Below are 113805 nucleotides of genomic sequence, written 5' to 3'. Positions count from 1 at the left end.
CCCCTTCATCCCCCCTTTAGCCCCCTTCAGCCTGTGCGTGCGCCATGCGCCCGGACGGTCCTACATTGCGGCCTGCCCCCTTGCGGGCATGACTGCATCAGCAACCAGGAGGACCATCCATGATCACTTTTCGCCATTCCCGCGCGTGGCTCGGCGCGGCCGGCATCGCCACCCTTGCCCTGGGCCTTGCGGCCTGCGGCGGGGGCTCGTCGGGCAGCACCAACCCCGGGCAGCGCATCTGGGGCTACATCCAGCTGCCTGACGGCAACAAGATGCGCTATTCGGTGGTCTTTCCCAAGGGGCCGGGGCCGTTTCCCGTGCTGATGGAGTACGACGGCTACGGATCGGGCTCGGTCACGGACCAGACCACCCAGGAATGGACCCAGGAAGGCTATGCCGTGATGGGCCTGAACGTGCCCGGCACGGGTTGCTCCACGGGCGAGAACCAGTGGGCCGACGCCTCCGTGGGCGCGGCCGGGGCGCATGCGGTGGAGTGGGCGGCGCGCCAGGCGTGGTCCACGGGCAAGGTGGGCATGGTGGGCTATTCGTACTCGGGCTACGACCAGCTGTGGGTGGCGGCACAGCGTCCGCCCAGCCTCAAGGCGATCGCGCCGGGCAAGAACGTGGCCGATCCCTACCGCGACGTGGCCTATCCGGGCGGCATCCAGAACATCGGCTTTCCCGCCAACTGGTGGCGGCAGTTCCCCGCGATATGGCGCAAGGCCGCCGAAGATGCCAGGGCGCTGGATGGCGATACCGGATGCGCACAGGTGGTGGAGGACAACATCCGCAAGATCCAGCGCCCCGACCTGGACATGGCGCGCTGGCTGGACGAGGACCGCTTCTTCGGCGCCCGCTACGCGCTCAAGAGCGCCATGAACTCCACGCACCGCATCGACATCCCCACGCTGGGCACCCAGTCCTGGCAGGACGAGCAGGTGGGCACCCGCATGGGCTACTACGAGGACAGCATCGCCCCGGACAAGATGTGGCTGATCAGCTCCAACGGCGACCACCACACCGACAACGCCCCCTTTCTGCGCGAGACCATGAAGCGCTTTTACGCGCGCTTTCTCAAGGGCGAGAGCAACGGCTTCGAGCACACGCCGCGCGTGCTGCTGGCGCAGGAAATGCAGTGGATGAACGGTGGGGGCGACTATGGGCAGCTGCGCCCCTCGGCCGTGGCCAGCTTTGACCGGCTGCCCGTGCGCGTCACGCCCATGACGCTGTGGCTGCAGCCGGGCGGCGGGCTGGGCGATGCGCCCCCGCAGGCCGAGCGCCAGTCGGCCAGCTACCGCTACCCGCTGCCGGGCGCCGAGGCCAACCATCCCGACGCGGACACCGAGTCCGGCGCGGGCCAATGGACGGCCAGCCCTGCGGGGCAGGGCCTGCTGCGCTTCACCACGGCCCCGCTGCCGCGCGCGCTGAGCTTTTATGGCGAGGCCTCGCTGGACTTGTGGCTCAGCGCCACGGCTGGCGACACCGATGTGCAGGTCACCGTCTCAGAGGTGCGTCCCGACGGCCAGGAGATGTTCGTGCAGCGCGGCTGGCTGCGTGCCTCCATGCGTGCGCTGGACGGCCAGCGCTCCACCGCCTTGCGGCCCTGGGGCGATTTCACCGAGGCCGCCGTGCGCCCGCTGCGCCCCGGCGAGCCCACGCTGATGCGCGTGGAAATCCAGAAATTCGCCCATGTGTTCCGCGCGGGCTCCAGCCTGCGCGTGACCCTGGACACGCCTTCGCAGACCGGGTACTGGGCCTTCGACCATCTGTCCACGCCTTCGACCAACACCGTCTGGCTGGACCGCAGCCGGCCGTCGAAGATCGTGCTGGGCTACATCGCCTATGCCCATGAGCGGCAGCTGCCGGACTGCCGGCGCATGCTGCGCCAGCCTTGCAGGCCCAACGAGGAGGCCGTTCCTTCGGGCGTGGGCCCACTGCCGCCGCTGTGATTCCATGCCCCGGTGTTGACTATGAATGAACGTTCGTTCATCATTCGGGGCATGAAAAAGAAAGAAGACATCAGCGAGCGCCGGGCTGTCATCGTGGAGGCCGCCCTGCAGTGCTTCGTGGAGCGCGGCTTTCACTGCACCAGCATGCGCGACATCGCGCAGGCTGCCTCGGTGAGCCTGGGCAACCTGTACAACCACTTCGACAGCAAGCAGGCCTTGATTGCCGAGGTCGCCACGCAGGAGCAGACCGAGCTGCTGCCCTTGCTGCAGGCGCTGGAGCGGGCCGCAGCCCCTTCGCTGCCTGTGGTGGCGCAATTCCTGGCCGCCTACCAGGCGCTGTGCCGCCAGCGGGAATGGGCCGTGCTCAGCGCCGAATGCCTGTCCGAGATCGCGCGTTCGCCCGGGCTGGCGCCGGCCTTCGAGGCCAACCGCAGGCGCATGCTCGACGGCCTGGCAGGCTTCATGGAGCGCGGGGCGCAGCAGGGCCTCTTGCGGCCCGCCGTGCCCGTGCGCCTGGCCGCGCAACTGCTGCTGGATGCCGTGGAAAGCGATGCGCTGCGCTTTGCGCTGGCGGTGACGCCGCAAGAAGACGCGGGGGCGGATGAAGGGGTCGATGTGCTGCATCCCGCCTTGCTGGCCTGCCTTCTTGGAGGCGAGGCACGGGGGGGCGCGACATGAGGCACGCCACCGGCAGGGGCGCCCGCCTGGCGGGGCTGGACCTGGCGCGCTACCTGGCGCTGGCAGGCATGGTGTTCGTCAACTTCAAGCAGGCCATGCATCCCGCGCTGCAGGAGCCTGGCTGGCTGCTGTCGTTCTTCCATTTCCTGGAGGGCAAGGCCTCGGCCACCTTCGTGGTGCTGGCGGGACTGGGCCTGGTGCTGGCCACGCGCTCGCTGGAGCCGGCCACGGCGCGCCTCTGGACGCTGCGCCGCGCGCTGTTCCTGCTGGTGGCCGGTGGCATGAACCTGCTGATCTTTCCGGCCGACATCATTCACTACTACGCGGTGTATTTCGTGTTGGCCATCGCCTGGCTGCAGGCCGGCGCACGGGCGCTGCTGGCCGGCATGGCGGCCGTGGCCGTGCTCTCCGCCTGGGCCTTGCTGCAGCTGGACTACAGCCAGGGCTGGGACTGGGCGAGCCTTTCCTACCAGGGCCTGTGGGAGCCGGCCGGCTTTGCGCGCAACCTGCTGTTCAACGGCTTCCATCCGGTGCTGCCCTGGTTTGCGTTCTTCCTCTGCGGCATGCTGCTGGCGCGCCTGCCGCTGGCCGAGCCGCGCGTGCAATGGACCTTGGTGTCTGCGGGTGGCGTGATGGTGGGATTGGCCTGCGCCGTCTCGGCGCTTGCGGCCCGCAGCGAATGGGCTCCCTGGCTGGCCACCGGCCCCATGCCGCCCGGCCCAGCCTACCTGCTGATGGGCCTGGGCTGCGCCAGCATTGCCATCGGCGCCTGCCTGCGGCTGGCCGACCGCTGGCCCGCCGGACCGTGGCGCGGCCTGCTGCCGGCCGGGCGCATGACGCTGACCCTGTACCTGGCACACATCCTCATCGGCATGGGCCTGCTGGAGGCCATGGGCGCGCTGGACGGATCACGCAGCCTGCGCGAAGTGGCCGTGGCCGCCGCGCTGTACGTGATCATCGCCAGCCTGGCCGCCTGGGCCTGGAGCAAGAAGGCGGCGCAGGGGCCCGTGGAGTGGGTGATGCGTCGGCTGACGGCACTGGATTGATCCACAGTCTGGAAATTGCGCTCGAATGAAGTCATCGTTTTGATGGCTGCAATGCCTTGTTTGTCTACACTTGCCCCCATTCAAAAATGGGGGAGATTCAATGGCTGAGGCGGTCTACAAGAAATGGCTCAGGGCTGTGATCGGGCTGCAATGCCTGTTGATCCTGGCCTTTGTCTTTCGGGGTTGGCTGTTGCCCGACCCATTGGGCCCCAGGCTTCCCTCAATCCAAGGCAATACAGTGTGGATTCAAAGCCATGGCGCTTTGCATCAGTTTGATCGGCAGGGCACACGCCTGCAGCGTCTGGAGTTGGCGCAATTGGGTTTGACCCCATCGGTCAGCAGCCTTCAGTTCATTGGCGAGAAGACGCTTTGGGCGCATGACCAGGGACGTGTGCATCGCTGCGATCTGGCAATGCAGCGCTGCGTGGCGCTGGATCTGCCCGATTTGTCCACACGCGGTGGCTATCGCTGGATGCGGGTAACGGCCGATGAAGCGCAGATTGTGGTCTCCGACGCATCCCATCACCGCGTTCTCGTTTACCAGCGCGACGCCGCTTCCAGTGCAGCGCAAGCCTATGTGCTGCTCAAGACCTACAGCGAAGGCCTGCGCTTTCCGAATCAGACGCTGCAGGTAGGCGAGCGCATGTGGGTGGCCAATACCAACCGCCATCAGATTGCGCAAATCGATACGGCACAGAGCACCCAGGCCGCGCCTGCCGTATTTCCCGTGGAATATGCGGGCCTGCGTTCCGGGCGCCGCTTCCCGTTCGCCATGCAGCTGGATGGCCAGCAGCGTCTATGGGTGCTGGTGGCAGACTCGAGCATGCGGGGAGCAGATCTGCTGTTGATGGATTCCCAGTTGAGGCCTGAACGGGTGATGCCGCTTTCGCCCGACCAGGACCCGAACGCCATCGCCATGGTGGGTCAGGAGTTGTTGCTGCCGGACATGACCCAATTCACCGTCCATCGCGTGGATCTGGACGGCCGCGTGCTGGAGCCTTTCGGGGATGCTCCATTCCGCGGCGAACTGGCGTCTGCCCGCTCGTCCTATGAATGGGGCAGGCGGTTGCCTTCGTTCCTGCTGGGCAGCATCGGGGTATTGATGGCTCTGGGACTGTGGCTTGCCTGGAAGGCGGGGGAATTGCGCCAATTGGGCGGCAAGCGCTGGCAGGAAGTGGGCGACACCGAAGCCTCCAGCGCGGTCGTGGTTCCCTCACCGTCCCAGCACGCCGCGCAGGCTTCTCAAACCTCGGAAGGAAAGCCGCTGGTCACTTCGGTCACGGCGCTTGCGGGCAGCACCGTGAAGCGCAGGCGTGCGCTTGCCATGGTTGGCGTTCTGCATTGCCTGGTTGCAGGGGGATGGTCTACTGGTTCTTGCCGCTTTTGCACCAGCGCGACTGCGGTCCGGACAAATCGTGCGATCCAACGGGCATGCTCGGTGTCCTGCTGGTGCTTTTGGCCGTGTTGCCGCTGTGTCTGTATGCATGGCTTTGGCGCAAGCTCAAGCAGCTGGAGACCATGCGCATAGCCACGGACGGGTATCGGATCGCAGTACGCATTGCACGCAGGACCCGCAAATTCGATGCCAGTCGCGTCACCTGCACACGCCAGCATCTGTGGATGGGCCTTCGCGCCATTCCCCTGCGACTCAATGGCAGTCCCCTGTTCGACGAGGCCGCGTTCAGGCGCGAGATCCTGGCGCGGTTGCCGCAGCTGCAGGTGCGCGATGGCGCCTGGGACTTCGCCGTGGCACGCCACTTCTGGTCCAACAGTGGTGTGCTGGGCAAGGCCTTGGTGCTGCTGTATGTCGCGACCTTGCTGGGTTTTGGGGTTCGCCTGCTGGCCTGACGGGGTTGGCGACCCTGCTGTAAGATAGCCCTCCGCTCCGGGGTGCACGCCAGTGCTGAGATCCACACCCGAGAACTTGAACCGGGTCATTCCGGCGGAAGAAGAGCTTGCACCCCTGCGTGGCCGCCCATGCGCCACGGGCGGGGGAGCCTTCGGAGCATCACGTCCCAGCTCTCGAAGGAATTCCATGGACAAGGCCCGGCCCCAGGCGGCTTCTCTGGTCGCAGACCTGCTTGCATTCATTGCCATGGACGGCTGCACCGACGAGCAGTTCGACGCACTGGCCCTGCGGCTGTTCGCCTACCAATACGAATCGAATGCGCCGTTTCGCAGCTTCTGCCAGCGGCGCGGCGCCACGCTGCGCAATGTGAAGACCTGGAGCGACATTCCCGCCGTGCCCATTGACGCGTTCAAGGCCTTGGAGCTGCGCAGCGAGCCGGCCTCGGCGACGGAGCGCGTGTTCATGACCAGCGGCACCACGGGCCAGGCCAAGGGGCTGTCTTCCCGCGGGCGCCACTTCCATCCCGCGCTCGATGTCTACGACGCGTCGATGACGCGCAACTTCGCGCAGCGCTTCATGGCCGGGCACGAGCGCCTGCCCATGGGCATCCTCTTTCCCGACGAACAGGCCATGCCCAACTCTTCGCTGGCCCACTACCTGGCGCTGGCCAAGACGGAATTCGGCACTCCCGACAGCCGCTACTTCCTCACCCCCGGCGGCCTGGACATGCCCGGCCTGTGCGCCGTGCTGGAGGAGTCCGAGCGCAGCGGCCGCCCCTATGCGTTGCTGGGCGCCAGCTTCAGCCTGGTGCACGTGATGGATGCGCTGCGCGAGCAGGGCCGCAGCTTTTGCCTGCCGTCGGGCAGCCGCATCCTGGACACGGGCGGCTACAAGGGCCAGTCGCGCGAGCTGCCGCTGGAGGATTTCTACGCCGACCTGTCCCGGCTGCTGGGCGTGCCGCGCAGCCACTGCATCAACATGTACGGCATGACCGAGTTGAGCACACAGTTCTACGACGACGGCAATGCCACGCTGCCCTCGGTCAAGTCGGGGCCGCACTGGATACGCTCGCGCCTGGTCGAGCCCGTCACCGGCCGCAGCGTGGCGCCCGGCGAGCGCGGCATTCTCGTGCACTGCGACCTGGCCAACTACAACGCGGTCACCACCATCCTCACCGAGGACGTGGGCCTGTGGGCCGGCCATGGCGAGAACAGCGGTTTCCTGTTGCTGGGGCGTGCCGAGGGCGCAGCGGCCAAGGGCTGCTCGCTGGCGGTCGATGAATTCGTGAAGGCCGCTGCTGCATGAACATCGAGCGGATCACGGCCGGCTACCTGCCCGAACTGCCTGGTTTGCGCGAGGCCGAGGTGCAGTGGCATGTGCTGCCCTTCGAACGCGGCGGCGTGCGGCTGGAAGTCTCCGTGCCCCTGCTGACCGGCCCGCAGATGCATGCGCTGGCGGCCCACGTGCGGCGTGCCGCCGACCGCCACCTCAGGGCCATGCCCGTGGCCGAGATCATCGACGCCATCGACCGCGCCATCGCCCGCCTGCTGGACCGCAGCGATCCCTATCGGCGCCAGGCCGAGGCCTGGCTGCCCGTGGTCAGCGGCTATGACGCCGACATGGTGCGCCTGGGGCTGACGGGCTTCTTCAAGACCTTTCGCGCCGCGCAGCTGCGGCGCTTCGTGGCCGAGGACTTTGCCAACCCGGCCGTGCTGGACGGCTTCCAGCCCGCGCCCAAGGGCGGCGCGGTGCGTGCCTTCGGCCCCGACCTGCTGATGCACAGCTGGGCCGGCAACGTGCCTGCGCTGTCCCTGTGGAGCCTGGTCTGCGGCCTGCTGGTCAAGGCGCCCGCCATTGGCAAGCTGGCCAGCGCCGAGCCGCTGTTCGCGGGCTGGTTCGCACGGCTGCTGGCCGAGGTGCACCCGCCGCTGGCCGATTGCCTGGCCGTGGTGTGGTGGAGCGGTGCGGGGGGTGTGGATGGGGCGGATGGCGCCGATGGCGTGGATGCCGGTGGAGCCGCCGCGCTCCACGCCGAGGCCGACACCGTGCTCGCCTACGGCGGCAACCAGACGCTGCAGGCACTGCGCCAGCGCCTGCCCGTGACCACGCGCTTTCTGCCACACGGCCACAAGCTGGGCTTTGGCATGGTGGGCGCCCAGGCGCTGGACACGCTCAAGGCGCCCGCCGTGGCGCGGCTGGCGGCCTGGGACGTGATGCGCTACGACCAGCAGGGCTGCTACTCGCCCCATGTCTTCTACGTGGAGCGCGGCGCCCCCGTCTCTGCGCGTGCCTTTGCCGACTATCTGGCGGCCGAGCTGGCCAACCTGCAGCGGCGCTTTGCGCGCCGGCCGTTGGAGCTGGAGGAGGGCGCCGCCGTGGCCCGCTGGCAGCAGTCCGTGGAATGGTCGGGTGACGAACAGCAACTGCTGGGCCCCGTTGACGCACCCTGGAGCGTGGCGTACAGCGACAGCCTGCAGCCGCTGGCGCCCACGGCCCTGTACCGCACGATTGCCGTGGTGGGCGTGGACCGCCTGGATGACGCCGTGCCCGTGGTGGCCGCGCAGCGCGACTACCTGCAGACGGCCGGCATTGCCGCCTCGCCCGAGCAGCTGTACCGGCTGGCCGGCCTGCTGGGCGCGGCCGGCGTCACGCGCATCAGCGCCATCGGCTCCATGAGCATGCCCGAGGCCGGCTGGCACCATGACGGCCGCTTCAACCTGCTGGACCTGGTGCGCATGACCGAGATCGAGCAATCTGCCGAGGCGGCGGCGCAGCCGTTCGCCCCGTATGCGGATTGACATCCATGCACACCGGCACGACGGGCATGACGGGCATCACAGACGGGGCTGACGGCATGGCGTTTCTAGATATCGAACAGGTGGTGTTCAGCTACCCGGGCCGCCCGCCCGTGGTGGACGGCGTGGACTGGCGCGTGCAGGCCGGTGAGATCCACTGCCTGCTGGGCCGCAGCGGCTGCGGCAAGACCACCTTGCTCAAGCTGGCGGCGGGGCTGCTCAGGCCGCAGTCGGGCCGAATCCTGCTGCGTGGCGCCGAGCTGGCCGAGCCCGGCCCGCAACTGGGCTTCATGTTCCAGGCGCCCACGCTGCTGGAGTGGCATACGGCGCTGGGCAATGTGCTGCTGCCCGTGTCGCTGCAAAGGCGCCCCGCGCCGCAGGACGAGCAACGCGCCCTGGCGCTGCTGGAGCAGCTGGGCCTGGCCAGCCACGCGCAGCGCCATCCGCGCCATCTCTCGGGCGGGCAGCAAAGCCGCGTGGCGCTGGCACGGGCGCTGGTGCTGGACCCGCCCCTGCTGCTGCTGGACGAGCCCTTTGCCGCGCTGGACGCCATCACGCGCGCCGAGCTGCAGGACGACCTGCTGCGCACCTGCCGCGAGCGCGGCACCACGGTGCTCTTCGTCACCCACGACATCAACGAGGCCGTCTACCTGGGCGACCGCATCGCCCTCATGCACGGCGGGCGCATCGTGGCCGATATGGCGGTCGATCTTCCCGCGCCGCGCACCCAGGCCATGCGCCACGGGCCGGCGTTCAACGAGCACTGCGCCCGCGTGCGCGCAGCCATGGACAGGACGGCGGCATGACGGTGTCCTTGTTCCATGCCCGCCTGCTGGCCGCTGCGCTGGCGCTGGTCCTGCTGGGCCTGTGGGAGCTGCTGGTGCGGCAATGGGGCCTGTCCGCCCTGGTGCTGCCGGCGCCCTCGGCCATTGCGGCATCGCTGTGGACGGGGCTGGCCACGGGCTATTTCTGGCCGCACATCTGGGCGACGCTCCAGGCCCTGCTGCTGGGGCTGGCGGCCGGCAGCGCGATCGGCCTGCTGGCGGGCATGGCCCTGGCTGAATCCGAGCTGCTCGAGCGTGTGCTCAAGCCCTATGTGGTGGTCAGCCAGGTCGTGCCCAAGCTGGCGCTGGCGCCGCTGTTCGTGCTGTGGTTCGGCTTCGGCATGCTGCCCACGGTGCTGATCACGGCGCTGATCTGCTTTTTCCCGCTGATGGAAAACACCTTGACCGGCCTGCGCCAGGTCGATGCCCAGCGGCTGCAGCTGTTTCGCATGCTGGGCGCCACGCGGCTGCAGACGCTGCTGCGCCTGAAGCTGCCCACGGGCCTGCCCGCCATTCTTGCGGGCCTGCGCGTGGCCGTGGTGCTGGCACTGGTCGGCGCCGTGGTGGCCGAATTCATGGGCGCAAGCCGGGGCCTGGGCGCCGTGGTCATTGCCGCCCAGGGAATGATGGACACCACCCTCATGTTTGCGGCCCTGGTGCTGATCGCCGCCATGGGCCTGCTGCTGTACCAGGCCTGCCTGGTGCTGGAGCGCCGGCTGCTGCGCTCGCGCGCCGCCTGACCACCCTGAATACTTCCGAAACCTTTTCTCCAAGCGCCATGCACACACCGCAATCCCCCTTCCTCACCCGCCGCAGCCTGCTGGGCGCCTCTGCCGGTTTTGCCGGCCTGGCGCTGGCCGGCAATTGCCTGGCCGCTCCTGTGCAAGGCAAGATCCGCCTGGCGGGCTGGAGCAAGCCCATCAGCGAGATCACCAACATCCTGGCCGAGCCCGACAAGGGCTTCTTCAAGGCCCAGGGCGTGGAGCTGGCCTACCTGCCCGGCGCGGGCGGCGGCGACGCCATCCGCAACATGCTCAGCGGCCAGGCCGATGTGGCCTTCACCGACCCCGGCTCCTTCTTCATGGCGCTTGACAAGGGCGAGAAGCTGGTCGCCATCTACGACATCTACCCGCAGAACGTGTTCAACGTGGTCTCGCTCAAGTCGGCCGGCATCCGCAAGCCGGCGGACCTCAAGGGCAAGAAGATCGGCGTCTACAGCCTGTCCAGCGGCACGCGCCAGAACCTGCTGGTGATGCTGCACCAGGCCGGTCTCAAGGAGTCGGACGTGACCATCGTCGTCACCGGCCTGCTCAACTTCGCGCCGCTGATGCAGGGCCAGGTCGATGCCACGGCCGCCACCGACACCGGCCTGGCCGTGGGCCTGCGCAAAGGCATTGGCGAGGTCGATGTGATGCAGGTGCGCGATAACCTCAACATCTCCAGCGACATGTTCGTGGTGCGCGAGGACACGCTGCGCGACAAGAAGGACCTGCTGCGCGCCTTCCTCAAGGGCTACCGCGACAGCGCCGCCTGGATGATGGCCAACCCCGAGGAAGCCGCCACGCTGGCCGGCAAGCACGCCATCGACGGCACGCAGCGCGATATCAATCTGGACGTGATCCGCCTGCGCAATGCGTCTTCGCAGCCGCTGCAGGCCGGCAAGCCGCTGGGCAGCTTCGACCTGGCCGCCCTGCAAAAGGGCGCCGACGCCTACCGCGCGCTGGGCATGGTGCAAAGGCAGATCAAGGTGTCCGACGTGGTGGACACCAGCCTGCTGCCGGGGGCCTGAGATGGCACAGCCGTCTTCCCTGGGACTGCAAGGCAAGGTGGTGCTGGTCACCGGCGCCGGCCGCGGCATAGGCGCGGCCATTGCCACCGCCTTTGCGCGCGAGGGTGCCCTCGTGGCGGTCAACCACCTGTCCAACGATGCTGCCGCCGCGCAGACCGTGGCGGCCTGCCAGGCTGCGGGCAAGCAGGCCGGAGGCGATGCCTGGGCCATCAAGGCCGATGTGGGCTCGCAGCCCGCCGTCCAGGCCATGACCGAGGCCATTGCGCGCGAGGCGGGCGCCATCGACATCGTGGTCAACAACGCCTTCAAACCCTACGCCTTCGACCCCGAGCGCCGCCGCCTCTTCGACGACCTGCAATGGAGCGACTACCAGGCCCAGTACGACGGTGCCGTGGGCGCGGCCTTCAACGTCTGCCGCGCCGTGCTGCCGCAGATGCGCCAGCGCGCGCGGGGCAGCATCGTCAACATTGCCAGCAACCTGGTGGAGCACCCCGTCGTGCCCTACCACGACTACACCACGGCCAAGGCCTCGCTGGTGGCCTTCAGCCGCAACCTGGCCAGCGAGCTGGGGCCCGTGGGCATACGTGTCAACTGCGTGGCGCCGGGCCTGGTCTATCCCACGCAGGGCACGCAGGACACGCGCGAGTCCTTCCGAGAATCGCTGATGGCCGCCACGCCGCTGCGCCGCCTGGCAAGCCCCGAAGACGTGGCAGGGCCCGTGCTGTTCCTGGCCTCGGAACTGAGCGGCTTCATGACGGGACAGGTACTGTTCGTCGATGGCGGCCTGGTGATGCGCTGAGCCTGTTCTAGAACTGCTCCCACTCATCGGCCTCGGCCACTTCGGCCATTCCGGCCGCCGTGGCGCGGCGGGGTGTTGCCGCCTTGGCAGGCAGCGCCACAGGCGCGCTGGAGGCCGCCGCCGCTGCCGCACGCAGGGGCTTGGTACGGGGCGCGGCGGGGGCCAGCGCTGGAGACGGCCTGGCGGTCTGTGCGCGCGCCGACACGGCCGCTGCAACCGGCGCGGACTTGGACAGGGCGGCCTGGGGGCGGGTCGTGTTCTCATCCAGGCGGAACACGCTGACCAGCTGCACCAACTGCGCCGCCTGCTTGTTCAGGCTGTCGGCAGCGGCGGCAGACTCTTCCACCAGGGAGGCGTTTTGCTGCGTCACCTGGTCGAGCTGCTGCACGGCGTCGCTGACCTGGGTCACGCCCTGGGACTGCTCCTGCGTGGCGGCACCGATGTCGGAGATCAGTTCGGCCACGCGGTGCGTCTGGGTGACGATGTCGTTCATGGTGTTGCCGGCCTCGGCCACCTGGCGGGAGCCGGCGGCGACCTTGCCCACGCTCTCGCTGATCAGGCCCTTGATCTCCTTGGCCGCATTGGCGCAGCGCTGGGCCAGGGAGCGCACCTCCGAGGCGACCACCGCAAAGCCCTTGCCCTGTTCCCCGGCACGCGCGGCCTCCACGGCGGCATTGAGCGCGAGGATGTTGGTCTGGAACGCAATGGCGTCGATCACGCCGATGATTTCCTCGATCTTGCGCGAGCTGTGCGTGATGTCCTCCATGGTGCTGACCACGCCATGCACCACCTCGCCGCCGTGCACGGCCGTGGCGCTGGCCGACTGGGCCAGGCCCGAGGCACTGCGCACCGTGTCCACGTTCTGCTGAATGGTGGCGGTCATCTGCTCCATGGAGGCGGCCGTTTCCTCCAGGTTGGCGGCCTGCTCTTCCGTGCGAGCGCTCAGGTCGGCGTTGCCCGAGGCGATCTGGCTGGCGCCCGTGGCAATCGATTCGCTGCTGTGGCGCACCTGGCTGACGATGTCTGCCAGGCTGGCGCGCATGGAGTTCAGCGCAGCCAGCAGGCTGGTGGTGTCACCGGGCCGCAGCGCCACGGCCACCGCCAGGTTGCCCCTGGCGACTTCCTGCGTGATCTGCGCCGCGTAGGCGGGCTCCCCGCCCAGCAGGCCCGTGATGCGCCGCGTGATGGCCCAGCCCACCAGCGCGCCTATGGCCAGTGCGGCCAGCGCCAGGGACAGCATCAGCCGCCCGGCAGCCAGGGATTTGTCCTCGGAGGCCTGCGCCGTTTCCGTGGCGCGCACCTGCTGGTGGGCCAGGATGTCATTGATGGAGTTGAAGAACGCGTCCTGGCGCTTGCGGAACTCCCCGCTTTCGCCAAGCATGGCCGAGACGGCCTGCAGGTCGTGGCGCGTGGCCGCCTCCATGAATTGGTCGAGCAGCGGCAGATAGGCAATGCGCGCGTTCTTCATGTTGTCGTACAGCGCAACGCCCTGCGGTGTGCTCAGGCCTTCGCGGAATTTCTCCATCAGCTGGCTGATCTTCTGGCGCTGTGCATCCAGTGCGGCCTTGGCCAGCTTCTTTTCCCCGGCGTCCTCCATCAGCGCCATGCTGCGCACGCCGCGAAAGATGAACTCCACCGAGCCCTTGATCTCCACCAGCCGGAGCAGGCTTGTGATCCGCTTGTCGGCCAGGTAGGCCACATCATCGGAGGCCTGTACCAGCTGGGCGCGGCCATACAGCGCAATCGACAGCGCGATGGCAATCAGAATCGAAAATCCCAGACCCAACATGGAGCCCGTCTTCATGTTTTTCAGGTATTTCATGCGTATTCCTTTCAGTATTCAATATGGCTGCATGCCACGCAATCGGGCCGCATCGCATAAAAATCCGGATCACGCCAATCGATGATGGCGTACCCAGACAGACGGCGGTATTCCATAATGTCCGGAGAAATCTCTGGAAAATGATGAGAGCGAGGAATAACCAAGCTGCGAGGAAATCTGTCCTATGCTCTGGTCGGTGGTCAGCAGCGATTCGGCCGCAAGATGGATACGGCTTTGCCTTATATATTCACCGATGCTGCACGACCGGCTGTTGCGAAAGGAAACCTCCAATGTGCGCCGGCTGACGCGGCAATGGTCGGCAATGGTCTGGATCGGTAGTTTCTTGTCCAGGTTTTCTTGTATGTATTGGAGGGCGCGCTTGACATAGGCGGGTTCCAGATCGTGCAGCCGTGCCTCGTCCATGGCCGTGAATCTGGATTTCTCCAGATAGGGGCTGATGGCCATGCTCTTGAGCCGCATGATGTTCAGCGCCTTCAGCGTGGACAGCGCGCCTGCAAAATCGCCCTGCGTTTCCTGTATGTGGTACTCGTAGACCAGGGCATTGCGGCACAGGCCTTCGAGCTGGTAGGTCTGGGCCGTGGACTTTGCCAGCATCACCGCCTGCAGGGCCTGGGCATATTGGCGCTTGCTGCAGTGCACCAGTGCGCTGCTCAGCCAGGCCCAGCCGGCAATCGGCGGGTTCTTGATCTGGTGGCGGACGCCGATGCGTTCAATGGCACGGACCACGCCAGCGGCTTCGCGGCGGCCCGCATCCAGCCCTTTGACCGAGAGCTGCAGCAAATCGCTGTAGGGCCAGGCCAGGCCCGTTGGCAGCTGGCGGCCGACCCGCTCCAGCAGCGCCTGCAGGTCGGCGCTGTCGGGTGCCGCGGCGCCGAGCTGGACCAGGCCTGAATCCGGGGGCGGACCGCACCACAGACTCTGGTGGTTCTTGTAGAGATAGATCTTCCACAGGATCTGCGCCCTGGCCCAATTGATCAGGGCGGACAGCCAGGGCGTGACGCCCGGCGCCATCAATGCGAAATCATGGTCCTTGCCTTCGATCAATTGCAAGGCGGTATCGAGCTCGCCCAGCCGGCTATGCGCCAGCGCCCTCACATAGGTGGCGCAGGCCATGGATTCCGGCTGCAGCAGCGCGGGATTGGCCATTGCCGCCGTGGCCAATGCAATCGCATTGCGCTCTTCACCCAGCTGGCAATGGATGAAGGCGGCTGCAATGCGGCATGAAACCACGCGGTCGGGCATGCGGTGCAGCTCGAAAATGGCCTGTGCTTCCTGCACATATCTGAGCACCAGCAGGGGATATATGGAAGGCTCTGGCCATTTGCAGGCCTGTAGCAATTCCTCGGCCCGGCTGATTTTGTTATATCCAGTATCGGCTTGCTGGTGATGGGCGGATATTATTCTCCATAATCTGGATGCGCTCTCATCTTGGTGGCCGTGGATGTGGTGCGTCAAAAGATTGAATGAGTAAGAATTCTTATATGAAAAAATCAATGGCCAGGCGGGTGCGATGCATTTTCCCGATGAATGCATCGGCGAGGTGCTTCACAACACCCTCCTGGGGAAACACTGATTGACTGGAAGAATCTTACAGGCCAGATAAACAATTGTTTACATTTGGATTTTATTTTTCTTGCCGGATCACGCAGGCACTTGTCTTTTTGCGAAACTTTCTCTCTTGCAAATCGCCTAATTCGCTGATTGGACAGACTTTTTCTGATTGGAAAAATCCATTCAAATAGTCGAATATTCCCTGGATTTCATGGGGTTGTTACAACGGCCAGACTCCAGCCGGGCCGCCCTGTCGGCATGGCAGGCGCTGGCCGCGCCTGCCCCGGCAATCAGAAGGCATGCGATATGCCAAGCACCACCGAGCTGGGCCGGCTGCCTGCCTGGACCTCCGGCCCCGCATTGCTGGCGGTGTTGATGGTGAAGGCGGCACCCGCCTCGTTGTGGATGCGGCCCACGCCCGCATAGAGCTTGGTGCGCTTGGACAGCGAGTGGTCGTAGCGCACGCTCAGCGCACGCGCATCGCTCTGGGCGCGAGCCTGTCCGTGGTAGGCGCCATAGGACAGCAGCCATTGCCCCGCCATGCCCATGGGCACGGTCACGCTGGCCTCGTAGAAACGGCCCTGGCCGCTGGTGGCGGCAGGCAGGTCGTCGCGCCGCGTGGACAGCAGCAGCGCGGCGCGCGCCACGCCGAAGTCATAGGCCGCGCCCAGCAGCGCATAGCGGTCGGTATTCGCGGCCGTGGTACGCCGCTGCATCCACGATGCACCCAGTGCCCAGGGCCCGGCCGCATAGTCCACGGAGCCGCCGTACAGGCTGGCCACGCTGGAGCCCGCCGCCTCGCCGAACGAATACATGCCGCGCACCGTGAAGCCGCCCATGTTCGGCGACTGGTAGCGCAGCGAATTGCTGGCGCGCAGCACCGTGCCGTCGCGGAAATAGTTGGCCGCGTTGCCCCAGATCAGGCCGGTGAGCGCATAGCTGGCCAGCGAAGTGTGCAGCGTGGTGTAGTGGCGCCCGGCCGTGAGCTGGCCCCAGCCGCCGCCCAGGCACAGGCACAGGCAGACAGCCAGGGCACGCGTACCGAAACCACCACTTACGACGCCTTCAACCGGCCCGTCAAGGCCACCGACGCCTGGGGCAACAGCCTCACGCACAGCTACGACCCCCAGGGCAACCGCATCGGCACCACGGCCGCCACGGCATCCGCCCCGGGCTGCAGCGTCACCACCATCGAGTACGACGCCCTGAACCGCCGCACCAGCCAGAGCGGGGCAGGCGGCACCACCCGCATCAGCTACGACAAATCCAGCCGTGTCACCCAGTTGCTGCACCCCGATGGCAGCAGCACCAGCACCCGCTACGACAAGGCCGGTCGCGTGGCTGGCGAAACCAGCAGCACCCAGGCCACGGCAGGCGCAGGCAACACCATCCTGGACACCGCCTACACCTACGACGTCAACGGCAACCGCGTCGGCAGCAGCAGAACGGAATCCCTGTCTGCCGCCAATCGCAGCGCGGCCCTAAGCGCCCATCTGCCCGGAGGCAGCAACAGCGCCAGCCACAACCGCACCCGCGTGGAAAGCTGGACCTACGACGCCCAGGACCGCCTGACCAGCCACACCACGCCCGAGCGCCGCACCACCTGGCAACTGGATGCGGGAGGCCTGCGCATTCAGCAGAACGTGGTCGCCACCGTCGGTGCCACGGGTCCGCCTGTCGGCAGCCCCAACGGCCTGGAAACCGGTGCCTCCGCACCTGAAGGCACGCTGGACTACCGCTACAACGGCCGTGACCAGCTCGTGCAGATCAGCGGCGCGGCCAGCACCAGCTACACCTACGACGCCAACGGCAACCGCCTCACGCAGGCGCAGACAAAGGGTGCCGTCACCTCCAGCACCAGCTACCACTGGAACGCCCAGGACCAGCTCATCCGCGTGGACCAGGACCACGGCAGCGGCGCGCAGACCCTGGCCCAGTGCCGCTACAACGCAGGCAACCTGCGCGCAGAAAAATTCCTCAGCAACGCGGGCCTGAACAAGGCCACGCAAGGCAGTGCGGCCACCTACAGCCCACTGGCCTACGAACGCATCCAGTGGGATGGCCTGCACGCCCGCCGCAGCTTCGAGATCAGCGGCGCCGACAACCGGCAGACCCTGCACAGCGACACCGACGCGGCCGTGCTGGCTGGCAATACGGCCCCCTGACTGTTCAACCATACGCCAACGGCCTGGGCAGCACCAGCAGCACTACGCAACTGCATGCCGACAGCAACGGCAACCTGGTGGCCACCGTTGCCAGCGAAGGCGGCACGGCCAAGGCCGACAGCGCCTACGGCAGCGTGGACAGCGAAGCCAGCGGCAACGCGGGTACTGGAATCCGCAGCAACGGCCACAGCTTCGGAAGCTACTACGCAGACCCGGAGACGGGCCTGCTGTACGCCAGGGCTCGCTACTACGACCCGGCCAGCGGCCAGTTCATCAGCCGGGACCCGGTAGAGGGGGAGGCGAGGCTTCCGATCACCTGGGGTGCGTACCAGTACGGCAGGTACAACCCGTATCGGTACACCGATCCGAATGGGGAGTGCGACAGCTGGCGTGACTGCGGGACCAAGATTGCCGGTGGCCTGGTTGGCGGTATCGGGCTCACCGCCGTCAAGGCGGTGGAAGGCACGCTGGACACTGCCTGGTTCATCGGTGACGGCTACCTGGGCCTGTTTGGCAGTGAAGCAGCGCAGAGAAGAAACAGTGAGCGGCTGGACCTGATCAATGGTGTCATAGACAACGCAGGCCAACTGCCGTCTGCAGTCAGGCAAGCCATCGCCAACATTGATGAAAAGGCGCAAGCGGAAGACGCCAACGGCAACACCTTCACGGCAGCGATGCTGCGCGGCAACTATGCCGGTGAAATCGGTCTGGCCATTGCAGGCCTGCCCCAAGCGGCCCGGAGTGCGGCGAGCCTTGCAGACAAGGGTTTGGCGGGTGCGGGCAATGCTGCGGCGAAGGAGCGAGTGGTTGCCAGGGCGCTGGCGAGGGAGTTGTAGGTGGCGGAACCTGTGCTGGCGGCGAAGGCGCCAGGGGCGCCGCAAGTTCGCACCGTTGATGTGCCGAAAGACACAACGCGCAAACTACTGGATGAGGGAGGTAAGCTTGAAATTGCAGGTAAGACGCAGATGGATAGTAAGACTGCGCCTCCGACGACTAGTGATGTAGATAGTACGATCTTAAATAATCGCCTTGCAAATGGAGAAGCAAGTTCTGCACAATATGCAAAACTAAAGGAATCTCTACGTATGCAGGAATTAGGAGATTTTTATAAAGAAGGTGGTGGGCGGTTGGAGAATTATTTTATAAACTCCCATGCATTTCAGCGTCATTAATTTGCTGCCGATAAGATACCTAATCAAAATAGAACGCAATTTTCGGAAAATATCGATGTAGCAAAATTAAGGGCTGATACCATGAGGTATCCAGATATCTTCTATAGTGACTTGAATACAAGAGCTACGGTCTATCAAAAAGCCTATCCTTTCGATATTTCTCCAAATAACATGATGGATCCTTCAATGACGCCGGTATCTAGTCAATCTTCGAGAATTCATAAAGTATTCATAAGTCCGGATCCAACAAGATCTACTCAATTTCCCTTGGCATCGAGACACGGTGAATTAAAATGAATATAATGAATTTATATATAGAAAAATTTGATGGAAGTCTATCTTCGGAGAAAGATGGAATTATATTCAGTAATGTTTCCATTGTAAGAATCATGATAGATGGGGAATATATTGATGAAATTGATGACTTTTCTAACTCATTAATATATTTTGAAGAAATGAAAAATAGTAGAAACGGTTCTGGTAATTATTTAATATTTACTTGTGCTTGTGGTATTGCAGAAGATGGTGGTTGGGAGGGGGTTGTTGTGAATAGATTCAATAGAATCGTTGAATGGAGTATTTCTGTTGGAGTTAACGTCTATAGTTATTTATTTGATGAAATTCAATATGATTCAGAAATAATTAAAATTGAAAAATCTTTAAGAGAAATTTCTCTGCCATTAGAGCCTTTGAATGTAATATTTCCTTTGAATTTTCATAGATAAACTAGATCGATAATTGATGTGAATTTTAATATTAGACTATAAATTTAATAATATATTTTGCTGGTCGAAATAACTGTGAGCTCATAGAGTTACTGAATATTCATGGTTGCCGACAACCTCCAAAAATAGTCCTTCACGACTACTTCTACTGGCTCCGTATGCCTAGTCATATGCACAGCCCTGTACCTATCTTCAAAGATAAGCGATAGGACGGGGCCGGGGAATAAGGGGGCTATCTCACTGGCGGGTCAATTGCACGTAATGCACCGGTGGCTTGGCCGCGGCCAGTTCATCAGCCGTGACCCGGTGGAGGGAGAGGCGAGGCTTCCGATCACCTGGGGTGCGTACCAGTACGGCAGGTACAACCCGTATCGGTATACCGACCCCAATGGAGAGTGCGACCGCTGGCGTGACTGCGGGACCAAGATTGCTGGTTATGCCATAGGGTTCGCTGTGCTGACCTTCAACAGATGGGGCAGCAGCGTAGCGCTATATGGGGTGATGGCGGGCATCATACGTTCGGTCAGCTTCCATCAGACGACGCAATCATTCAGTCTGAAATTATGCGTAAGCAATGGTCAAGAATCTATGGGGGAAATTAGAGTGAAGAAAGATAATTTGACCAGTGAATTTGATAAGGCTTTTCAACTGTTCTTTGAAGGTTTTCTGAGAATTTATCCAAAAGAGACTTGGCCTTCTTGGTTTAGAACTTCTACTAACTATGGAGGTTGCAAAAAAAGTGAAGGAGTTTGGGAATTTTGTTTTACAGGAATTCCTTCGTCAGTACTAGGCGCGGGAGACTCTTGGGAAGAGTGGAATGGTGGATATATTCTCGTCAAAACCGATCCTGATACTGGTGCGAAGCGTTATATTATATCTAATGCGTCAAATGAGGTTTTTGTTATTTTTAAGGCTGTTGTTGACATAAATTCTGAAAATTTCTCAGTTGTTTTCAGTACCGATATTTATGAAATTGATGGTCGAGATTTGCTACCTTTGAGGAAGTAGAGGGGTAAATCGAGTGCTGGCAAAAGCCACAGAATCTGGACACTGGTGCTGCAACTACGCTGAACTATCGCGACAGCGGCCCTGACCAGCTAGTCAGCGTAGATAAGGATCACGGCAATACCGCTACAACGCAGGCAACCTGCGTGCAGAAAATTCCTCAGCAACGCGGGCCTGAACAAGGCCACGCAGGGCAGCGCGGCCACCTACAGCCCGCTGGCCTATGAGCGTATCCAGTGGGATGGCCTGCACGCCCGGCGCAGCTTCGAGATCAGCGGCGCCGACAACCGGCAGACCCTGCACAGCGACACCGACGCAGCCGTGCTGGCTGGCAACACCGCCCCCTGGCTGTTCAACCGCACGCAATACGCCAACGGCCTGGGCAGCACCAGCAGCACCACGCAACTGCATGCGGACAGCAGCGGCAACCTGGTGGCTACCGTTGCCAGCGAAGGCGGCACGGCCAAGGCCGACAGCCTGCTGCTGTACGGCGCCTACGGCAGCGTGGACAGCAAAGCCAGCGGCAACGCGGGCGTAGGCCTCAAGAGCAACGGCAACAGCTTCGGCAGCTACTACGCGGACCCGGAAACTGGCCTGCTGTACGCCAGGGCACGCTACTACGACCCGGCCAGCGGGCAGTTCATCAGCAGGGACCCGGTAGAGGGTGAGGCGAGGCTTCCGATCACCTGGGGTGCGTACCAGTACGGCAGGTACAACCCGTATCGGTATGTGGATCCGAATGGGGAGCAGTCGACCTCCACCATGATCGACAACGCTGCAGAAGGATGTGGCCGCTTCACCTGCGCCCTCTACGCCCTGGGCAAAGGCCTATACGTGGCCTCCACGCTGGGCTTTGCCAGCGTGCACGACCCCATGCGAGATGCCTACGACGAGGGCAAGATCAGCCAAGGTCAGTATTGGGGTGCAGGCGTGGGCGGCGGCCTGGCCGTGGCTGGACTGAACGTGGCTACTGGAGCTGCTGGAGGTGCCTTGGTGGGCGCAGCCAGCAGCACCGCAGGACGAGTAGCAGTGGCTGCTGTTGTAGGAGCCAGCAGCGGCGCGGCAGGCGATGCTGCCACGCAGGCGGCGCACATGGGTGGTGGCATCCAGAGTGGCTATGACCTGCAGCAAACGGCAACGTCGGCGGCCGTGGGTGGTGCGTTGGGGGCCAGATCGGTACCTCTGGCAAATGCCATCAAAAGCAGCCTGGATCGGAGGACCGTAGCAAGAGCACTGGCAAAGGAACTCCAAACCACAGAGCCTGTGCTGGCGGCGAAGACGCCGAGTGCCGATGTCGAGGCGGTACTGCCTAAATTAAACGATGCGACGCCCAAGCTGGTAGCAGAAAAGGACGCGCTTGTAGCTTCACCACAGACGCAGCCAGCCGTTAAGACTGTGCAGGCTAGGAGGGGTGAAGTAAATGGCAGCACTTCATTGGTGGAAAATAATACCGTCAGAATTCTTGGTGCGAAGGGCCAAAATAGTGGTAGAAATTTTGAACCGGAAAATGCCGGCGGTGTTGTTCGTGAGCTGAATACAAATCGAGTAAAGGTAACAGAGCGCGGAATTGGTATGGTTGAGAAGCATCTTGCGAGGTTTGGTCAAGATGATTCCAATGATTTTATGATTTCCAGACTAAAAAGTATTTCTAATGGCAAAATGCCTGCTGAACAAGTTGATTTAAATTTCTATACTCATGAATTGAGGGAGTATGTTCGATACAGAAGGTTGGGTTGGGAAAAGGGAGTTCCATCCTCTTCGGATGAGGCATATCGACTATGGAATAATACCCGCACGGCAACGCTTAAAGACTATGGGCTTAACGAAAGATGATACCAAATCCGATATATCATAAGGATGCGCCATGATCTCTCGAGATATAAAAATTTTTATACTTGGTTTTGTCGAAAAACGGCCAAAAGGTGTAACTTGGTATAACTTGGAAGTGGCATTGTCTAGAGCAGGCTTTGGAGGTGAAGTAAATGCACTTGAATTAATGACGCAGTTGGTTTCTGAGGATATGTTGAGTGTTTCTGCTAGTGATATAGAAGCTCTTCCTTGGTATAGACTGACAGAAGGTGGGCGAAGATTTCTAAAAGAATGTTGCTTCAAGTGAGCGTTTTCGTCGAAGCAAGTTGCTTGATATGACGCGCTGTCACTGACAGCTACCGCTACAACGCAGGCAACCTGCGTGCAGAAAAATTCCTCAGCAACGCGGGCCTGAACAAGGCCACGCAAGGCCGTGCGGCCACCTACAGCCCGCTGGCCTACGAACGCATCCAGTGGGATGGCCTGCACGCCCGCCGCAGCTTCGAGATCAGCGGCGCCGACAACCGGCAGACCCTGCACAGCGACACCGACGCAGCCGTGCTGGCCGGCAACACGGCTCTTTGGCTTTTCAACCGCACGCAATACGCCAACGGCCTTCAAGTGGCGTGTGCCAGGAGGGCTTCTCAGCTGCCAATTACCTGTTTTCAGGGATATGCGCGGCGAAAGCGATCGCCTAGAGTAAGAATTTGTCAGCAGCGCAGTCGTTTGTGATGTGCCTGAAGGCAGCGGCGAGGGCTGTTCCCTCGCCTGTTTGGTTCGCATTCTCCAGGCAAGGCCCATGCTGCAACGTTTCCATTTCCCCGCTCGTGGCGTCGGCTTCGTACAGGCGTGCAGCGCTCTTGCTGCTGCCGTTGCCTTACCGGCCGCCCAGGCCCAGAGCATCACGGTGGCACCGCTGGCAGCCGTGGCGCCGGCGGCGATTCCTGTGGACCACCCTGGCGCTCTTGCGCTGCTGGCGTTGGCCTTGGGGGCCTGCCTTGTGCGGGGTGTGCGAAAAGGGCGGATCTCCCTGGTCGGCCTGCGTGCATGGGCCATGGGCGGTGCTGTTGTCGTGACCGCGGCCACGGCGGTCTGGGGCGAGCGGGTGCAGGCCCAGATTCAGGAATTGCAGGAAGCCTTCAACCAGGCCGCAGGCGAGACGCTCACCGTTCCCGTGCAGACGACAGCGGTGGGTGCCGATGGCGCACCACAGGGATTCCTGCCCGTGGTCTATCGCAACCAGACGTCGGTGCGGCTGAAAATCACCGGCATCACGGACCCTGTGTGGAACACCTGCTTTCCGCTGGGCGTGCCGGGCGCGATTCCCTCGACGGCCCCACGTCCCGGCAGCGCCTGCGCAGTCGGCGCCGCGCTGGAGGCGGGCGATTCCTGCTGGGTGGACGTGGCGCAACTGTGCGCCGAGGCGGCGGACACCGTGCGCGGCAGCCATCCCAGCGTGCTTGCGCCCGACAGCGTGCAGGTGGACACGGCCGGGCAGCGCACGGGCAATGTGCTGTCCAACGATTCCGATGCCGATGGGGCGCTCGTGGTCGCCAGCTTCACCTATGAAGGCCAGACCGTGGCGGCCGGCAGCTCCCGGAACGTGGCGGGGCGCGGGACCTTCGCGCTGCAGGCAGACGGCAGCTTCACTTTCCAGGCGGATGCGAACTACAGCGGCGGCCATCCGCTGGCCATCGGATACACCGTGCAGACCGGCGCGTCCAGCACGCTGAGTGTTTTCGTGAACCGGGTGCCCGTGGCCGGCAACGACACGGCCACCACCGATGCCGATACATCCGTCACCATCGCCGTGCGCGGGAACGACAGCGATGCGGATGGGGACAGCCTGACCGTTTCCGGCATCACCCAGGGCACCCACGGTTCCGTGGTCGTGGATGCCGTCACGGGCAATCCGGTCTACACGCCGAACGCCAACTTCACCGGCAGCGACAGCTTCACCTACACCATTGGCGACGGCAGGGGCGGTTCTGCCACGGCCAGTGTGTCGGTGACGGTTGCTGCTGCGCCCTCCGGCAATCAACCGCCAGTGTCTGTCTCCGATGCGATAGTGGTGGCCGAGGGCGCTGTGGCCACGGTCCTTGCCAGCGGTGCAACCAGCGTGCTGGCCAACGACACGGACCCTGACGGCAATCCGCTCGTCGCGGTGCTGGTGACGGGTCCTGCGCATGGAACCTTGACCCTGAATGCGAATGGCACCTTCAGCTACACCCACAACGGCAGCGAGACGACTTCCGATAGCTTCACCTACCGTGCCAGCGACGGGCAGGCCATGGGAAACATCGTCACCGTTTCCATCACGGTCACTCCCGTGAACGATGCACCGGTTGCCGTGGCAGATCAATTGATGGTTGCCACGGACATCCCGCTGAGCATCAGCTTTGCCACGCTGCTGGCCAATGACACGGATGCCGACGGCGACAGCCTGACCATCACCTTGGCTCATTCGCCGGTCAATGGCAGCCTCGCATTGCAGGCGGGCGGGGTGCTGTTCACGCCCGCTGCAGGCTACGAAGGACCGGCCAGCTTTCTCTACGACGTCAGCGATGGGCGCGGCGGCACCAGTATCGGCACGGTCAATCTGTCGGTTGGAACGGCCAGCGCTCCTTCGGTCGTTGTCCTGAAGTCCCTGCTGGCCATCGCACACGGCACAGGCGGGACCAGCGTCAGGTTTCCGATAACCACGAAGCTGGTGGATACGGATGGCTCGGAAACCCTGTCGATCAGGATCAGTGGACTGCCCACCAATCTGTCCTTCAATGCGGGTATGAACCTGGGTGGTGGTGTCTGGCAATTCACCGAGGCTGACCTGCCCAATCTCATCCTGAATCTGCCTGGCAGCTACACCACGAACGCCACGTATCTCACGGTCCAGGTCACGGCGACGGAGGTCAGCGGCGGCTTCACGGCATCGACATCCACCGTGGTCACGCTCAAGGCCTCATATACGACCGTGGATATCACCACGACCGAGAGCGGCAACCATACGGGCAACTCGGCCAACGAATACATCACCGGTGGCAACGGCGCCAACACCATCAACGCCGGCAGCGGAAACAACATCGTTTTCGGGGGCGGTGGCGACGACAACCTGTCGGCGGGCTCGGGCTCCGATGTGCTGATCGGCGGCAGCGGCAACGACACCCTCAACGCGGGATCGGGCACGGACCGGCTGATCGGAGGCTCCGGCGACGACCTGTTGATAGGCGGCGATGCGGGCGAGAACTTTGTGGATGTCTTTGTCTGGTTGCTGGGAGATCAGGGGGCGGCGGGAACGCCGGCCTTGGACCGAATCCAGAACTTCTCCACGGCGGCAGCGGGAACCAACGGCGCAGGCGGTGATGTACTGGACCTGCGCGACCTGCTGCAGGGTGAATCCGCAGGCCCCCCCAGTAATGCCGCAGGCAACCTGGCCAACTACCTGCACTTCGAGATCACGGGAGGCGATACCTGGGTCCATGTCAGCCACACGGGCGGCTTCGGTGCAGACTCCCATGCGGTGGGTGCAGGCTATTCGGCATCGGCCGAGACACAGCAGATCATCTTGGAAGGCGTGAATCTGCAGACGCTGTATTCCGGTGCCGCCACGGATCAGCAGATCATCACGCAGCTGCTGAACAGCAATAAATTGATCGTGGATTGAGGCTGCCGTTCGGACCTCGCCTGCGAGAAATGCTCCCGCAGCTCAACGCCGCTCTTGCACAGGCGCAGACTGCTCCTGGCCCGCCTTGGTCGCGCGGGGCGGCGCCACCGGCATGGGAAACCCGACAAGCGCAAGCGCCACTGCGAAAGGCAGCAGGCAGTAGAAGAGCACGCGCTTGAGCTTCATTCGCCGGAATTGAGGGTGCTTGCGCAGCCTTCAAGTGGGCTGTTCCCCGTCTACATGAAATTCCTCGTATGCAATGAAGCCAGCCGCTCGGCATGCCCACGCTCGAACCCCAGCCGCAGCAGCTTGGAAAACCGGCCGTCGGCCATGTCGCGCATGAGCTGCTGCACGCGGGCGGCGCCGCGGGCCAGGGCTTCGGGGGTGAGGTTGCCGGCGGCGATGAGGATCAGGGCGTCGAAGACTTCCTCGTTCAGGCCCGAGGTGCCGGCCAGGTTGTCGAAGCGCTGCTCCACGGCCTGGGCCAGCTGATGCTGGAAGCCGGGCTCGTGCTGCAGGCGGTACAGCAGGTGGGACATGCCCAGCGCCACATGGCGCGCCTCGTCGCGTGCGGCCAGGCGGCAGATCTGGCGTGTGAGGGGGTCGGGCGCCTCGGTCTGCAGGAACTGCAGCAGGTGCACGAAGGTGCCTTCGCCCAGCACCGACAGCAAAAAGCCCGCCACGGAAAAATCCGTCTCGTCCAGCAGGCTCTTGAGCGAGGCCTGTCCACCCGCCGTGGACAGGGCGGGCTCGCGGCCGTGGCGGCGGATGCGGCGCGTGAAGACATCGATGTGCCGCGCCTCGTCGGCCACCTGGATGGCCAGCGCCGCCTGCAGCTCGCGGTAGTGCGGGTGCAGCTGGCCCAGAAAGCGCGCAGGCACCAGCAGGGCCGCGTTCTCGTTCTCCACCATGTAGGTCATGAGCTGGACGATGGCGTCCTCCACGGGCGCGGGCAGCTCGGGCGCATCGCACCAGTCGATGTCGGTGTCGGCATTCCACTGCGCGGCCACGGCCTGAGCGTAGAGGTCGGCGGCGCTGTCGGTCCAGACCTGCAGCTTGTCGCTGAGCCGGAAATGGAAGGCCGGCGCCCCGGCTTCCACCTGCGCGCCACGCGCCGCCAGGCCCCAGAAAGGCTGGGCCTGCGCGGCCACGGCATCGCCGCCCGTGCGCGCATCGCTGCGGCCCGTCTGCGCCGCGCGGCGGCGCCCAGGCCGGGCGCTGGCGCGGCCCGTCTGCGCCGCGCCGCGCCAGCGCCCGGCCTGGGCGCCGCCGCGCGCCACGATGGCCATGGCCTGTGCAGCACCCGCGCCGTCCTCCCAGCGCAGGCCGTGGCCCTGGTCGCTGCACCAGCCCGACAGCTGGGCCTGCCAGCCCGGCGCGCTGCCGGTCACGCGCAGCTGCCCGCCCACGGGCAGGGCGGCCAGCGCGTGCTTGACCAGAAGATGGGCACCGGCATCGAAGCCCAGACCCTGCAGGTCGATGACAGGCAGGGTGGAGGCGGGCAGGGTGCGGGCGTGCAGGGCGCCGCTGTCGGAATCAGGCATGGCCATGGCGCGTATCAGTAACGGTAGTCCTGCACGGTGATGCGGCCTTCGGCGTCGTAGAAGGCCTCGTCCGTCACCGCGCGCTCCAGCAGGCCGTAGCCCGTGCCGCGGCCCGGGTGCCAGACCTTCAGGCCTTCCAGTTCCAGCAGCGGGCGCACGGCCGCGTCGTCCCAGGACATGGCCAGCAGGATGTCGCGGAAGGCGGCGGCGCGTTCGGCATCGATGTGCGGGCCGGCCGTCATGTTGCAGTGGTCGAAGGCGCCTGAGGTGGCCAGCACGCGCGTGCCCCCGGCCGGCAGCGTGCCTTCGCGCGCAAAGGCCTGGTAGTTCTTGCCCACCATCCAGGAAGCCTGTATCTCGCCGGCCACCATGGCGGCGGCGGCCAGGCGCTCGCCGCCGATGTGGTCGCCGTGCTTGCCGCCCAGCACGTCAAAGCGGCGTGCCGTGTAGTCGCGCCCGGCCAGCAGCCCTTCCTGGCGCAGATGGTCCAGCGGGATCAGCGTGGCCTGGGGCGAGTCCACCGCACCGAAGCCCACGGTCTTGCCGCGCAGGTCCTGCACGCTCTGGATGGGGCTGTCGGCGGGCACGACCAGCAGCGAATGCAGGTCCAGGTCGGTATCGCGCATGGCGATGGACTCCACGCGCAGGCCGCGCGCGCGGGCCATGCGGTCGGCGCGCACAAAGGCCAGCGGCGAGTTCCAGGCCAGGTGCACATCGCCTGCGATCAGCGCCTCGGTCAGCGACTCGTAGTTGGAATAGAGCACGTAGTCGAAGTAGTAGCCGCGCTCGATGAAATACGCCTTGAAGCCTTCCCAGATGGTGATCACCTTGGGGGCGTAGGCCACGGCGCCGAGCTTGATCACGGGGGCGGTTGTCGTCATGCGGAAGTCCTTTGCTGGATGGGGAAGGGGGTTGAGGCTATCGGCAGGATCTGCGGCGCAGGTTCAGGCAGCGGCGTCGCACATGGCCTTGCCGAGCATGTCGTAGATCACGTCGGTGGTGGGCGCCATGACCGAGGCGGCACGCGCATCGCGGAACAAGCGCTCTATGCCCAGCTCCTTGCGGAAGGCGGCGCCGCCGCACACGCGCATGGCAATGTCGGTCACCTCCAGCGCGGCTTCGGCGGCGGCGGCCTTGGTCTGCAGCAGGCGCGTGCGCGTGTCGGGGCGGGCGGCCTGCACGGCGGCCACGGTGTCGTCGCGCAGCAGGCGCGCCTGTTCCAGGCGCAGCTGGGCGCGGGCCAGGTAGGCACGGATGGTGGGCAGGTCGGCCAGCGAGCTGCCGCTTTCCGCAAAGCGCGTGCCCGCCACATGGGCGACGGCGCGGCGCAGTGCGCCCTGCATCAGGCCGATGGAGGTGGTGGCGATCAGCGTGGGGAAAAACGGCATCAGGTGGCGGCCCTTCACGGCCTCGCCCTCGCCATCGGCGCCCAGCATGCGGGCGCGCGGCACGCCCACATCGCGCGCCTCGATGGGCGACGACGCATTGCCGCGCAACCCCATGCCGTTGAAGCGCCCGGGAATGGACAGCCCCGGCAGGCGGCTGTCCACCAGCCACAGCGTATTGCCCTCGCCCTGCGTGGCGCGCGAGATCCAGACATAGGAATCGGCCTCGCCGGCCGAGGTGATCATGCTCTTGAGCGCATTCAGGTGGATGACATCTTCAGCGGCGGTGGCCGTGCCCGTGGGCGCCCAGATATGGCTGCGCGAGCCGGCCTCGGACACGGCCAGCGTGGTGATGTGGCGGCCGGCGGCAATGTCGCGGCGCACCGCGTCATCGGCAAAGGGCTCGATCAGTGCCACGCCGCAGTAGTGCATGGTCAGCACCATGGCCGTGCAGGGGCAGTCCTGGGCAATGCGCTCGATCACCTGCACCGCCTCGGCCAGGCCCTTGCCCAGGCCGCCCACCTCGCTGGCGCTGATCAGGCCCAGCAGGCCGGCTGCGGCCAGCGCATCCAGCGCAGCGCGCGGGTAGCGCGCCTGCTCGTCAATCTGCGCGGCCTGGGGCGCGATGATCTCGCGCATGAGGGGTTCGAGTTGCTGCAAAACTTCCATCTGGGTTCACCGTAGGCATGCCCATGGCCGCCTGCCGAGAGGCGCTTGCTGGAAGTCTGGGGAAATGCTGGAGCGCCGCGATGGCCGCTGGGCGCGCCTGCCGCATGCAGACCTGCAATGGCGGATGGGCTGGGGGAAAGAATGCGAAAGATTATGCGCCGGGTGCGCGGCGGCCGGGCGCAATTGCCGGTGGCGCTTGATTTCGGTCAATTGGTGGCTGGGTACTGCCTTCGGCGGTTTTGGCCAACAGGCGGCCAACAGGCGGCCGGCAGCCAGACGAGGATGCCTGCTGGAAGATCGTGGCCTATATTGCAGCGCCCATTGCCAGCGCCTCTTGCGGCCCTATCGGCTTGGCAAAAAAGTAGCCCTGGGCCAAATCCACGCCCAGGCTCGCCAGAGTGTTGAATTCCTCGGCTGTCTCCACACCCTCGGCAACCACCACGCTTCCTATCTCGTGCGCGAAGCTCGTGAGGCCCTTGGCCAGCGCACGGCGGCTGCGGTCGGTATCGACATCGTGCGTGATGCTCATGTCCAGCTTGATCATGTCTGGTTGCAGATGCAGGATGTGCCGCATGCTGGAGTAGCCGGCCCCCGCATCGTCGACTGCCAAGGTCGCGCCCCGGCGCCGCAGCGGCGCCAGTGCATCGGCCAAAGCCCTGTAGTCATCCACGGCGGCATGCTCCGTGATTTCCAGCGTCACGCGCGAGAGATCCCGGTCTGAACCCAGAAGCCTGGGCAACTGTCCCGACTGGATCAGCTGCGGCGAACAGTTGACGGCGAGCAGCCAGTCGGTGGGCAGGCTGCCAAGTGCGCCAAGCGCTGTGTCGATCGCATGGCGCTCCAGCTCCAGCCCCAGCCCCACCTCATGCGCTGCCTTGAACCACTGGTCGGGCGGGCGACGTGGCTCCAGGTCAAAGCGTGACAGACATTCGAAACCGTGCAGCTTGCCGGTCGCGATGGTGTATACGGGCTGAAATACGGGGCGCAGCGCATTGCCTTGCATTGCAAGCCGAATTTCGTGCGTCACTTTGTCTCTTGCATGCCGGACGGCAGAAGTCGCACTGAAATGAAGTCCCAATAAATCGGAGAATGCCCGCAGCAGTGACATATCGTGCGCATTCAGCGCAGGATTGGGCTGGTGGCTGAAGCAGCACAAGGTGCCGAACAATTGGTTGTCATCCAGGCGGATGGGAACGCTCAGGTGCGAGCCGATAGGAATGGTGTGCGTTTCCGGTATCTCCTGGGCCGCGGCCAACAGGGAGGTGTCGGGAATCAACTCCGGCAACTCGCCATTGACCACTTTCTGGCAATAGCCCTCGCTCAATGGAATCTTCTGATGCTGGAAAATCACCCCGGCAGTGCTCTCGTCCACATGCTCCAGCACCCGATCCTCTTCCCGGAATCGGGCTACAAAGGCGACATCCATGCCGAGATGCCGACGAACGACAGACAGAACACGGTCGACTCCATCCAGTTCAATGGCAAAAGCGAAAATTCTGCTCAAAGGTGCGAATGTGGATTTACGAAGGGTCATTTCGTTGATCTGCTCTATCAGATGTGTACGCACACTAAATTCACACGCTGCCTGCGGGCTGGCTATCCTCGGCTCCGAGTGCGATGGCCAAGCGGTGCGATATGAATTGATAAAAGGAATGAATTATCATTAAGCCGCTCCATTGACCGATGCGCGGCAAATCGTGGTTGCCGTGCGATAGAAAATCCCAATCGCACCTCCGGTTGCAAGCTCAGTGGCAACCCCGTTTGCAACCCAAAGCAGTAGTGAGAAGAACAGACTTAAGTATGCGCGGTTGAAGTGCGCAGGTCGAGTCCGTCTGTTCGGATTGACAATAGTTATGAAAATCCAACACGGGCAGCTGAAAGGGCCCGGCACTCCCTGGAAAGCCCGTCAAGCCCTATGTCCTGGCTGTGGCTGTCTCAGGTGCTCCATCGGTCATTGCTTGCCCGTGTGACGAATGCGGGCCAGGTACTGGCTGGGCGTCAACCCCAGAGTCTTGCGGAAAGCGGCGCCCATGTGCGACTGATGGCTGAAGCCGCAATCGTGGGCGATACCCGCCAGGGAATGGGTGTCTGCCCGCATCATGGAGCGGGCCGCCTGCACGCGGATTTCCACAAGAAAGGCATGCGGCGTCATGCCCAGCAGCTGGGAAAACTCGCGCAGAAACTGCAGCGGCGTGCGCTGGACCATCCGGGCCAGCTGGGCAATGCTCAACGGCTGCGCAAACTCGGCCGCCATGCGCTCCAGGACAGGTCGGTACACCGGGCGCAAGGCCTCGACGCGGGCGGTGGGTGCATGGCATTGCCCGGCCATGAAGCACAGCGCGGCCTGCTCAATGGCCAGCGTGTCCGGTTCGGTGCTCAGCAGCAGCTGGCGCAGTTGGTGCGCCATCTGCAAGGCGCTGCGCTGCCCGGGCGTCACAACGCGCCGGGCCTGGGTTGCAGACGCGCCGTCGCTGAGCCATTGTTCCCAATGCGCCTGGGTGCAGCGAACCACCAGGTACTCGCCGCCCGTGGCCGATTCGGAAAACACGTCGACGCCCGGCGGCGTGCATGCCACCGTCCCGGGCCAGGTATCGAAGTCGACGCGGCGATCGCTGGCAATCGCATGCACGCCTTGCTGTCGCTCCAGCGCGATGCCCAGCGAATGCAGGCGGGTCGGGTCATGGCTGCTGTAGGGCGTGCGGCCCAGCAACTGCACCTCGAAGCCCGGTGGTTCGTGATCTGTCATCGCTGTATTGCCTTGTATGGCCCTTGCCTTGCCTTGCCTTGCGTTCCTGAACTGAAATTTCCTGATAGACGCGAAATCGGCCGCTGCCCACACTGCGGGCATGAACTCAAACCACACGGAAATTCACCGCGTCATCGGTCTCATCGGTGGCATGAGCTGGGAGTCCAGCGCCGAGTACTACCGGCTCATCAATCAGGGTGTGCGTGACAGGCTGGGCCCGCTGCGCTCCGCAAAACTGCTCATGTACAGCGTGGATTTTGGCCCCATCGAGCAGGCCCAGCATGAAGGCCGATGGGACGACGCCGCCGCCTTGCTGGAGGATGCCGCGCGGCGGCTGCAGCAGGGCGGGGCGGACGGCGTGCTGCTGTGCACCAACACCATGCACAAGCTGGCAGACCGCATTGCGGCAGCGGTGCGCATCCCTTTTCTTCACATTGCCGACCCGGTAGCCGACGCAGCCCGCACACGCGGCTACCGGAAGCTGGGGCTGCTGGGCACACGCTTCACCATGGAGCAGCCCTTCATGCGCGAGCGGCTGCAGCAGCAGGGTCTGGAGGTGCTGGTGCCGCAGGAGGCAGACCGCGCCGAGGTGCACCGCATCATCTACGAGGAACTGTGCACGGGCCGGATTCTTGAAGAGTCGCGGCGCACGTATCAGCGCATCATGGCGCAGCTGGCCGGGCAGGGTGCGCAGGCCATGGTGCTGGGCTGCACGGAAATCAGCCTGCTGGTGCGGCAGGAGCATTGCCCTGTGCCCGTGCTGGATACCACCGCCCTGCATGCGCAGGCGGCGGTGGACTTTGCTCTGGAGCCTTGAACGGCCAGCGGGCCATGCCCAGGCCTGCTTTCAAGGGCGTGCACCCCCCGGGGTTGCCGGGGCGCCTTGAGCCGTTGTGGCAACGCATCGGCGCAACGCCTCACGCCTCACGCCTCACGCCTCGATGCGCGCTGAACCGCTAAACCACGGCGGCGCTGAACGACTCGGGCAGGCGCGCAAGCAGATGCGACAGCCGTTGAAGGCCCGCCTGCAGGCGCCCACGGTCCTTGATGCTGCCCAGGGAGATGCGGATGGCATTCACGGATTCGCTGCCGGTGGCAAAGGCCTGCGCCGGTGTGACGGCGATGCCCTCGCTGTCGGCGGCACGCGCAAGCTGCGAGGGGCTCCAGTAACTCGGCAGCTCCAGCCATACATGCAGGCCGTCTCCCGCGCCGCTGTACCGGCCGGCCAGCACATCCCTGGCCATCCGGTGGCGCAGGCGCGCCTCCTTGCGCACGCCTTCCATCAATTTTCCGGCCGAGCCGTCGAGGATCCACTGCGTGGCCAGGGCGGCCGTCAGCGGCGTGGCCATCAGCGCAAACGATCTCAGCGCGACCAGGAAACGCTGGCGCTCGTGCGGGTCAGGCAGGAGCACGAAGGCCACCCGCAAACCGGGCGTCAGGCATTTGGAGAGGGTGGAGATGTAGTACACCTGCTCCGGGGCAAACCTGGCGATCGGTGGCGGCGGGGCATCGGCCAGCAGCCAGTAGGGATCGTCCTCGACGATGCGCACATGGCAGCGCTTTGCGATGCTGGCGATCTCTTGGCGCCGGTCCTCGGCAAGCGTGATGGCGGTCGGGTTCTGCAGCGTGGGGTTCAGGTAGACCAGCCCGGGCCTGTGCTGGCGGCATGCCTGCTCAAGCCGCTCGGGCATGATCCCCTGGCTGTCCGCTTGCACCGCAATGATGCGCCGGCCGAACTGGGCCGCTGCGGCACGCAGACCGGGATAGCTGGTGGGCTCGGTCAGGATCACATCGCCAGGCTCCGTCAGCGCAAGCACCAGGGCGGCAATCGCCGCCTGCGCGCCCGGGCAGACCACCAGCTGCCGGGCATCCACATCTCCGAACATGGGCTGCAGCCACCTGGCGCCCGCCTTGCGGTCGGAGTCGCTTCCCCCGCCCAGGTGGTAGGTCATCAGCAACTGGGCATCCGCACCCATCAGCACTTGCGACAGGCCCTGCTTCAACATGTCGTCCAGGTCCACGCCAGCCGGCGGTGGCGGGGTGTTCATGCTCAGGTCCAGCACGGCGTTCAGCTCCACCTTGGGCGCCGCGACATAGGTGCCTCTGGCGCCGCGTCCCTCCAGCAGCTGGCGGCGCCTGGCTTCGTCGTAGGCGCGCGTGACCGTCGTCAGGTCCACATCCAGCTGGGCCGCCAGCCGGCGTTGCGGGGGCAGGCGGTCACCGGGCTTCAGCGATCCGTCTGCCAAGGCTGCCTGCAAGGCATCGGCGATCTGCAGGAATCGGGGGCCGCCCTGCACGGCCAGCTGCGGCAACCAGAGGGGCAAAGGCTCATCTTGCATGGATTTAAGCGGCGACGTATGGGCTCATGTATGGAAATTGCTTTTGGGTAGTATGCGCCACAAGGTGTGGCAGCACCGTGCTTGCATGGCCGTCGCTGACGCTCTCGCCTCCCATGTCCGGGAGGGAGGCTCCTCACCATGGACAGTGCCAAGTCATTGGCTGGAAGCTCTCAAAATGATCGATTGGGTCCCCATAGTCTTCGTCACCTTCAAGGTGCTCGTGTTCGGCACGGCCATGTTCTTCGCCATCAAGTGGCACTACGACCAGGGCAAGAAGAAGGGGGCGAGCCGGCGCGAGCTGCTCATTGCCAGCGGCAAGATCGTTGCCGTCTTCACGCTGCTGCTGCTGTGCGTGCTGCTCTTCACCTTCGGCCTGGCCACCATGCTGGGCATGGACCTGAGCCTTTGATGGCAGGTGGCGCTGCCAGCGCCGGGCCTGTGCCCGCAGGCCGTGCCCAGCGCGGCAACCATCCTCCAGCTGCCTACTTCGGTGTGAGCCGATACAGACCGCCCTTGCGGTCGTCCTCGATCAGCCACAGCGCACCATCCGGCGCCTGCGCCACGTCGCGGACGCGAAAGCCTACCGTCCAATGCTCGGCAGGCGTGGCGCTCGCGCCGTTCACCTCGATCCGGTGCAGGGCGCGGGTCAGCAGGCCGGACGCAAACGCTGAGCCCTTCCACTGCGGAAACATCTCGCCGCTGTAGAACATCAGGCTGCCCGGCGCGAAGACAGGCGTCCAGTAGATCACGGGCTTGGTGAGGTCCGTTCGCGTATCCGGGCTGGCAATGGGCACGCCGTTGTAGTTCACCGCATAGGAAACCAGCGGCCAGCCATAGTTCTTGCCCGGCTCGATCAGGTTGAGCTCATCGCCGCCGCGCGGCCCATGCTCAAGCTCCCAAAGACGCCCATCCGGCGCGAACGCCAGGCCGTAGGGCGTGCGATGCCCCGTGGACCAGGTCTCGGACGGCGTCAGATTCGGACCGTCAAAGACAAACGTGCGCAACACCGGCGCAGTCTTGGCGGCCTCTGTGTCCTTGGGCGGATCGATCACAGGAACCGACGTTGCGCCGGTCTGCCCCTGCATCGGATTGCCGGGCGCGGGCTTGCCGTCCAAGGTCAGCCGCAGGATCTTGCCGGCCGGCTGATTCGGGTCCTGGGCAGGCGTGAAGCGCTGCCGGTCCCCGGCCGTGAGGAACAGAAACTTCTGGTCCGGCGAAAAAGCCACGGCGGCGCCCACCTGCCCGCCCTTGCCCTTGACCGGGTCGCGCCAGATGACCTTGAGGTCTTCCAGCGCAGCGGTGCCGGCACCGATCCTGAGCGTAGCGCGCGCGAGCGCCAGGCTCGACGTGCCGCGGATCTCTCCGGGCTCCGAATAGGTCAGGTAGATGGCCCCGTCGCTCGCATACGAAGGAGCCAGGTAGACACCGAGCAGGCCGTTCTGGTTTTCATGCAGCACGGGCGGCACGCCGGTGACTTCGAGCTTTTGCCCGTCCTGGGCCGCGAGAAATAGCTTGCCAACCTTCTCGGTGACCAGCATGCGCCCGTCCGGCAGGAAGGCGATGCGCCAGGGCAGATCGAATTGCGCGACCTTGCTGACCTTGAACGGAGGCGATGCAGTGGCAGGCAGGGTTCCCGCATTGATCTGCGCCAACACAGGGGTTGCAGCCATGAGCAACCAGGGAATGAGTCCAGACTTCGGCAATCGCATGCTTTGCTCCGCAGTGGGGGACGGGACAGTATCCGCGCATCACCGCCGCACCGCAGAATGCACCGCCGAATTCCGGACTATCTGCGCGGCAGGCCTGAAGTTGCGTCCAGCCGCGTTCAGCCTCGCTCAACCAGCGGATGCAGGCATGGCCGCCGGGTCCATCCACAGTGCCGCCCACATGTGTCCATCAGGATCGGCCAGATCGCGCGTGTACATGAAGCCGTGGTCCTCCATCGGATTCACGTCGGCCTGCCCGCCATGGGCCGCGGCGGCCTCGTTCATCGCATCCACGGCGGCGCGGCTCTCAAGGGCCAGGGACAGCATCAACCCGCAGGAGCCGGCCGGCGGCAACGGGCGCTGGGTGAAGGTGCGCCACTTGGCATGCGTGACCAGCATGACCTGGATCGCCTCGCTCCAGACCATGGCGGAACCATCCTCACTGCTGAACTGCGGGTTCTGGCTGAAGCCCAGCGCCTTGTAGAAGGCGGTGGAGACGCCGAGGTCGGTCACGGGGAGACTGATGAAGAGGGACTTGGTCATGCTTGGCTCCGTGGGGTGGGCTGCAGTCCTGGTGGGTGCAGGACTGCTCGGTCAGAACATCCATCATGCAGCACTTGCACTCCGGATGCTGCCCCGTTAACTGGAAGAGCCATTGAGTTGCTGAAGCTCAAGTTGCCTGGCCGCACTGGCTTCAAGGTTTGCGCGCTCCGCGTCCAAATACCGATAAATGCTTTTGAGGTCAGTGATTTTCTTTTTGATTTCCGCCATCTTCTTTTCAATCAGTCTTGCACCCCCGGCGCAATCTATTGACTTGTTTCTCTGAGCATTCAGAATTTCGCCTATTTCCCCAAGAGAAAAACCCATGCTTTGTGCCCGCTGGATAAAGTCCAGGTCTTGCAGGGTTTGCGGTGTGTAAACGCGATAATTGTTGGTTCGCCGCAAGGGTGAAATAAGGCCGATTTTCTCGTAATAGCGCAAGGTATGGCGCGTGGCGCCGCTGCGGACCTCAAGTTCTCCGATATTCATGGAAAAATCGCTTGACTGTAGAGTTGAGTCGACAGTCTACACTTGGTTTTTTCATCGTGCCAAGGAGCAGGAAAATGAGCGTGGAGTGCTTTGTTACGGGAGGGACGGGCTTCATCGGCCAGCATTTGCTGTCGTACCTGAGCGCGAAAGGTCACACCATTCGGGTGCTGATGCGTCGCCCGGAGCGCCTCGCTGAACTGCGCCAGCAGGTCGATGGTTTGGGTGGCGTCGCAGCCCGCGTCTTTGCCGTAGCCGGCGATCTGGAGCAAGAAAACCTTGGTCTGAGCCTTGCGGATAGAGAGGTCCTGCGGCAGGCCAAGGTCGTATTCCATCTGGGAGCCCACTTCGCCTGGCGCCTTTCGATGGAGCAGGCACGTGCAGTGAATGTGGAAGGGGCAAGGCGTGTGGCGCAGTTGGCGGCCGAGCAAGAGAGCCGGTTGGTGATGATTGGCGGCTACATGCTGAAAAACAATGAGCATCTGCAACGCATAGGGATTGATCCCGGCCATCCGGAGCTGACGGATTGGCCTGCCATCTATCGCCAAGTCGGTGCTTACGAGGCGAGCAAACTGGAGGCGCATTTCGCGACCCTCGGCTTCATGAATGCCAAGGGTGGAGAGATAACCGTTGTACACCCCGCCACGGTTTGCGGTCATAGCCGCACGGGGCATATAGCGGATGGCCAGCCGCTGGTGGATCTGATACGCAATCTGGTGCAGGGAAAGCTGGCTGCAGTACCCGGTACTGCCGCGCACTGGTTGCCACTGGTCACTGTGGATTATCTGGTCGAGTTGGTGGCGGCATGCGCCTTTGATCCTTCCATGGTGGGCCAGGAACTGCTGGCCCTCGATGCCCAGAGCCCCGGCTTGCAGGAACTCCTCACGCAGGTGGCACAACCTCTTGGGCTGAAGGCGCCCGCGCATCATATTCCGCTGCGATTGCTGAAATGGCTTCTGGGTATTCGTCCCATTGCGAGATTTTTGAATACCAGCGCCGAGGCCCTGGATTTTATCCAGACAACCCGTTTTGACACGACGGAAGTGGAGCAATTTGCCCAAAGGCACGGAATCACAAAGCCGGATATGCGCCAGTCGTTGAGGAATACTGCAATATATGTCAACTCATATTGCATTCCAAAAGGCAAGGCCCGCCGACTTGCCCCTCCGCTGCGCAGAACATCATAATTACCGCTTTCAATGGTGTCCGAGTTGCCGCTGCGCACCAATATCAAGGAGCTCGTTTCAGTGAATCAACCAACCCATCCACGCATCGCGGTGCTGGGGCCCGGGGCAATCGGGACAACGGTTGCTGCTGCGCTGCATGAAGTCGGTCGCACGCCGTTGCTGTGCGGTCGTACGCCGCGCGACAGTCTGATGCTGCACGGCAACGGTCTTCGCATCGTGGTTCCCGGCCCGGTCAGAACGGATCCGGCCCAGGTCGAAGGTCCGGCGGACCTCGTTTTTCTCGCGGTCAAGGCGACTCAAACTGCTGCGGTTGCGCATTGGCTGGCGGCGTTGAGCGGTCCGCAAACCGTCGTGTGTGTTCTGCAAAACGGGGTTGAGCAGGTGGAGAGTGTCACTCCGCTGTGCCCACAGGGGCGAATCGTTCCCGCAGTCGTGTGGTTCCCTGCACAGGCGCAACCCGACGGGTCGGTGCTCCTGCGCAGCGACGCCCGGATCAGCCTGCCTGACGAGGCCGCTGCCCTCGTGGTTGCGCAGGCACTGCAAGGCACCCGATGCTCGGTAGACCTGGTTTCGAATTTCAAGTCCCTGGCATGGCAAAAGCTGCTGCAGAACGCAGCGGCCGGGCTCATGGCACTCACGCATCGCCGCTCAGGCATGTTCGGCCGACACGACATTTCGACACTCACTCTGGACTATTTGAGGGAGTGCCTGTCCGTCGCACGCGCCGAAGGTGCTGAACTGGGCGATGAGGTCCCCCAGGCGATCCTCGACAAGTTCCAGGCATTTCCGGCCGACCTGGGCACGTCCATACTGGCGGATCGTGAAGCAGGCCGGCCGCTCGAATGGGATATCCGCAACGGTGTCATCGCGCGCCGCGGCCGGGCGCGCGGAGTTCCGACACCGATTGGTGATGTCCTGGTGCCGCTTCTCGCTGCAGCGAGCGACGGCCCCGGCTGATCATTGGTGCCTTGACCACAAAGCCCGCGATCGCCAAAGCAAGACTTCAGCCCATGAACCCCAGATCGATGGGATATGCCGAGCCGCCGAAGTTGCCGATGTGCGGCAGCACCCCCGCCAGCTCGGTATTCGCCACGCCGAACCAGCGCGCCAGGGTGGCGGCGTACTGGTCCACGGCGGTGCTGGGCAACAGGCGGCCCTGGCCGACATGCCACTGGTCTTCGCTGCCGCTGCCGTTGCCCACGCTGATGGGCGGTGGCGCGCCGTAGAAGGACGCGCCACGCACCGCGCCGCCCACGACGAAGTGGTGGCTGCCCCAGCCATGGTCCGAGCCGTCGCCGTTGGAAGTCAGCGTGCGGCCGAAGTCCGACGCGGTGAAGGCCGTGACCTTGTCGGCCACGCCGAGTTCGGCCGTGGCGTTGTAGAAGGCCGTCATGGCACTGCTCACCTTGTCGAGCAGTTGCGGCTGGTTGGCGATCAGGTTGTCGTGCAGGTCGAACCCGCCCAGCGAGACGAAGAACACCTGCCGGCGCGTGCCCAGCGCGTTGCGTCCGGCGATGAGCCGGGCCACCACCTTGAGCTGGTCGGCCAGCGGGTTGTTGGCAGGGAAGGCGGTGGACAGGCTGCCGCTGGAGAGGGCTGAAGAAATCTGCCCCTCGGCACTGATGGAGCGCTGCGTGACGCGGGCGTACTCGGCCTCCATCGCGTGGCTGCCGGCCGTCTGCACCAGCTCGCTCAGCAGGCCGCGCACGGCGGTCGATCCATAGACGTTGGCGCCCTTGACGGCGTTGATGGGCACGGCGCCGCCCGGGCTGATCTGGTACTGCAGCGCCTGGTCGCCCGAGAGAAACACGGCGTTGCCCGTGGCCGAGATGCAGGTGAAGAGCGACGTGGCGTTGGACGACAGCGCCAGGTCGCCCAGGTTGCCGCCCCAGCCCACGGTGGAGCCTTCGGCGCCCTGCGACTGCCAGACCGACTGCTGGTCGTTGTGCGAGAAAAGCTTGGGCGGCAGCGGGTAGCTGCGCCGGTCGCCGGTGGCATATTGGGCCCGCGTGAGCGGCACCAGCAGCGGGCCGACGTTCAGCTGCACCGCCGCGCGGCCCGCGTTGAAGAGGCCGGCCAGGCCCGTCATGGACGGGTGCAGCGCGTACTGCATGCCACCGGCCAGCGCCGTGCGGGGTTGCAGCAGCGTATTGCCCAGCGCGGCGCGGGCCAGGGCAATGCCACCGGCCGTGCCATCGCTGTTGCCGCCGCGGATGGCGGAGTACTGCCCGTAGCGGGTGCTGTCGTAGGGCACGACGGTGTTGGCGTAATCGCAGCCGCCGTAGAGGAAGACGCAGACCAGCGCCTTGTAGTCGTTCGCCTCGAAGGCGGCGGCCTCGCCCAGCGCGGCAAGATTCAGGGCGAAGGGCAGGGCGGTGCCGGCGGCGGCCAGTTGCGTGCTGCGGCGCAGGAATGCGCGGCGCGTGTGGCGGGCGGGGTCGATGAAATTCATGGCGATATCGCTTTGCTTTGCAGACGTTCGGTCACTTCTGCACCAGATATTCGGGGCTGGCCATCACCAGCAGCACGGCGGCTGCCACGCGGTTGAGCTGGGTGGCGGCGTTGCTGGTGGCCGTCACCGGCGTGGCATTGAGCGCTGCCACGATGCGCGCCTGTGTGGCGGCCGATACCTGCCCTGCCGACAGCAGCAGCGCCACCTTGCGCACCAGCGCGGCGGCGTCGGCCACCAGGGGCAGCAGGTTGGCGTAGCTGCAGGTGATGTCGAAGCCGTTGGCCGCGCTGCTGCCGCCCTGGGGCAGGTCAGGCGCGTTCACGTAGTAGCCGAAGCGGATCACGTTTTGCATGAAGTTCAGGTAGCCGCTCACGCTGGTTTCGGTGACGATCTGGAACTCCGGCGCCACCTGGCCCGTCGTGGCCAGGGGGGTGGAGGGCGGCACGTAGCCCGGGCGGAAGAAGTTGAACACCGAGCCCGAGCGCAGCGGGCTCTGGCCCAGGCGGGTGGCCGGGTCGCTCAGGTTGTCGATCTTCCAGGTGCCGCGTGCCGACCGCAGCCCGAAGGTGCGGCCCCACTGCACGAAGCGCACCATGGGCTCGCGCAGGCGGCCGTACTGGGGGCTGGCAAGCCCTGCCGCGCCGCGCGCCTCCGGGTCCAGCAGCACGGTGGCGATCACGGCGCGCAGGTCGCCCCGCGTGCCGCTGCCGTTGTCGGCGAAGGCGGCGGCCACGCGCCCCACATAGGCGGGGCTGGGGTTGCTGGTGACCAGGCGCTGGATCAGCTGGCGCCCGATGAAGGGCCCGACGTTGGGGTGGTTGAACAGCGTGTCCAGCGCCGCCTTCAGCGCTGCTGGCCCTGACGTGCCCGCAGCCACGGTGGTGCCCAGGAAAGTGGCGGCCAGCGTGGAATGGCGCGCTGCGTTGAAGGCCATGGGCAGCAGCGCCTGCTGCAGCCCCGTCACCGTGCTGCCGCTCAGGTTGGTGGGCTGGTTCTTGCTGGTGTCGTAGTCGTAGCCGGTGAAGACGCGCGCCAGATTGCTCACATCGGCTGCCGAATAGGTGTCGATGCGGTTGCCGCTGCCGTCGCGCTGCTCGGTGCCGTCGGGGTTGAGGCGGTAGAGGCCGATGGTGAACAGCTGCATCACCTCGCGGGCGTAGTTCTCGTCGGGCTGGCGGCCGCTGCGGGCGTCTTCCTTCTGGTTGCCGCGCGTGCTCAGGTAGATGCCCATGGCCGGGCTGAGCGTGACGGCCTCCAGCAGCGTGCGGAAATTGCCGAAGGCGTGCTGGTTCAGCAGATCCCAGTAGCCGGAGGCCAGGAAGATGCTCCACGGCTGCTCCAGCCCGGTGGTGGAGACCACCATGATCTCCGACAGGGCCAATGCCACACGCTTGCGCACGGCGTCGCGCTCCGTGAAAAGCTGGCTCCAGAGCATGAAGTCGGAGGGGTACGAGACGTTGTCGTAGCGCGTGCCGGCCTCTGCCACGCCGTAGCCGCGCTGCATCAGCCAGGCCGTGCCCGTGGTGTCCACGGGCAGCGCGAACTGCTCGGCCAGCCAGGGGCCGTAGCCCTTGGCGCGCAGCGCTGCGATCTCCTCATCGGTGGCCGAGAACTGCGCCTGCAGCAGGAAACGCGCGGCTTCCTCGTCGCTGGCGGGGGTGGCCGTGGTGCCTGTACCGGGACCGGTTCCGCCACCAGGGCCGGTGCCCGTGCCGCCGTTGCCTCCATTTCCGGTACCGGGTGCCGTATCGCCCCCACCGCCTCCGCAGGCCACCAGCAGCGCGGCCGCCAGGGAGGCGGCCATGGCGGGGGCATCAAGGAACTCCTGGCTTCATGGCCGAGGTGGCCGGGCTCTGCGCAGGCAGGCAAGGAGTTCGCGGGCGCGCGGTCGGGCGGCTGCAGCGTGGAGGCTGCAGCCTGTGGTGTGGGGTGCATTGCGGGCTTTCAGGCGGCGGCCGGGGCGGGGTGACGGACTGCCCCGCTCCTCGGCGCGTGGCGCAGAGTGTTCCAAGGTTTTCGGATGTGAGCGGACACTTTGCAGCCCTAAAGCGTGTCAAGATGTTATGCGTTGCAGGGACGGCATGCAGAAACACAGCGTTGGGCCAAGACGCATGGGTCTGGCCCGGGGCCGTCGCCGGTTGACGCGTCTTTTGCCATCCATGGCTTCACCCCCCCCCCGCTGGCCGTCCTCTCGCACATGCTGGCAATTGCCCAGCATGCCTCCAGTTCTTTTTCAGTGACCAACGTGTGCGCTGCGGTCTTGAAATCGCCAACTTTAAAATGCCCCCATGACTCCTCCCTCGGCTTCCCCCAATTCCTTCGACAAACTTGCGCTTTCGCCGGCAACGCTCGCCAATCTTGAGCGGCTCGGCTACCTTGAAATGACGGCGATCCAGCTCGCCAGCCTGCCCCCTGCGCTTGAAGGCAAGGATGTGATCGCTCAGGCCAAGACCGGCAGCGGCAAGACCGCAGCCTTTGCCCTGGCGCTGCTGGCCAAGCTGGATACGCGCAATTTCTCGGTGCAAGGCCTGGTGCTCTGCCCCACCCGCGAGCTGGCCGATCAGGTGACGACCGAGATTCGCCGCCTGGCGCGTGCGGAAGACAACGTCAAGGTGGTGACCCTGTCCGGCGGCGTTCCGCTGCGCGGCCAGAACGCGAGCCTTGAGAACGGCGCGCACGTGATCGTCGGCACGCCCGGCCGTGTGATCGATCACCTGGACCGGGGCAATCTGAACCTTGATTCGCTGAACACCTTGGTGCTTGACGAAGCGGATCGCATGCTCGACATGGGTTTCGTCGATGACATCGCCAAAGTCGCCAAGCAGTGCCCCCCGCAGCGCCAGACCTTGCTGTTCTCCGCCACCTACCCTGAAGGCATTGCCAAGCTGGCCGCGCGATTCATGCGTGACCCGGTCACGGTCAAGGTTGCCGCACAGCACAGCGGCGAGCAGATCGAGCAGCGCTGGTACGAGGTGGACAAGGAAGAACGCTTGCCTTCGGTGGCGCGCCTGCTGGAGCATTTCCGGCCCGAGAGCACGCTGGCCTTCTGCAATACCAAGGCGCGCTGCCGGGCCCTTGCCGAGCTGCTGCAGGCCCAGGGCTACAGCGCGCTGGAGCTGCACGGCGATCTGGAGCAGCGTGACCGTGACCAGGTGCTGGTGCGCTTCGTGAACGGCAGTTGCTCCGTGCTGGTCGCCACCGATGTGGCGGCTCGCGGGCTCGATGTGACCAATCTGGGCGCCGTCATCAACGTGGACATCACGCCCGACCCTGAAGTGCATGTGCACCGCATCGGCCGCACAGGCCGCGCCGGCCAGAAAGGTTTGGCCCTGAGTCTTGCGACGATGGACGAAATGGGCGCGGTCGGAAACATCGAACAGATGCAGGGCAGCCCCTCCGTCTGGTACCCGCTGGACGAACTGACACCGGCTCCCGGCGGCCGGCTCCTGCCATCCAAGGCCACCATCCACATCAATGCCAGCCGCAAGGACAAGATCCGCCCGGGCGACGTGCTGGGCGCGCTCACCGCAGACCTGGGCTACACCCGCGAACAAGTGGGCAAGATCGACATCAACGAGTTCGCAACCTATGTGGCCGTGGACCGCAAGATTGCGCATGACGTGGTTGCCCGGCTCAATAGCGGGAAGATCAAGGGGCGAACGGTGAAGGCGCGCTTGCTCAAGGATTGAGGGGTTTCAGGCGCATCAGTCGGTATGCATGTCTGCACTTGGCTGAACGCGCTCAGGTCCTTCAAGCAGCCCTGCCTAACCCCCAGGCCCCTCATAACCTCCCTGGCCTGCACCGCCTCCACAGCCCCCTTCAGCGCCTCCCGCTGCGCCTGTGTATGGGCCGCCAAACCCGTGTCCCCGGGGGAACGGCGAAGTACTATCCGAAACCTGGGCGCCTACCCAGCCACCCCCCTCCAATTCCTGCCCGTCCGGCCGATTTTTCCGAAGCCGGGGACAATACCGGGTTCGCGGGTTTTTCCGGCTTGACTTGGGTCAAGGTCCGAAACGCCCGCGCAAAGACGCTGCCCAGGTGCTGAGCCGGATGCAGAAAACCCAAGATCGGACGGCAGCAGGACTGCCGAGATGGCGCAGGTGCATGTGATGGAGAGGGATTGGTGGACAAAGGCCTGGTGCGGGGGCAGAGGCCGGCCCGTGAAGCGTGATGCCCGCCTGGTGGCCTGGTTGCTGGCGGTGGTGTTCGTGTCGGTTTCTGCGGCCACGGTCTGGCAATTGGTGGCGGCGCGCCAGCGCACGCTGGCCGAGGTCGATACCAGCAACCGCAACCTGGCCCAGACACTGAACACCTATGCCGAGGGCGTGATCACCCAAAGCTCCATGCTGCTGCTGGGCATTGCCGAGCGGCTGGAGGTGGATGGCACCAGCCCCGTGCTCCTGGAGCGGGTGCTGTATCTGGTCAACCGGCAGGAGCATCTGCTGAACCAGCTCAACGAGCTGCTGATCGTGGATGCGCAGGGCCATTGGCTGATGTCGTCCAAGGGGGCGTTCCCCGAAGGATCGGAAAGCTCCGACCGGGACTACTTCACGCACCACCGTGACGACGCATCGTCAGGCATCTACATCGGGCCGCCGATCCGCAGCCGCTCCACGGGCGAATGGGTGATCACCATCAGCCGGCGCTATACGGACGCCGAGGGCCAGTTTGCAGGCGCGGTGGTGGTGGCGCTGGGTGTGGAGAATTTCCTGCGGCTGTTCGGCAAGATCGATATCGGCGAGAAAGGGGCCATTGCGCTGAGCACGCCGGGCGGGCAGTTGCTGGTGCGCCACCCGTTCCGCGAGCAGGACCTGGGGCGGGACTTCTCGCAGTCGCCCAATTTCCTGCGCCACTATGTGGGGGCGATGTCGGGCACGGCGTCGTTCCGCTCGGCCCTGGACGGCACGGAAAGAATCTATGCCTTCCTGCGCAGCGAGCGCTATCCGCTGGTGACCACGGTGGCCCTGGGCCGCGATGAGGCGTTGAGCTCCTGGCGGCGCCAGGCGCTGCTGACGCTGGCCGTGGTGCTGGGGCTGTTTCTGGCGATTGCGTTGATCGGCTGGCGCCTGACGGCCGCGATGCGGCTGCGTTCGCGCGCCGAATGCTCCCTGGTCAGCGCGCGCGAGGAATTGCTGGATGCCAATCGCCGGCTGGAGGTGCTGGCCGCCCAGGACCAGTTGACGGGCCTGGCCAACCGCCGCCGCTTTGACGAGGTGCTGGAGCGCGAGGCCCGTCGCGCTGCGCGCGAGGGCACGCCGCTGTCGCTGCTGCTGATCGACCTGGACTACTTCAAGGGCTACAACGATGCCTACGGCCATGTGGCGGGCGATGCCTGCCTGCAGGCTGTGTGCAGCGCGCTGGCCCAGGCGGTGCAGCGGCCCGGCGACATGGCGGCGCGCTATGGCGGGGAAGAGCTGGCCGTGGTGCTGCCCAATACCGACAAGGCCGGCGCGCAGCAGGTGGCCGAGCGGCTGCGCGCGCGCATCGAGGGCCTGGCCCTGGAGCACCGCATCAGCCGCTTTGGCCATGTGACGGCCAGCATTGGCGTGGCCACGACACAGGGCGATGAGGCTGGCGCGACCCAAGGCGCTACACAAAGCGCGACCCAAGGCACTACCCCCGGCTCCACCCAAGGTGCCGCCGTGGCGCTGGTGGAAGCGGCCGACCGTGCGCTGTACCGCGCAAAGGCCGCAGGGCGCAACTGCGTGCAGGGCTGAACGGGCTTGGGTCTGCGCGCGCTCAGTCCGTAGGCGAGCGGTGGGCGACCACCTGCTGCTTGAGGTCGCCCAGCGCCTGGTACAGGTCGTTGCGGCTGGCCTGCGGCATGTCGCCGAACATGCCCATGACCCAGGATTCATGCGCCTTGGCCATGCGCGCAAAGGTCTTGCGGCCCAGCGGGGTGAGGTGCAGCACGGAGCTGCGCCGGTCGGACTCCACCTTGGTGCGCACCACCAGGCCCTCTTTCTCCAGCTGGTCGGTGATTCCGGTGATGTTGCCGTTGGTCACCATCATGTGGCGCGACAGCTCGCCCATCTTCATGCCCTCGGGCGCGCGCTGCAGCTGGGCCATGAGGTCGAAGCGGGGCAGGGTGGTGTCGAATTCGCTGCGCAGGCGGTTGCGGATCTCGCCTTCGATGAGGTTGCAGCAGGTGAGCATGCGCAGCCACAGGCGCAGCGCATGGTGGTCGTCGGGCGCGGCGCGCGACTCCAGGTCGGGGGCATGGGTCATGGCTGGTTCTGCGGTGTGGGGGCGCTCAAGCCCATCTGCGCGAGGATGGCGCGCGTCAGCGGGCTGGCCGGGTCGTTCAGGGTGAGCACGATGTCGAAATGGTTGGTGCCGGGCATGGCCACGTACTGGCCTGACGATGGACCGGGGCCACGGCGCTGGTTCCAGGCGGCCAGGTAGTCGTCGCTCTGGCGCTTGAATTCATCGGTCTCGCTCTCACCGTAGCTGACGATGAGCGGGCAGGCCGCGCCGTGCGGCAGGAGGGCGGGGCTGTTGCGAATGGCGTCCTGCTCGCTCAGGCGCATCCATTCGTTGATGTGGGTGTGCACCAGCGGGCGCAGGTCGAACAGGCCCGACAGCGGTGCGGCGCCGCGCACCACGTCCTCGGGCACGCCGTAGTCCGCATGCCAGCCACCGGCCAGCAGCATGCCCGCCAGGTGGCCGCCGGCCGAGCTGCCGCAGACATGGATGCGGCCCGGGTCGCCGCCGTAGCGGGCGATGTGGGCATGCACCCAGGCCAGTGCGCGGCGTGTCTGGTCCACGATGCGGTCCAGCGTGACGGCGGGCGCCAGCGAGTAGTTCAGGGCCACCACCACGGCGCCGGCGCGCGTGAAGGTGGGCGCCATGCTGCTGGAGTCGTCCTTGGACAGCAGCCGCCAGTAGCCTCCGTGGATGAAGAAGAGAACAGGGGCGCCTGCCGCCCCGGTTGCTGCCGGAAAAATGTCCAGCAGCTCGTCGGCATGCTCGCCATAGGCCACGTTCAACGCGCAGGGCAGGCTCTGGCGCGCGGCCCGGCTGTCGTCGGCATAGGCCTTGATGATGGGGGTGATGTCGGGTACCGTCGCGCGGGCGTTGTACTGGACATCGAGTCCGGCGCGGTCGTAGTGACGGTAGAGTGCGGGCATTGGAACGGAGATGGCGCGAAATGGTTTGTATGGCAGGTATTGGTACAAGTCCCAGACTTGTTCTGCAAAATACTTTAAACCTAAACTAAGACCCGCGCCAACCGTTCCAGCCCTTACAGAGTTTCCCGTCCAGCGTGACGGAAGACTGCCTCACCACCGATTGCCATCCGCGCGGCCCGCGCAAGGAGCACAGCAGCATGCGTTTCCTCACCCCCTTCCTGGCCGCAGCGGCCCTGGCCCCTGCCTTTGTTCCCGCGCTCGCGCAGGCGGACACCATCAAGGTCGGTATCGCCAACGATATTTCCGGGCCGTTTGCCGCGCTGGGCGCCGAGGCGCGTGACGGCTTCAACCTCGCCATCAAGCAACTGGGCAGCAAGCTGGGCGGCCAGCCGGCCGAGTTCCTGCAGACCGACATGGGCGGCAACCCCGATCAGGCGCGCCAGCTGGTCACGCGCTACATACAGCGCGACAAGGTGGATTTCTTCACCGGCCCCATCGGCTCCAACGTGGCCCTGGCCGTGGGCCCGGCGCTGTTCGGCGCCAAGGTGCCCTACCTGTCCAACAACCCCGGCCCCAGCCAGTTCGCGGGCGCGCAGTGCAATGCGTTCTGGTTCGGCACGTCCTACCAGAACGATGCCTTCCACGAGGCAGCCGGCAAGCTGGCCGCCGACCGTGGCTTCAAGAAGATGTTCATCATGGCGCCCGACTATCCGGCCGGCAAGGATGCGCTGGTCGGCTTCAAGCGCGGCTACAAGACCGCGCCCGGCGAGGAGGTCTACACCAAGCTGGGCCAGATCGACTACGCGGCCGAGCTGGCCCAGATCCGCGCGGCCAAGCCCGATGCGGTCTACATCTTCCTGCCGGGCGGCATGGGCATCAACTTCGTCAAGCAGTTCGTGTCCACGGGGCTGTCGCAAAGCGTCAAGCTGATCGGCCCGGGCTTCTCGGCCGACGAGGACGTGATCCAGGCCGTGGGCGAGCCCATGCTGGGCATGGTCAACACCGCGCAGTGGGCGCATGACCTGGACGTGCCGCAGAACAAGGCCTTCGTCGAGGCCTTCCGCAAGGAGTACAAGGGCCGCAACCCCTCGGTCTACGCGGCCCAGGCGTATGACGTGATCATGGCCATGGATGCGGCGGTCAAGCAGGCCGGCGGCAAGGCCTCGGACCGCCAGGCCATTGTCAAGGCGCTGGAGAAGGCCGACTACGCCTCGGTGCGCGGCCCCTTCACGTACGGCAAGAACCACTATCCCATCCAGGCCTACTACCAGCGCGTGATCGAGAAGGACGGCAGCGGCCGCATCACCAACAAGCTGGTGGGCAAGGTGTTCGACAAGTACCAGGACGTCTACGTCAACGACTGCAAGATGTGACCCCGCCGCCGCGCCCCCGTCGGGCGCGGCGTGCCTTGATCTTGATTTTCAAAGCCGGATGATTTGTTGACCGCGCGCGGGCCACTGCGCCTGCGGCAGGGGGCGTGTGGATGACGTGGACGCTGCTCTTGGAGCAATTGCTGAATGGCCTGCAGTTCGGGCTGATGCTGTTTCTGATCGCGGCCGGGCTGACCCTGGTGTTCGGCATCATGGACATCATGAACCTGGCCCATGGCTCGCTGTACATGGCGGGCGCCTATGTGGCGGCCGAGACCATGCAGCGCACGGGCTCGTTCACCGCGGCCGTGCTGGTGGCAGCCGTGGCCACGGGCGTGGCGGGTGTGGTGCTGGAGCTGGTGCTGATACGCCGCCTTGCCGTGCGCGACCATCTGGCCCAGGTGCTGGGCAGCTATGCCGTCATCCTCATTGCCAATGACCTGGTCAAGATGGTCTGGGGCCCGGCGCCGGTGATGCTCAACATGCCGGCCGCGCTGTCCGGGCCCGTGCAGTTGCTGCCCGATCTCATGTACCCGGCCTACCGGCTGATGATCATCGTCTTCGGCCTGGCCGCCGCGTTGGGCCTGTACTGGTTCGTGACGCGCACGCGCGCCGGCGTGCTGGTGCGGGCAGGGGCCTCCAACCGCCAGATGGCCACGCTGATGGGCGTGCGCGTGCCGCTGCTGTTCCTGGGCGTGTTCACGCTGGGCGCCATGCTGGCGGCGGTGGCGGGCGCGCTGCTGGGGCCCATCACTTCGGTGCAGGTCGGCATGGGGGAAGAGATCCTCATCCTGGTGCTGGTGTGCATCGTCATCGGCGGCATAGGCTCCATACGCGGCGCCCTGGTGGGCGCCCTGCTGGTGGGCATGGTGGATACGGCGGGGCGGGCCTTTCTGCCCATGCTGCTGCGCCAGGTGTTCTCCCCGGCCGTGGCGTCCAGCGTGGGGCCCACGCTGGCGGCGATTTCCATCTACGTGCTGATGGCGGTGGTGCTGGTGTACCGTCCTTCCGGCCTTTTCCCCGCGCGAGGCTGAGCATGGAACACAGCACATTGCAAGGCAGGTTCCAGGCCCGGTTATTCTGGACCGTGCTCGCGCTGCTGGCGCTGGCGGTGTTCCCGCTGGTGGCTCCGGCGCTGGGGCTGGACTTCTACATCTCCTTCGTGCGCCGCGTGCTGATCTACGCGCTGGCCGCCACCAGCCTGAACCTCATCCTGGGCTATGGCGGCATGGTGGCGCTGGGGCATGCGGCCTTCTTCGGTGCGGGGGCCTATGCGGTGGGCATCCTGGCGATGAACGGCGTCACCTCGGCCCTGGTGGCCTGGCCGGCCGCCGCGCTGCTGGCCGGGCTGCTGGCCGCCGCCACGGGCGCCGTGTCGCTGCGCACGCGCGGCGTGTACTTCATCATGATCACGCTGGCCTTTGCGCAAATGCTGTTCTACATCTTCATCTCGCTGCGCCAGTACGGCGGCGAGGACGGGCTCAACCTGCCCGGCCATTCCGTGCTGCCCGGGCTGGACCTGGGCCACGATGTGTCCTTCTACTACGTGGTGCTGGCGCTGTTCGCGGTGCTGATGGCCGTGTTCGGGCGGCTGGTGGATTCGCGCTTCGGCAAGGCGCTGCAGGGCGTGCGCGAGAACGAGTCGCGCATGGAGTCGCTGGGCTACCCGGTCTACCGCATCAAGCTGGCAGCCTTTGTGCTCAGCGGCGCCGTGGCCGGGCTGGCGGGCGCGCTGCTGGCCAACCACAACCTGTTCATCTCCCCCAGCCTCATGCACTGGACCCAGTCGGCCAACCTGCTGATCATGGTGCTGGTAGGGGGCGTGGGCCTGCGCTGGGGCGGCGTGGCCGGCGCCGTCGTCATGCTGACGCTGGAGGAAGTGCTTCGCATGTGGACCGAGTACTGGCACCTGCCGCTGGGCCTGCTGCTGCTGTGCGTGGTGTTCGGTGCGCCGCGCGGCCTGATGGGCCTGTGGCCGGCACGCGGGAGGCAGGCATGAGCGGCGCGGCCACACCTATCTCCATTCCCACTCCAGCCCTGGAGGCCAAGGGCCTGGTGCGCCGCTTTGGCGCGCTGCTGGCCACCGACCATGTCTCGCTGTCGCTGGCGCCTGGCGAGATCCATGCGCTGATCGGCCCCAATGGCGCGGGCAAGTCCACGCTCATCCATCTGCTGTCCGGCACGCTGGCGGCCGATGCGGGCACGCTGGTGCTGGCGGGGCGCGACGTGAGCGCACTCAACGCCCACCAGCGCGTGGCGGCGGGGCTGTCGCGGTCGTTCCAGATCACCAACATCTTCAAGCAGTCCAGCGTGCTGGACAACCTGGTGCTGGCCGTGCAGGCGCATGCGGGCAGCAGCTTCAGCTTCTGGCGCCCGCGCGCGGCCGAGACCGCGCTCTACGAGCAGGCCCGCGAGCTGGCGCGCGAATGCGCCATTGACGCCAGCCTGCTGCAACGCCCCGCAGGCACGCTGCCGCATGGCGAGCAGCGCAAGCTGGAATTCGCGCTGGCCCTGGCCGCGCGCCCCGGCGTGCTGCTGCTGGACGAGCCCATGGCCGGCATGGGCCCTGATGAAACACTGCGCCTGACCGAGCTGATCGAGTCCCTGCGCGGCCGTGCCGCCATGCTGCTGGTGGAGCACGACATGCAGGCCGTGTTCCGCCTGGCCGACCGCATCTCCGTGCTGGTCTACGGGCGCATCATCGCCACCGGCACGCCCGACGAGATACGTGGCAACGCCGACGTGCGCCAGGCCTACCTGGGAGACGAAGAAGTGAAGGAGGGCGCGTGATGCTCGAAATGCAGGCCGTGCAAAGCGGCTACGGACCCAGCCAGGTGCTGTTCGGCGTGGACCTGCGCATCGAGGCAGGCCAGGTCGTCACCCTGCTGGGCCGCAACGGCATGGGCAAGACCACGCTGCTTCGCACGCTGCTGGGCCAGCTGCCCCTGCGCGCCGGCCGGATGGTGTTTGCCGGGCAGGACATCGCCGGCTGGGCCACCGACCGCATCGCCCGCGCCGGCGTGGCCATCGTGCCCGAAGGCCGCCAATGCTTTCCCAATCTCACGGTGCGTGAGCACCTGACGGCCTTTGTGGCCCAGCGCAATTCGGGCAGCCCCGGCGCGGCAGAGCCCTGGACGCCCGAGCGCGTGTTCGCGCTGTTCCCCCGCCTGCGCGAGCGCGCCTCCAACATGGGCAACCAGCTGTCAGGCGGCGAGCAGCAAATGCTGGCCATAGGCCGCGCTCTGGTCACCAACCCGCGCCTGCTCATCCTGGACGAAGCCACCGAGGGCCTGGCCCCCCGCATCCGCGAAGAGATCTGGGCCTGCCTGGCTCAGCTGCGCGCCGCCGGCCAGACCATCCTGGTCATCGACAAATACGTGGAGCGCCTGCTGGGCCTGGCCGACCGCCACCTCATCCTGGAGCGCGGCAAGGTCGTGTGGAGCGGAGACTCGGCCGCGCTGGATGGGACAGAGCGCTGTGGGAACGGTATTTGGGAGTGTGAGCACGCGCAATGCATTCGCAGTTCAAGGCGAAATTCAAGGCGCGATGGAGGGTTGAATGGCATTGAAGATCAATGGGTGGCATGCCATTCAAATACATGCCTGTATCCAAGATGGGCAATTGCTTACATTTACAGGATGTATCTGGCCCTGCATTTGATTGCCCTATGGCCATCGGCTTGTCTATGATCCCCGCTCACCAAGAGCAGGGAGGCCGCCTACAGGGCGGCGCGCACTATGACACGCAGAGTCACCATACACACGCCATTGGGCGAGCAGCTGCATTTCCGTGAATTGCGCGGCCAGGAAAACATCAGCCAGCTCTTCAGCCTCGATGTGGAAATGCTCAGCGAAAGCGAAAGCATCGATCCCAAGGCCCTATTGGGCAAAAACGCCACCATCCAAATAGAAACCCAGGGCGGTGGCAGGCGCTTCATCGACGGCATCGTCACCCGCTTTGGCATGCAGGGCCAGGACCATCGCCACTACGCCTACAAGGCCCGCCTGAGCCCCTGGCTGTGGCTGGCCACGCGCAAGAGCGACTTTCGCATCTTCCAGAACCAGACCGTGCCCGACATCATCGAGCAGGTATTGGGCGTCTATGGCCATCCGCTGCAAAAGAAACTCACGCGTGCCTATCGCAGCTGGGACTACTGCGTTCAATACAACGAAAGCGATTGCGACTTTGTCTCGCGATTGATGGAGCACGAAGGCATTTACTACTTCTTCGAGCATGCCTCGGGCCAGCACACCCTGGTGCTGTGCGACGACATCATTGCCTCGCACAGCGTATTGCCCGGGGGCGCCTCCATTCCCTTTTATCCCCCGGAAAAAGCCGCTGCAGGCGATCAGGAAAACATCCACGCCTGGCAGCTGGAGCAGGAAATCAAATCGGGTCGCCATTACAGCGACGACTACGACTTCAAGAAACCCCGGGCCGACCTCACCCACCTGCGGCGCGACCCACCGGGCCACGCCCATGACGGCCACGAAATCTACGAATGGCCAGGCGGCTACACCCAGCTGAGCGACGGCGAGGACTACATCCGCGTGCGCCTGAAGGAAAGCCTCACGGGCCAAAGCCGGGTGCGGGGCCAGTCCTGCCACCGGGCGCTGGCCACGGGCTACACCTTCAGCCTCTACAACTACCCGCGCGGCGACCAGAACCAGCAGTACCTGATCACGGGCCTGAGCTACCACTTGAAGGAGAATCCCCGCGTCAGTGCCGTGGCCCCGGGCGCCAAGGGCAGCGCCGCGGAAGACGGCTCCTTCCAGCGCTACGAGTTGCAGGCCCAGCCCACGAGTCTTGCCTACACGCCCGCGCGCACCACGCCCAAGCCGCGCACCACGGGCCCGCAGACCGCCGTCGTCGTGGGCCCGGCCGGAGAAGAAATCTGGACCGACGAATACGGCCGCATCAAGGTGCAGTTCCACTGGGACCGGCTGGGCGGCATGAACGAGAACTCCAGCTGCTGGATCCGCGTGGCCACGAACTGGGCAGGCCCGGGGTTCGGGGCCATCTCCATTCCCCGCATAGGGCATGAAGTCGTCGTCGACTTCCTCAACGGCGACCCGGACTACCCGCTGGTCACGGGCTGCGTCTACAACGCGGCCAACATGCCGCCCTGGGCGCTGCCGGCCAACGCCACGCAATCGGGCATCAAGACAAGATCGAGCAAGGGCGGCGCCGCAGGCGCGGGCATGAAGAACGGCCCGGGCGATGCCAACGCCATCCGCTTCGAGGACAAGGCCGGGCAAGAGCAGCTTTGGCTGCACGCGCAAAAGGACCAGCTCACCGAAGTCGAGAACGACGAGGACAAATGGGTGGGCAACGACCGGCGCAAGACGGTGGACCGGGACGAGACCAACGTCATCCACCGCGACCGCACCGAGACCGTGGACCGCGACGAGACCATCACCGTGCACAACAACCGCACGGAGCGGGTGGACCACAACGAGAAGATCAGCATCGGCGACAACCGCAACGAGGATGTCGGCATCGACGAGAACATCTCCATCGGCAAGAACCGCAGCAAGACCATCGGCAAGACCGAGACCGACAAGATAGGCCAGAACTGGCACGTCACGGTCGGCCTGCTCAAGACACAGACCATAGGCATGGCCTACATGCAGAACGTGGGTGTGATGAAGATGATGAACATCGGCGTCAACTACATGGAGAACATCGGTGTGGCCATGCAGACCACGGTCGGCATGAGCCAGAACCTCACCGTGGGGCAGGAGCGCCAAGTCAAGGTCGGCAGCAAGCAAAGCACGGAAGTGGGCTCGCAGTACTCGCTGACCGTGGGCGGTGGTGGCGGTGGCGGTGGCGCGGGAGCCGGTGGCGGCATGGCCATGAACATCACGGCGCCCGGTGGTGGCGGCGGCAGCGGTGGAGGCGGAGGCGGAGGTGGCAAGGCCTCCCAGCTCACCATGGATGGGCAAAGCATTGAGCTCAACGCCGCCAAGATCCGGCTCGAAGCCCAGCAGGAAATCCTGCTGACCTGCGGCGAAAGCACCATCCGCATCACGCCCGGCGACATCCAGATTCTCTCGCCCACGGACCGGCTCAACTGCTGAAGGCAGACAGCCCGTACCGCGTTCCCCGTATCCGCATTCCCGTTCTCCCCCATCTCTCCAGGAGCAGCCTCGCATGAGTGGCAAACCCGCAGCCCGCATCACCGACAGCGTCGTCAAGGGCAAGATCGTCACCGGCTCGCGCACCGTGCTCATCGGCAGCCAGGGCGGCCTGGCCTGCTCCGTCTGCCCGGACGGCATCACCGTCGGATCCCCTGTGAACCCCCAGCTGGGCGCCAAGGTCCTGCTGGGCGCACAAGACCTGGACTTCGCCCTGCCATCGGCTGCGCTGCCTGTGGCCTGGCAGCGTCAATACAGCAGCTACGTCAACCCCGAGCACGGCGCTGCCTGCGGCCTGCTGGGCCATGGCTGGCACCTGCTGCAGGAGCTCAGCATCCGCCTGCAGGAAGAGGCCACCTTGCTGCTGGACGCCAGCGGCCGCGTCATCACCTTCGACCAGCCTCTGGTGCCGGGCGGCCAGCTGCACAGTGCCAGCGAAGACATCTGGCTGCTGCGCGGCGGCAGCACGGAGCCGGACGGCGGCACAGCGCCCTGGGCCGCCAATCCTCGGTGGTCGCATGTGGAACAGGCACTGGTGCGCAACCCGCAAGCCATCCTTGCGGTCAGCGGTGATGGCGACACGCTCTGGGGCTTTGGTCCTGCGCCCGGTGAACCTGTCCGGGATTGCGCACAGAGCCCTTGGCGCCTCATGGCCCAGATCGACCGCTTCGGGCGCCGCCAGCTCTACCACTACAGCGACGGCACCACACCCGAGGCCGGCCACAGTGCCAGCAAAGAGGCTGTACCCGCAGGCCGCCTGGTCTCGCTGAGCGACGGCACAGGCCGGCGCTACCGCCTGCTGCACCAGCGCATCCATGGCGGCAGGGATGCGCTGGGTTTGTGGGGCGCCGACGACGGCTGGCGGGTCACAGGCGTGGACCTCACACAGGACCCGTTGCACCCCCTGTCCGCGCCCATCGCCCTCGTGCGCTACGGCTACAGCAGCGCAGGCGACCTCATCACCGTCCACGACCGCGCAGGCCAGCTCGTGCGCGAATTCGAATGGGACCACCACCGCATCAGCGCCCACCGCCATGCCAGCGGACCCTGGCACCGCTACCGCTACGAGAGCGCCCAGCCCGGTGCCCGCGTCATCGAGCACAGCAACCAGGAAGGCCTCAGCTACCGCTTCGACTACCTGGCCCAGCCCCCGGGCCCGGACGGCCAGCCGCGTGCCGCCACCCGCGTCAGCGACAGCCTGGATCGCATCGAGACCTACTACTTCGAAGGCGCAGCGGGCCTGTCACGCCTCATCGCCCACCACAAGGCCGATGGCAGCCGCTGGCTGCAAAGCTACGACAGCTTCGGCCGCCTGGCCTCGCGCACCGACCCGCTGGGGCGCAGCGTGCACCTCAGGCGTGATGGCCAGGGCCGGCTCATCGGCGTGCAACTGCCCGACGGGCGCAGCACCCAGCAGGAACACGACGAAGCCACCGGCCGCCTGCTGCAAAGCACTGACACCGCAGGGGCCACCACCGGCTACCAATACGACGCCTGGGGCCGCCTCACCCAGATCACCCAGGCCGACGGCAGCACCGAGAGCTACCACTACCCCGACCCCAGGAAGCGCCGCTCACCTGCGACAGCCCCCGGCGCATCGAAGACGCCCAGGGCGGCAGCAAACAGTTGGCCTGGAGCGACGCGGGCCAACTGCTCAGCTACACCGACTGCTCGGGCCACAGCACGCACTACCACTACGACCGCTGGGGAGCGCTCATCGAAGTGGACAACGCCCTGGGCCAGCGCCAACGCCACCAGCGCGACGGCCAGGGCCGCATCGTGGCCAGCGAACTGCCCAACGGCCAGATCGAGCGCTACCACTACGACAGCGCAGGCCACCTCACGCGCATCGATCCGGCCCAGCCTGCGGGCACCTCCAGCGAAACCCAGGCCGCCGACCCCAGCATCCACCTGCGCTACGACCTCTGGGGCAGGCTGGTCCAGCGAACACATGGCGGCCTCACCCTGGCCTTCGAATACGACAGCGCCGGCCGCCTCCTGCGCCTCGTCAACGAGAACGGAGCGCAAAGCCGCTTTGCCTGGGACGCGCTGGACCGGCTCGTGCAGGAAGAAGGGTTTGACCAACGGCTGCAGCGCTACCGCTGGGACGCGGCAGGCCAGCTCATGGAAGCCACGGACGGCAACGCCGCACAGCAAAGCAGCAGCCACTACCGCTGGGACGAAGGCGGGCGCCTCGCCGAACGGCAGTTGCCTGCCACGCCCCATGCGCCCGCACAAACCCACCGCTACGAATGGGATGCGGCCGGGCGCCTCACGGCGGCCAGCGTATGGCAACACACCGCAGAAAACATCATCCAACTGCAAAGCCGCATAGCACTGGAGCGCGACGCCCTGGGTCGCATCACCGCAGAAGTGCAGCAGCTGTACCGGCCCGGCAAGGACGGAGGTACGGACCAGATCGAATACGAACACCGCATCGCCCACACCCTGGACCCCTGGGCGGACGCCAGCACAGCCAGCTGCAAGGCCTGGGAGAGATCGCCTGGCTCACCTACGGCTCAGGCCATGTGCACGGGCTGCAGCTCAACGGAGCCAGCCTCATCGACTTCGAGCGCGACAGCCTGCACCGCGAAGTCCGCCGCAGCCTGCACCCACCCGCCTCTGCAGCAGACGCAGACAACCCCCTGCAGGTGCAACGCCAATGGGACAGCCTGGGCCGCCTCACGGCCCTGGGCACCACGGGCATGCAAGCGCTGCAGCCCACCGACGCCCAGGCCCACGCCCTCATCGGCCAGATCCTCGGCCGCCGCTACCACTACGACAGCCTGGGCCAGCTCGTTGCCATCGAACAGGCCGGCGCCCCAGGCCAGGCCGCACAACTGCTGCGCTACGGCTACGACAGCGCCGGGCGCCTGAGAGCGGCCACCGACAGCCAGGACCCCCAGACCACCACCCGCTGGCAGATCGACCCTGCCGGTAACCGCCTGCCAGCACCCGGTGCAACGGGTCAGACAGACTCACAAGACAACTGGGCCGCCCAGGTCCACGCGCACTGGCGGCACACCGACTTCAACCTCATGGGCCTGGGCCACCTCGCAGGCCAGCGGCAAGGCCCCGTGCAGCGCTGGGAAGACAACCGCATAGGCTTCACCGAAGACCGCGTCTGGCGCTACGACCCCAGCGGCAACCGCATCGCGCAAATGCAGGCGGACCACAGCCAGCAGCAACTGCACTACGACGGAGCCCACCAGCTCATAGCGGTGCGCAGCAGCCAGATCCAGGGCAACGCAGAGCAACTGCGCCACCACAGCCGCTACACCTACGACGCCCTGGGCAGGCGCCTGAAGCAGCAGGTCGAAAGCGCGGACTCCACAGAATCCACACGCACCCACTACTACGGCTGGGACGGCGACCGCCTCATCCACACCGAACGCCTGCAGGGCGGCGACGACACCCGCCACATAGAACACACCATCTACGAACCGGGCAGCTTCACGCCCCTGGTGCGCCTGAGCACCACGGCCAGCGGTGACCCCCAGGACGAGCCTCACCTGCTGGTACAAGCCATCACCGCAGGCCTGCCCGACCAGGACGACCCCAGCCACACGCCGGCCCTGGCCATGATGCAAACCATGCTCAGCGCCATGCCGCGCGACATGCAGCAAGACGCTGCCCGCCACCTGCGCCACACCCTGGAGCACGGTCTGCCGCCCAGTGCCCAGGCGATCCTGGGCGAACAGGCCGAAAGCACCACCCGCCTGCTCAGCGGCATGCAGGCAAAGCTGCAGAAACAGGAAAAAGCACAGCACGCCCGCATCGCCATCCACCACTACCACTGTGACCACCTGGGCACGCCCATGGCCCTGACGGACCAGACCGGCCAGGTGGCCTGGGCCGCCAAGCTGGACCCCTGGGGCAATGTGCTGCAGGAATACAACCCGCAAGGTATCCACCAGGCGATCCGGCTGCCGGGGCAGCACCATGACCGGGAAACGGGGCTGTATTACAACCGGCATCGGTATTACGATCCGATGGTGGGGAGTTATGTGAATCAGGATCCGATTGGGTTGAGTGGAGGGATAAATATAAGCACATATCCTGATAATCCAGTGGCATTTATTGATCCAATGGGGTTAAGTGCCTTGGCCGGATCTTTGCCTGTTGCCGGAGGGCTTGCTGCAGCTGATGGGCCACTACCTATAGGAGATATATTGGCGGTCATTTTGTTGACAGGCGCTGCAGTCTACGACCTGACAAAATGCTCGCAGAAATCCGAAGATAAAAAGAAGTGCAAAGATGCAACGCCTGATAATATTAGAAATACAGTATCGAAATCATCACTATTAACAACTCAGAAGGCTGTCTCTGTTCCGGCTGTAGCTGCGTATACAAAAATGATAGAGGCTGGAAGCACGCCTCCCCCTGTGAAAATGGATGGAGTAACAATTGTTGATGGAAACCATAGAATGGTTGCTGCTATGCTATGCGATGTTAATCCTCCAGTGGAGCCAGGAACTGCACCATTGTCAACACCAAAATATCCATTCAAAGATATTTATCCGGATATAGTAGATTGGGGTAATAGATGAGTGAAAATATTGAATCGGTTTTTCGAAAAATATCTGGAGATAAAGAGGTGCAATTAAAATCTACGGTTCTTCATAAGGCTGACTTATCTGCTAGATTGATTTATTCTGCAAAATTCATAGATTGTGATTTTCGAGGAACTTATTTTTCGGAGTCTATTTTTATCAACTGTGAATTTATTGCCTGCTCTTTGATAACCGCAGTATTTTTTAAATCGACGTTTATTAACTGTACTTTCAAAGATTCGAATATGAGGCATGTTATTTTTGGTGAATCCTTCATGAAAGACTGTTCTTTTTATGGAAATGATATTTTCATGGCGGATTTCTCTAGGTGCAAGCTATTGGATGTCCAGTGTGGTGAGGATAATCTCGGTGATCCGATTATTAATGATATGAAGATATTCGATTAGCGCTTGCTACGAGCTATGAGAAATATCCAAATTTGACGTTGGGGGAAATACACAGATCAAGCTGATCTCAGCTTCTGTGGAAAATTCTATATAAGAAATGGGTTTTATTAAAATCCACTTTTTGAAGAACTTGGCCATTTGCAGCATGTTAGAAGATACTCGATGGGATGCAGGTCGCAAGCGGCATGCGCGCGCAGGCTGACCATTTATTTCTGCACACCGCCTGGGCTAGCACAGCGCCTGCTTCTGGCACGCACAACACCACCAATGGCCAAAGCATCGCAAGGCGCTACAGCTACGACGCCGCAGGCCAGTTGCAAAGCATCGACGACAGCCGCACGGGCCGAACGCTCTACCAGTACGACGCCATCGGCCGCCTGACCCAGGCCCTGGCTGGCCACGCGGCGGAGCGCTTCGCCTTCGACCCGGCGCACAATCTCATCGACCCCGATCAGCCGCCGCCACAACAAGCCAGCCCTGCCAGCCCGCGCTCGCCAGGCACGGAGACTCCGGACGAACAATGGGCGCGCTACGTCAGGGAGCACCTCTCAGACCCCAACTTCAACCTGCTCCAGGCGAGGGACGACGCGCTCATCGCCAGCGCCGACCCTGCGCAATGGGATCGCGTGGCGGGCAACCGGCTCAAGGTCTGGCAGGAGCACCGCTACGAGTACGACACCTGGGGCAACTGCACCGACAAACGCAGCGGCAAGCACCAGATACAGCACTACACCTGGGATGCGGAGCACCAGCTCATTGCCGTCCACACGGAAAACCAGAACCAGCGCCAAGGTGAGAAGGCGCACTGGCGCTATGCCTACGATCCCTTTGGTCGGCGCATAGCCAAATGGCAGGAAACGCCTGAACAGAAAAAGTCCGCCCTCCAAGTCACCCACTTCCTGTGGGACGGTAACCGCCTGCTGGCCGAACACGCCCTGCAGCACAAGGACGGCAAGGACACGACAAGCCACAGGCTCTACCTGTATGAGCCCGAAAGCTTCGTACCGCTTGCCCACGTGCAAAGCCTCTGGAACAAGGACCAGGAGGCGCGCGACAAAGGCCTGGGCAACCCCTTTGTGCAACAGTCCCTGCACGAAGCGCGCAATGACGACCAAGTGTGGAACACCAAGGTCCTTCCGCTGCAGCGCAAACTGCAATCGCGCCTGAAGGGCGTGGTGCCGCAGGAAGCACCCCCCAAGGCGCTGCAAAGCCGTACCTTGCATGTGCACACGGACCATCTGGGCACTCCGAGGGAATTGACCAACGCGGAAGGCCACATCGTCTGGGCCGCCAGCTACAAGGCCTGGGGCGCTACGGCCAGCATTGACTACCCGCCGTGCTGCAGACGGTACGCATGGGCAATACCTTGACCCAGCACTGGGTGGAGCAGGACCAGGGCAGCCGGCCTGAGCAGCACCTGAGATTCCAGGGCCAGTACTTTGACGTTGAGACGGGCAGCACCCGATACAGTGCTTTGCCCCGGAATATGAAACCCCGCCAGACCCGCCCCCAAACCTGCCAGACAATCCATAAAAACCAAGGCACCGTTCCATGACAACTTCAACCCCCCTTCCCGAACCCGAATTGAGAGCCTTCGCCGCGGCGGCGGCCGAGCAGCAGCGATGCGCAGACTGCGCTGTGCTGTGGAGGCCGGGCTGGGAGTCCTTGTCGGGGGCGGACAAGACTTCGCATCTGCAGCAGGTTGGTGCCCTGGGCACGCCGGAGACACGGGAATTGCTCGATGAATACCACCCCCAGGGCACGAACCAGTGGTCACCGGATGCCCCCATCGCCCTGGGCTGGCACCCGTACAACCGCTGCACGCTCTGGCGCTGCCACCATTGCAATGCCGCCTTTCTGCGCTACACGGAATACGGCGGCTACTACCAGGACGATCGCATCCGGCCGCTGCTGGCGCATCTGATCGTCACGCCCGAGCAGGGCCGCGTCTGAGCGGCGCTGCTCGGCCGGCTCAGGTCCAGTCGAAGGTGAACAGCACCGTACGGCTTTCCGGCTCGTAGAACAGCAGGATGCTGTCCGCGCCCGTGGCGCACCAGTTGTAGCCGGCCACGTTGGCCACGTGGAAGAAGGGCTTGCCGTCGCGGGTGATGCGGATGCCGTCGTCTTCCAGTTCATCGCCCATGCCGGCGTTTTCCGCTTCGTCCAGCTGGAAGGCCGGGGGAATGGGCGGGTGGCCGGTCCAGTTGCCGTACCAGATTCCGCCGCCCAGGCTGTCCAGGTAGTCATGTTCCATGGGCTCGCCGTTGCCGTAGCGCGAGTAGCTGACCAGGCGGCCGTGCTCGGCGTAGTAGGCACTGGCCTTGGCGTGGCTGGCCAGCATTTCGTCGGTGTGCTCGCAGGCGAAGGCATCCTTGGTGAACTGGCCGCCATGCTGCGGCGCGCGCTGGAAGAAGCCTTCGTTGCCCAGGAAGCGGTAGCGGTTGTCGGGCGTCAGCTCCAGCGCAAACCAGTTGGGGGCGGTGAAGGCGTTGTGGTGGGCTTCGGTCTCATCGCCGATGCAGCCCTCGAAGGGCTCGACGGGGCACAGCATGTGGACCACGGTGCCGGCCAGTTCGGGCCGCACCAGGCCCAGGTCGATGGAGATCAGCGGCAGCAGGTGCTCGGCCAGCCAGGGCTGGTCGGCCACGAAGATGTCGACGGCGGCGGGAAAGGGGCTGAGGCCCGGCTTCAGTTCGCGGACTTCGGTTTGCTGGGTCAAGAGGAACTCCTGGGTGAGGGGATGGTGGTGCCGGGGGTGATCTCGAAGATGTCCTGGTCCGATGCGGCCGCGCTCTCGTGGTAGATGTCGTAGAGGTACTGCGCCAGTTCGGCGTGGGTGACATCGCAGGGAATGGCCAGCAGGGCGGGAGCACGCTTGCCGTCGGCGCCGACGTTGAAGCAGCGCCACTGGGCCGGCGCGCGTTCGATGGCGATGATGCGGCCGAAGACATTGAACCGGTATTTTTCCAAGGGAGATCCTCCTGGCGATCCGGCATCGTAGCGGCTGCCGGGGGGCTCATGCGTGTTCTCCCTAGGTTCGTGCCGGCGTTTCGTCTATATATTTCAAACCTAAACTATTCAGGCTTAAAGTTCTTGGGCCTGGATCCTGAACCTGGGGCGTCCTGTGCCGTCGCCCTGCGAGAAAAGGGTTTGCGGTATGAAGATCGTTTGCATCGGCGGTGGTCCCGCCGGCCTGTACTTCGGCCTGCTGATGAAGCTGCAGGACCCCGCCAACGAGGTCACGGTGGTGGAGCGCAACCGGCCCTACGACACCTTTGGCTGGGGCGTGGTGTTCTCGGACGCCACCATGGACAACCTGCGCGAGGCCGATCCCGTGTCGGCCCGCACCATTGGTGACGCCTTCAACCACTGGGACGATATCAACATCCACTTCAAGGGCCGCAGCCTGCGCAGCAGCGGCCACGGCTTCATCGGCATAGGCCGCAAGAAGCTGCTCAACATCCTGCAGGCGCGCTGCGAGGACGTGGGCGTGAAGCTGGTGTTCGAGAACTTCGTGCAGGACGACCAGGCGATTGCGCGCGAGTACGACGCCGACCTGGTCATCGCCTCGGACGGCATCAACAGCCAGGTGCGCACGCGCTATGCCGATACATTTCGGCCCGATATCGACCAGCGCCGCTGCCGCTTCGTGTGGCTGGGCACGACCAAGGTGTTCGATGCCTTCACCTTCGCCTTCGTGCAGACCGAGCACGGCTGGTTCCAGGCCCATGCCTACCGCTACGAAGACGGCATGTCCACCTTCATCGTGGAGACGCCCGAGGAGACCTGGCAGGCCGCCGGCATAGAGCAGATGAGCCAGGAAGAGGGCATTGCCTATTGCGAGAAGCTGTTCGCCCCCTGGCTGGACGGCCATGCCCTGGTCAGCAATGCCACGCACCTGCGCGGCTCGGCCATCTGGATCCGCTTTCCGCGCGTGATCTGCAATACCTGGGTGCACTGGAACGCGCTGGACACGCCGCGCGGCCCGCGCAGCGTGCCCGTGGTGCTGATGGGCGATGCGGCGCACACGGCGCATTTCTCGATTGGCTCGGGCACCAAGCTGGCGCTGGAGGATGCGATCGAGCTGGCGCGCAGCCTGCGGTCTGCGGGGGGCATCGAGGCCGGCCTGCGCCACTACGAGGAGGTGCGCAGCGTGGAGGTGCTCAAGATCCAGAACGCGGCGCGCAATTCCACGGAATGGTTCGAGAACGTGGAGCGCTATGCGGGCCTGGAGCCGGAGCAGTTCGCCTATTCGCTGCTGACGCGCTCGCAGCGCATCTCGCACGAGAACCTGCGCCTGCGCGATGCCGCCTGGCTGCAGGGCTTCGAGCGCTGGATTGCCGAGCATGCGGGCGAGACGGTGCCCGAAGGCCGCCGCCCGCCCATGCCCATGCTCACGCCCTACCAGGCGCGCGGCCTGCGGCTGAAGAACCGCATCGTGGTCTCGCCCATGGCCATGTATTCCTGCACCGACGGCGTGCCTGGCGACTTCCACCTGGTGCACCTGGGCGCGCGCGCCATGGGCGGCGCGGGCCTGGTGATGGTGGAGATGACCTGCACCTCGCCAGACGCGCGCATCACGCCCGGCTGCCCCGGGCTGTGGAACGACGAGCAGGCGCAGGCCTTTGGGCGCATTGTCGATTTCGTGCACGCGCAGGGCGGGGCGCACATTGGCGTGCAGCTGGGGCATGCGGGGCGCAAGGGGTCCACCCAGCTGGGCTGGCAAAAGATCGACCATCCGCTGGAGCAGGGCAACTGGCCGCTGCTGTCGGCATCGGCCCTGCCCTATATCGAGGGCCTCTCGCAAGTGCCCGCCGCCATGACCCGCGCCGACATGGACCGCGTGCGCGAGGACTTCGTGGCCGCCACGCGGCGCGCCGCGGCAGCGGGCTTTGACTGGCTGGAGCTGCACTGCGCCCACGGCTACCTGCTGTCCAGCTTCATCTCGCCGCTGACCAACCAGCGCGATGACGAATATGGCGGCAGCCTGGACAACCGCCTGCGCTTTCCGCTGGAGGTGTTCGAGGCGGTGCGCGCAGCCTGGCCGCAAGACAAGCCCATGTCGGTGCGCATCTCGGCCCATGACTGGGTGGAAGGCGGCATCACGCCCGACGATGCGGTGGAGATCGCACGCCGCTTCAAGGCGGCGGGCGCCGACATGATCGACTGCTCCTCGGGCCAGGTCAGCCCCGACCAGAAGCCGGTGTACGGCCGCATGTACCAGACGCCGTTTGCCGACCGTGTCCGCAACGAAGCCGGCGTACCGACCATTGCCGTGGGCGCCATCTTCGAGGCCGACCATGCCAACGCCATCATCGCCTCGGGCCGCGCCGACCTGTGCGCGCTGGCGCGTCCGCACCTGGCCGATGCGGCCTGGACGCTGCGCGAGGCTGCGCGCCTCGGTGCGCAGGATGTGGATTGGCCGAACCAGTACCAGCCCGGCAAGCGCCAGTTGGAAACCAACTTCGAACGCGCCGCCGCCATGGCGCAGTTGGACGCGAAATGAAACTACACCCCCTGAGTCGCTTCGCGCCTTCCCCCGTGTGCACGGCGCCCTCTCTCGCTTCGCGGGAGGGGGGCATACGGGCCACCGGCGACACCGTCGGTGCGGGGCGGCGCGGCCGGCCCAGGCCCTTCCTCGGCGTCCCTCGCTGTGTGGCGCGCCGGTTTCATAGGTTGCGGGTGGCTCGCATCGCCACGGGTGATTGAAATGACCATATCTTTGAATCTTCTTGAAGGGCGCCATGCCCTGGTGACGGGCGGGGCGCGCGGCATAGGCCTGGCCTGTGCGCGGGCGCTGCTGGCGCGCGGCGCGCGGGTCACGCTGCTGGGACGCGATGGTGCGGCGCTGGAGGCTGCCGTGCGCGAGCTGGGCGGCACGGCACCGGCAGCACAGATGGTGCAGTCCGTGCAGGCGGATATTGCCGACGAGGACTCGGTGCGCCAGGCCTTCGCGCAGGCCGAGGCGGCCTTCGGCCCCGTGCAGGTGCTGGTCAACAACGCAGGCCAGGCCAGCAGCCAGAAGTTCGAGCGCACCGATGCCGCACTGTGGCAGGCGATGCTGGCCGTCAACCTCACGGGCACCTTCCACTGCATGCAGGCCGCGCTGCCGGGCATGCTGGCTGCGCGCTGGGGCCGCATCATCAATGTGGCCAGCACGGCAGGGCTGATCGGCTATGCCTATGTCAGCGCCTATTGCGCGGCCAAGCATGGCGTGATCGGCCTCACGCGCTCGCTGGCGCTGGAGACGGCGGGCAAGGGCGTGACGGTGAACGCGGTCTGCCCCGGCTATACCGAGACCGACATCGTGCGCGGCGCCGTGGCCAACATCGTGGACAAGACCGGCATGACGGCGGATGAGGCCCGCGCCAGGCTGGCCGAACGCAACCCGCAGGGCCGCCTGGTCCAGCCCGAGGAAGTGGCCGAGACCGTGGCCTGGCTGGCCCTGCCGGCGTCCGCCTCGGTCAACGGCCAGTCCATTGCCGTCGACGGCGGCGAGGTGATGACCGGCTGAACCCGGTCCACTCCCCCCGTTTTCTGAATTCTTGATGGAGACACCATGAGCACCCAGCCCGAAGAACACAGCATGAAGCACCACAAGCGCCCCCTGGCCGGCTACGAGGCCAGGACCTTTGTGTGGCAGGTATCGGCCGACGGCAAGATCGGCACCATCACCCTGAACCGGCCCGAGCGCAAGAACCCGCTGACCTTCGGCTCCTATGCCGAGCTGCGCGACCTGTTCCGTGCCCTGGTCTATGCCACCGACATCAAGGCCGTGGTGGTCACGGGCGCGGGCGGCAATTTCTGCTCGGGCGGCGATGTGCACGAGATCATCGGCCCGCTCACCAAGATGAGCATGCCCGAGCTGCTGGACTTCACGCGCATGACGGGCGACCTGATCAAGGCCATGCGCGCCTGCCCGCAGCCCATCGTGGCGGCGGTGGACGGCATCTGCGCCGGCGCGGGTGCCATGGTGGCACTGGCCGCCGACATGCGCCTGGGCACGCCGGCCGCGCGCACGGCGTTTCTCTTCACCCGCGTGGGCCTGGCCGGTGCCGACATGGGCGCCTGCACGCTGCTGCCGCGCATGATCGGCCAGGGCCGCGCCTCCGAGCTGCTGTACACGGGCCGCGCCATGACGGCCGAGGAGGGCGCTGCCTGGGGCTTCTTCAATGCCTTGCACGACGCCGAACAGATCGGCGAAGCCGCCCACGCGCTGGCCGCCCAGCTGGCCGCAGGCCCCACCTTTGCCCATGGCGTGACCAAGAAGCTGCTGCACCAGGAATGGAACATGGGCGTGGACGAGGCCATCGAGGCCGAAGCCGAGGCCCAGGCCATCTGCATGCAGACGCGCGACTTCCACCGCGCCTACGAGGCCTTCGTGGCCAAGCAAAAGCCTGTCTTTGAAGGAAACTGAAAATGCGTGATTCCTCCTGGCTGGACTGGCCCTTCTTCGACGACGCCCACCGCACGCTGGCGCATGAGGCCGACGCCTGGTGCGCCCAATCCCTGGGCGATGTGGACCACCACGATGCCGATGCGGCCTGCCGCCAACTGGTGAAGGCCCTGGGCCAGGCCGGCTGGCTGCGCTATGCCGTGCCGTCCGGCCCCGGCGGCGCCTGGGGCGGGGCCTTGCCCGAGGTGGACTCGCGCGCGGTCTGCATCCTGCGCGAGACCCTGGCCCGCCATGAAGGCCTGGCCGACTTCGCCTTTGCCATGCAGGGCCTGGGCAGCGGCGCGATATCGCTCATGGGGTCGGATGCGCTGCGCCAGCGCTACCTGCCGCGCGTGGCGCGCGGCGAGGCCATTGCGGCCTTTGCGCTGTCCGAGCCCGATGCGGGCTCCGACGTGGCCGCCATGGCCTGCGAGGCGCGGCTCGAAGGCGACCACTATGTGCTCAACGGCGCCAAGACCTGGATCTCCAACGGCGGCATTGCCGACTTCTACTGCGTGTTCGCCCGCACGGGCGAGGCACCGGGCGCGCGAGGCATCAGCGCCTTCGTGGTCGATGCGGACACGCCGGGCTTTTCGATCGGCGAGCGCATCGAGCTGATCGCGCCGCACCCGCTGGCCACCATCCGCTTCGACAACTGCCGCATACCCGTGTCGCAGCGCCTGGGCGAGCCGGGGCAGGGCTTCAAGCTGGCCATGATGACGCTGGACATCTTCCGCGCCTCGGTGGCCGCCGCCGCACTGGGCTTTGCGCGCCGCGCGCTGGACGAAGGCCTGGCACGCGCCAAGTCGCGCCGCATGTTCGGCCAGACCCTGGGCGACCTGCAGCTGACCCAGGCCGCGCTGGGCGACATGGACACGGCCATCGACGCATCGGCCCTGCTGACCTACCGCGCCGCCTGGATGCGCGATGTGAAGAAGACGCGCACCACGCGCGAGGCGGCCATGGCCAAGATGACGGCCACCGAATCGGCCCAGGCCGTGATCGACCGCGCGCTGCAGATGTTCGGCGGGGCGGGCGTGGTCTCGGGCATGCCGGTGGAGACGCTGTACCGCGAGATCCGCGCGCTGCGCATCTACGAGGGCGCGACCGAGGTGCAAAAACTCATCATCGCGCGCGAGCTGCTCAAGGCCTGAGCGGCAGGCTGCCCATTCAACGCAAAGCCAGGGAACATCGCATGCAAGCCTCCGCCCACATCGATACTTTCGCCCGGGACAATCTGCCGCCACCCGACCAATGGCCCGAGTTCCTGCTCGACGGGCCGGACGTGGCCTATCCCGAACGCCTGAACTGCGCGGCCGAACTGGTCGATGCCATGGTGGCGCGCGGCCATGGCGGCCGCGTGGCCCTGCGCTGGAGGCAGGGCGCGGACCAGGCCGCCATGACCTATGCCGAACTGCAGGCGCTGACCAACCGCATCGCCCATGTGCTGGTGGAAGACCTGCAGCTGGTGCCCGGCAACCGGCTGCTGCTGCGCGGCCCCAACAACGCCATGATGGCCGCGTCCTGGCTGGCCGCCATCAAGGCCGGGCTGGTGACGGTGCCCACCATGCCGCTGCTGCGCGCCAAGGAGCTGCAGCAGATCATCGCCAAGGCCCAGGTGCAGGCCGTGCTGTGCGATGTGCGCCTCAAGGACGAGGTGCAGCTGTGCCTGCAGCCCGGCCATGAACACCATTGCCCTGACCTCTCGCGCGTGCTGTATTTCAACGACGGCGCAGCCGATGCGCTGGACGCCCTGGCCGCAGCCAAGCCCGACACCTTCGCCTGCTGCGACACGGCGGCAGACGATGTCTGCCTGATCGCCTTCACCAGCGGCACCACGGGCGCGCCCAAGGGCTGCATGCATTTCCACCGCGACGTGCTGGCCATGTGCGACCTGTTCCCGCGCCATGTGATCCGGCCGGGCCCGGACGACATCTTCTGCGGCACGCCGCCGCTGGCCTTCACCTTTGGCCTGGGCGGGCTGCTGTGCTTTCCGCTGCGCGTGGGCGCCAGCACCGTGCTGGCCGAGAAGCTCACGCCCGAAGGGCTGCTGCAGCTGGTGCAGGATTTCCGCGCCACCATCGTCTTCACCGCGCCCACCTTCTACCGGCAGATGGCGGCGCAGGCAGCGCGCTTCGACCTGTCGTCGCTCAGGAAAAGCGTGTCGGCCGGCGAGGCCCTGCCCGACGCCACGCGCCAGCTGTGGAAGCAGGCCACGGGCATCGAGATGATCGACGGCATCGGCGGCACCGAGCTCATCCACGTCTTTGTCTCCAGCCCGCCCGAGGAGGTGCGCGAGGGCGCCATCGGCAAGGTCGTGCCCGGCTACGTGGCCCAGGTGGTGGACGACGACATGCAGCCCGTGCCCGACGGCACGCCCGGCCGCCTGGCCATCAAGGGGCCGACCGGCTGCCGGTATCTTGCCGACGAGCGCCAGAAGCGCTTTGTGCAAAACGGCTGGAACCTGCCCGGCGACACCTTTGTGCGCGACGCCGACGGCTATCTGTTCTATCAGGCGCGCAATGACGACATGATCATCTCGGCCGGCTACAACATCGCCGGCCCCGAGGTGGAGGATGCGCTGCTGCGCCACGAGGCCGTGGCCGAATGCGGCGTGATCGGCGCGGCAGACGACGAGCGCGGCCAGGTGGTCAAGGCCTTTGTGGTGCTCAAGCCCGGCTTTGCGGCCGGCGACGACATGGCCGCCACGCTGCAGGCCTTCGTCAAGGCCAGCATTGCGCCCTACAAGTACCCGCGCGCCATTGTCTTCGTGCCGGCCCTGCCGCGCACCGAGACCGGCAAGCTGCAGCGATTCGTGCTGCGCAAGATGCCGTGAGCGCGCGCCATGGCCTCCGCCTTCGTCAGCCAGGTGCAGGTGCTGTTTCGCCATTGCGATCCGGCCGGCATCGTCTTTTACCCGCGCTATTTCGAGATGGTCAACGACCTGGTCGAGGAATGGTTCGACAGGGGAATGGGCCTGCCATTCCACACCCTGCATGTACAGCGCCAGGTGGGCACGCCCACGGTGTCGGTGCAATGCGATTTCACGGCGCCCAGCCGCTGGCACGACACGCTGCGCCAGGTATTGGAGGTGCGCCGCATCGGCGGGGCATCGTTCCAGTTCGATGTGCGTTTCGAGGGGCCGGACGGCCAACGCCGGCTGTCTGCGCGCATGACCATCGTCACCATGGATTTGCGCAGCATGAAGGCCACGCCACTGCCGGCCGATCTGCGCGAGCGCCTGCAGGCCTATCTGGTGCCGCAGGACGGTTTTATGGATTCAACGAGAACAGGATGAAGCAATGAAGACTCTGCAACCCCCGGACTGGCTGGCGCCCCGAGGCTATGCCAATGGCATCCTGACCGAGATGACGGTCGGCTCCCGGCTGGTGTTCGTCGGCGGCCAGATTGGCTGGAACGGCCAGCAGCAATTCGAGTCGGACGACTTTGCGGAACAGGTGCGGCAGGCGCTGGCCAATATCGTCGCCATCCTCGCCGAAGGCGGCGCCAGGCCCGAGCACATCGTGCGCATGACCTGGTATGTGACCGACAAGCAGGAATACGTGGCGGCCTATCCCGCCATTGGAAAGCACTACCGCGAACTGATCGGGCGGCATTTCCCGGCCATGACGGCGGTGGAAGTGGCGGATCTGGTGGAAGACCGGGCCAAGGTGGAGATCGAGGTCACGGCGGTGGTGCCGGCCTGATGTCCATCCGCGCGCCATTTGCGCGCCAACCGGGCAATGCCCGCGCATGTGAGCCGCCGAGCGGGCGGGCACATGCGCGGCAGGGACTCACTTGATTTCGAACAGGGTGCGGTCCTTGCCCAGGATCCAGTTCGGCGGCTTGCCGCGGCCGGTCCAGGTCTTGCCGGACTCGGGGTCCTGGTATTTGGCGGGAGCGCTCTTTTTGCCATCGGGCTTCCAGGGGAAGACCTGTTGTGCCGTGAAGCCGAACTCACGGACCAGCTCCTGCACCGATGCCAGGGCCGCTTTGGACTCCAGCTTGCGGGCATCGTCGATTTGCTGGTCGAGCAATTTTTTCTGGGCAATCAGCTCTTGGTATGTAGTCATCTTGATGGAAGAATTTCTAAGTGCGGCTATTTGTGTGAAAACTGCGCAGCAAGAGCCTGGACCCAGGACTCTTTGCAGAATGGTCAATTCTGGTGCATGTGCAGTGGGGATGAAGAACTCACCGTAAGTACAAATACTGATGATGTTGGCGCTCTATGGAGGTTAGGGCGCTTCTTCTCATGCCTGGGCATATTCCAAGGCGATCCGCATTATATCCAGGGCAATCTGGATAACCGGCACTTTACAAAAGCTGTTGTGCCGTTGTTACATTTGCAGAGCACTGTGGTTGGCGCTTCCTCCTCTGGAGACGACGTGCTGTCATGGCTTTTTCAGGGGACTGCGCAACGTTGGCCGCGAAAGTTCCGCCTTGGTTATGGAAAACAATCAACATTTGCATTTTATCAATCAAACCATAAAAGCGATTTATAAAATATATTACATGTGATTTGATCGAGTTATTCAATGCATTGATTGATACCTGCGGTTTCATTTGAATAATCGATTTGCGGGATAGGTTTTTTTATTGTCAAAGACCGCTTGTTCGAATGGTGAATGGCGGCGCCTTCTGTCTATACAGGACAAGCGCATCGGCTTCCCGATTGCCGGAGCCATTGCAGCCTGCAGTTGTTTCAAGGGTGATTCCTGAATCGGATTTCGCGGCCCGGCCATGCGGCAGTCGGCGGGCGGCAGGCACCGAACGCTTGATTGGCGCGCTACCAACAGCCTGTTAGGATCGCCGCACTACAACGATCCACCACCTGGCAGACATGGCAAGAAGGCAGACCAGCGCCCACGACGGCAACGAGACCCGCGAGACCCTTCTCAAGCTGGCCGCCCGTACCTTCGGTGAGCAGGGCTACTCTGCCACCACCATGCGCAACATTGCCGAGCAGTCCGGGATTGAGGCGGCCAGCATCTACTACCACTTCGCCTCCAAGGAGGAACTGGTGGACGAGGTCATGGAGCAGGGCGGCAACCGCATCATCAGCCAACAGCAGGAGCGCCTTGCCGCCCTGGGCGCCGACGCCACGGCCGAGCAGCGCTTTCGCGCAGCCGTGCTGGGCCAGATGGCGGGGCTGGTAAAGCATGGCGACTTCGCCCTGGCCCACGGCCGGCTGCTGGGCCAGCTGCCCGACAAGGTGCGCGAGCGCCAGATCAAGCGCCGCGAGCGCCACCAGAAATTCTGGAGCGGCCTGCTGGAAGACCTGCGTGCCGAAGGCCGCCTGCGGGCCGACGCCGACATCCACCTGGCGCGCATCATGATCCTGGGCAGCATCAACTCCATACAGTCCTGGTTCAACCCCCGCAAGGGCTCGCTGGAGAAGGTGGCGGACCAGATCTGCGACATGTTCTTCCGGGGCGTGGGACCGGCAGATAAATAGGCGCAAGGCTGAAAATCGCCAATCGGCCTGTCACATGCCGGTGGCATATTCCCGCGCTGCTGTCTTGGCCCTGTGCAGAAAATGGCGGCGGGTTGTTAATGATATTTAACTGTCAATAGTAAGATCGCCGTCCTATGCGTCTGCTTGTTTTGCGCCTGCTATTGCTGGCCGTGTTCTTCAACACGGCCATTGGCATGCCCCTGCACGGCGCAACGCATATCCGGCAGGCGGTGGCCGGGCCTGCACAGGCCTTTGTAGGCCTCAACGGCTGCGAAGATGATGCGCTGGCCGGCCAGGCCGGCCAACGCGGCCAGGCTGGCGAAAAGGCTGAAGTCGTCGAAGCCGCCGAGGCCGTCTGCGCATGGTGCATGGGCCATGCACCGCATGCGGCGGCCTGGCTGCCGCACTTCGGCCTGCCGCTGGCCGTGGCCGCGCCGCCCGAGAGGGTGCCGCCGCGCACCGTGGGCGGCGCCATCCCCTCGCAGAACCGCTGGGCCTTTGCATCGCGCGACCCGCCGCGCTGAACCCGCAAGCACTTTTCTCCTTCTCTGCCGCCAGCGCCCATTGGTGCTGGCGGCATGTCCGTGTTTGCGCGCGCCGGCTGTGGATGCCGGCGGCATGCGCCTGTGCCCGTTTTCAACATGACTGCCTTCTTCTTCCCCGCGAAGCCGCTTCCCCGCCTTCGCCCGCTGCCGCTTGCCCTGAGCGCTGCCGCCTTCCTGTCCATGCCTGCGCTGGCCCAAGGCCAGGATCCGTCCTCCGGCCCCGGCCCCGCCGCCGCTTCCGATTCCGCTTCTACGCAGGAGCAGACCCTGCTGCCTGCCGTGGAAGTCGTGGGCCGAACGGCCTCGGGCGCCTATCACACCGACGAGGCGGCAGGCGCCAAGACCGACCTGCCGCTGCGCGAGCTGCCGCAGTCGGTGCGCGTGATCACGCGCCAGGCCATGGACGACCTGGGCGCCACCAAGCTTGACGACGTGCTGGACTACGTGGGCGGCGTCTCGCGCCAGAACAACTTTGGCGGGCTGTGGGACAACATCGTCATCCGCGGCCTGCCCGGCGACCAGAACGTGGGCATGGCCACCCTGTTCAACGGTTTTTCCTCGGGGCGCGGCTTCAATGCGCCACGTGACCTGGCCGGCGTGGAGCGCATCGAGTTCCTCAAGGGCACGGCTGCTGCGCTCTACGGCAGCAGCGAGCCGGGCGGCACGCTGAACGTGGTCTCCAAGCGCCCGCTGTGGACGCCTTCGCATTCCGTGGAAGCCTATGCGGGCAGCTACGGCCTGCGGCGTGGCGCGCTGGACACCACGGGACCGGTGGGCGAGAACTTTGCCTACCGGCTCAACATCGCCGTGGAGGACCGCGACAGCTTCCGCGATTTCGTGGGCGCCAGCCGCCAGGTGATCGCACCGGCCTTCACCTGGAAGCTGGGGCGCGATACGGTGCTGGAATACTCGGGCGAGCTGCTGCGCCACAAGACGCCGCTGGACCGCGGCGTGGTGGCCGTGGGCGACCGGCTGGGCGCCATCTCGCGCAGCCGCTTCCTGGGCGAGCCGGGCGACGGCGATGTGACGGTGGAAAACCGCACCCACCAGTTCATCCTCTCGCACGAGTGGAACGCGCAGTGGCGCAGCCGCCTGGGCCTGTCCTATCGCGAAACGTCGATCAACGGCTTTTCCACCGAACCCCACGCGCTGCTGGCCAATGGCGACCTCACGCGCCAGCGGCGTTTCCGCGACTACCAATCCGACGATATCGCCGTGCAGGCCGAGCTGCAGGGCACGGTGAAAACGGGCGCCGTCGAGCACGAGCTGCTGCTGGGCCTGGAGAGCTTCCGCTTCGAGATGGACACGCTGATGCTGCGCGCCAACCCGACGGCGGCCAATCCCTACGCCATCAACATCTACAACCCCATCTACGGCGGCGCGCGCCCCGTGCCCACGGCCAATACCGACACCTTCGAGCGGCAGCGCAACACGGCGTTCTACCTGCAGGACGCCATCAAGCTCTCGCCCCAATGGCGCGTGGTGGCCGGCCTGCGCATGGACCGCTACGACCAGTCGCTGCACAACCGCCGCACGGGCGCGACCACCCAGCAGGACCCGACCTCGACCTCGCCGCGCCTGGGCCTGAGCTGGCTGCCGCTGCCGCAATGGACCTTCTATGCCAACGCGGGCCGCTCGTTCCGGCCCAACGTGGGCATCGATGTGGCCGGTGCGGGCTTCAGCCCCGAATCCGGCCGTTCGATGGAGCTGGGCGCCAAGTGGGAAAGCGCCGACCAGCGCATGGGTGCCACGGCCGCGCTGTTCGATATCCGCAAGCGCAATGTGCTGACGGCCGACCCGGGCAACGCCGGCTACTCGGTCTCGGCCGGCGAGATCCGCAGCCGGGGCCTGGAGTTCGACTTCGCCGGCCAGGTCACGCAGCGCTGGCGCCTGAATGCGAGCCTGGTGCTCAACGATGTGGAGATCTCCCGCGACAACACGCTGGAGGTGGGCGGGCGCCTGCTCAACGTGCCCAAGGCCAACGGCAGCGTGCTGGCGGTCTACGAGAACGCCTTCTCCAACGGCCAGCGCTACGGCATCGGCGGCGGCATCACCCACATGGGCAAGCGCCTGGGCCAGGCCCGCACGCAGGCCGAGGCCGATGCCGGCAAGGCCGCCTTCGAGCTGCCCAGCTACACCACGGCCAAGCTGGTTGCCTACTGGCGCATCAGCCCTACGCTGCGCCTGACGCTGGACGTGGACAACCTTTTCGACAAGACCTACTACACCAGCTCGTACAGCCGGCTGTGGGTGACGCCGGGCACGGCCCGCACCGTCACCGTGGGCCTTCAAGCAAAGTTCTGAGCCCCGCCATGCATCCATCCCTTCCTGTTTCTTCCAACCCCACTTCTGCCTCCACGCCCGTGCTCCAAGCGCTGGGCGCCGTGGTGGACTATGGCGAGCGCACCATCCTCCAGGGCCTGGACCTGGCCGTGCATGCGGGCGAGATCTATGCGCTGCTGGGCGCCAACGGCGCGGGCAAGACCACCACGCTGAGCCTGCTGCTGGGCTTTGTGCGGCCGCGCAGCGGACAGGTGCGCGTGCAGGGCGTGGACCCGGTGACGGCGCCTGCGCAGGCGCGTGCCCTGATCGCCTATATCCCCGAGAACGTGGCGCTGTACGAGCACCTGAGTGCGCGCGAGAACGTGGCCTACCTGCTGGAGCTGGCGGGTCAGCCGGCTGCGGCCGGCGCCATCGGCCAGGCGCTGTCTGCCGCAGGGCTGGACGCCGCTGCGCACGACCGGCGCGTCTCCGGCTTTTCCAAGGGCATGCGCCAGAAAGTGGCGATTGCGCTGGCGCTGGCGCGCAGGGTGCCGGCGCTGCTGCTGGACGAACCCACCTCGGGCCTGGACCCGCAGGCCACGGCCGAGTTCAGCCGGCTGCTCATGCAGTTGCGCGGCCAGGGCGTGGCCATTCTCATGGTCACGCACGACCTGCTGGGGGCCGCCGACGTGGCCGACCGCATGGGCTTCATCGCAGGCGGGCGCCTGGTCGAGGAAGTGGCGGCCAGCGGAGAGGAGCGCTTCGATGTGCGCGCACTGCACCGCCACTATGCAGGGGTGGGCACGGACACGGGCACGCACACGCACACGCACATTGAAGCCGACACGCAGGGAGCGGCGGCATGAGCGCGGCCTGGACCATTGCGCGCGAGGAATGGCGCCTGCTGCTGCGCGACCGCGTGGCCGTGCTGGGGATGGCGCTGTGGCTGCTGCTCAGCGCCGCTGCCGCCTTCACCGCCTGGGACCAGCGCAGCGCGGCCCAGGCCCAGCGCGAGCGCCACCAGTCCCAGGTGGACAGCGAGTTCGAAGCCCAGCCCGACCGCCATCCGCACCGCATGGTGCATTACGGCCACTTCGTATTCCGCCCGCTCAATCCGCTGGCGGCCTTCGATGCGGGCATCGACGCCTACACCGGCCACACGCTGTTTCTGGAGGGCCACCGCCAGAACAGCGCCAACTTCGGCGATGTGCGCCAGTCCTCGCTGCTGCTGCGGTTCGGCCAGCTCACGCCGGCCTTTGTGCTGCAGGTGCTGGCGCCGCTGCTGCTGATCTTCATGGGCCATGCCTGCATTGCACGCGAGCGCGAGGCCGGCACCCTGCGCGTGCTGCTGGCCCAGGGCGTGGGCACGCGGCAGTTCGTGGCCGGCAAGCTGCTGGCGCTGGCGGGCGTGGCGGCCCTGGTGCTGCTGCCGGCCCTGCTGGCCCTGGCCTGGATGGCCGTGGCCACGCCGGTGCCCATCAGCCTGGTGGCCACGCTGGCGGCAGGCCATGTGCTGTGGCTGATGCTCTGGGCGGTGGGCATCGTCGCTGTCTCGGCCTTCATGCGGCGCGGGCGCGATGCCTTGCTGGCCCTGCTGGCGGCCTGGGCCGTCGCCGTGGTGCTGGTGCCCCGTCTGGTGCCTGAGCTGGTGGGATCTGCCCTGGCGCTGCCTACGCGCTTCGAGACCGACATCGCCACCGCGCGCGAGCTGGCGGCGCTGGGCGACAGCCACAATCCCGACGATCCCTATTTCGCCGCTTTCCGCGCCAGGGTGCTGGCGCAGTACGGTGTCTCGCGCGTCGAGGACCTGCCCGTCAACTACAAGGGCCTGGTCGGCATGGAAGGCGAGCGGTTGACGAGCGAACTCTTCAGGCGCCATGCCGAGGCCAGCTTCGATCTGCAGGCCGAGCAACTGCGCCGGGCTGACGCATTTGCCCTGATCAGCCCCGTGATCGCGCTGCGCCGCCTGTCCATGGCCGTGGCCGGGACCGACCTGCAAGGCTACCGGCGCTTTCTGGAGCAGGCCGAGCAGCATCGCTACCGCATGGTGCAGGCCCTCAACCGCCTGCAGGTGGACAAGCTCAGCTATGCTGGAGACCGATCGAGCCGCGACAACCGCATCGGCCACGAGCACTGGCGCGGCGTCTCCGATTTCCACCACGAGCCCGATCCACCGCTGGCGGCCCTGCGTCGCGCGGCGCCTGCCGCCTATGTGCTGCTGGCATGGCTGGCTGTATTGACGGTGGCCTTGCTGCTGGCCACGCAACGGCTGGGGAGGGTGGCGCGATGAGCTGGCTCCTGCATGAATGGCGTCTTCTGACGCGCTCGCGCCTGGCGCTGTGCGCCCTGGCCTTGCTGTTGCTGCTGTCCACGCTGGCCGTGCTGTCGGGCCTGCGCGAGATCGCCTCGCAACGCCTGACCCTGGACCGCCTTGCGCAACTGCAGCAGCAGGACATGGCGGCACAGGCAAGCCGGCATGCGCAGTCCGGCGACGCAGGCTCGGTGGCCTATTACGGCTTTCACTCCACCTGGGATGCGCCATCGTCCACGGCCTTTCTTGCCCTGGGCCTGCGCGATGTCGCGCCCTATGTGCTGCGCGTGCGCGCGCTGGCGCTGCAGGCACAGCTGCATGAAGGCGAAAGCTTCAACCCGGAACTGGCGCTGGCGGGCCGCTTCGACTTCGCCTTTGTGCTGGTCTACCTGGTGCCGCTGTTCCTGATCGCGCTGCTCTACGACCTGGTGTCGGGCGAGCGCGAATCGGGCCGCCTGGGCATGCTGCAGGCCATGCCTGGCACCGGGCGGCGGCTGTGGCTGCGCCGCGCGGGACTGCGTTCCGTGCTGGTGCTGGCCTGCGTGGCGCTGCCTGCCCTGGCAGGCGCACTGGCCGGCGGGGCAGCGGCGGGCGCCCTTGCCACGGTGCTGCTGTCCGCCACGGCCTATGTGGTTTTCTGGAGCGGCCTGTGCCTGGTGATTGCCGCGCTGGGCGGCAGCTCGGTCGCCAATGCCATGGCCCTCATGGGCTGCTGGGCCGTGCTGACCCTGGTGCTGCCCACGCTGGCCAATGCCGCACTCTCGCGCGCCATCCCCGTGAGCCAGGGCGTGGAGCTGATGCTGGCCCAGCGCCAGACCGTGCATGGCGCCTGGGACCTGCCGCGCGAGCAGACCATGGAGCGCTTTTTCCGCAACCACCCCGAATGGCGCGACACCGCGCCGCTGCCGGCAGGCTTTCACTGGAAGTGGTACTACGCCTTCCAGCAGCTCGGCGACGAAAGTGTCGCATCCCAGTTCGCCGCCTACCGCGCCGGCCTGCAGGCACGCCAGGCCTGGACCGGGCGCCTGGGCTGGCTGCTGCCCGGCGTGGGCGTGCAGGCCGCGCTGCATCGCCAGGCCGGCACCGACCTGCTGGCGCAAGTGGCCTATCAGGACGACATCGCCGCCTTTCACGCGCGCCTGCGCGCCTTCCTCTATCCCTACCTGTTTGAGGACCGCACATTCGGTGCGCAGGATTTTGCAGCCCAGCCCGTCTTCACGGCCAGCCCGCGGCCCGCGCGGCAGGCCTGGGGGCAGACGGCAATGCTGTGGGCGGTGGCTGCGCTGGCCTTGCTGGCCGGTGGTGCTGCCGCAGGCCGCGTGCGGCCGGGCAGGCGCTGAGGCCAAGGGCGGGTGAAAAAGGAAACAGCCATGGTTCAGGCAGGGCCTGCACCATGGCTGTCATCTTCTTGGATCCGTGGGCCCGAGGCTGAGCCTGAGGCGGTGGCTCCCTGTTATTGCACGTTCTGGTGGCAGTCGCTGCAGACGCCGTACAGCGTCATCTCATGGCGCTCCACCACAAAGCCTTCGGGGGCGATGCGCTGCATGTCGCCCGGACAGCCGGGCACGTTGAACACGCGGTTGCAGCTCATGCAGCGGAAATGGTGGTGGTGGGCGCGGCCGCTGAGTTCGTAGCGCGTGGCCTCGCCGGGCAGGTCCACGGCCTGCACTTCGCCCGCTTCCATCAGCTGCTTGATGTTGCGGTACACCGTGGCCAGCCCGATGGCTGGCACCTCGCGCTGCGCTGCGCCGAGGATCTCGGCCGGAAGCAAGGGGCGTCCAGCCTCTTCCATGACCGTGCGTATCGAGCTGCGTTGACGGGTCGAGCGTTCCATAGGCCTGAACAAGCGCTCCACGATGGGCTGAGTGTGTCTAGTCATGGTGGTTCCGTTATTTACTATAACAATCTCGACGCGATTAATCAGTGCTCACGAGCGCTCACAGCTGAAATTTACACTGTGTTTACCTGCGGGTCCGACAAGCATGGAGATGCAGTGTGTGCAATGGATCTCTGCCCCAAGGAGAAGAAATTCCATTTGACAGACACCAGATGCTCCATTCCTGCCAGTTTTCGCGAGTATATGTGGTGAGCATTCGATGGACCTTATGCGCTGGTTAAATGCCATAGCCGTCAACAATGCTGTAATGGGATGTAATTGATCTATTGATTGAAGAGTGCTTGAAATGAGAGTGTGTGGGGTGCTTGCCGTCAGGGCTGCAGGAGGTGGCGCTGGCCCAAGGTGAGATGCAATTACTTACATGGACAGTGTATTGCCAATACGGGTAGATTGCCTCAATGCGCTTCGTTTGTCCATGATCCGTTCCCTTGAAAGGGGAAAGGAGGCCGCCCCGGAACTGACGCCCAGGGTGGTTTGCGCAATGACATGCCGAGTCGCGATCCACAGGCGATTGGGCCATGAAGTGCATTTTTGCGAATTGCGCGGCCGGAAAAAAATCAGCCAGCCTTTCAGCCTCGATTGGGAAATGCTCAGCGAAAGCATCTTCGCCAAGGCCCTGTTGGATAAAGCACCACCCTAGAAATACAAATCCAGGGCGGCGCAATGCGCTACATCTACGGAATTGTCGCCCGCCTGGGCATGCAGGGCCAGGTCCACCGCGGCTACGCCTGCAAGGCCCGCCTGAGCCCCTGGCTGTGGCTGGCCAAGCGCAGGAGCGACTTTCGCATCCTCCAGAACCAGACCGTGCCCGACATCATCGAGCAGGTATTGGGCGTCTATGGCCATCCGCTGCGAAAGAAACTCACGCGCGGCAATCGCAGCGGGTACTGCTGCGTTCAATACAACGAAAGCGATTGCGACCTTGTCCCGCGGTGGATGCAGCACGAAGGCATCTACTTCTTCTTCGAGCATGCCTCGCACAGCGCATTGCCTGGGGATGAATCCATTCCTTTCTATCCTCCTGAAAAGGCCGGCGCAGGCGATCCGCAAAACATCCACGCCCGGCAGCTGGAGCAGTAAATCAAACCGGGCCGCCATTGCAGCGACGGCCCTGAAGTTGCACGGGCAGGCAGGGCCAGGACGGGGACAGATGCGGTCCAGGCGCTGCGGCCCCTGGCCTGGGCATGCCGGCCAGGGGTCTCGTTCAAGTCCGGTTGATGGACACGCCACCATCGACCACCATGGTCGTCCCCGTGATGAAGCTGGATGCGTCCGACGCCAGAAACAGCGCCGCCGCCGCGATTTCTGCGGGCGTGGCGAGGCGCTTGAGCGCGTGCAGGTTTTCGACGAAGGCGCGCGCCTCGGGCGTGGGGGTGCTGGCGCGGCCCATGGGAGTGTCGGTGCCCCCGGGCAGCAGGGCGTTGGCGCGCAGGCCGCGGGGGCCGTATTCGGCGGCGATGACCTGGGTGAGGCCGACGAGGCCGGCCTTGCTGGCGGCATAGGCGCCCATGCCGGGCAGGCCCGCCGTATGGCCCACGAAGGTGGAGGTGAAGATCAGCGAGCCGCCGCCGCGTGCCAGCAGGGCCGGTATCTGGTGCCTGGCGCCCAGAAAGGCACTGGTGAGGTTGGTGGCGATGGCGTCCTGCCAGGCCTGCAGCGAGAGATCGGGGAGGGCGCAGGGATCGCCGGTCATGCCTGCATTGTTGAAGGCGATGTCCAGGCCGCCAAAGCGCTCCGTGGCGGTCTCGACCAGGGCCTGTGCCAGCGGCTCGTCCCGCACATCGCCGGCCAGCGCGATGGCCTGGCCGCCGTCCTGCTCTATCTCCTCCACCAGGGCCTGCAGTTCCGGCTGGCGGCGGGCCGTGAGGACCAGCCTGGCGCCGTGGCGGGCAAACAGCCTGACGGCTTCGCGGCCTATGCCTGAGCTGGCGCCCGTGATGAGGGCGACTTTTCCGTGGAGTTGCTGTGGCGATGGCTGCATCTCGCACCTTTTCTTTCCGTGAATGAGGGAAAGCGGTTTGTAGTGCCGCGCAGGCGGGCGCGCATCCCGCTTCTTGCACGGGCGCCGGGCCGCGCTCGGTGGTGCCGTGCCGCGCTGCACATGGTTGCAGCGGGCTAGGGAGAGCTCAGTCTTCGCCCAGCTCCAGGTGCGCGAACAGGTCGGCCAGCGTGGGCGTGGAGCGTGCGGGCCAGATGGCGCTGAGGTCCAGGCTGGGCAGGGCCTGGCCGTCACGCACCTCGCAAAAGCGCACGCCGCGAAAGTCCATGGAGCGTATCCAGCTGGGCAGCAGGGCCACGCCGCAGCCGCCGGCCACGCAGGCCAGCACGGTGAGGGTGCGGTTGGCTTCCTGCGCCACATGGGCCTCGTGCCCGGCCTTGCGCAGCGCGTCGAGGATGCCGGCATGCAGCACGGGCAATTGCGCCTGCGGGTACATCACCAGCCCGGCCTCGGCGATCTGGGCCAGGCTGACCTGGCCGTCCTCGCCGATCTGGAATTCATCGGGCACGGCGGCCACCAGGCGCTCGCGCAGCAACTGGCGCTCGCGCATGCGCCCGCCCACGGCCACGGGCGTGTGCATGAGGCCGATGTCGATGGCGCCGGTCTGCAGGGCCTCGGCCTGCTCGGCATTGCTCATCTCGCGCAGGATGACCCGCACGCCGGGCGCCTGCTGCCGCAACGCGCGCAGGGCGCGGGGCAGGGTGCCGAAAAGCGCCGAGGACACCAGGCCCACGGTCAACTGGCCCGCACTGCCCCTGGCGATCTCGCGCGCGCGGCTGGCGGCGGCATCTATGCGGGCCACGCTGGTGCGCACATCGTCCAGCATGGCCAGGGCGGCCGGGGTGGGCAGGGCGCCCTGGCGTGAGCGCTGGAACAACTGCACGCCCAGGTCTTTTTCCATGCGGGCCAGGGTCTGGCTCAGGGCCGGCTGTGCAATGCCCAGCCAGTCGGCTGCGCGGCTGACGCTGCCCTGGTCCACCACCGCGAGAAAGTAGCGCAGATGCCGGGTTTCCATATTGATCCGGTATGAATAAATCCATTTTGAAGAATGGAAATATATACCCCCCGTTCCTAGAATCCGGCCCCATGCCCCCAGCGCCGCGCCTTGCGTGGCGCAACCCACAAGGAGTTCTTCCCGTGTCTGCCGTGCCCCGGTTCGCCATTGCGTCCAGCGTCGATACCCATGCCCATGTCTTCGAGCGTGGCCTGCCCATGCCGGATGCGCGCCGCTATGCGCCCGACGAGGATGCGCTCCTGGGCACCTATCTGCACCACCTGGACACGCACGGCCTGGCCCATGGCGTGCTGGTGCAGCCCAGCTTTCTGGGCACGGACAACAGCTACCTGCTCCAGGCGCTGCGCGCCCAGCCGCAGCGCCTGCGCGGCGTGGCCGTGGTGGATGAGAGCACGGGCGATGAACAACTGCAGGCCCTGGCCGATGCCGGCGTGGTGGGCATGCGCCTGAACCTGATCGGCCTGCCTTTGCCCGATCTGAATGCGCCCGGCTGGCGCCGCGTGCTGGAGCTGGCCAACACCCTGGGCTGGCATGTGGAGCTGCACCTGCAGGCCGAGCGCCTGCCGGACCTGCTGCCCGCCTTGCTGGCGGCCGGCTGCCGCGTGGTGGTTGACCACTTCGGGCGTCCTGACCCGGCCCTGGGCGTGCGCGACCCGGGCTTTGGCTATCTGCTGCAGCAGGCCGACAGCGGCCGTGTGTGGGTCAAGCTGTCCGCGCCCTACCGCATCTGGCAGGCCGCCGACTGCGCCGCCTCGGGCCGGCAGGCCACCGCGCAATTGCTGCAGGCCTTCACGGCCGGGCGGTTGCTCTGGGGCAGCGACTGGCCGCACACGCAGCACGCCGGCCAGGCCAGCTATCCGGCGGCCGTGCGCTGGCTGCAGGACTGGCTGGACGATGCCGGCCCCCTGCAGGCCGTGCTGGGCCGCACCGCCTTCGAGCTGTTCCGATTCCAAAACGACATGCCAAACCAAGGAGACACACCATGAATTCCCTGTCCAGACGCACCGCCAGCCTGTGGGCGGCCGCAGGCCTGCTTTCGGCCGTTGCCGGCATGGCCGCGCCGGCCGCAGCGGCTGCAGCGGCTGCAGCGCCCAACTACCCCGAGCGCCCCGTCACCCTGGTCGTGACCTATCCGCCGGGCGGCACCGTCGATGTGGTGGCGCGCCTTATCGGCCCCAGGCTGTCTGCCGAGCTGGGCCAGCCCGTGGTGATCGAGAACCGGGGTGGGGCAGGCGGCATGATCGGCGGCGCCCAGGTGGCCAAGGCCCAGCCCGACGGCTACACGCTGATGCTCGATGCCTCCAACCACGCGCAGAACCCCGCCATCCACGCGCGCATGCAGTTCGACACGCTCAAGGCCTTCGCGCCGGTCTCGCTGCTGCTGCGCGTGCCCAATGTGCTGGTGGTTGCGCCTTCGTCGCCCATCAAGAGCGTGCAGGACCTGATCCAGGCCGGCCGCTCCGAGGGGGCGGGCATCTGTACTTTGCGTCCGCAGGTCCGGGCTCGGCCCAGCACCTGGCGGGCGAGCTGTTCAACCTGCTGGCCAGGACGCAGCTGCACCATGTGGCCTACAAGGGCGGCGGCCCGGCCATGATGGATGTGATGTCGGGCCAGGTGCCGCTGATGTTTGCCAGCATGGGCTCGGCCTGGCAGCACGTGAAGACCGGCAAGCTGCGCGCGGTGGCCGTGGGCGGGCTGGAGCGCTCCAAGGCCGCGCCCGAGCTGCCGACCATTGCCGAGTCGGGCGTGCCCGGCTACGAGACCTATGAATGGAACGCCATCTTTGCGCCGGCCGGCACGCCGCAGGCCATCGTGAACCGGCTGTCCACGGTGCTGGCCAAGGTGCTGCGCGAACCCGCCATCGTGGAACGGCTCGCTGGCATAGGCGCCGAGCCCATAGGCTCCACGCCGGCCGAGCTGGAGACCTTCCGCCGCGCCGAGATCGCCAAATGGCAGAAGGTGGTGAAGGATTCCCGGCTCAAGCTGGACTGAGCGCGTGCAGGCCAGAAAGCGGACCATTGCGGTCTGCTGTGCACCGCAGGCAGCCCTGGCGCGTTGAACAGGTACGGGCGCTGGCTTGAACGGGTTCTTACACCTTTTCAGGCGCAGCGGCCCACGCGGCCCCGCGCGCTTGGTAGAAACGGGGCCTTTCCTGTTTCACCCACTTCAAAAGAACATGGCCCTGCTCACCTTGCGAACCACCTTGCGCGCCGCGGCCGCCTTTGCGCTGGCCTGCTCGGCCCTTGCGGCCCAGGCGCAGACCTACATCAGCGGCTCGGTCTCGGGCCAGCTGGCACCGGGCGTCTACGGCACCGTGGACATCGGCAACGCGCCGCCGCCAGCGCTGCTGTACCAGCGCCCCGTGATCATTGCGCCGGCCCCCATGGCTCCGCCGCCTGTCTACATGTGGGTGCCCCCGGGCCACGCCAAGCACTGGGGCAAGCACTGCGCCCGCTACGGCGCCTGCGGCCGCCCGGTGTACTTCCTGCGCAACCCGCCGCCGCACTGGCATGCCGGGCCGCCGCGTCCCGATCCGCGCTGGCGCGAGGAGCGCCGCCACCGCGAATGGGAACACCGCCGCGATGACCGCCGCTGGGACCGTGACGACCGCCACGATCGCCATGGCGGGCGTGGTGATGATCACCGTGGCCCCGGGCATGGCCATGATCGCGGCCGAGGCCATGGCCGCGATTGAGCGGCACCGCACAAAAATAAGTTGTATCAAGCAGTTGCGGCGCACGGGCGCCGCAACCCGCAGCGCAAGCCTGGCACTGAGCTATGCCGGTTTGCTATAGCTGCTAGCGGGCTTGCTCAGTGGTGTCTGGCCCGCGCCATGCTCACAATAGCTGTCATACCCATACTGATAGAGACAGCCATGCAAACGGCCATTCCCTGCCTGCTGATGCGGGGCGGTACTTCCAAGGGCCCCTTCTTCCGGGCCACCGATCTTCCCTCCGACCTGCCCACGCGCGACCGCGTGCTGCTCGCGGCCATGGGCTCGCCCGACAAGCGGCAGATCGACGGCGTGGGTGGCGCGCATCCGCTGACTAGCAAGGTCGGCATCGTCAGCCTCTCCGACAAGGAGGGCATCGACCTCGAATTCCTCTTCGCCCAGTTGCAGCCCGACAAGGACACGGTGGACACCACGCCCAACTGCGGCAACATGCTGGCCGGCGTGGTTCCCTTTGCGCTGGAGACCGGCATGGTCTCCTCGCGCGGCGAGACCAGCACCTTCCGCGTGCTGACGCTGAACACCGGCATGGCGGCCGACATCACCGTGCAGACGCCGGGCGGCCAGGTGGAGTACGAAGGCTCGGCCCGCATCGACGGCGCGCCCGGCAGCTCGGCACCCATCGAAATCAGTTTCCTGGACACGGCCGGCTCGGTCTGCTCGGGCCTGCTGCCCACGGGCAAGCCCCGGGACACGGTCACGGTGACGGGCGAGGGTTTCGAAGACTTCACGCTTGACGTCACCTGCATAGACAACGGCATGCCGCTGGTGATCTTCAAGGCTGCCGACGTGGGCGCCTCCGGCCTGGAGACCGTGGCCGAGCTCAACGCCGACACCGATCTCAAGCGCCGCATCGAGGCGCTGCGCCTGCAGATCTCCCGGACCATGGGCCTGGGCGATGTCTCGGCCAAGAACTACCCCAAGATGACGCTGATCGCGCCGCCCCAGCATGGCGGCGCGCTGACCACGCGCAGCTTCATCCCCCACGTCTGCCATGACGCCATCGGCGTGCTGGCAGCCGTCACCGTGGGCACGGCCGTGAAGATGCCGGGCACCGTGTGCGATGGCGTGGCGCAGCTCACGCAGGGCGCGGGCCCGCTCACGGTGTCGGTGGAGCATCCCACGGGCGAATTCAGCGTGACGCTGGACAGCGATCCGGCCCACCCCGAGGTGGTGACCAAGGCCGCCTTGCTGCGCACGGCGCGCCTGCTGATGCGCGGCGAAGTGATGGTGCCGCGCTCGGTCTGGGACGGCCGCAGGCAGGACTGAAGAAACAGCGCAGGGGCTTGCCGGCCCCTGCAGTGCAAGGGGCGGGTCGCGCGCGCAGATGCGGTATCCGCCAGGCCGAGAGACAGTGGAAGAGACAAGTCATGACATCCGTCCAGAAGGACGCCGCAGCAACCGGCGTCAATGTGCAGACCCTGCTCAACGAGCACCCGTTTTCGGGATTCCAGTGGGTGATCTTTGCGCTGTGTTTCCTGATCGTTCTGCTCGATGGCTTTGACACGGCGGCCATCGGCTACATCGCGCCCTCGCTGATCGGCGAGTGGGGCGTGAGCAAGCCTGCGCTGGCGCCCGTGCTCAGCGCGGCGCTGTTCGGCCTGGCCGCAGGCGCCCTGTTCTCTGGTCCGCTGGCTGACCGGCTGGGCCGCAAGACCGTGCTGGTGGGTTCGGTGGCGGTGTTTGCCGTGTCCTGCCTGGCTTCGGGCTTTTCGCCCGACATCTGGACGCTGGCCGTGCTGCGCTTCGTCACCGGCCTGGGCCTGGGCGCCGCCATGCCCAATGCCGTCACGCTGATGAGCGAGTACTGCCCTGATTCGCGCCGCGCCACGCTGACCAACGCCATGTTCTGCGGCTTTCCGCTGGGCGCGGCCTTCGGCGGCTTCCTGGCGGCCTGGATGATCCCGCATTTCGGCTGGCGCAGCGTGCTCATCCTGGGCGGTGCCGCGCCGCTGCTGCTGCTGGTGGCCCTGGTCGTGCTGCTGCCCGAGTCGGTGCGCCACATGGTGGCCAACAACTACCCGGCCGAGCGCATCCGCAAGGTGCTGGCGCGCATTGCCGGTGATGCCGTGCAGGGCGTGCAGCGCTTCGTGATGACCGAGTCCAAGCCCCAGCCCGAATCCCAGGCCAGCAGCGGCATGGGCGTGGTGCTGTCGCGCGAGTACCGGGTGGGCTCGATCATGCTGTGGATCGCCTACTTCATGGGACTGGTCATCTTCTACGCGCTGATGAACTGGATGCCCGTGCTGTTCAAGGAAGCGGGCCTGGACCCCAAGACCGGCACCCTGGTGGCCGCGCTGTTCCCGCTGGGCGGCGTGGGCGCCGTGCTGTTCGGCTGGCTCATGGATCGCTTCAATGCCAACCGCATCATCGCCATCGGCTATGCGCTGACGGCGGCCTCCATCTGGTGGATCGGCCAGACGGCCGGCCACCTGGGCTGGCTGGTGGTGGCCGTCTTCCTGGCCGGCACCATCATGAACACCGCGCAATCGTCCATGCCGGCGCTGGCCGCCGCCTACTACCCCACGCGGGGCCGTGCCACGGGCGTGGCCTGGATGCTGGGCATTGGCCGCTTCGGCGGCATTGCGGGCTCCTTCCTGGTGGCCGAGCTGTCGGCGCGCCAGCTGGGTTTCAGCGAGATCTTTGCGGTGGTGGCCATTCCGGGCGTGATCGCCATGGCCGCCCTCATCATCAAGCAGTACAGCAGTCCCGAGCCGCAAGGCGGCGCGGCGCCTGCCGCACCCCTCCACTGACACATTCCCACCCCATAAAGACGCAGGAGACCATCCGATGATCATCGACGTACACGGCCACTACACCACCGCGCCCGCGGCCCTGGGCGCCTGGCGCGACCTGCAGATCGCAGGCCTCAAGGACCCGTCCAAGGCCCCCAGGGCCAGCGACCTGAAGATCAGCGACGACGAGATCCGCGAGACCATCGAGACCAACCAGCTCAAGCTGATGAAGCAGCGCGGCTCCGATCTCACCATCTTCAGCCCGCGCGCCAGCTTCATGGCCCACCACATCGGCGACTTCCAGACATCGAGCACCTGGGCCGCCATCTGCAACGAGCTGTGCTTCCGCGTCAGCGAACTGTTCCCCGAGCATTTCATCCCGGCCGCCATGCTGCCGCAGTCGCCGGGCGTGGACCCCGCCACCTGCATTCCCGAACTGGTCAAGTGCGTGGAGCAGTACGGCAACGTGGGCATCAACCTGAACCCCGATCCTTCAGGCGGCCACTGGACCTCGCCCCCGCTGTCGGACCGCTCCTGGTATCCCATCTACGAAAAGATGGTGGAGTACGACATCCCCGCGATGGTCCACGTCTCCACCAGCTGCAACGCGTGCTTCCACACCACGGGCGCCCACTACCTGAATGCCGACACCACGGCCTTCATGCAGTGCCTGACCAGCGACCTGTTCAAGGACTTCCCCACGCTCAAGTTCCTGATCCCCCATGGCGGCGGCGCCGTGCCCTACCACTGGGGCCGTTTCCGCGGCCTGGCGCAGGAGCTCAAGAAGCCGCTGCTGGACGAGCACCTGCTCAACAACATCTTCTTCGACACCTGCGTCTACCACCAGCCCGGCATCGACCTGCTGACCAAGGTGATCCCCGTCAAGAACATCCTGTTCGCCAGCGAGATGATCGGTGCCGTGCGCGGCATCGACCCGACCACGGGCCACTACTACGACGACACCAAGCGCTACATCGAGGCCACGGCCAACCTCACCGAAGAGGAGCGCTACCAGGTCTACGAAGGCAACGCGCGCCGCGTGTTCCCGCGCATGGACGCCGCCCTCAAGCAAAAGGGCCTGTAAGCAGGCCGCCACCACAGATCCAAGGAGAACACCATGTACGAACTCGGTGTGGTTTACCGCAACATCCAGCGCGCCGACCGCGCGACCGCCGACGGCCTGGCCGCCCTGGGCTCGGCCACCGTCCACGAGGCCATGGGCCGCGTGGGCCTGCTCAAGCCCTATATGCGTCCCATCTATGCGGGCCAGCAGGTCTCGGGCACGGCCGTCACCGTGCTGCTGCAGCCCGGCGACAACTGGATGATGCATGTGGCCGCAGAGCAGATACAGCCCGGCGACATCGTGGTCGCGGCCGTGACCTCGGAATGCACGGACGGCTACTTCGGCGACCTGCTGGCCACGAGCTTCCAAGCGCGTGGCGCGCGGGCGCTGATCATCGATGCCGGCGTGCGCGACGTGAAGACGCTGCAGGAAATGAACTTCCCCGTGTGGAGCCGCGCCATCTCCTCCAAGGGCACGATCAAGGCCACGCTGGGCTCGGTCAACATCCCCGTGGTCTGCGCAGGCATGTGGGTCACGCCCGGCGACGTGATCGTGGCCGACGATGACGGCGTGGTCTGCGTGCCCGCCGCCAAGGCCGCCGCCACGCTGCAAGCCGCGCAAAAGCGCGAAAGCTTCGAGGGCGAGAAGCGCGCCAAGCTGGCTTCCGGCGTGCTGGGCCTGGACATGTACAAGATGCGCGAGCCGCTCGAGAAGGCCGGCTTGCGCTATATCGATTGAGGAGGAGAAGCGCATGAGCAATTTCGAGAAGACCCCCGGCTGGCTGGACTGGTACGCCGGCCCCTCCAAGCCCAAGTTCCAGGTGCCCGCAGGCGCTGTGGATGCCCACTGCCACGTCTTCGGCCCCGGCGATGAGTTCCCGTTTGCGCCCGAGCGCAAGTACACGCCCTGCGACGCCAGCAAGCAGCAGCTGTTCGCGCTGCGCGACCACCTGGGCTTTGCGCGCAACGTCATCGTGCAGGCCACCTGCCACGGCGCCGACAACCGCGCCATGGTCGATGCCTGCAAGGCCGCCAACGGCAAGGCGCGCGGCGTGGCCACGGTGCGCCGCAGCGTGACCGATGAGGAGCTGCAGGAGCTGCACGCCGCCGGCGTGCGCGGCGTGCGCTTCAACTTCGTCAAGCGCCTGGTGGACTTCACGCCCAAGGACGAGCTGATGGAGATCGCGGGCCGCATCGCCAAGCTCGGCTGGCATGTGGTCATCTACTTCGAGGCCGTGGACCTGCCCGAGCTGTGGGATTTCTTCACCAGCCTGCCCACCACCGTGGTCGTGGACCACATGGGCCGCCCCGATGTGAACAAGCCCGTGGACGGCCCCGAGTTCGAGCTGTTCCTCAGGTTCATGCGCGAGCACCAGAACGTCTGGAGCAAGGTCAGCTGCCCAGAGCGCCTGTCCGTCACCGGCCCCAAGGCGCTGGACGGCGAGCAAAATGCCTACCGCGACGTGGTGCCCTTCGCCCGCCGCGTGGTCGAGGAGTTCCCCGACCGCGTGCTGTGGGGAACCGACTGGCCCCACCCCAACCTCAAGGACCACATGCCCGATGACGGCCTGCTGGTCGATTTCATCCCGCACATCGCCCCCACGGCCGAACTGCAGCGCAAGCTGCTGGTGGACAACCCCATGCGCCTTTACTGGCCCGAAGAGGCCTGAAGGCGACCATGTCCGGCCAGGGTGCCGGACATATTCAAGGAGATATCCATGGCATTGGACAAACCCTATCTGGACGTGCCCGGCACCATCATTTTTGATGCCGAGCAGTCCCGCAAAGGCTACTGGCTCAACCAGTTCTGCATGTCGCTGATGAAGGCCGAGAACCGCGAGCGCTTCAAGGCCGACGAGCGTGCCTACCTGGACGAATGGGCCATGAGCGAGGAACAGAAGCAGGCCGTGCTGGCCCGCGACCTCAACTGGTGCATGCGCACGGGCGGCAACATCTACTTTCTGGCCAAGATCGGCGCCACGGACGGCAAGAGCTTCCAGCAGATGGCAGGCTCCATGACCGGCATGTCCGAAGAGGAATACCGCAACATGATGGTGGGCGGAGGCCGTTCGGCCGAAGGCAATCGCCGCGTGGGCGAGGAGGGCGATGCCCAGGCCCACCGCCAGCCGCAGGGCAAGGCCGGCAGCGTGGACAAGAACAACAAGGAAGGCAACTGACATGGCGCGCATCACCGCATCCGTCTACACCTCGCATGTGCCCGCCATCGGCGCGGCCATGGACCTGGGCAAGGCAGACGAGCCCTATTGGCAGCCTTTGTTCAAGGGCTTCGAGCACTCGCGCCAATGGCTCAAGGACAACAAGCCCGACGTGATCTTCCTGGTCTACAACGACCACGCGACCGCGTTCAGCCTGGACTTCATCCCGACGTTTGCCATCGGCACGGCCGCTGAATACCAGCCCGCCGACGAAGGCTGGGGCCCGCGCCCCGTGCCCAAGGTCGTCGGTCATCCCGAGCTGGCCAGCCACATCGCGCAGTCGGTGATCCAGCAGGACTTCGACCTGACCATCGTCAACAAGATGGACGTGGACCACGGCCTGACCGTGCCGCTGTCGCTGATGTGCGGCCAGCAGGACGCGCGCACGGGCGCCTGGCCCTGCCCGGTGATTCCGTTTGCCGTCAACGTGGTGCAGTACCCCGTGCCGTCGGGCCAGCGCTGCTTCAACCTGGGCCGGGCCATCCGCCGAGCCGTGGAAAGCTTCGACGAAGACCTGAACGTGCAGATCTGGGGCACGGGCGGCATGAGCCACCAGCTGCAGGGCGCGCGCGCCGGCCTGATCAACAAGGAGTGGGACAACCGCTTCCTGGACCTGCTGATCGAGAACCCGGCCGGCCTGGCCAAGATGCCGCATATCGACTACGTGCGCGAGGCCGGCTCCGAAGGCATCGAGCTGGTGATGTGGCTGATCGCGCGCGGCGCCATGGCCGATGTGGATGGCCCCGCGCCGCTGCCCAAGGTCAACCACCGCTTCTACCATGTGCCCGCGTCCAATACGGCCGTGGGACACCTCATCCTGGAGAACGGCTGAGGCCCCCACGTTCATCACTGCGTGTATTCACTGCCCCCCGAGGGGGCCTTCGCCTCCTTGAGGCGGCTCTACGGAGACTCATATGAGCAACAAGACCATCAAAGTCGCCCTGGCGGGCGCCGGTGCCTTCGGCATCAAGCACCTGGACGGCATCAAGAACATCGACGGCGTTGAAGTCGTCTCCCTGGTGGGCCGCGAGCTGGCCAAGACCCAGGAAGTGGCCGACAAGTACGGCATCAAGCATGTGACCACCGAACTGGCCGACAGCCTGGCTCTGCCCGAGGTGGACGCCGTCATCCTGTGCACGCCCACGCAGATGCATGCCGCCCAGGCCATCGAATGCCTGAAGGCCGGCAAGCATGTGCAGGTGGAGATCCCGCTGGCCGACAGCCTCAAGGACGCCCAGGCCGTGGCCGATCTGCAAAAGCAGACCGGCCTGGTGGCCATGTGCGGCCACACGCGCCGCTTCAACCCCAGCCACCAGTGGGTGCACAAGAAGATCGCGGCCGGCGAGTTCAACATCCAGCAGATGGATGTGCAGACCTATTTCTTCCGCCGCACCAACATGAACGCGCTGGGCCAGGCCCGCAGCTGGACCGATCACCTGCTGTGGCACCACGCCGCCCACACCGTGGACCTGTTCGCCTACCAGGCCGGCAGCCCCATCGTGAAGGCCAACGCCGTGCAAGGCCCCATCCACCCGGAGCTGGGCATTGCCATGGACATGAGCATCCAGCTCAAGGCCGCCAATGGCGCGATCTGCACGCTGAGCCTGTCGTTCAACAACGACGGCCCGCTGGGCACCTTCTTCCGCTACATCGGTGATACCGGCACCTACATCGCGCGCTATGACGATCTGGTCAACGGCAAGGAAGAGAAGATCGACGTTTCCAAGGTTGATGTCTCCATGAATGGCATCGAGCTGCAGGACCGCGAGTTCTTCGCCGCCATCCGCGAAGGCCGCGAGCCCAATTCCAGCGTGGCCCAGGTGCTGCCCTGCTATCAGGTCCTGCACGACCTCGAGCAGCAACTGCAGGCCTGACCCGCCCGGCGAGCCGTCGCAGCGCACCATGTTTCCATCCGGAGTACCGCAATGACCGATTCCTCCTCCAGCAGCCGGGAAGACGTGCCCGAGGCGTCCAATCGCCTCGGGATCGACGGCATAGAGTTCATCGAGTACACGACCAGCCAGCCCCAGGCCCTGGGCCAGGTGCTGGAGGGGCTGGGTTTTCGCCCCGTGGCGCGGCACCGCTCGCGCGAGGTGACGCTGTACCGGCAGGGGGACATGAACCTGGTGGTCAATGCGGGCGCTGCCGATGCGCTGGCCAATGCCGCCTCGGACGGGCAGCCCGTCATCTCGGCCGTGGCGCTGCGCGTGCAGGATGCCCTGCAGGCGCATACGCGCTGCATCGAGCTGGGAGCCTGGGCGGCGCCCAGCCAGGCCCAGGCGATGGAGCTGCACATCCCGGCCATCCACGGCCCGGGTGGCAGCCGCTTCTACTTTGTCGATCGATGGCAGGAGTTCTCCATCTATGACATCGATTTCAAGCCCATCGCCGGGGCTGATCCCCATCCACCGGCGCTGGCCGGCCTGGGCTATTTCGGCGTGGTCCAGTACATAGGGCGTGGCCGCAGCGCCGACTGGATCACCTACTTCGAACGCATGTTCGACTTCCACCTGCTGCCCGACGCGCAGCGCTTCGGCATCCTGCCCAAGGGCAAGCTCATGCGCAGCCCCTGCAAGCGCTTCCTGTGGCAGCTCATCGAGCCCGACCCGGGCCTGGAGTGGGACGACATGCCCGAGCGCCTGCAGCGCATCGGCCTGGGCACCACCGACGTGCCTGGCGCCGTGCAGGCGCTGCGCCAGCGCGGCGTGGAGTTCGTGGAATCGAGCCGCCTGCACCCCGATGACCGCGGCGCGCTCACGCGCAACGCCATGGGCACCGTGGTGTTCGAGCTGGTGCACCGCGACGCCTAGTGCAAAGCCTGGCGCGCCGCCGTCCGATTCAACCGCCGATACACACAACGATCCTGGAGGGCAACATGGGCTTGCTGGACAGCTATGGCATGGACACCATCACTCTGAATGGCTCTCTGGAGGCCAAGCTCGACGCCATCCGGCGCGCGGGCTTCACCCAGGTCATGCTCAGTGCGCGTGACCTGGCCGGCCACCCGGGCGGCGTCAAGGCGGCAGCGGCGGCCGTGCGCGCCAGCGGCCTGCGGCCCACGGGCTTTCAGGTGCTGCGCGACTTCGAGGGCCTGTCCGACCACCTGCACCACTACAAGGTGGACATCGCCAAGTCCATGCTGGAGATGTGCGCCGAGATCGGCAGCCCCGTGCTGCTGGCCTGCTCGTCCACTTCGCGCCATGCCACGGGCGATCTCGACGTGATTGCGCGCGACCTGCGCAAGCTGGCCATGCTGGGCATTCCGCTGGGCGTGAAGATCGCCTACGAGGGGCTGTCCTGGGGCCGCTCCGTCAATGAGTTCACCACCAGCTGGGACGTGGTCTGCCGTGCCGACACGTCCAATCTGGGCATCGGGCTGGACTCCTTCCACATCCTGGCCGCCAAGACGCCGCTGGACGCGCTGGAGCTGATCGACCGCGACAAGATCTTCCTGGTGCAGCTGTCCGACTTCATGTGGCACGACGCCCCCACCTTCGAAGAGCGCATGGCCACGGCGCGCACCTTCCGCGTGTTCCCGGGCGAGGGCGTGCACAGCGAGCGCCTGGCCGACCTGGTGCTGCGCCTGGACCGCCTGGGCTACCGGGGCGACTACAGCTTCGAGGTCTTCAACGACGACTACCAGCAACTGCCGCTGGACACCGTGGCCGAGCGTGCGCGCCGCAGCGCCCTGTGGCTCAACGACGACGTGCTGCACCGGCCCGTGCCGCTGCCGGCCTGGGCGCGCACGGGCGTGAGGGGCACGTCGGTTTGACGGCAAAATGGGCCTTCGACATTGCAAGGGAGCGCTGGCCGCTCCCTTGCTTCTTTTCCCTGTGAGAAAACCATGACCAACCTGTCCACACGCCACCTGGGTCCCTTCTCCGTCAGCGCCGTCGGCCTGGGCTGCATGAACCTCAGCCACGCCTATGGCCATCCGCCGTCGCCCGAGCAGGGCAAGGCCGTGCTGCATGCGGCGCTGGATGCCGGTGTCACCCTGTTCGACACGGCGGCGCTGTATGGCTTCGGCGCCAACGAATCCCTGGTCGGCCCCGTGCTCAAGTCCCACCGCAACCACATCACCCTGGCCAGCAAATGCGGCATGGCCGGCGTGCGCGGCGAAGACGGCGTGGTGCGCCGCGTGATCGACGGCCACCCCAAGACCCTGCGCCGCAATTGCGAAGACAGCCTGCAGCGCCTGGGCACCGATGTCATCGACCTCTACTACCTGCACCGCTGGGACCGCCGCGTGCCCATCGAGGAATCGGTGGGCGAGATGTCGCGCCTGGTGGAAGAGGGCAAGGTGCGCGCCCTGGGCCTGTCCGAGATCGGCGCCGACACGCTGCGCCGCGCCCATGCCACCTTCCCCATCGCCGCGCTGCAAAGCGAGTATTCGCTGTGGTCGCGCAATGCCGAGCTGGGCACGCTGCAGGCCTGCAAGGAACTGGGCATTGCCTACGTGGCCTTCAGCCCGCTGGGCCGCGCCTTCCTCACCGGCAAGCTCCAGGAGGTCGAGGGCCTGGTCAAGGGCGATATCCGCGCCGCCATGCCGCGCTTCGCGCCCGAGGCCTATGCGAAGAACCTGCAGCTGCTCGCGCCCATGCAGTCCATTGCCGAGCGCGCCGACTGCACGCTGGCCGAGCTGGCCATCGCCTGGGTGCTGCACCAGGGCGAGCATGTGATTGCCCTGCCGGGCACGACCAGCGTGGACCACCTGCACGAAGACCTGCGCGGCGGCGCCGTGCGCCTGGATGCGGCCCTGCTGGCCGAACTGGACGACCTCTTCAAGCCCGAGCGCATCCAGGGCGACCGCTATGCCGTGGCCTCGCAACGCGAGGTGGATACGGAAAAGTACGCGTTCGAAACCGTCTGAACACGCCGCAGGCCGCTCATGGCATGGATGCGGCCAGGTCGAATGGCGCCGTGGGCGTGCCCTGGTGGAAGCGCATCTGCCAGCCCCGGGCCGTGCGCAGCCGAGACCCCTTCCTTGCGAGCGACGAGCGATACGCTCATGCCTGGTTCGTAGATTCGGCGCACCAGCGCCGCCTTCTCTCCGAGGGACCACCTCTGTTGACTCCGTATGCCTAGTCATATGCATAGTCCTATACCTATCTTCAAAGATAAGCGATAGGACGGGGCCTGGGAATCAGGGGGGCTATCTCACATTGGATGCAACCTGCCCTGAACAGCCGATTTCTATTGATCCATGGCTGCCGCTCGGCTCAGCATTGTCTTAACCGCCGCTTCTGGAAACTTCTAGCGAAATTCCTCAAGCCGCGTCTATGCTGTGGTCGCGAGCAGCTTTGAGAGCACGGTTAATCGGCGCGAGATCGACTAGAAGCGCATTACGGATCAATCGCAGGTCGGCGTCTTTGTAATCCCGTCGAAGCAAGTTCTCGATCAGTTCCTGTTGTCTCGGCTGTCCGAAAGACAGCCGATATAGGGAGAGGATCCGCAGAATTTCGTCAAGCCGGTCGATTTCGCTGCTGAATGGCGCCACCGGCACGATCCGCTCGAGACAAGCATAGCCACGCGGGACGTACCAATACGGCACGAGATCCGTGCGGCGCTCGTCGTTACCTGCCAGATCGAAAAGACGCGTCCACACATCGCCAGACTGGGAAGGTGCGGGCGAAGTCGAGGCGTTGCCATACGCCTGCGCGATGCGCTGGCGCACCACGAGAGATTTGTAGCGGTTGATGCGCCCTTCGCGCTGCTCAAGATCGATCGGATTGGCAGGCAGGCTCCAGTGCACGACGCGCCGGCAATACCAGTGGAAATCGAGACCCTCCTGACCAATGGAGGTTGAATTAAGCATGAACGGCCAGAAAGGCGAATTGAAGGATGCGCGCACGTTGGCGATTCGCTTGATCCCTTCCTCCTCAGTGCTGCTCTGATTGCCGAAGGGCACGGCGTAGTGGCAGTGGAACGTGAAGTCATGCCGTTTCACCTGGCCTTTTAGCGGTGGAAGGGCAGTCTGCGCTGTAAGTGAAACCGCCCCCGGTGTAATGGCCGCATGAAACGCCTCGACCGACTCGTCCATGCCGCGATGAACCGATCTGAGCAAATGCATGAACTCGTCGAACATAGCCTGCAAATTGCCCATCGCGGCATACGATGAGACAGCAAGCCAGGGCTTGGCCCTGGGCAGCACGGCTCGCAGCACACGCTGCGATTCCATGCGGTTCATCTTGTCGATGAAGGATGATGCGCAGTCCGTCGCGTGCGCCAGCCGTTTGTCATAGCAGTTTTTGACCACGCCAGTGTCCCAGACCGCAGCGAGCGTACGCCACATGCATACCGCAGGCCCGGCGATCGCAAGATCCACGAGCCAGTCAAGCAGGTCCGCTGGCGGCTCGCCGAGCCCGCGATCAGCGCTGGCAAGTGCGTCCAGAACAGGAAGCGCGTATTCCTTTCGCGCCTGGCTGGCCCGTGAGAATTGCTTGAATGCGAGCGCCCAACGCGTCACGCTTGGCTGCGCGTTTTCGCCATCGGTAATCGTGTCAAGCAGGAACGGGGCGAGCGCGTACCAGCGCGCGCTGTAGTGCTGCGTGCCATGCCCGTAGTGCTGGCACAGCAGGCGGAAATCCGTCGCTAGTTCGTCGCGCACATGCTGCCTGACACCCTCGAGCGAGGTGCCTGGATGACCTACCAGCGTGGCAGCCAGGCGCGTCGACGGATAAATCAGCCCCCAAGCCGGCCCGATCCTGACCCCATCGAATAGCAAGGTTCCCTTGTACGCTTCGCGCTTGTCCAGGTAGTCCTGATGCTTGCGGCTCTTGCCCAGCAGACGCCGTTCGCACTCGTACGAAACATAACTGCTCAGCGCACGCGGAGCTAGTACGAGCGATGAAAACAGCAATGTCTTGCTGAAGCCTTCTTTGTCCTTGAAGGGGCCGCAGCCCGCATAGTTGGGCAGGCTCGGTGGCACCCAAAGCAGTCGTTCGGAGCCCTCGGGCGCAGCCGCAAGCAACACTTGCGCGAAGCGCCCGCTCGGCGCCTCGTGCGTCAGATTCAGACTGTAGTTCCTGAAGCGCTGGTGCGGAATCCAGCCCGCTCCGGCTTCCTTCAGTGCCTTCTTGATTGAGGCCTGCTTGGCATGCAGCCGCAGCGTCTCGCGAAACTGGTAGCCGCTCAGGAAAGACAAGCTCCACGGCGCGGCCTTGTGGAACTGCATGACATCGCTCACGGCGTGACCATGGCTAAACGACTTGAGTGCCTGGGCAAGTCGGTCGAGCGCGACGAATCCATCGATCTCCGCCGTTTTCGGGCTTGCGTCCCGCACGTCCGCCTGCGGGGTCACAAAGATCTTCTCAATGTCCGGCTCGATTGCGCCTCGTTCAGAGCGGCAGATGTAGGGACTCAGGGCATTTTCGACGCGGTCGCGCTCGGTCGTGCTGAGCGTGCCCGGCACGAGCGGTGCTGCCGGCAGCGTCAGCAATTGCCGCAGCAGCGCATCGCGCGCCTTTACGTAATGATCGAGCACGACTTTGTCGTCCCGGCACAGATAGCCGAGCAGCTCGTTGAGCTGCTTCTCGTGCGCCTGACCTTCACCATCGTCGTCGAGATGCGTCAGCGCCTTGAACGGAGTTGCTGACAGCAGCAGCGTTGCATAGCCGGTACCTTCATGCAGTACCCGCCGCGCGATGATCTGCTCATCCGAGACGGTGTCGTCGCCGCCAGCGGTGTCCGGCGAAGCGGAGCCGGCATGCAGCAATGCAGAAAACCGCTGGAATTCATCGAGGATGAAGATGTCCGCCTTCAGATTGCGCGCGCATGCTTCCACGAACATCTGGCGGATGCCTCCGCGCACACAAGTCGCCAGATGCGTGCCGTTTTTGGTCGCCTTAATATCTTGCGCGCCCGCTTCGGAGAGGCTCTGGATCAAAGTAGCATATGAGTGCAGATTCAGTTGCAACGCTTTAGCTGCGCTTCGCGCGGACTCGTCAAGCCTCGGTCGCTCCTTAAGACGTCCGATGAACTCCGCACGGGCCATGGGCTCGAGCTCCCGGTCCTCGCATGACCGCTTGGCGCTCTCCCATGCACCCTTCACGCCGTTGCAAAAGAATTCTTCCAGTTGCTGGGTGTCTTGGATCTGGCGAGCCTCCTTCACGGCACGCCAGAGGATATGGCGCTCCAGCGCATTCCCGCCGCCCCGGGTCAGCGAAAAAGATGTCGCGGGAGTGAGCGAGCACGATTCCATCAGAACGCCGGGCTTGGGGGCGTCCTGCTGCAGGCCGAGTTCCGCGAGGCGGCTGAATTGCAGAGAACTGACCCATTGCTGCTGTTCGCTGCCGCTGAAAACGGCAAGCTTGCCCGCGTTCTCTTGTGCGAGCGCCTGGTTCGAGCAGATATAGACCACTCTGAGCGGCTGCGCTGCGCGACCGTTTTCCAGGCGGCGACTCAGGAGAGATGCCACGATCCCGCGCGCCACCAGCGTCTTGCCTAGCCCGACCTCATCGCCGACCAGCAGCCGGCCGTGCAGTCCGTTCGGACCATCGAGACGCATGCATGCTTCCGTGACGGTTGCACGCTGAAAATCCCTTAAGTCATCAAGCGCGTCTTGGAGGCGCTGTTGCGCTTCATGCTTCATGCGTTTCGTTCCAGGTGGTAGCGGGCAAAACTTTCAAAGAGCAGGTCCAGCCCTTCCGGCAAAGTTTCGACCTCGGCGCGAATGCGCCGGTAGATATCGATGGCACGGCTCATCCGGTGTGGCGCTCGTGATGCCGCTCGCAGCAGTTGCTCGTAGAGCGCACCCTTGTCGTCGAGATCGAATACGTCTGCACGCTGCCCGTTGCCGTCGGCGCGCGACCAATCGGTGCGCGACGGATCCAGGTCCAGAATCAATGCAAGGTAACGCAGGAGCTTTCTGCCGTCACCGACGATCTCCCGGAATAACGCGCCCTTGCGCCGTTCGAGCAAGTCGACGGACAACACCGCCTGCATGACGAATCGCTTGCGCACCTCTTTCGGCGAGACGATCTCGATCGAGAGGAATGCGCTGATGTCCGTCAGGCTGATGCCGATCCACACCATCGGGGCGCCCAGCGCGCGCGGATCGTCGCGGCTGAGTAGGCGCACAGTGGCCTCATAGCCCGTAGGCAATAGGGCCGCGCCGTCCAGCGTTGTGTCGAGTCGCAGGTCGAACCGGCCCGGCACGGCCGGATCCTCCTTCACATGGAGAAGCCACCTGGCGGAACTGAGTGCATGCACGGCTCGACGCATTGTGCTGTCTTCCTCTGGGCTGGCCGGCCCGGCATCGCGAAACACGTGGGTATGGAAAACATTAGACGTCGCCCATGTTTCCAGCAAGGCACCGGGACCGAGCTTGCTATTCCTGCCGGTGAGCCGCAGCATCAGTTCGCGATTGCGGGGTAGCGCCAGCTTGCCAGGTTGCCCGAACGCTGCGTTCGTCATATTGGCCGAACCGATATGCCAGATGGCCTGCGCGCCGTGCTTCGCGACGATGAGCTTGGCGTGAAGATTCTGTTGTTCTGGCGCGCGGCTTTCGTGCCGCTCCTCGCCGTCGACCACGCGCTCCGAAAGCGACAGGCAAGTCCAGTTGCTCAGCGCGTCGTGGCCAATCCTGTCGAGCGTGTCCCCTCGGCTGATAAGCGTGCGCCTGGTGATAGAGCGCGTGCGGCTGGCTAAGTCAGCGAGCATGCTTTTCCCATCGGCATCGAGGAACGGGGACATGACCAGCAGATCGTCCAACTTGGACGGCAACTCCAGAGGCACTCCAACGTTCCTCTCATGGCCCTGAAAGCCTGGAAGCACCTCGAACGCCGGGTCGAACTGGTCGGGCGCCGTCCAGACAACATGTCTGAGTGCATCGCACCAGGCTTTGATCCCGGCAGCATGGCGCCGGTCCTGCACCAGTGATCGGAGGAATGCGAGGAGGCGCGGATCGCCGTTGCCGCAACGCACCGTTTCGCCGTCGATGGACACGGCAAGATCCCAACTGCGATCGAATGTAAGGTTGCGCGACAGAACCAGCAAGCGCCAGCGATCTGTACCAGCCTGATCCAGCGCGGAGAAGCGCAGCAGCCAGACCTTGGGATGGAACGACGCGAAAGCACCGTCTGCACCTTCTAGCGCCACGACTGGCACGAGCAGCGGCTCAAGCAAGGCGAAAAGCCGATTGAACTTTTTCGGTACCTTGATGTTGCCGCGCTGGTAAAACACCAGCAGGCGCTTTTGAAGCTGATCGATGGATTCGAGCAACGCCACACGCTCGCCCGAAAGTTCGCCCTCGTCCTCTTGTTCCAGCGTCTGATCCAGCGTGAGCGCGATCGAAGCAGCAGTGAGCGTTTCGAGATCGAGCGAGAAGGTGGTCGCCAGGGCCGAGTGCAAGGAATAGCCCGCTGGCGCGCGCAATTGAGCGCCGTAGTCGAGGCGGTCATTCTCCAGCTTTAGCACGGCAGCACCTCGACGATATCGTTCAACATGCGCCGTACCGTCTGCCAGCGATAGTCGAGCGCACCCATGCCATACCAGTCGGCACGCTCTCGTGGCAGTTTGATCAACAAGGAACGAGCGGGCTTGTTCTCGACGGCCTGAGTACGCACAAGTGCATCGAGACTGGACTGTTTCGGCACTTGAGCCTGATTCAGCGCGTTCCATTGGCGGAGGAAATCGATGGTCCGCTGCTTCACTCGTGTGCCATCCGCGTCGGCAACACGCAGCCATTCGATGTCCGCACCCGGATGGAAGATGCCAGCGAGTCTGGATGTTGCGTGCCAATCGGCATAGCGCTCATCGCAGGACGCACGCAAATCGCCATCGTCGATGGCTTCAGCAATCAGTCGGTTGAAGACGATATGAGCTCCCTCGACTGCGAGGCTGAAGCGCTGAGCCGCCGCTATGTTCTCCCGGCAGGGCTTACTGAGCGTCGGTTGGCCGGCAGCCCATGCGCTGAAAGCGGCAAAGCTGGTGTGGCTATCGTCCAGTGCGCTAGCCGCCAGATCATTGGAAAGCAACTGGGCGCAAACCGTGTTGTCAAGGTCACGCGCAGTAGTGAAGCGTTCGCGTAGGAAACGCGCTTCGGCCACCTCCAGCTTTAAAGTGAGACCGATAGGCCAGTCGCCTTGTGCGCCGGGTGGCCGACGCACGGTGGCCTCGAAGCGCTCCCTGGTGTCATCGTTGCCTTCTTCAGAGCTTACGACTTGATGAGGCTCGCCGCCACGACGCCAATAACGACAGAACTCCGCGAGCGAGCCTTCTGTGCGTACGATCTCGAACACACGCAGACCGTTCCAGTAGGTCGAGGACGGACGCCGCGCGACGCCTCCTTGCTCAACCACGGTGTGGCCGATCACGCCTTCAGGAGCCAAGCCTTTCGCATCGTAGTTGGCCTTGAGCATCCTGGCGAACTCGTTCTCTGCGGTTTTCAGATACTCGGCGAGTGGTTGGCGGCGGCGCTTTGCCTCCGGCCAATCCGCCCAACCCAACATCATCTTTGGTAAGGCAAGGAAATACCGTGCGCGAGTCTGAATCGTGGAGAAGCCGGGGAAAAGCGTATCAGCGTATGCATCGCGCAGTTGTCCAAAGCCCATTTCATCCAGAGTGCCCGGTTCCTTTATCAGCGCTAGGACTTCGTGCACGCGCTTGCGGTCCGTCGAAGAAAAGTCGATCCATCCGACACTGCTCAAACAAGGCTCCTTCCGATATTCATGTTGCCCGAAACATACAGCAAATGGATTGAAGGCTGCTTCGGTTCAGCGTGCCGAATTTGTCGCTAGCTCCGGAGAGTCCATGTGCCGTCGGGTTCAATCTCAGGGCGAGAACAGTAGCAATCCAAGTGGCACGCCAACGCCGGAAACTCAAGCCCAGCTAACGCCCGGAATTTACCGACAGCAGGTCTCAGCGAACGCCGCCTCTTGGCCCCAGGGTCCGCGCAGGATGAAAAGGATCGCTGCTTACTACCGTTGCATAGCCGCCGATAATTTTACGAGGCTAGCCTGCTGGGCCAACACTGGTGTGCACCGCTTGTTGTAGTGCAGCTTTATGTTGCCGAGCCACCTAGTGCCTGTCCGTGCTCTAAAAAAGAATCGGCTATTCCTTTTGGGGCATGAACTGTCTATCGCGGCAACAGCTTTCCGGTGCGCTGGCAGTAGTCGTCGTAGGCGGTGCCGGACTCCGGCGCGCATCATGGCTTCCCCGCCTGGAACCGGATGAACCACATGGCCGCGAAGGCGGGGATGACCGGCGCAGCGGCGATCCATTTGTGGACCAGCAGCGGCTGGGTCAGCGCCGCAATCCGGATCGCTGCGTACATGAGATGGCGGATACGCGTGGTAGACGCCTGCGGTGATGAGCTGGTGTTCCTTGCGTAATTCCAGGCCGGGGCTCCAGTTGCGGCCCAGGTCGGCGTGGCTTCGCCAGAAGAGCCAGGCGAAGGGGATCTGGAGCCGGGCTCCGGTCCAGGTTGCCCAGGCGGGAGGCTCGTGGTCCGCGAAGGCCAAGATGCCGGTGGCCAGGTGTAACAGCGGCAATGCCATCATGCCGAGCAGCAGCAGGCGCTCGGCCAGGCCTTTGCGGCCACCGACGATGACATTGGCATTGATGCAGATGGTGTGCGGCGTGCGGATCGAGAACATGGCGATGAACGAGGCCAGCTAGACCACGGCACCCCAGTCACTGTCGTGCCAGCGCAGGACTTAGCCGGTCGCGCTCTTGTGCTTCGCATCGAGCCACCGGGCCACAGGTGTCCCGTCGTATCGACCCATCCGGGCGCCGATCGCTGACGCCTGCGCGCTTCGCTTGTGGGCAGTGAGCCGGTCGCTGGCCGTTGTGGCGGTGCAGAGATCCAAATGTCGACGGTTACGATCTCCAGCAGAGACAGGAGGATAAATGGCAGAAATGACATCGACCCAGCTGGTAGTCGGCGAGATATACACCCGCCATGGTCTGCGGGAACTGTTCGGCATCACAGATGCCACGATCAACAACGGAATCTTCCACTCCAAGAGCACGCGGTCCGTCTGGCTGTTTGTGACGGAGGAGAAGACGCCCGACCGCGTTCAGTACACGGATCATCTGGACGGGGACGTGTTGTTGATGCAAGGCCAGATGGAAGGGCGCACCGACCATTTCCTGATCGATCAGGCCGTGAATGGACTTGAACTTCTGGTCTTTCATCGAATGAAGAAGTACGAGCATCCCGGGGCCGGCTTCAAGTACCTAGGGCCATTCCACTACATCCGCTCGTTTGGAAGCCGCCCGACATCCTTCGTATTGACGCGCGACACGGGTCGGCAATTCAACTACGGTAAGCAGACGTGGCGTGTGGCTTTGGAGGCTGTCCAGCAGCTCGGTGGTAAAGCCACCGCAAGCGAAATCGAGAGCTACGTCGCATCGAAGGTCCCTGATTTCGAGCTCTCAAATATTGGTCCAGACCTTCGGTTGATTTCGGTGAATGAATACAGTCGCAGTGCCTGGCAGGCCAATCAGGTGGCGCGCAGCACCGATGGGTGGAATCCTATTGACGCACTGTTCCGTCGCGGAGGGAGAGGCGTCGCAACCTACGAGACCTATGACCCGGACCCTGCTGTCCATGGGGTCTGGGAGCAGACGGCCGATGAGGAGGGCGTCATGCGCCCCCGTCTTGTTACCGACTCGCCTGAGATGGTGCACGTCCAGCGTGAGTTAGAGGCGTCGCCGGCTGGGGAGTTTGATGCCAGCAACGAAGACGATGGCCGCAAGCGCGTGCTGGTCAGCATCGCACGACGACAAGGGCAACCGAAATTCAGGCAGGAGCTGCTAGCAGCCTACGACGGACGTTGTGCCGTGACTGGATGCGCGCTGCAAGCCATCTTGGAAGGGGCGCACATCAAGCCGTATCGAGGTGATCACACCAACCACGTGACCAACGGCTTGCTTCTGCGCGCGGACATCCACACACTGTTCGATCTTCGATTGCTGAGGGTGGACCCGACCACGTGGACCGTGGACGTTTCTGCGTAGGCACGTCCATCCTACGGACGCTTCCACCGCCAAGCTCTCCACCTGCCTGCAAACCTTCAGCTGTGGCCGGATGTGTGCGCGATACGCCAGCATTACGAGAGCTGCGCTGAGAGCTTCGTCCAGATCTGAGAGAAATTCTCGGTGTGGGTGTTGGGCTGGCTTGCTGGTGAGCCCAGCGTGCCAAGGCGTTCTGGCCGTCAAGGTCTGCGCGCACTGCGCTTGCGGCCTGTGGCCGTCTTTGAGCTCTGACTGCTGTGCTGCGCCGTGACCCGGAGGGCCCGGGCAATTGCGGTGGATGCCGCCAGGCATCTCGGGGCAGCCTCACAAGAGGATAAGCCCGCTGCTCAGAGATCTGGGTGTGTTCCAGCATCTTGGCGATGGCCTTGCATTTGTCTTGTGGGACTAGCGCTTTACCCAGAGCCCGACCTTGAGAGCCTCCAGGTCCAGGTGCGCGTCGGCCGGCAGCCGGGCGTTCTCGACTTCAAGGTTCTTCAGGCGTCGGGCCTCGTCGACTTCCATGCTGCCTTACTTGGCGCGCCATTTGTAGTACGGGGGCTCGCTGCCCCCACCTTGGCGGCAGACCTCCTTGACTGCCAGGCCATGCTCGGCCTGCTTCAAGAACCCAATGATCTACTGCTCGGTAAATCGACTCTTCTTCACGTCCGTCATTCGCGCAGTTGGCGGACCTTACTTGCATTCAACTGGTACGGCTATGAAGGGGCAGGTCAGCTCGAGCTGCCGAGCTCCAAGAAGAGCGCCAGCAGCCCGGAGGCGTCGCAGCGCAGCATCAGGTTGTGCAATCGCTGTCCCATCGCCTGACGATGCTGCAACAGCGCGAGGTCGCAGTCGCCTGCCTGCAGGGTCTGCTCCTGCATCAGATCAGATCCCGCATGGCCTGCGCCGTCTCGCGCAGCATGGGCAGCACGCGCGCCACGGCGTCCTTGCCGGTCTCGCGGCCCATGGGCATGGTGATGTTGAGGGCGCCGGCCAGCGCGCCGTGGCGGTCGCGCAGCGGCACGGCAATGCCGCGCGAGTCCAGGTTGAGCTGCTGCTCGCACAGCGCCCAGTCCTGGGTGCGGATCAGGGCCAGCTCGCGGCGCATTTCGGCGGGGCAGGTGATGGTGTGCGAGGTGAAGACCGTCAGCGCGCGGTTGTCCAGCCAGTGCTCCAGCTCGGCGTCGCTGCGCATGGACAGCATCAGCATGCCGGCCGCCGTGACCTGGGCCGGCACGCGCGCGCCCAGCACGTAGCCGGTGTTCATGTTGCGGTTGGGTCCGTTGCGCGCGATGTAGACCACCTCGTCGTCGTCCAGCACCGCCAGGTAGGCGGTTTCATGGGTGCCGGCCGCCACGCGCTGCAGAAACGGCTGGACGATGCGCGGCAGCCGCGCCGACTCCAGGTACGACTGCCCCAGCCGCAGCACGCGCGGCGTGAGCCAGAACAGCTTGCCGTCCCCCGCCACGTAGCCCATGTGCTGCAGCGTCAGCAGGTAGCGCCGCGCGGCGGTGCGCGTCATGCCCGTGCGCTGGCCTGCCTCGGCGGCCGTCATGCGCGGGTGGGCGTCGTCAAAGGCTTCGATGATCGATACGCCGCGTTCCAGTCCGGCAATCCAGTCGCGCTGGGCGAGGGTGGAAGGTGTTGTCATGGCGAGCTTGAGTTTTCCGTATTAACCCTGGGTGCGTGCGATTATCGAACCGCGCGGTGCGATCAGCGCACATGCCCCTGGAAATTGGCTTGGGCAGATTCATAGGCGGGAACTACATTTTTTACATCCCGCTGGCCTGGCCGCAAGCATCCATCACTTGCCGCAGCGGGGATCTTTTGCCTGGAGGAGACAACACATGAGCGCAACACCGGTACATACGCAGTCAACGCAGCACCAACCCAGGAAGGCCGCCACCAGCGGCTGGATAGGCTCGGCCCTGGAGTACTACGATTTCTTCATCTACGCCACGGCTGCGGCGCTGATCTTTCCGCAGATCTTCTTTCCGCAGGGTGATCCGGCGATTGCCATCATCGCCTCGCTGGCCACCTATGGCGTGGGCTATGTGGCGCGGCCCATCGGCGCCTTCGTGCTGGGACACCTGGGCGATACGCACGGGCGCAAGCAGGTGCTGGTGTGGTGCATGTTCCTGATGGGCTTTTCCACCATCGCCGTGGGGCTGCTGCCCACCTATGACCAGGTCGGCCTGTGGGCGCCCGCGCTGCTGGTGCTGATGCGGCTGATCCAGGGCTTTGCGGTGGCCGGCGAGATCTCGGGCGCCAGCTCGATGATCCTGGAGCATGCCCCGTTCGGGCGGCGCGGCTTCTTCGCCAGCTTCACGCTGCAGGGCGTGCAGGCCGGCCAGATCCTGGCAGCGGCCGTGTTCCTGCCGCTGGCGCACTACATGCCCACCGAGCAGTTCAACAGCTGGGGCTGGCGCATTCCCTTCATCCTGAGCTTCGTGGTCATCATCGCGGGCTGGATCATCCGCCGCGAGGTCAACGAGACCCCGGCCTTCACCGCCGCAGGCCGCAGCGAGGCGCGTCCGCGTTCGCCCGTGGTCGAGGCTTTCCGCCACCATTCGCCCGACATGCTGCGCGTGGTCTGCATGGCGCTGATGAACGTGATCCCCGTGGTGGCCACCATCTTCGGTGCCGCCTACGCGGTGCAGCCCGCCTACGGCATCGGCTTCGCCAAGGACATGTACCTGTGGATTCCCGTGGTGGGCAACATCGTCGCGGTGCTGGTGATCCCCCTGGTGGGCAACCTGTCCGACCGCATCGGCCGGCGCCCGCCCATCATTTTCGGCGCGCTGCTGTCGGGGCTGCTGGCCATCGGCTACCTCTACGCCATCAGCACGCGCAACATGCCGCTGGCCTTCGCCATGTCCATCCTGATGTGGGGCGTGGTCTACCAGGGCTACAACGCGGTGTTCCCCAGCTTCTACCCCGAGCTGTTCCCGACCCGCACACGCGTCTCGGCCATGGCCATCTCGCAGAACGTGGGCACGGCCATCACCGCCATGCTGCCCGCGCTGTTCACGGCCGTGGCGCCTCCGGGATCCCAGAACATCTGGCTGACGGTGGGGCTGATCGCCTTCGGCATCACCGTGGTCGCAGCGCTGGCCGCCTGGAGCGCCCGCGAGACCTACCGCGTGCGCATGGAGGATCTGGGCGAGGCCGGTGCGCAGCCTGTGGACGCCGCCGAGTACGAGCGCCTGCGCACCCAGGCACTGTCCCAGTCCGGCCGCTGAATTTCACACGCCACATTCCGCCAACCCAAGCATCCGAAAGCCCAGGGAATGATTTCCGGAAAAACCACCCTCATCGCGCACATCGGCGACCCGACCGAGACCTTCAAGTCGCCCATGATCTACAACCCATGGTTCGACGGCCGGGGCATAGACGCCTGCGTCGTGCCCATGGGCGTGAAGGCGGCGCATTTCGCCGGCGACTTTGCCGCCATCATGCGTTTCACCAACCTGCGCGGCGCGCTGATCACCATGCCGCACAAGGTGTCCGTGGTGGACCTGGTGCACGAGGTCACGCCGGCCGTGCACATTGCAGGCGCCTGCAATGCCGTGCTGCGGCGCGAGGACGGCACGCTGCTGGGCGACCAGTTCGACGGCGCGGGCTTTGTGCGCGGCGTGCTGCGCAAGGGGCGGCAGTTGCAGGGCGCGCGGGTGCTGATTTCCGGGGCGGGTGGCGTGGGCTCGGCGATTGCCGCCTCGCTGGCGGCGGCCGGCGTGGGCGAGCTGATGCTGTTCGACACGCGGGACGAGAGCGCGCAGGCCCTGGCCGGGCGGCTCGCTGCCTACTACCCGAGGATGAAGGTGGGCACGGGCTCCAGGGACCCGCAGGGCTTTGACGTGGTCGTCAACGCCACGCCGCTGGGCATGAAGGCCGATGACCCGCTGCCTTTCGATGTGCAGCGCATCGCGCCCACCACCTTTGTGGGCGAGGTGGTGATGAAGTCCGAGTTCACGCCCCTGCTGCGCGCCGTGCGCGACAAGGGCTGCGACTTCCAGGTGGGCACGGACATGCTGTTCGAGATGATTCCTGCCTACCTCGAATTCTTCGGCTTCGGCAGCGCCACGCCCGACGAGCTGCGCGCCACCGCCCACATCTCCTACTGATCCAGCCGACAGACAACCGGCCCTGAATGCGTCCAGGGCAGGGCGCAGCCACGCCCGAAAAAGCATTTTTCACAGAGAAGGAGACAAGACCATGCAACAGCAAATGCACCAGACACCGCGAGTGCCGCAGCGCGGGGCCCTTCGCATCCTGGCCCTCGCCACCGTGCTGGGCGCCTGGGGCGCGGGCGCCCACGCCCAGTCCTCGGTCACCATCTACGGCAGCGTGGACCAGTACATCAACCACATGCGCAGCAGCTCGGGCGCATCCATGACCACGCTGGAGGACGGCGCCCTGCTGCGCAGCCGCCTGGGCTTTCGCGGTCAGGAAGACCTGGGTGGTGGCCTGTACGCGAAGTTCCAGCTGGAGATGGGCATCAACGCCGACAACGGCACGCAGGCCGACAGCACGCGCGGCTTCGACCGCCAAAGCTGGGTGGGCCTGGGCGGCGGCTGGGGCGAGGTGCGGCTGGGCCGGCAGAACACCGTGATCTTCGGGCGCGGCGACTACATCGACTTCACCTCGCGCACGTTGGGATCGATGGTCAACAACTTCGGCGTGCCCTCGCGCTTCGACAACGACATCTCCTACACCTCGCCGCGCGTGGCCGGCTTCCTGTTCGAGGCCCACTACGCCATGGCCGAGACCGGTGCTCCAGCGCGCCAGGCCATCTACCAGCTGGGCCTGGACTACCTGAACGGCCCCTACCGCGTCGGCTATGCAGGCCTGTATGCGCGTGCGCCGCAGAACGCGGCCTATACCGACGCGGTCCGCTACGACAACCTCTACGCCAACTACGACTACGGCAAGGGCAAGGTCCAGCTGGCCTTTGTGCGGTCCAACAACAGCACGGCAGGCTCGGCGGGCAACAACACGGGCACGGTGCTGGGCAATGTGGGCGGGCTGGTGGCGGGCACGAATGCCGATGTGCGCCGCTTCTACCGCGTCTGGCAGCTGTCGGCCGACTACCGCGTGACGCCGCAGCTGCGCGTGGGCGCACTGTGGGGCCGCATACAGGATGGCTCGGACAGCGGGCGCGGCGCATCGGGCGGCGCGGTCGCGGCCTACTACGACCTGTCCAAGCGCACCATGCTCTACGCGGTGGCCGAGCAGTTGAAGAACGACCGCAATGCGGGCTTCCGGCTGGCGGCCTCGGGCGGCATGAAGCCCAACTTCACATCGGCCGACGACGTCAACGGCCGCACCATCAAGGGCGTGCAGCTGGGCGTGCTGCACCGCTTCTGAGGGGGCATGCCATGGCACAGCTGCACCCGCTTCGCATTGCCGTGGCCGGCGCCGGCGCGATCGGCCAGGCCCATATCGCCGCCATCGGGGCCCAGGCGGATTGCCGCCTGTCCGCCATCGTGGACCCGGCGCCCGCAGCCCGGGAGCTTGCCCAAAGGGCCGGGGTGCCGCTGTGGCGCGACCTGGGCGAGCTGATCGCCCATGACCGGCCCGACGCCGTGGTGCTGGCCACGCCCAACCGCCTGCACGCCCCGCAGGCGGCGCAGTGCATGCATGCGCGCCTGCCCATCCTGCTGGAAAAGCCCGTCACCGCCACCGTGGCCGAGGCACAGCGCCTGGCCGCGCTGGCCGAGCGCAGCGGCGCCCGCGTGCTGGTGGGCCACCACCGCGCCCACAGCCCGATCATGGCGCGGGCCGCAGCCCTCATTGCCCAGGGGCGGCTGGGCCGCCTGGTGGCCGTGACCGGCGCGGCCCTGTTCTACAAGCCGGACGCCTATTTCGAGGAAGGCCCCTGGCGCCGCGAGGCCGGGGGTGGCCCCATCCTGCTCAACATGATCCACGAGGTCCACAACCTGCGCATGCTGTGCGGCGACATCGTGGCCGTGCAGGCCTTCGCCTCGCATGCCACGCGCGGTTTTGCCGTGGAAGACACGGTGGCCATCAACCTGCGCTTTGCCAGCGGTGCGCTGGGCAGCTTTGTGCTTTCGGACACGGCCGCCAGCGCGCGCAGCTGGGAGCAGACCTCGCAGGAGAACAAGGCCTATGCCAGCTATGAGGACGAAGACTGCTACCTGGTGGCGGGCACCTTCGGCTCGCTGGCCATACCGAGCATGCAGCTGAAGACCTATGCATCGGCCGGCCAGCGCTCCTGGAATGAGCCCTTCGACCTGGATGTGGCCGCCGTGGAGCGCGAAGACCCGCTGGTGCGCCAGATGGCGCATTTCGCGCAGGTGGCGCGCGGCCTGGCGCAGCCCCTGGTCAGCGTGCACGACGGCCTGCGCAACCTGCAGATCACCGAGGCCATTGCAGAGGCTGCCCGCATGGGCGCCGCCATCGACACCACGGCGTGACCCGGACGCCACCGGCGCGCATCCTCCATCCATGACATCGAGCCACGGAGCCTCCATGAAAAAGATCCTGATGCTGCACGGCATCAACCACAACATGTTCGGCCAGCGCGACCCCGCCCAATACGGCACGGTCACGCTGGCCGAGATCGACGCCTCGCTGCGCAGCCTGGGCAGCCAGCTGGGCTGCGAGGTGGACAGCTTCCAGACCAATTGCGAAGGCGCCATGTGCGATCGCATCCACCAGGGCTTTCGGGACGGCGTCGATGGCGTGCTCATCAACGCCGGCGCCTGGACGCACTACAGCTACGGCATCCGCGACGCGCTGGCCATGCTCGCCGTGCCCGTGGTGGAGATCCACATGAGCAACATCCATGCGCGCGAGCCCTTTCGCCACCACTCGGTGTTTGCCGACATCGCCCGGGGCCAGATCTGCGGCTTCGGCGCGGAAAGCTATCTGCTGGGCCTGCGGGCCGTGCTGTCCGCCGTCGCATAGGATGCATGGCGCGCAACTGGCCATGTATCGTCCTTCGAACTCCCTCGCTCGACGCGCTGCATGCCGTGACCAGGCTTCATTGAGATGAACTTCGCCGATTCCGGCCCGCGCCGCTCCGTTTCCTTCCTCCTGCTGCTGCCGCTGCTGCTGGCCGCGCAGCAGGTCGCCACCGATGGCTATCTGCCGGCGTTGCCCGAGATCGCGCGCGACCTGGGCTCGGCCAGCAGCAGCCTGACCGTGTTCATGCTGGCCTTCGGTGTCGCCCAACTGGTGTGCGGGCCACTGGCCGACCGCTTCGGGCGCCGGCCCGTGCTGCTGACGGGTTTGGCCTGCTACACGGCAGCGGCGGCCGGCTGTGCGCTGGCGGGCAGCGCGGACGCACTGGTGGCCTGGCGCGCCGTGCAGGGCGCGGCCATGGCTGCCATCCTGGTGTGCGCCCGGGCTGCGGTGCGCGATCTGTATCCGGCCCATGAAGGGCCGCGCATCATGGCCCGCGGCCTCACAGGCCTGGGGCTGGTGGCTCTGGTGGCGCCGATTGCCGGTGCATGGGGAGTCCAGGCCACTGGCTGGCGCTGGGTGCTGGTGGCGATGGGCGTCTACTCGCTGGCTTTGCTGGCACTGTGCTGGCGCACTTTCAGCGAGACGCGGCAAGCGCCGGCGGAGTCTTCTCCGGTCCTCGCATCCTTACCCGTATCCGTATCCGCTGGCGGCGTGCGCCAGGTGATCGCCGACCCCGGCTTTTGCGCCTGGACGGCACTGGCCGCAGCCACCTACGGCGGCATCTTCTGCTTTTTGCTGCTGTCGCCGATGGTGTACGTCGACCTGTTCGGCCTGTCGCCCGTGCTCTATGGCTGGATTCCAGCGGGCGGCTCGCTGGTCTACATCCTCGGCATCACATGGTGCCGGCGCCTGCTGTCGCGCCACGGGCCGGTGCGCACGGTGCAG

General features: G+C 65.3%; 97 protein-coding genes and 5 pseudogenes (1 of these 102 only partly in view). 71 read left to right on the top strand and 31 right to left on the bottom strand.

What is annotated here, in order from left to right; all coding sequences use genetic code 11:
• The first annotated feature begins 119 nt into the window (after positions 1-119).
• From CLV01_RS21245 to CLV01_RS21195, 11 genes are all read left to right on the top strand, one after another.
• The gene (locus CLV01_RS21245; RefSeq protein ID WP_099733269.1) at positions 120-1949 is read left to right on the top strand and encodes a CocE/NonD family hydrolase; all 1830 of its coding nucleotides are present in this window, start codon (positions 120-122) and stop codon (positions 1947-1949) included.
• Between the two features lie 51 nt (positions 1950-2000).
• On the top strand, positions 2001-2627 hold the full coding sequence (locus tag CLV01_RS21240; RefSeq protein WP_043795991.1) for a TetR/AcrR family transcriptional regulator: 627 nt from the start codon (positions 2001-2003) through the stop codon (positions 2625-2627).
• Positions 2624-3673, top strand: coding sequence for a DUF418 domain-containing protein (locus CLV01_RS21235; RefSeq protein ID WP_099733270.1), 1050 nt, complete (start codon positions 2624-2626; stop codon positions 3671-3673). The genes CLV01_RS21240 and CLV01_RS21235 overlap by 4 nt, the downstream gene beginning before the upstream one ends.
• Before the next feature lie 100 nt (positions 3674-3773).
• Positions 3774-5201: a YncE family protein gene (locus CLV01_RS21230; RefSeq protein WP_099735324.1), complete on the top strand. Its 1428-nt coding sequence runs from the start codon at positions 3774-3776 to the stop codon at positions 5199-5201.
• Between the two features lie 92 nt (positions 5202-5293).
• Complete coding sequence (locus CLV01_RS21225; protein ID WP_099735323.1) at positions 5294-5521, top strand: hypothetical protein; 228 nt, start codon at positions 5294-5296, stop codon at positions 5519-5521.
• Positions 5522-5708: 187 nt separating this feature from the next.
• Positions 5709-6827, top strand: a complete 1119-nt coding sequence (locus CLV01_RS21220; RefSeq protein ID WP_099733272.1) for a LuxE/PaaK family acyltransferase — start codon at positions 5709-5711, stop codon at positions 6825-6827.
• Positions 6824-8320, top strand: coding sequence for an acyl-CoA reductase (locus tag CLV01_RS21215; protein ID WP_099733273.1), 1497 nt, complete (start codon positions 6824-6826; stop codon positions 8318-8320). The genes CLV01_RS21220 and CLV01_RS21215 overlap by 4 nt, the downstream gene beginning before the upstream one ends.
• 26 nt (positions 8321-8346) lie before the next feature.
• Positions 8347-9123, top strand: a complete 777-nt coding sequence (locus CLV01_RS21210; RefSeq protein ID WP_099735081.1) for an ABC transporter ATP-binding protein — start codon at positions 8347-8349, stop codon at positions 9121-9123.
• Positions 9120-9881: an ABC transporter permease gene (locus CLV01_RS21205; RefSeq protein ID WP_016450562.1), complete on the top strand. Its 762-nt coding sequence runs from the start codon at positions 9120-9122 to the stop codon at positions 9879-9881. Before CLV01_RS21210 ends, CLV01_RS21205 begins: the two co-directional genes overlap by 4 nt.
• A gap of 38 nt (positions 9882-9919) precedes the next feature.
• Positions 9920-10930 carry an ABC transporter substrate-binding protein gene (locus CLV01_RS21200; protein ID WP_099733274.1) on the top strand — a complete coding sequence of 337 codons (1011 nt, stop codon included), beginning with the start codon at positions 9920-9922 and terminating at the stop codon, positions 10928-10930.
• Between the two features lies 1 nt (position 10931).
• Positions 10932-11729, top strand: a complete 798-nt coding sequence (locus tag CLV01_RS21195) for an SDR family oxidoreductase (RefSeq protein WP_099733275.1) — start codon at positions 10932-10934, stop codon at positions 11727-11729.
• Between the two features lie 7 nt (positions 11730-11736).
• Here the strand turns inward: CLV01_RS21195 and CLV01_RS21190 are convergent, their stop codons facing one another.
• From CLV01_RS21190 to CLV01_RS29240, 3 genes are all read right to left on the bottom strand, one after another.
• Positions 11737-13551, bottom strand: a complete 1815-nt coding sequence (locus CLV01_RS21190) for a methyl-accepting chemotaxis protein (RefSeq protein ID WP_099733276.1) — start codon at positions 13549-13551, stop codon at positions 11737-11739.
• 69 nt (positions 13552-13620) lie between these two features.
• Positions 13621-15105 carry a helix-turn-helix domain-containing protein gene (locus CLV01_RS21185; RefSeq protein WP_257221442.1) on the bottom strand — a complete coding sequence of 495 codons (1485 nt, stop codon included), beginning with the start codon at positions 15103-15105 and terminating at the stop codon, positions 13621-13623.
• Between the two features lie 308 nt (positions 15106-15413).
• Positions 15414-16070: a porin gene (locus CLV01_RS29240; RefSeq protein ID WP_257221594.1), complete on the bottom strand. Its 657-nt coding sequence runs from the start codon at positions 16068-16070 to the stop codon at positions 15414-15416.
• 6 nt (positions 16071-16076) lie between these two features.
• Between CLV01_RS29240 and CLV01_RS21175 the strand changes: the two genes are divergently transcribed.
• From CLV01_RS21175 to CLV01_RS21160, 8 genes are all read left to right on the top strand, one after another.
• Positions 16077-17288: an RHS repeat protein gene (locus tag CLV01_RS21175; RefSeq protein ID WP_143290006.1), complete on the top strand. Its 1212-nt coding sequence runs from the start codon at positions 16077-16079 to the stop codon at positions 17286-17288.
• Positions 17289-17365: 77 nt separating this feature from the next.
• Entirely contained in the window at positions 17366-18124 is a 759-nt protein-coding gene (locus CLV01_RS21170; protein ID WP_180288437.1) for an RHS repeat-associated core domain-containing protein, read from the top strand.
• Complete coding sequence (locus tag CLV01_RS28960) at positions 18125-18460, top strand: hypothetical protein (RefSeq protein ID WP_143290007.1); 336 nt, start codon at positions 18125-18127, stop codon at positions 18458-18460. It abuts the gene before it with no gap.
• A 293-nt stretch (positions 18461-18753) separates the two neighbouring features.
• Positions 18754-19185, top strand: a complete 432-nt coding sequence (locus CLV01_RS28955; protein ID WP_143290008.1) for a hypothetical protein — start codon at positions 18754-18756, stop codon at positions 19183-19185.
• 453 nt (positions 19186-19638) lie between these two features.
• Positions 19639-20193 carry a hypothetical protein gene (locus CLV01_RS28950; protein WP_143290009.1) on the top strand — a complete coding sequence of 185 codons (555 nt, stop codon included), beginning with the start codon at positions 19639-19641 and terminating at the stop codon, positions 20191-20193.
• A 318-nt stretch (positions 20194-20511) separates the two neighbouring features.
• Positions 20512-22023: an RHS repeat-associated core domain-containing protein gene (locus CLV01_RS21165; protein WP_099733279.1), complete on the top strand. Its 1512-nt coding sequence runs from the start codon at positions 20512-20514 to the stop codon at positions 22021-22023.
• A gap of 31 nt (positions 22024-22054) precedes the next feature.
• On the top strand, positions 22055-22306 hold the full coding sequence (locus tag CLV01_RS28945; protein ID WP_143290010.1) for a hypothetical protein: 252 nt from the start codon (positions 22055-22057) through the stop codon (positions 22304-22306).
• A 492-nt stretch (positions 22307-22798) separates the two neighbouring features.
• Positions 22799-25660, top strand: a complete 2862-nt coding sequence (locus CLV01_RS21160; RefSeq protein ID WP_099733280.1) for a midcut-by-XrtH protein — start codon at positions 22799-22801, stop codon at positions 25658-25660.
• 42 nt (positions 25661-25702) lie between these two features.
• On the opposite strand, the gene CLV01_RS29335 is transcribed toward CLV01_RS21160, so the two are convergent.
• From CLV01_RS29335 to CLV01_RS21135, 6 genes are all read right to left on the bottom strand, one after another.
• Complete coding sequence (locus tag CLV01_RS29335) at positions 25703-25846, bottom strand: hypothetical protein (protein WP_218968198.1); 144 nt, start codon at positions 25844-25846, stop codon at positions 25703-25705.
• A gap of 50 nt (positions 25847-25896) precedes the next feature.
• The gene (locus CLV01_RS21155) at positions 25897-27210 is read right to left on the bottom strand and encodes a ferritin-like domain-containing protein (protein WP_099733281.1); all 1314 of its coding nucleotides are present in this window, start codon (positions 27208-27210) and stop codon (positions 25897-25899) included.
• Between the two features lie 8 nt (positions 27211-27218).
• Entirely contained in the window at positions 27219-28085 is an 867-nt protein-coding gene (locus CLV01_RS21150; RefSeq protein ID WP_096916728.1) for a phosphate/phosphite/phosphonate ABC transporter substrate-binding protein, read from the bottom strand.
• 63 nt (positions 28086-28148) lie between these two features.
• Positions 28149-29258, bottom strand: a complete 1110-nt coding sequence (locus CLV01_RS21145) for an acyl-CoA dehydrogenase family protein (protein WP_082848101.1) — start codon at positions 29256-29258, stop codon at positions 28149-28151.
• 304 nt (positions 29259-29562) lie between these two features.
• A complete protein-coding gene (locus CLV01_RS21140; RefSeq protein ID WP_013801771.1) occupies positions 29563-30792 on the bottom strand; it encodes a sensor domain-containing phosphodiesterase in 1230 nt (409 codons plus the stop codon).
• Between the two features lie 417 nt (positions 30793-31209).
• Positions 31210-32004 (bottom strand): AraC family transcriptional regulator, encoded by a 795-nt coding sequence (locus CLV01_RS21135; RefSeq protein ID WP_099733282.1) that lies wholly within the window; start codon positions 32002-32004, stop codon positions 31210-31212.
• 100 nt (positions 32005-32104) lie between these two features.
• Here CLV01_RS21135 and CLV01_RS21130 point away from each other — a divergent pair, with 100 nt between their 5' ends.
• Positions 32105-32821, top strand: a complete 717-nt coding sequence (locus tag CLV01_RS21130; RefSeq protein ID WP_099733283.1) for an aspartate/glutamate racemase family protein — start codon at positions 32105-32107, stop codon at positions 32819-32821.
• A gap of 139 nt (positions 32822-32960) precedes the next feature.
• On the opposite strand, the gene CLV01_RS21125 is transcribed toward CLV01_RS21130, so the two are convergent.
• Positions 32961-34343, bottom strand: coding sequence for an aminotransferase-like domain-containing protein (locus tag CLV01_RS21125; protein WP_034395551.1), 1383 nt, complete (start codon positions 34341-34343; stop codon positions 32961-32963).
• A gap of 175 nt (positions 34344-34518) precedes the next feature.
• Here CLV01_RS21125 and CLV01_RS21120 point away from each other — a divergent pair, with 175 nt between their 5' ends.
• Complete coding sequence (locus CLV01_RS21120) at positions 34519-34752, top strand: hypothetical protein (RefSeq protein WP_012206300.1); 234 nt, start codon at positions 34519-34521, stop codon at positions 34750-34752.
• A 73-nt stretch (positions 34753-34825) separates the two neighbouring features.
• Here CLV01_RS21120 and CLV01_RS21115 read toward each other — a convergent pair whose 3' ends face one another.
• The 3 genes from CLV01_RS21115 to CLV01_RS21105 all read right to left on the bottom strand — a co-directional run bounded on the left by CLV01_RS21115 (position 34826) and on the right by CLV01_RS21105 (position 37078).
• Entirely contained in the window at positions 34826-36052 is a 1227-nt protein-coding gene (locus tag CLV01_RS21115; RefSeq protein WP_065347521.1) for a PQQ-dependent sugar dehydrogenase, read from the bottom strand.
• A gap of 126 nt (positions 36053-36178) precedes the next feature.
• Positions 36179-36592 carry a VOC family protein gene (locus tag CLV01_RS21110; RefSeq protein ID WP_099733284.1) on the bottom strand — a complete coding sequence of 138 codons (414 nt, stop codon included), beginning with the start codon at positions 36590-36592 and terminating at the stop codon, positions 36179-36181.
• A gap of 96 nt (positions 36593-36688) precedes the next feature.
• On the bottom strand, positions 36689-37078 hold the full coding sequence (locus CLV01_RS21105) for a MerR family transcriptional regulator (RefSeq protein ID WP_099733285.1): 390 nt from the start codon (positions 37076-37078) through the stop codon (positions 36689-36691).
• A 74-nt stretch (positions 37079-37152) separates the two neighbouring features.
• Here CLV01_RS21105 and CLV01_RS21100 point away from each other — a divergent pair, with 74 nt between their 5' ends.
• Entirely contained in the window at positions 37153-38262 is a 1110-nt protein-coding gene (locus CLV01_RS21100) for an SDR family oxidoreductase (RefSeq protein ID WP_099733286.1), read from the top strand.
• Between the two features lie 12 nt (positions 38263-38274).
• On the top strand, positions 38275-39219 hold the full coding sequence (locus tag CLV01_RS21095; protein ID WP_257221440.1) for an oxidoreductase: 945 nt from the start codon (positions 38275-38277) through the stop codon (positions 39217-39219).
• 46 nt (positions 39220-39265) lie between these two features.
• On the opposite strand, the gene CLV01_RS21090 is transcribed toward CLV01_RS21095, so the two are convergent.
• The gene (locus tag CLV01_RS21090) at positions 39266-40714 is read right to left on the bottom strand and encodes a DUF1501 domain-containing protein (RefSeq protein ID WP_099733287.1); all 1449 of its coding nucleotides are present in this window, start codon (positions 40712-40714) and stop codon (positions 39266-39268) included.
• Positions 40715-40745: 31 nt separating this feature from the next.
• Entirely contained in the window at positions 40746-42518 is a 1773-nt protein-coding gene (locus CLV01_RS21085; protein ID WP_099735321.1) for a DUF1800 domain-containing protein, read from the bottom strand.
• 484 nt (positions 42519-43002) lie between these two features.
• Here CLV01_RS21085 and dbpA point away from each other — a divergent pair, with 484 nt between their 5' ends.
• Positions 43003-44403, top strand: a complete 1401-nt coding sequence (gene dbpA / locus CLV01_RS21080; RefSeq protein ID WP_034395575.1) for an ATP-dependent RNA helicase DbpA — start codon at positions 43003-43005, stop codon at positions 44401-44403.
• A gap of 402 nt (positions 44404-44805) precedes the next feature.
• The gene (locus tag CLV01_RS21070) at positions 44806-46431 is read left to right on the top strand and encodes a GGDEF domain-containing protein (protein WP_063325692.1); all 1626 of its coding nucleotides are present in this window, start codon (positions 44806-44808) and stop codon (positions 46429-46431) included.
• Positions 46432-46453: 22 nt separating this feature from the next.
• Here the strand turns inward: CLV01_RS21070 and CLV01_RS21065 are convergent, their stop codons facing one another.
• Both CLV01_RS21065 and CLV01_RS21060 read right to left on the bottom strand, forming a co-directional pair.
• On the bottom strand, positions 46454-46942 hold the full coding sequence (locus CLV01_RS21065) for a MarR family winged helix-turn-helix transcriptional regulator (RefSeq protein WP_012206289.1): 489 nt from the start codon (positions 46940-46942) through the stop codon (positions 46454-46456).
• Positions 46939-47844, bottom strand: coding sequence for an alpha/beta hydrolase (locus CLV01_RS21060; RefSeq protein ID WP_065347527.1), 906 nt, complete (start codon positions 47842-47844; stop codon positions 46939-46941). Before CLV01_RS21060 ends, CLV01_RS21065 begins: the two co-directional genes overlap by 4 nt.
• 197 nt (positions 47845-48041) lie before the next feature.
• Between CLV01_RS21060 and CLV01_RS21055 the strand changes: the two genes are divergently transcribed.
• From CLV01_RS21055 to CLV01_RS21010, 10 genes and pseudogenes are all read left to right on the top strand, one after another.
• Positions 48042-49217: an ABC transporter substrate-binding protein gene (locus CLV01_RS21055; protein ID WP_013801786.1), complete on the top strand. Its 1176-nt coding sequence runs from the start codon at positions 48042-48044 to the stop codon at positions 49215-49217.
• A gap of 110 nt (positions 49218-49327) precedes the next feature.
• On the top strand, positions 49328-50248 hold the full coding sequence (locus CLV01_RS21050) for a branched-chain amino acid ABC transporter permease (protein ID WP_013801787.1): 921 nt from the start codon (positions 49328-49330) through the stop codon (positions 50246-50248).
• A gap of 2 nt (positions 50249-50250) precedes the next feature.
• A complete protein-coding gene (locus CLV01_RS21045; protein ID WP_257221439.1) occupies positions 50251-51213 on the top strand; it encodes a branched-chain amino acid ABC transporter permease in 963 nt (320 codons plus the stop codon).
• Positions 51210-52004 (top strand): ABC transporter ATP-binding protein, encoded by a 795-nt coding sequence (locus CLV01_RS21040; protein ID WP_013801789.1) that lies wholly within the window; start codon positions 51210-51212, stop codon positions 52002-52004. The genes CLV01_RS21045 and CLV01_RS21040 overlap by 4 nt, the downstream gene beginning before the upstream one ends.
• Positions 52004-52716 (top strand): annotated as a pseudogene (locus CLV01_RS21035) (ABC transporter ATP-binding protein). The gene CLV01_RS21040 and the pseudogene CLV01_RS21035 overlap by 1 nt, the downstream one beginning before the upstream one ends.
• A 235-nt stretch (positions 52717-52951) precedes the next feature.
• Complete coding sequence (gene tssI, locus CLV01_RS21030) at positions 52952-55294, top strand: type VI secretion system Vgr family protein (protein WP_099733290.1); 2343 nt, start codon at positions 52952-52954, stop codon at positions 55292-55294.
• 73 nt (positions 55295-55367) lie between these two features.
• A pseudogene (locus CLV01_RS21025) lies at positions 55368-59455 on the top strand (RHS repeat-associated core domain-containing protein); the annotation flags it as partial.
• A 442-nt stretch (positions 59456-59897) separates the two neighbouring features.
• Positions 59898-60311 (top strand): pentapeptide repeat-containing protein, encoded by a 414-nt coding sequence (locus CLV01_RS29935; protein ID WP_099733291.1) that lies wholly within the window; start codon positions 59898-59900, stop codon positions 60309-60311.
• Positions 60312-60496: 185 nt separating this feature from the next.
• Positions 60497-61681 (top strand): RHS domain-containing protein, encoded by a 1185-nt coding sequence (locus CLV01_RS21015; RefSeq protein WP_180288436.1) that lies wholly within the window; start codon positions 60497-60499, stop codon positions 61679-61681.
• Between the two features lie 181 nt (positions 61682-61862).
• Positions 61863-62264, top strand: a complete 402-nt coding sequence (locus CLV01_RS21010; protein WP_012206277.1) for a hypothetical protein — start codon at positions 61863-61865, stop codon at positions 62262-62264.
• Positions 62265-62283: 19 nt separating this feature from the next.
• Here CLV01_RS21010 and CLV01_RS21005 read toward each other — a convergent pair whose 3' ends face one another.
• Both CLV01_RS21005 and CLV01_RS21000 read right to left on the bottom strand, forming a co-directional pair.
• On the bottom strand, positions 62284-63030 hold the full coding sequence (locus tag CLV01_RS21005; protein ID WP_099733293.1) for an enolase: 747 nt from the start codon (positions 63028-63030) through the stop codon (positions 62284-62286).
• Positions 63027-63281, bottom strand: a complete 255-nt coding sequence (locus CLV01_RS21000) for a DUF7661 family protein (RefSeq protein ID WP_099733294.1) — start codon at positions 63279-63281, stop codon at positions 63027-63029. The genes CLV01_RS21005 and CLV01_RS21000 overlap by 4 nt, the downstream gene beginning before the upstream one ends.
• A 187-nt stretch (positions 63282-63468) precedes the next feature.
• Between CLV01_RS21000 and CLV01_RS20995 the strand changes: the two genes are divergently transcribed.
• The 7 genes from CLV01_RS20995 (at position 63469) to CLV01_RS20960 (ending at position 71453) form a co-directional block, all read left to right on the top strand.
• Positions 63469-65817: a bifunctional salicylyl-CoA 5-hydroxylase/oxidoreductase gene (locus tag CLV01_RS20995; RefSeq protein WP_099733295.1), complete on the top strand. Its 2349-nt coding sequence runs from the start codon at positions 63469-63471 to the stop codon at positions 65815-65817.
• Between the two features lie 204 nt (positions 65818-66021).
• Positions 66022-66825 (top strand): SDR family NAD(P)-dependent oxidoreductase, encoded by an 804-nt coding sequence (locus CLV01_RS20985; protein WP_099733296.1) that lies wholly within the window; start codon positions 66022-66024, stop codon positions 66823-66825.
• Between the two features lie 45 nt (positions 66826-66870).
• Positions 66871-67728, top strand: coding sequence for an enoyl-CoA hydratase family protein (locus CLV01_RS20980; RefSeq protein WP_097201990.1), 858 nt, complete (start codon positions 66871-66873; stop codon positions 67726-67728).
• A 2-nt stretch (positions 67729-67730) separates the two neighbouring features.
• The gene (locus CLV01_RS20975) at positions 67731-68900 is read left to right on the top strand and encodes an acyl-CoA dehydrogenase family protein (RefSeq protein WP_013801799.1); all 1170 of its coding nucleotides are present in this window, start codon (positions 67731-67733) and stop codon (positions 68898-68900) included.
• A gap of 41 nt (positions 68901-68941) precedes the next feature.
• Positions 68942-70582 (top strand): AMP-binding protein, encoded by a 1641-nt coding sequence (locus tag CLV01_RS20970; RefSeq protein WP_099733297.1) that lies wholly within the window; start codon positions 68942-68944, stop codon positions 70580-70582.
• A 9-nt stretch (positions 70583-70591) separates the two neighbouring features.
• Positions 70592-71044, top strand: a complete 453-nt coding sequence (locus CLV01_RS20965) for an acyl-CoA thioesterase (protein ID WP_013801801.1) — start codon at positions 70592-70594, stop codon at positions 71042-71044.
• A gap of 4 nt (positions 71045-71048) precedes the next feature.
• Positions 71049-71453 (top strand): RidA family protein, encoded by a 405-nt coding sequence (locus CLV01_RS20960; protein WP_012206268.1) that lies wholly within the window; start codon positions 71049-71051, stop codon positions 71451-71453.
• 87 nt (positions 71454-71540) lie between these two features.
• Here the strand turns inward: CLV01_RS20960 and CLV01_RS20955 are convergent, their stop codons facing one another.
• Positions 71541-71819, bottom strand: a complete 279-nt coding sequence (locus CLV01_RS20955) for an H-NS histone family protein (protein ID WP_012206267.1) — start codon at positions 71817-71819, stop codon at positions 71541-71543.
• Between the two features lie 767 nt (positions 71820-72586).
• On the opposite strand from CLV01_RS20955, the gene CLV01_RS20950 reads away from it, so the two are divergent.
• From CLV01_RS20950 to CLV01_RS20925, 6 genes are all read left to right on the top strand, one after another.
• Positions 72587-73201 carry a TetR/AcrR family transcriptional regulator gene (locus CLV01_RS20950; RefSeq protein ID WP_012206266.1) on the top strand — a complete coding sequence of 205 codons (615 nt, stop codon included), beginning with the start codon at positions 72587-72589 and terminating at the stop codon, positions 73199-73201.
• 134 nt (positions 73202-73335) lie between these two features.
• Positions 73336-73725 (top strand): DUF2946 family protein, encoded by a 390-nt coding sequence (locus CLV01_RS20945; RefSeq protein WP_013801802.1) that lies wholly within the window; start codon positions 73336-73338, stop codon positions 73723-73725.
• Between the two features lie 117 nt (positions 73726-73842).
• Positions 73843-76050 carry a TonB-dependent siderophore receptor gene (locus CLV01_RS20940; protein ID WP_099735085.1) on the top strand — a complete coding sequence of 736 codons (2208 nt, stop codon included), beginning with the start codon at positions 73843-73845 and terminating at the stop codon, positions 76048-76050.
• A gap of 8 nt (positions 76051-76058) precedes the next feature.
• On the top strand, positions 76059-76874 hold the full coding sequence (locus CLV01_RS20935) for an ABC transporter ATP-binding protein (RefSeq protein ID WP_099733298.1): 816 nt from the start codon (positions 76059-76061) through the stop codon (positions 76872-76874).
• Positions 76871-78298 carry an ABC transporter permease gene (locus tag CLV01_RS20930; protein ID WP_099733299.1) on the top strand — a complete coding sequence of 476 codons (1428 nt, stop codon included), beginning with the start codon at positions 76871-76873 and terminating at the stop codon, positions 78296-78298. The genes CLV01_RS20935 and CLV01_RS20930 overlap by 4 nt, the downstream gene beginning before the upstream one ends.
• On the top strand, positions 78295-79659 hold the full coding sequence (locus CLV01_RS20925; RefSeq protein WP_099733300.1) for a DUF3526 domain-containing protein: 1365 nt from the start codon (positions 78295-78297) through the stop codon (positions 79657-79659). The genes CLV01_RS20930 and CLV01_RS20925 overlap by 4 nt, the downstream gene beginning before the upstream one ends.
• 113 nt (positions 79660-79772) lie before the next feature.
• Here the strand turns inward: CLV01_RS20925 and CLV01_RS20920 are convergent, their stop codons facing one another.
• A complete protein-coding gene (locus tag CLV01_RS20920; protein WP_012206260.1) occupies positions 79773-80198 on the bottom strand; it encodes a Fur family transcriptional regulator in 426 nt (141 codons plus the stop codon).
• 433 nt (positions 80199-80631) lie between these two features.
• Here CLV01_RS20920 and CLV01_RS29725 point away from each other — a divergent pair, with 433 nt between their 5' ends.
• Together CLV01_RS29725 and CLV01_RS20915 are read left to right on the top strand one after the other, a co-directional pair.
• The gene (locus tag CLV01_RS29725; protein ID WP_257221438.1) at positions 80632-80856 is read left to right on the top strand and encodes a hypothetical protein; all 225 of its coding nucleotides are present in this window, start codon (positions 80632-80634) and stop codon (positions 80854-80856) included.
• A 23-nt stretch (positions 80857-80879) separates the two neighbouring features.
• Positions 80880-81296, top strand: coding sequence for a phage late control D family protein (locus CLV01_RS20915; RefSeq protein WP_257221436.1), 417 nt, complete (start codon positions 80880-80882; stop codon positions 81294-81296).
• A 124-nt stretch (positions 81297-81420) separates the two neighbouring features.
• Here CLV01_RS20915 and CLV01_RS20910 read toward each other — a convergent pair whose 3' ends face one another.
• Both CLV01_RS20910 and CLV01_RS20905 read right to left on the bottom strand, forming a co-directional pair.
• Entirely contained in the window at positions 81421-82197 is a 777-nt protein-coding gene (locus tag CLV01_RS20910) for an SDR family oxidoreductase (protein WP_099733301.1), read from the bottom strand.
• 145 nt (positions 82198-82342) lie between these two features.
• Positions 82343-83230 carry a LysR family transcriptional regulator gene (locus CLV01_RS20905; RefSeq protein WP_047327543.1) on the bottom strand — a complete coding sequence of 296 codons (888 nt, stop codon included), beginning with the start codon at positions 83228-83230 and terminating at the stop codon, positions 82343-82345.
• 122 nt (positions 83231-83352) lie between these two features.
• Between CLV01_RS20905 and CLV01_RS20900 the strand changes: the two genes are divergently transcribed.
• From CLV01_RS20900 to CLV01_RS20835, 14 genes and pseudogenes are all read left to right on the top strand, one after another.
• Complete coding sequence (locus CLV01_RS20900; RefSeq protein WP_099733302.1) at positions 83353-84216, top strand: amidohydrolase family protein; 864 nt, start codon at positions 83353-83355, stop codon at positions 84214-84216.
• Positions 84213-85222: pseudogene (locus tag CLV01_RS20895) on the top strand (tripartite tricarboxylate transporter substrate binding protein). Before CLV01_RS20900 ends, CLV01_RS20895 begins: the two are co-directional and overlap by 4 nt.
• Before the next feature lie 184 nt (positions 85223-85406).
• On the top strand, positions 85407-85925 hold the full coding sequence (locus tag CLV01_RS20890; protein WP_034395652.1) for a hypothetical protein: 519 nt from the start codon (positions 85407-85409) through the stop codon (positions 85923-85925).
• A gap of 180 nt (positions 85926-86105) precedes the next feature.
• Positions 86106-87230, top strand: a complete 1125-nt coding sequence (locus CLV01_RS20885) for a 4-oxalomesaconate tautomerase (protein WP_099733304.1) — start codon at positions 86106-86108, stop codon at positions 87228-87230.
• 101 nt (positions 87231-87331) lie between these two features.
• Complete coding sequence (locus CLV01_RS20880) at positions 87332-88714, top strand: MFS transporter (RefSeq protein WP_099733305.1); 1383 nt, start codon at positions 87332-87334, stop codon at positions 88712-88714.
• A gap of 37 nt (positions 88715-88751) precedes the next feature.
• A complete protein-coding gene (locus CLV01_RS20875) occupies positions 88752-89780 on the top strand; it encodes an amidohydrolase family protein (protein WP_034395662.1) in 1029 nt (342 codons plus the stop codon).
• 33 nt (positions 89781-89813) lie between these two features.
• Positions 89814-90497, top strand: a complete 684-nt coding sequence (ligK, locus tag CLV01_RS20870; protein WP_099733306.1) for a 4-carboxy-4-hydroxy-2-oxoadipate aldolase/oxaloacetate decarboxylase — start codon at positions 89814-89816, stop codon at positions 90495-90497.
• A gap of 13 nt (positions 90498-90510) precedes the next feature.
• Positions 90511-91428, top strand: coding sequence for an amidohydrolase family protein (locus tag CLV01_RS20865; RefSeq protein ID WP_043821247.1), 918 nt, complete (start codon positions 90511-90513; stop codon positions 91426-91428).
• Positions 91429-91476: 48 nt separating this feature from the next.
• Positions 91477-91935 (top strand): protocatechuate 4,5-dioxygenase subunit alpha, encoded by a 459-nt coding sequence (gene ligA / locus CLV01_RS20860; RefSeq protein WP_012206248.1) that lies wholly within the window; start codon positions 91477-91479, stop codon positions 91933-91935.
• 1 nt (position 91936) lies between these two features.
• The gene (locus CLV01_RS20855) at positions 91937-92806 is read left to right on the top strand and encodes a class III extradiol dioxygenase subunit beta (protein ID WP_013801816.1); all 870 of its coding nucleotides are present in this window, start codon (positions 91937-91939) and stop codon (positions 92804-92806) included.
• 82 nt (positions 92807-92888) lie between these two features.
• Positions 92889-93848, top strand: a complete 960-nt coding sequence (locus tag CLV01_RS20850) for a Gfo/Idh/MocA family oxidoreductase (RefSeq protein WP_012206246.1) — start codon at positions 92889-92891, stop codon at positions 93846-93848.
• Between the two features lie 51 nt (positions 93849-93899).
• Positions 93900-94784, top strand: coding sequence for a 4-hydroxyphenylpyruvate dioxygenase (locus tag CLV01_RS20845; protein ID WP_012206245.1), 885 nt, complete (start codon positions 93900-93902; stop codon positions 94782-94784).
• 65 nt (positions 94785-94849) lie between these two features.
• On the top strand, positions 94850-95746 hold the full coding sequence (locus tag CLV01_RS20840; RefSeq protein WP_065346192.1) for a sugar phosphate isomerase/epimerase family protein: 897 nt from the start codon (positions 94850-94852) through the stop codon (positions 95744-95746).
• Between the two features lie 72 nt (positions 95747-95818).
• Positions 95819-96844, top strand: coding sequence for an aldo/keto reductase (locus CLV01_RS20835; RefSeq protein ID WP_099733307.1), 1026 nt, complete (start codon positions 95819-95821; stop codon positions 96842-96844).
• 98 nt (positions 96845-96942) lie between these two features.
• Here CLV01_RS20835 and CLV01_RS20825 read toward each other — a convergent pair.
• The 5 genes and pseudogenes from CLV01_RS20825 to CLV01_RS20805 all read right to left on the bottom strand — a co-directional run.
• A pseudogene (locus CLV01_RS20825) lies at positions 96943-97053 on the bottom strand (transposase); the annotation flags it as partial.
• A gap of 187 nt (positions 97054-97240) precedes the next feature.
• Complete coding sequence (locus CLV01_RS20820; protein ID WP_099733308.1) at positions 97241-100564, bottom strand: DEAD/DEAH box helicase; 3324 nt, start codon at positions 100562-100564, stop codon at positions 97241-97243.
• The gene (locus tag CLV01_RS20815; RefSeq protein ID WP_099733309.1) at positions 100561-102390 is read right to left on the bottom strand and encodes a phospholipase D family protein; all 1830 of its coding nucleotides are present in this window, start codon (positions 102388-102390) and stop codon (positions 100561-100563) included. Before CLV01_RS20815 ends, CLV01_RS20820 begins: the two co-directional genes overlap by 4 nt.
• The gene (locus tag CLV01_RS20810) at positions 102384-103622 is read right to left on the bottom strand and encodes a DUF6361 family protein (RefSeq protein ID WP_099733310.1); all 1239 of its coding nucleotides are present in this window, start codon (positions 103620-103622) and stop codon (positions 102384-102386) included. The genes CLV01_RS20815 and CLV01_RS20810 overlap by 7 nt, the downstream gene beginning before the upstream one ends.
• A gap of 270 nt (positions 103623-103892) precedes the next feature.
• On the bottom strand, positions 103893-104570 hold the full coding sequence (locus tag CLV01_RS20805; RefSeq protein ID WP_257221435.1) for a hypothetical protein: 678 nt from the start codon (positions 104568-104570) through the stop codon (positions 103893-103895).
• A 253-nt stretch (positions 104571-104823) separates the two neighbouring features.
• Between CLV01_RS20805 and CLV01_RS20800 the strand changes: the two genes are divergently transcribed.
• Entirely contained in the window at positions 104824-105936 is a 1113-nt protein-coding gene (locus CLV01_RS20800; RefSeq protein ID WP_099733311.1) for an HNH endonuclease, read from the top strand.
• Between the two features lie 310 nt (positions 105937-106246).
• Here CLV01_RS20800 and CLV01_RS29720 read toward each other — a convergent pair.
• The 3 genes and pseudogenes from CLV01_RS29720 to CLV01_RS20795 form a co-directional block, all read right to left on the bottom strand.
• A pseudogene (locus CLV01_RS29720) lies at positions 106247-106566 on the bottom strand (transposase); the annotation flags it as partial.
• Positions 106567-106661: 95 nt separating this feature from the next.
• Positions 106662-106811 carry a hypothetical protein gene (locus CLV01_RS29235; protein ID WP_180288434.1) on the bottom strand — a complete coding sequence of 50 codons (150 nt, stop codon included), beginning with the start codon at positions 106809-106811 and terminating at the stop codon, positions 106662-106664.
• Positions 106811-107581: an IclR family transcriptional regulator domain-containing protein gene (locus CLV01_RS20795; RefSeq protein ID WP_012206241.1), complete on the bottom strand. Its 771-nt coding sequence runs from the start codon at positions 107579-107581 to the stop codon at positions 106811-106813. The genes CLV01_RS29235 and CLV01_RS20795 overlap by 1 nt, the downstream gene beginning before the upstream one ends.
• Positions 107582-107777: 196 nt before the next feature.
• On the opposite strand from CLV01_RS20795, the gene CLV01_RS20790 reads away from it, so the two are divergent.
• The 6 genes from CLV01_RS20790 to CLV01_RS20765 all read left to right on the top strand — a co-directional run.
• Positions 107778-109172 (top strand): MFS transporter, encoded by a 1395-nt coding sequence (locus tag CLV01_RS20790; protein ID WP_034395684.1) that lies wholly within the window; start codon positions 107778-107780, stop codon positions 109170-109172.
• Positions 109173-109220: 48 nt separating this feature from the next.
• On the top strand, positions 109221-110054 hold the full coding sequence (locus CLV01_RS20785) for a shikimate dehydrogenase family protein (protein ID WP_099733312.1): 834 nt from the start codon (positions 109221-109223) through the stop codon (positions 110052-110054).
• A 91-nt stretch (positions 110055-110145) separates the two neighbouring features.
• A complete protein-coding gene (locus CLV01_RS20780) occupies positions 110146-111297 on the top strand; it encodes a porin (RefSeq protein ID WP_043821236.1) in 1152 nt (383 codons plus the stop codon).
• Positions 111298-111308: 11 nt separating this feature from the next.
• Complete coding sequence (locus CLV01_RS20775; RefSeq protein WP_099733313.1) at positions 111309-112367, top strand: Gfo/Idh/MocA family protein; 1059 nt, start codon at positions 111309-111311, stop codon at positions 112365-112367.
• A gap of 55 nt (positions 112368-112422) precedes the next feature.
• Positions 112423-112860 carry a type II 3-dehydroquinate dehydratase gene (aroQ, locus tag CLV01_RS20770; RefSeq protein ID WP_099733314.1) on the top strand — a complete coding sequence of 146 codons (438 nt, stop codon included), beginning with the start codon at positions 112423-112425 and terminating at the stop codon, positions 112858-112860.
• A gap of 84 nt (positions 112861-112944) precedes the next feature.
• Positions 112945-113805, top strand: partial view of an MFS transporter gene (locus tag CLV01_RS20765; protein ID WP_099733315.1) — the 5' portion only. 393 nt of this gene lie beyond the right edge of the window; only the first 861 of its 1254 coding nucleotides appear in the window; its start codon is at positions 112945-112947; its stop codon lies off the right edge, out of view.

Origin of the sequence: Delftia sp. 60 (assembly GCF_002754395.1) — a bacterium.
In the GTDB taxonomy this organism is placed as follows: domain Bacteria; phylum Pseudomonadota; class Gammaproteobacteria; order Burkholderiales; family Burkholderiaceae_C; genus Comamonas; species Comamonas acidovorans.
Note: the sequence above shows the minus strand (reverse complement) of the source record. Positions and strands in the feature narration are given on the sequence as shown.

Excerpts from the sequence above, each read along its gene's own strand:
- CLV01_RS21115 (WP_065347521.1), bottom strand. The coding sequence starts at position 36,052 with ATGCGATTGCCGAAGTCTGGACTCATTCCCTGGTTGCTCATGGCTGCA.
- CLV01_RS21105 (WP_099733285.1), bottom strand. The coding sequence starts at position 37,078 with ATGAATATCGGAGAACTTGAGGTCCGCAGCGGCGCCACGCGCCATACC.
- CLV01_RS20925 (WP_099733300.1), top strand. The coding sequence starts at position 78,295 with ATGAGCTGGCTCCTGCATGAATGGCGTCTTCTGACGCGCTCGCGCCTG.
- CLV01_RS20985 (WP_099733296.1), top strand. The coding sequence starts at position 66,022 with ATGACCATATCTTTGAATCTTCTTGAAGGGCGCCATGCCCTGGTGACG.
- CLV01_RS21230 (WP_099735324.1), top strand. The coding sequence starts at position 3,774 with ATGGCTGAGGCGGTCTACAAGAAATGGCTCAGGGCTGTGATCGGGCTG.
- CLV01_RS20780 (WP_043821236.1), top strand. The coding sequence starts at position 110,146 with ATGCAACAGCAAATGCACCAGACACCGCGAGTGCCGCAGCGCGGGGCC.
- CLV01_RS20885 (WP_099733304.1), top strand. The coding sequence starts at position 86,106 with ATGCAAACGGCCATTCCCTGCCTGCTGATGCGGGGCGGTACTTCCAAG.
- CLV01_RS20790 (WP_034395684.1), top strand. The coding sequence starts at position 107,778 with ATGAGCGCAACACCGGTACATACGCAGTCAACGCAGCACCAACCCAGG.
- CLV01_RS21195 (WP_099733275.1), top strand. The coding sequence starts at position 10,932 with ATGGCACAGCCGTCTTCCCTGGGACTGCAAGGCAAGGTGGTGCTGGTC.
- CLV01_RS21100 (WP_099733286.1), top strand. The coding sequence starts at position 37,153 with ATGAGCGTGGAGTGCTTTGTTACGGGAGGGACGGGCTTCATCGGCCAG.
- ligK (WP_099733306.1), top strand. The coding sequence starts at position 89,814 with ATGTACGAACTCGGTGTGGTTTACCGCAACATCCAGCGCGCCGACCGC.
- CLV01_RS20975 (WP_013801799.1), top strand. The coding sequence starts at position 67,731 with ATGCGTGATTCCTCCTGGCTGGACTGGCCCTTCTTCGACGACGCCCAC.
- CLV01_RS21210 (WP_099735081.1), top strand. The coding sequence starts at position 8,347 with ATGACGGGCATCACAGACGGGGCTGACGGCATGGCGTTTCTAGATATC.
- CLV01_RS21235 (WP_099733270.1), top strand. The coding sequence starts at position 2,624 with ATGAGGCACGCCACCGGCAGGGGCGCCCGCCTGGCGGGGCTGGACCTG.
- CLV01_RS21145 (WP_082848101.1), bottom strand. The coding sequence starts at position 29,258 with ATGGAAGTTTTGCAGCAACTCGAACCCCTCATGCGCGAGATCATCGCG.
- CLV01_RS20945 (WP_013801802.1), top strand. The coding sequence starts at position 73,336 with ATGCGTCTGCTTGTTTTGCGCCTGCTATTGCTGGCCGTGTTCTTCAAC.
- CLV01_RS20865 (WP_043821247.1), top strand. The coding sequence starts at position 90,511 with ATGAGCAATTTCGAGAAGACCCCCGGCTGGCTGGACTGGTACGCCGGC.
- CLV01_RS29235 (WP_180288434.1), bottom strand. The coding sequence starts at position 106,811 with ATGCAGGAGCAGACCCTGCAGGCAGGCGACTGCGACCTCGCGCTGTTG.
- CLV01_RS20950 (WP_012206266.1), top strand. The coding sequence starts at position 72,587 with ATGGCAAGAAGGCAGACCAGCGCCCACGACGGCAACGAGACCCGCGAG.
- CLV01_RS21185 (WP_257221442.1), bottom strand. The coding sequence starts at position 15,105 with ATGCATTCATCGGGAAAATGCATCGCACCCGCCTGGCCATTGATTTTT.
- CLV01_RS20835 (WP_099733307.1), top strand. The coding sequence starts at position 95,819 with ATGACCAACCTGTCCACACGCCACCTGGGTCCCTTCTCCGTCAGCGCC.
- CLV01_RS20910 (WP_099733301.1), bottom strand. The coding sequence starts at position 82,197 with ATGCAGCCATCGCCACAGCAACTCCACGGAAAAGTCGCCCTCATCACG.
- CLV01_RS20805 (WP_257221435.1), bottom strand. The coding sequence starts at position 104,570 with ATGTTCTCGATCCGCACGCCGCACACCATCTGCATCAATGCCAATGTC.
- CLV01_RS21085 (WP_099735321.1), bottom strand. The coding sequence starts at position 42,518 with ATGGCCGCCTCCCTGGCGGCCGCGCTGCTGGTGGCCTGCGGAGGCGGT.
- CLV01_RS21055 (WP_013801786.1), top strand. The coding sequence starts at position 48,042 with ATGCGTTTCCTCACCCCCTTCCTGGCCGCAGCGGCCCTGGCCCCTGCC.
- CLV01_RS20850 (WP_012206246.1), top strand. The coding sequence starts at position 92,889 with ATGAGCAACAAGACCATCAAAGTCGCCCTGGCGGGCGCCGGTGCCTTC.
- CLV01_RS20880 (WP_099733305.1), top strand. The coding sequence starts at position 87,332 with ATGACATCCGTCCAGAAGGACGCCGCAGCAACCGGCGTCAATGTGCAG.
- tssI (WP_099733290.1), top strand. The coding sequence starts at position 52,952 with ATGACACGCAGAGTCACCATACACACGCCATTGGGCGAGCAGCTGCAT.
- CLV01_RS20980 (WP_097201990.1), top strand. The coding sequence starts at position 66,871 with ATGAGCACCCAGCCCGAAGAACACAGCATGAAGCACCACAAGCGCCCC.
- CLV01_RS21010 (WP_012206277.1), top strand. The coding sequence starts at position 61,863 with ATGACAACTTCAACCCCCCTTCCCGAACCCGAATTGAGAGCCTTCGCC.
- CLV01_RS21060 (WP_065347527.1), bottom strand. The coding sequence starts at position 47,844 with ATGCCCGCACTCTACCGTCACTACGACCGCGCCGGACTCGATGTCCAG.
- CLV01_RS28955 (WP_143290008.1), top strand. The coding sequence starts at position 18,754 with ATGAATATAATGAATTTATATATAGAAAAATTTGATGGAAGTCTATCT.
- CLV01_RS20840 (WP_065346192.1), top strand. The coding sequence starts at position 94,850 with ATGGGCTTGCTGGACAGCTATGGCATGGACACCATCACTCTGAATGGC.
- CLV01_RS20920 (WP_012206260.1), bottom strand. The coding sequence starts at position 80,198 with ATGACTAGACACACTCAGCCCATCGTGGAGCGCTTGTTCAGGCCTATG.
- CLV01_RS21125 (WP_034395551.1), bottom strand. The coding sequence starts at position 34,343 with ATGCAAGATGAGCCTTTGCCCCTCTGGTTGCCGCAGCTGGCCGTGCAG.
- CLV01_RS21215 (WP_099733273.1), top strand. The coding sequence starts at position 6,824 with ATGAACATCGAGCGGATCACGGCCGGCTACCTGCCCGAACTGCCTGGT.
- CLV01_RS21140 (WP_013801771.1), bottom strand. The coding sequence starts at position 30,792 with ATGACCCTTCGTAAATCCACATTCGCACCTTTGAGCAGAATTTTCGCT.
- CLV01_RS20905 (WP_047327543.1), bottom strand. The coding sequence starts at position 83,230 with ATGGAAACCCGGCATCTGCGCTACTTTCTCGCGGTGGTGGACCAGGGC.
- CLV01_RS28945 (WP_143290010.1), top strand. The coding sequence starts at position 22,055 with ATGATCTCTCGAGATATAAAAATTTTTATACTTGGTTTTGTCGAAAAA.
- CLV01_RS20955 (WP_012206267.1), bottom strand. The coding sequence starts at position 71,819 with ATGACTACATACCAAGAGCTGATTGCCCAGAAAAAATTGCTCGACCAG.
- CLV01_RS20960 (WP_012206268.1), top strand. The coding sequence starts at position 71,049 with ATGAAGACTCTGCAACCCCCGGACTGGCTGGCGCCCCGAGGCTATGCC.
- CLV01_RS21190 (WP_099733276.1), bottom strand. The coding sequence starts at position 13,551 with ATGAAATACCTGAAAAACATGAAGACGGGCTCCATGTTGGGTCTGGGA.
- aroQ (WP_099733314.1), top strand. The coding sequence starts at position 112,423 with ATGAAAAAGATCCTGATGCTGCACGGCATCAACCACAACATGTTCGGC.
- CLV01_RS21160 (WP_099733280.1), top strand. The coding sequence starts at position 22,799 with ATGCTGCAACGTTTCCATTTCCCCGCTCGTGGCGTCGGCTTCGTACAG.
- CLV01_RS21225 (WP_099735323.1), top strand. The coding sequence starts at position 5,294 with ATGGGCCTTCGCGCCATTCCCCTGCGACTCAATGGCAGTCCCCTGTTC.
- CLV01_RS20970 (WP_099733297.1), top strand. The coding sequence starts at position 68,942 with ATGCAAGCCTCCGCCCACATCGATACTTTCGCCCGGGACAATCTGCCG.
- CLV01_RS21095 (WP_257221440.1), top strand. The coding sequence starts at position 38,275 with ATGGTGTCCGAGTTGCCGCTGCGCACCAATATCAAGGAGCTCGTTTCA.
- CLV01_RS21045 (WP_257221439.1), top strand. The coding sequence starts at position 50,251 with ATGGAACACAGCACATTGCAAGGCAGGTTCCAGGCCCGGTTATTCTGG.
- CLV01_RS20855 (WP_013801816.1), top strand. The coding sequence starts at position 91,937 with ATGGCGCGCATCACCGCATCCGTCTACACCTCGCATGTGCCCGCCATC.
- CLV01_RS20875 (WP_034395662.1), top strand. The coding sequence starts at position 88,752 with ATGATCATCGACGTACACGGCCACTACACCACCGCGCCCGCGGCCCTG.
- CLV01_RS21090 (WP_099733287.1), bottom strand. The coding sequence starts at position 40,714 with ATGAATTTCATCGACCCCGCCCGCCACACGCGCCGCGCATTCCTGCGC.
- CLV01_RS20775 (WP_099733313.1), top strand. The coding sequence starts at position 111,309 with ATGGCACAGCTGCACCCGCTTCGCATTGCCGTGGCCGGCGCCGGCGCG.
- CLV01_RS21110 (WP_099733284.1), bottom strand. The coding sequence starts at position 36,592 with ATGACCAAGTCCCTCTTCATCAGTCTCCCCGTGACCGACCTCGGCGTC.
- CLV01_RS21130 (WP_099733283.1), top strand. The coding sequence starts at position 32,105 with ATGAACTCAAACCACACGGAAATTCACCGCGTCATCGGTCTCATCGGT.
- CLV01_RS20820 (WP_099733308.1), bottom strand. The coding sequence starts at position 100,564 with ATGAAGCATGAAGCGCAACAGCGCCTCCAAGACGCGCTTGATGACTTA.
- CLV01_RS21150 (WP_096916728.1), bottom strand. The coding sequence starts at position 28,085 with ATGACGACAACCGCCCCCGTGATCAAGCTCGGCGCCGTGGCCTACGCC.
- CLV01_RS21245 (WP_099733269.1), top strand. The coding sequence starts at position 120 with ATGATCACTTTTCGCCATTCCCGCGCGTGGCTCGGCGCGGCCGGCATC.
- CLV01_RS20890 (WP_034395652.1), top strand. The coding sequence starts at position 85,407 with ATGGCCCTGCTCACCTTGCGAACCACCTTGCGCGCCGCGGCCGCCTTT.
- CLV01_RS20930 (WP_099733299.1), top strand. The coding sequence starts at position 76,871 with ATGAGCGCGGCCTGGACCATTGCGCGCGAGGAATGGCGCCTGCTGCTG.
- CLV01_RS21220 (WP_099733272.1), top strand. The coding sequence starts at position 5,709 with ATGGACAAGGCCCGGCCCCAGGCGGCTTCTCTGGTCGCAGACCTGCTT.
- CLV01_RS21040 (WP_013801789.1), top strand. The coding sequence starts at position 51,210 with ATGAGCGGCGCGGCCACACCTATCTCCATTCCCACTCCAGCCCTGGAG.
- CLV01_RS21155 (WP_099733281.1), bottom strand. The coding sequence starts at position 27,210 with ATGGCCATGCCTGATTCCGACAGCGGCGCCCTGCACGCCCGCACCCTG.
- CLV01_RS21070 (WP_063325692.1), top strand. The coding sequence starts at position 44,806 with ATGGCGCAGGTGCATGTGATGGAGAGGGATTGGTGGACAAAGGCCTGG.
- CLV01_RS20795 (WP_012206241.1), bottom strand. The coding sequence starts at position 107,581 with ATGACAACACCTTCCACCCTCGCCCAGCGCGACTGGATTGCCGGACTG.
- CLV01_RS21050 (WP_013801787.1), top strand. The coding sequence starts at position 49,328 with ATGACGTGGACGCTGCTCTTGGAGCAATTGCTGAATGGCCTGCAGTTC.
- CLV01_RS21240 (WP_043795991.1), top strand. The coding sequence starts at position 2,001 with ATGAAAAAGAAAGAAGACATCAGCGAGCGCCGGGCTGTCATCGTGGAG.
- CLV01_RS20940 (WP_099735085.1), top strand. The coding sequence starts at position 73,843 with ATGACTGCCTTCTTCTTCCCCGCGAAGCCGCTTCCCCGCCTTCGCCCG.
- CLV01_RS20915 (WP_257221436.1), top strand. The coding sequence starts at position 80,880 with ATGCGCTACATCTACGGAATTGTCGCCCGCCTGGGCATGCAGGGCCAG.
- CLV01_RS29335 (WP_218968198.1), bottom strand. The coding sequence starts at position 25,846 with ATGAAGCTCAAGCGCGTGCTCTTCTACTGCCTGCTGCCTTTCGCAGTG.
- CLV01_RS21120 (WP_012206300.1), top strand. The coding sequence starts at position 34,519 with ATGATCGATTGGGTCCCCATAGTCTTCGTCACCTTCAAGGTGCTCGTG.
- CLV01_RS21205 (WP_016450562.1), top strand. The coding sequence starts at position 9,120 with ATGACGGTGTCCTTGTTCCATGCCCGCCTGCTGGCCGCTGCGCTGGCG.
- ligA (WP_012206248.1), top strand. The coding sequence starts at position 91,477 with ATGGCATTGGACAAACCCTATCTGGACGTGCCCGGCACCATCATTTTT.
- CLV01_RS20845 (WP_012206245.1), top strand. The coding sequence starts at position 93,900 with ATGACCGATTCCTCCTCCAGCAGCCGGGAAGACGTGCCCGAGGCGTCC.
- CLV01_RS20935 (WP_099733298.1), top strand. The coding sequence starts at position 76,059 with ATGCATCCATCCCTTCCTGTTTCTTCCAACCCCACTTCTGCCTCCACG.
- CLV01_RS20965 (WP_013801801.1), top strand. The coding sequence starts at position 70,592 with ATGGCCTCCGCCTTCGTCAGCCAGGTGCAGGTGCTGTTTCGCCATTGC.
- CLV01_RS21065 (WP_012206289.1), bottom strand. The coding sequence starts at position 46,942 with ATGACCCATGCCCCCGACCTGGAGTCGCGCGCCGCGCCCGACGACCAC.
- CLV01_RS20800 (WP_099733311.1), top strand. The coding sequence starts at position 104,824 with ATGGCAGAAATGACATCGACCCAGCTGGTAGTCGGCGAGATATACACC.
- CLV01_RS21135 (WP_099733282.1), bottom strand. The coding sequence starts at position 32,004 with ATGACAGATCACGAACCACCGGGCTTCGAGGTGCAGTTGCTGGGCCGC.
- CLV01_RS29935 (WP_099733291.1), top strand. The coding sequence starts at position 59,898 with ATGAGTGAAAATATTGAATCGGTTTTTCGAAAAATATCTGGAGATAAA.
- CLV01_RS21200 (WP_099733274.1), top strand. The coding sequence starts at position 9,920 with ATGCACACACCGCAATCCCCCTTCCTCACCCGCCGCAGCCTGCTGGGC.
- CLV01_RS29725 (WP_257221438.1), top strand. The coding sequence starts at position 80,632 with ATGATCCGTTCCCTTGAAAGGGGAAAGGAGGCCGCCCCGGAACTGACG.
- CLV01_RS21015 (WP_180288436.1), top strand. The coding sequence starts at position 60,497 with ATGCGCGCGCAGGCTGACCATTTATTTCTGCACACCGCCTGGGCTAGC.
- dbpA (WP_034395575.1), top strand. The coding sequence starts at position 43,003 with ATGACTCCTCCCTCGGCTTCCCCCAATTCCTTCGACAAACTTGCGCTT.
- CLV01_RS20785 (WP_099733312.1), top strand. The coding sequence starts at position 109,221 with ATGATTTCCGGAAAAACCACCCTCATCGCGCACATCGGCGACCCGACC.
- CLV01_RS20995 (WP_099733295.1), top strand. The coding sequence starts at position 63,469 with ATGAAGATCGTTTGCATCGGCGGTGGTCCCGCCGGCCTGTACTTCGGC.